Origin of the sequence: Dyadobacter tibetensis Y620-1, from assembly GCF_000566685.1 — a bacterium.
In the GTDB taxonomy this organism is placed as follows: domain Bacteria; phylum Bacteroidota; class Bacteroidia; order Cytophagales; family Spirosomataceae; genus Dyadobacter; species Dyadobacter tibetensis.
Window position 1 is genome coordinate 57,672 of record NZ_AZQN01000001.1, and the last position, 115,343, is coordinate 173,014.

The following is a 115,343-nucleotide window of genomic DNA, read 5'->3' on the forward strand; positions in this document are numbered from 1 at the left end:
ATTTCTAAAATATTACGGCGGTCATTCATTCCCCGACATTTCCCAAATCATGGGCATATCAACTAGGGCTGTTTATAAGCTCATCTACAAAGGCCTCGATTCCTTACAGGCCGAATTAAAACCTAAGGTCCGGCAGATTCCCCACCTGTTATCGTTGCTATTTTAATAAGGCTACGAATCCATGTTCGCTCATGTATCTTTTCTGATTTTATCAGCATTCCCTCCTTCGAATCAGCGTAGGATGTATTTTTTATACTCTTCCTAACTACCGCATTCTTAAAGTTTTTCAAATAAATATTGGAAAAATAAAATATATCAACTGTCTATATATCAAACAGTTTCGGCTTTATAATTTCAAAAATGAAAAAAAATATGGAATTAACCATATTTAAAAGGGTCACTTTATTCATCTCTGGGCTTCCTATTAGTATACAATAGTCAAATCGGGCTGATCATGGATAAGTACAGAGGGTATACCGTAAAAGAATTTCTAGTCGACGACCATTTTTTGCAGTGGATCGAAGGTGGAAACCAAGCCTTAAACCAGCAGTGGGAAGACTGGGTTAGTTTACATCCGGAATCAGCAGAGGAAATAGCCCAGGCTAGATTAATCTTAAAGGCGATTCGTTTTAAGAAGCACTCAGTAAGTGCCGAAGAGATTCAGCTGGAGTGGTCGAAATTACAGTCCGGAATCCAATTGTCCGAATCAAGGCCTAGGGAGGATGCGAGAAGTCCTCATTGGAGACAAATATGGTGGAAAGTAGCCGCAGTTTTCTTGCTGGTGGGGCTCATTATTATTGGGAGACAATATCAATACCCAGGGATGAGTGCCGATGCTTCAGACGAACATCGTGTGATAGCCGGTCCGGGCAAGAGACTATTACTTGTATTACCCGATGGGTCAAGAGTTAAACTTAATTCGGGCTCTCAAGTATCTTATGCAAAATCTTTTTCTGACTCCCAGAGAACTGTCACACTCGAGGGGGAAGCCTTTTTTGAGGTTCGTCGGGATACCCTAAGACCCTTTGTGATTCATACTGGCAAACTCTCGACTGAAGTTCTCGGCACCTCCTTCGCTATCCGGGCCTATAAGGGTCAGCCCGATATAGAGGTTGCCGTAGTTGAAGGCAAGGTTCGTGTCAATGCTAACAGGAACGACAAAAAGGAGATAGGGGCCGTACTGCAGAAGGATGAAATGGCAACTTTCGATTTGAAGAGTGAAAAAATTGATATAAGTGCCTTTGATCCATCCGAGCAAATATTATGGAAGGATGGGATCATCCACTTCAAGAAGGCGGATTTCCCATCTATCATAAAAAAGCTGGAAAGGTGTTATGGGGTGAGATTTCAGCTAGGGAGAAACGTCCATATTGACAAACAGTGGCGATATACAGGTCGTTTTGCTAACAAGTCCTTAGAGTATATTCTCCAAGTGATCAGCTACCCCGACAGATTCCAGTATAAGGTGAATGATGATTTCGTAGAAATAATGTAAGAGCAATGATTAGAGATACATATATGAATACAAGCTAGAATAATCCGGCAATCAGGAAGATTGCCGGAAAGGATACGGCAGAGCTTTCAAGAGTTGGCGCTCCTATTTGAAAATGCTCTGCTGCGGTTAAAAATGAGGTAAACATTCTAACATCTAAAATTATGCAATTAAAATTACCATCACAAATTGTAGTCATGTCCAGATATGCCCTGTTCGGAATGTTGGTGCAATGCTTATTAGCGGGATTATTATGTGCAGAACATAGTAATGCCCAGGAGCAAAGTATGGAAAGGATTAGCATCTCGCTGACTGCCAAGTCATTGCCTTTAGAGGATGCTTTGGTGGAAATAAGTGAAAAAACGAATCTGAACTTTCAATATGATCATAAATTAGTTCGGGATAAGCAAATCGACCTGAACTTCGATCGAAGTAGTCTTGGCAACGTCCTTCGGTATATTTCTAAGGAAACTAATCTTAGTTTTAGGAGAGTGAGTGAAACCATTTATCTGGGTCGAGCGGCTAAGCGATCGGTGGTAGAAGTATTGCAGGAAGAGGCTTTGGCTACTGTTGGGATAGCGGACAACAGGAACAATATGGGCTTTAGCTCAACGGATATAAAGAATGGTTATTTGCAGAGAATGGAGACGTTGATGGCCCAGGGCAAAGCAGTCAGCGCCATTTCCATTCAGGGAATCGTTAAGGATGAGAATGGAGACCCTCTTCCTGGAGTAAATATCATTGAGAAAGGAACAGTTAATGGTGTTTCCAGTGATACAGAGGGACGTTTCAAGATAACCGTTCCAAGCAATGCTTCCATACTGGTATTCAGTTATATCGGTTTTGTCACTCAGGAATTGGAAGTGGGAAGTAAGAGAGTAATGAATGTAAACCTGGTATCAGAAAATAAATCCCTTGAGGAAGTAATCGTGGTGGGGTATGGTGTACAGCGTAAAGAGAGTGTGGTAGGGGCCATCTCCCAAGTAGATAACAGAGCCCTCATGCGCTCCGGTACTTCTAACGTGACCAATGCCATTGCCGGAAAACTTTCAGGCGTACTGACTATGCAGGGGAGTGGAGAGCCAGGTAAAGATCATTCCGAAATTATAATCCGTGGACTCTCGAGCTGGAACGGCTCTCAACCTTTAATTATGGTGGATGGAGTAGAGAGAGATTTTAAGGACATGGATCCCAATGAAATAGCAACCATATCTGTTTTGAAAGATGCCTCGGCCACCGCGGTATTCGGCGCTAAAGGGGCTAATGGGGTAGTAATAGTCACCACCAAGAGAGGGGTTATAGGAAAGCCCAAACTGGACTTCACCGCCTCGTATGGAATTTCGAAAGCTACCAGGATCCCCGATCATATCAGTTCCTATACTACCATGACCATGTACAATCAGGCCTTGATGAATGGCCAGCAATTTACCGATCTAATACCGCAGTATGCTCTTAATGAATACAAAAATCCCTCCACCCCCCTGAATGCCCTGCGGTATCCGAATGTTGACTGGTTTAATACGCTATCTAAGCCTTTTGCTACCAATGCCAACGCCAATTTTAATGTGTCGGGAGGAACCAACTTTATCAAATATTTTGCTTCTGTAGGTTATTCGCATCAAGGTGACTTTTTTAAGGCCTACCATGATGGGTATAATGACACCCGTTACTGGTACAATCGTTTCAATTATAGGACTAATATCGACTTTAACCTTTCTAAAAGTACTACCCTTTCTTTGAATGTTGGTGGTGAAACAGGCGTAAAAAATCAACCCAGTGGTACGCCATGGAGAAACTTATACGCAACAGGACCGGCGCGCTATCCTGCATTCTTTCCAGAATGGGTGTTGCAACAGGTTCCAGATCCAGATTATCCTAACGACACAGGGAAACGACTGGCCATGAATTTTGGAGAATATACGGGTAACCCCTATACCTCTATGAACCAAGGGTCTTTCAATCGGTATTTGGATTCCAAATTGTTTACCGACCTTATCCTGGATCAGAAACTTAATGTGATCACCACGGGGCTTAGCGCTAGAGGAAAGGTGTCTATGAGTACTTATTACCGTAATAACTCCCTAAACGCTTCCTATTCTTTTCCTCAGTATCAGCTCAATTACGATAAAATAGGAACCGAAGAGAACCCTTGGTTCCGCATGGGACAGGGCAATGAAGTGTTCGAACAAGGCCCTCTCGACATCAATGTAGGTGGGCTGGAAAACGATTATTATAAGGATATGTATTATGAAATGTCGCTAAATTATAATCGTGATTTCGGAAAGCATCATGTATCCGGGTTGGCCTTGGTCAATCGCCAGCAGAAAGACAAGACAACCGAGTTCCCCTATTATAACCAGGGACTTGTAGGGCGGGGAACCTATGACTTTGGAGGTAAATATATGATGGAGGTCAACGTCGGCTATACTGGATCGGAGCGTTTTGCACCCGGAAATCGTTACGGCTTTTTTCCTTCAGGAGCGGTGGGTTATATGCTTTCTGAAGAAAAATTCATGAAAAAGAATGTTCCCTGGATCAGTAAATTGAAATTTAGATACTCCGATGGTATGGTGGGAAGTGATGTAGCCGCCAATCGTTGGCTATATCTAAGCGATTATTTCAAAGATAATGCCGGCTATATTCGTGAAGACCTGGGGGCCAATGTGGTTTCGCAATGGGAGGAAGCCCGTAAGCGCGATTTGGGAATTGAGTTAGGTCTTTTCAATGATAGCTTTACTTTTAGCGTCGACTTTTTCGATGAAAAACGTGAGCGAATGTTACTGGTTCCACGGAGTGTAACCATGCTGGTTGGTAATTCTTTCAAGGAATTAAACTTAGGAAGGCTTAAGAAGCATGGTATTGAACTTGAGGCCGAGTACCGCAACAAAACCGCTTCAGGATTGAATTACTTCGTTAGAGGAATATTTGGTTTTAATGAAAACCGGATCTTATACAAGGATGACCTTCCTTATGCATCAGATTATCAGAAGGCTGCCGGAAAACCTCTGGGTGCACAGTTGAGCGGTGTGGAGCTAACGGGCTCGGGATACTATACGTCCATAGACGATATACATAATAATGTGGCGGCCATCGATGTCAACAAGCTGAACGTTGGAGATTATAAGTATTTAGATTTTAACTCTGATGGCTTAGTAAATAGCCTTGACAAATACCCCATACCTGGGTCTGACTATCCCCCGATTACCTATTCATTTTCATCGGGCTTTTCCTTCAAAAAATTTGATTTCAACTTCGTTTTTCAAGGCAACGTAGGCAAGTTTGTAGAATACAACCAGACCTACGAAGTCGAATTTATCAAAGGCGACTGGCGTGTGCATCATTCTCAGCTCGACTTTTGGACCCCAACTAATCCGAATGCTAATCATGCGACCTTACATTATTCGGGTGGAGGGAGTACTGACAACTTATTCTGGGGTGGGGGAGAGGCCGATAGAGGATTCGATATTATGGTTGAAAACAGATTTTGGAGAAATGCTAACTACCTGCGTTTGAAGGAAGTTTATGCGGCCTATACCTTCAATTCAAAATTTTTGCAAAGGGTTATAGGTACATCTAATCTGGTGTTTTTTGTTACCGGTAACAACCTCTGGACAGTCACCAAACTGATAGAAGGCGATCCTGAATATAAAGATTTTAATCAGGGTTTTTATCCACAAATGACCAGTATCAAATTTGCCATCAAGGCGGCATTTTAAACATTCATTGATAAGTATGAAAAAATATTTCACACGATTGGTAGCCGCTACCGTATTGCTGGTGGCACCGGTATCCTGTATTAAAGACTTCCTGGAAAAAGCACCGGAATCGGGCTTGACCACAACGGATGTCTTTACCAAATATGAAAATTTTAAAAAGTTTTTTGATGCCATTTATGAGGGTACCAAACAGGAAGGAGGTACCTGGAGAGGGTATAATATCAAGCTTGCTTATGCCTCTTATCTGAATTTCTGGGATCAGAAATACACCCTGGAATCCCTGACCGATATGAGCGATATGGGGCGACTAATGGATGCTCAGGTAATAAAAAATGGCTCTATATCGGCTATCATCAATAAAATGACTTACGACCCGGCACGCCGACCAATTCTGGGAGCTATGTTTTCCATTATCCGGATCTGTAATACCACTTTGGCCAATATTCATATGCTCAAAGAAGTCAGTCCTGTCGATATCAATGATTTTAAGGGCCAGGCACATTTTATTAGGGCATTTGCACATTTCCAACTGGTTAAATTATGGGGAGGGATGCCCTACTTAAATGCGGTAATTGGCCCCGACGATCCTTGGGATATTCCACGTCTGAGCAATCACGAATCCTACCTACGCATTGCCATGGATATGGACACTGCCGCCTCTTATTTTGCTCAGGCTAATCTAATGCGCCGGGACCCTGGCCCTGGAGTAGGAGGCCACCTTAATAACCCTGAACAAAGAAGGCCTACCGGCGTAGCTGCCAAGGCCATTAAGGCCAGAGCCCTTCTGTACGCCGCCAGCCCCCTGAGTAATAAGAATGGACAAAAGGACTGGGAAAACGCCGCTATCGCTAATTGGGAAGCTATCAAAATTGCTGAGGAAAATTCATATGCGTTATTACCACTTTCCGACTATAAGAAGAATTATGTGGGCACCACCTATTCCAATGAACAATTATGGGGTTGGTATATTGGGACTATGGCCTATAACAACTCCAGCTTACAAGGGCTAGTAAATGGGGTTTTTGGAGGAGGAAAAACGGGATGGTCGGGTGAATGCCCTACACAAAATATGGTGGACCGGTTCGAAACCAAATGGGGTGAACCTCTGGTAACCGAGCAAGACCGGGAAAAGGCTAGATTATCCGGACATTATAATGAACAAGATCCCTATGCCAACCGAGACCCGCGTTTTTACATTGATATCATCTATAATACAGCGCCCGTTCCAGGCTATGGAAATGCTAAAATTTATTATGAAATGTCTAATGGTACGGCAGTATACGGGCAACTCCAGGATCAGTCATATGCAGGAATTACGCGTACGGGCTACTATCAAAGAAAAACCTGGGGTGAGCAAAGTGTAAATAATAAAACCACCCCTCAGCATACCGACCCTATCATCAGGTTGGGTGAGTTATATCTCAATTATGCTGAGGCCGCCAATGAGGCCTATGGGCCTAACGGACAAGCTCCAGGAGCCAATATGACTGCACTCCAGGCCTTAAACAAAATCAGAAACAGAGCGGGCATGCCCGACGTCCAAGATGCATTTACCGGTTCGAAGGATCTGCTGAGAGATCGTATCAAAAATGAAAGGACAATTGAGCTATGCTTTGAAGGGTCGCACTATTATTATGATATCCGTCGCTGGAAGGATGCCCCTACCGTGATGAATGGGCCTCTAATGGGTGTGGACATAGAAAAAGTCCCTGTGAGTGAAGCCTATCCCACCGGTTTTAAGTACGTAAGAGTCCCACTGGCAGCCAACAGGCAATCCCGATGGAAAGATGCCATGTACTATCTCCCCTTCAATACGGAGGATACTTATAAGATGAAAAACTTTGCACCAAATGAAGTTTGGTAATCCTGAACGCTTAATTATCGTAATATGAAAATATATCAATCTTGCTTAAAAAGAGGGGGTCTCGCCTTTATTTGGATCTTGCTGGGGACCCTGGCCCTGGCTCAAAATAAAACACCGAAAGCAGTCAATGTCAATATTCAGGTTACTGGAGAAGACGGTCTGCCCCTGTCTGGTGCTACGGTAGTGGTGGGCGAAGGCTTACTGCATGGAGAAACCAATTCTAGAGGAGAATATCGGTTTACGGCCCTGCCCGACGACCATATTAGCGTGTCGATCAATGGATACGAAAAATCAGTGGCCCTGGTACGGGATGTGGTGACTTTTAATACGGTGGCATTGAAAAAAACCAAGTACTTCGGTGGAGCCGACGATGTAGTGGCGCTGCCTTTTATGGATATGAAAAAACGCAATCTTACTGGAGGCTATGTAACCCTGAAGAGTGCAGATCTGGAAAAATACCCTACCAACGATCTACGGAATGCCTTTGCTGGTCTGGTCAATGGCTTGGAGGTAATTGAGCGAGACGGTTCAGTAGGGTTGAATGCCGAGGAGGAGCTGGGTTTTTTCAGGGTAACGGAGAAAATTGGCTTATCAAGCAGAGGCCGTAATCCGATTTTTATTATTGATGATATTCCTACAGATATTACAGAAATGCCCCTGGACCCTCAGGAAATTGAATCGGTGACGGTGGTTAAAGATATTGTGGGCAAGACCATGCTGGGGCCCAGAGCAGCAGACGGAATTATCTATATTAAAACTAAAAGAGGCAGACCCAACGAACGCTTTATGACCCTAAATGCCGAGCAGGGGATTAGCCATATTGACCGGTTTCCTGGCTTCACCTCTGGGGCGGAGTATGCCCAGCTGAATAATGAGGCCCGTAATGCGAACGGGCTGCAGCCTTTATATTCTGATAAGGCCATTTCTGAGTATGCCAAGAACGACCCCTATAGTTTCAAATACCCCAGCGTAGATTATCGCAATCTTATGCTTAAGAATTCCAAAACTTTCCGTAGAGTCAATATGTCCTCATCGGGAGGGAATGAGACGGTACAGTATGCCGCTTCCCTGGGTTATAACGGTGAAGGTGATATTTATAAGATGGGGAAAGTGTCAGATTATCACCGAATTAACGTAAGGTCTAATATAGACATCAAAATAAACCCTTTGATTAAGGTAAAGTTCGATTTTTTTGGTGGTATGACTATTCGGAGATCTCCAAACTACGGATATAATTCCAATTTTACCAGTGACAATCAGTCGACCAATACGGCTCTCGATCTGGTGGAGTTCAATTCGGTGTTAGGGGATATTACGGAAACTCCTCCCATCGCTTTTCCTATATATGCAGCCTTTGGCGATGATCTGGATGCTCCGTGGTATGCCGTAAGTGCCAACTCTGCCTATAGGACCAATCCCATCGGAAACCTGATGCATAATGGGTATTATACCGAAACAGGCAGAACAGGTGCCTCTAATCTGACCTTTGAATACGATTTGAAGGAGCTGGTGCCTGGGTTAAAGTCTAAAAGTTATGTGGGTTTTAATATCTTTAATAGCATTAGAATTGGTAAAGCTGAAAACTACATCGCCTATATCGTTAATCCCCTTGTGACTGCCACGGGTGCTGACAGCATAGGGCTTTCTAAAGTTCATGATGGTATTGATATGTCGGGTATGGCGAAGCTGCATGACTACTATTCTCAAAGGTTTGTTGTATACCAGAACTTTTCTTATCAGAAGTCATGGAAATCGAGTGATCTCCAAATGGGATTGACCTACTATTTAGGGAAATCCTCCAGGAATGGTATCGAAGAGCCACAGCGACAACAGAACGCCTCCTTAATCGGCTCCTATTCTTTACTTGATCGGTATATGGTTCAAGGAGTCCTCAATTATGCCGGTACCTATAGTTTTGCAAAAGATAAGCGGTATGCAATGTTCCCGGCTCTGGGACTGGGCTGGGTAGTGTCTGAAGAAAGTTTCTTTAAAAATGTTAAGACTATAAACTATTTGAAGCTTCGCGCCGAGGCTGGAACCCTAGGCTATGAAGGCTTTTTACCTCCCTTTTATAATCTGGATCGTTGGTCCGTAAATACTTCAGGAACTGCTTTTGGCCCCTTTTCTACCAATCAATGGTTTGGTAGCAATACCGATAATTCCGTCTACCGGACCGTTCCCAACCGAATCGGGAACCCTGATCTGACCTGGGAGAAAAGAAGGGAATTTAGCGTGGGCCTGGATGCCCTGGTTCTGAAAAATTCCCTTTCCATCGAACTCAATTACTTCAATAATCTTAGGGATGGCATAGTTTCACAGTTATTTAATTTAGTGCCATATACAGCCGGCATTTCCAACGCGAGACCTTGGTATAACTACAATAAAATTCGTTATCAGGGAGTCGAACTGGCTTTGCAATATACGCGACGTATCGGGCAAGTGCGCGTCTCTTTGGGGGGAAATGCCACTGTTCAGAACAGTGAAATTCTTAAATATGACGAGCCCAATTATCGCTACGAATTCCAGTCCAGAATTGGGCAGCCGACGGATGCTTATTACGGGCAAACCTATTTGGGGAAATTTGCTTCTGATGCCGAAGCCCAGGAGGTGCCTCAAATCTATGATGAGGTCCTAAAAGCTGGTGATCTGAAATATAAGGATATGAATGGCGATGGCATAGTGGACGATAACGATATGAGCCAAATAGGGCATACTGCACCCCGCCTGATTTATGGAGTTAATTTTAAGTTAAGCTATCAAAATTTTGACTTTACTGCCGTAGGCAACGGCCGTGCATTTTATGATATCCCTTTCACAAATAAATATTTTTGGAATGGATGGGGTGATAATAATTACTCCAATTTTGTGAAAAATAATATAGGCGGCGACTATCCTAACCTTTCCTACTTTAAGGTAAATAACAATTTTGTCGGCTCTGAATTCTGGCTTCGGGATGGGGGATTCTTCAAACTGCAAAATGTAGAAATGGCTTACAATTTCAGACTTTCGGCAGATAATATTATCAGGGCACGAACGATCCGGGTTTACTTTAGAGGAGCTAATCTTCTGACTCTTTCTAAAATTAAAGAGGTCGATCCAGAATCTATTAATTCGGGTATTACGGTGTACCCCCTGTTTAGAACCTTTACTGCCGGCCTTAAATTCAATTTTTAAACTGAAGTACGATGCAAAAGTTCAATGATATAAAAAGTGGGCTCTGGTTTGTCCTGTTATTCTGTAGCCTAACGTCCTGCATAGATTATCTGGAGCCTTATCCCAATGGCAACCGGACCACAGAGGATATCTGGAAATATCAGGACATGGTCCAAGGCCTCGTAGGAAACTGTTATGATAATATGCCCCGTGGATATAATGATTTTGAAGGGGTCTATTTAGATGGAGCCTCCGATGATGTAGTGATCACCAGTAGCACCCATACACTTGCGAAGCTCGCCGTTGGCGCCTTGCCTACCAGCCAAGATCCATTTCGAGGCTATTGGGATCGTAACTATCGATCTATATACTCAGTCAATCTTTTTCTAAAAGACCGGAGGGGATATAATACCCGGTTCCTGGTAGACCCTCATTTGAACGAATTAGTCAGGAACAGGTTACAGGGAGAAGCATATGCCATTCGTGCGTGGTTTCAATATGACTTGCTTATGAAGTTCGGTGGCAAAGGTTTGGATGGTCAGTTATTGGGATTCCCCATTATGCTGGAGCCTGTGGATATTAGCAAGCAGTCCAATTTTGCACGCAATACCTACGACGAATGTGTCCAGCAAATCATTGCAGACTGCGACTCTGCCTATAAATATTTACCCATTGCCCACCGCGATTACCTGGTGCCCAACATTAGTGATAGAGCCTATGCAGGTGGTCGTTACTGGGGGCGTTTCGATGGAATCACTACACGAGCCATTAAGGCTTTGGTCTATCTCCAATGGGCAAGCCCTCGGTTCAATCCGGGAAATGATCCTTCTCGGTGGGATCTGGCTGCCAGGAATGCCAAAGAAGTGATCGATTTTAAAAGGACTACTGATGCAGTGAAAAATGGTTTTGATCCTGTGAAAGCCGTTAACTGGTTTGATCCAAATTTTGGGTCAATCATTTTTGCTTCGAGGTATAATAATTCAAACGATGCTATGGAGCGGATGTTCTACCCTGGAGGATTTCAGGGTACCGGGGCGGTAGGCGCTACCCAGGAGCTGGTAGACGCTTTTCCTATGAAAAATGGTTACCCCATCACCGATCCTATGAGCCTCTATGATCCTAACAAGCCCTATGAGAATAGAGATCCTAGATTTTACAGCACCATTTTTCATAATAATGCTAAAGCCGTTAAAATTAACAGCAATACGGTCATGTATACCTTTGAAAACTGGATCAATGGTAAAGATGCAGCTGGACCCGCCGTGAATAGCCGAACCAACTATCATATCAAAAAAATGGTATTCATGGGGCTCAATTGGTCCGACAATTCTATCAACCGTCAGCCCCATTCTAAAATGTTTATCCGTTGGGAACATATGTTGCTCGCCTTTGCAGAAGCGGCGAACCATGTGGAAGGACCCAACGGGGGGCGTTATGGCATGTCGGCTAAGGAAGCAATGACTTTTATCCGTTCCAAAAATACCTCTGATGGTGCCAAGGGGTTTGTTTCTGATCCATACCTGGCCGAAGTAGCCGCTGCAGGACCTAATGCCTTTAATAAATTCATACAAAACGAAAGGCGTTTGGAGCTTTGTTTTGAAGGTCAGCGGTTCTATGACCTTCGCCGATGGTCTACAGACCTTTCGGAGATAAATAAACCAGTTCATGGAGCGAAAATTATCAAAAACTCTGATGATAGCTTTACTTATGATTTGAAATATCCAGTTCAGACCCGATCCTATTCTTCCGCATTTCTTCCTATTCCTTATGAAGAAATGCTCAGGATGAGCAACCTAGTGCAAAATGAAGGTTGGGAAGCTTGGAAGTAAAACCCTCTTGGGCTCATAATTTCAGATAGAATTTTAATTTAATAACAGAAAGATATGAAAATCAAAATCTTAGTTCTGTTCCTGGCAATTGGTTCACTTACCTCTTGTTACAAGGATTATATTGACGATTTCGACTTTAGTGCCATCTATTTTAGTTACCAAACCAATGTACGTACCTTCGTGGTAGGGGAAGGAATGAAAATCAAGGTCGGGGCAGCCCTATCCGGGGTTCGGGACAATCGTCAGGATCGAATCGTGAATTTCAAATTAGAGAATAGTTTGATCACCGATGAAATATTAACTGCCATGAAGAATGGATTAGGCTATATTAAAGATGCAGTAGCTCCTGTGGATAAGTTAAAGCCTATGCCTTCCCAATATTTTACTATCTCCGACGCTTCCCAAATGATTATCAGGAAAGGCGAGTATATGGGTGCAGTAGAAATTAAAGCGGATTCTGCCGCATTTCTGAGGGATTTAGAAACCATTAATCCGGTGTATGCCCTTCCCTTTTATATTCAAAGCGCCGATGCGGATTCGGTACTTGGTGCGAAACGTTATGCTGTTATTGCCTTGAAATATGAGAATATGTTATTTGGAAACTATTATCATGGGGGAGTAACAGTAGTGAAAGATTCCACCGGCAAAATCGTTCGTACGGTAAATTACTTCACCACCATCCCGGTTCCTGAGAGTAAGATGATGGCATTAAAAACCATAGCTCCAGATGCCTTAGTTACCAATAGAATTAGCGATCAGTCTGGTGCCATGAAACTTACACTTAAAGGAGGTGACGTTCTGATTAGTGGGGTGGAAGGCTCCGGGACGGAGGTACAACCCGATGGTGCCAGCACTTATAACCGTGCTCGTCTGCTCCAGGATCGAAGGATATATCTGAGCTATAAGTTTAAAAACCAAGATGGTACCACCTCTTTTGCCAAAGATACACTTACCTTCCGCAACCGGATCAGGGATGGCGTAAACGAATGGCAGGACGAGAATCCTGAAAATTATTAAAGTTGAGTCGTTTCAACTTACTTTCTATTCCGATAACCCATAAAAAATCGGGCTGGCCTCTGAAGGGCCGGCCTTTTTTGACTTCCACTTGCTCATAGATTAGCCTCTCCGAATTAGATAGGTATGTTAACTTTCCCCATGTAACATGGGTAGATATATCAGCAGGAGGCTAGGTATAGTACTTGCTCGCTAAGGCTCTAGATGATGAGATTTGAAGAAAATTGTGGACAGTGTGAGTATAATGCGTGGACGGTTGGCTTTAGATTGCCTTTGTTACACCGCACAAAAAGGTTCTGCAAGGACTTAAGTAAGTTCGTGGTATTTCCTTAAAACATTAATATCGAACGGCCATATGGACTATCATCTGCTCAGTGATGAACTGCTGGTTAAACTTTTGAGGGTTGACGACTCAGACGCTTTCAATGAAATCTATAAACGTTACTGGAAGATTTTGTATCAATCGGCAAGGAAGAAAATAGCCTCAGAAGATGTGGTAGAAGAGATATTACAAAATGTATTTCTGAAGATATGGGAAAAGCGGGATATTCAAAAAATTGATGACTTGGGTGCCTACCTTTATACGGCTACAAAATATCAGGTGATGAATTATTACCGTACGCAGTTCTTTTTAGAAAAGTTTGAGCCGGTTAGCCAAAATGGAACGGAATTATTGGATGATTCTACCCAGCAAGACATTCACCTTATGGAGATTTCCCATATTTTCGAGCAGGTGCTTTCTCTGCTGCCTCAGAAAACGAGTCAGGTTTTTGCCTTAAGCAGGCAAGAATTAAAAACAACCAGAGAGATAGCACAAATCCTTAATATCCCAGAGCGGACGGTGGAATATCATATCACTCAATCGCTCAAACAACTTCGGATATCCCTGAAAGATTTTTTGCCCACTATCTTTATATTTCTCTGGCTATTGTAAAATTTAAAGAAAATACTTTAAATAGTTCGGTTTTGTATAAACTTTCATAGAAATGATTAAATAATCCTGCGGTACTAATCCGTTTTTACGACTATAGGGATAGAATCATCTTGGGAATCATGGATCGTAAAAATTTTGCCGAGCTTTTATCTCGTTATCTCGCCGGAAAGGCTTCGGCTACCGAAAAGAAAGTGGTAGAACAATGGTATGCATTATTGGAAGAAGATCCTCGAAAATTGCAGGAAGAGGAGTGGGTAGCCTTAGAAAAAAGACTTTGGAGTAAATTAGAAGAAAGTGCAGGTTTAGCACAAATGAAGGTAAGCAGTAGAGAATCAGGAACCTTCATCCGAAACCTTGCTCTCTACCTGTCTGCAGCATGCGTAGCCATTGCGCTAATAGTTGGCTATACTCGTCTGTTTTCTTCTTCCGAGTTGGGACAATTAGAAGAAGGACAAGTCGCCATAACCAACGAGAAATCCATAGAAATGAGAGTATTGCTGGAAGATGGAAGCGTCGTGCTTCTCTCTCCCGGAGCAGAATTGCGTTATCCCGAACATTTCCCAACTCATCAGCGGGTAGTGACACTGTTAGGAGAGGCATTCTTCGAAATAAGTGAAAACGCAAATCGCCCATTTCTGGTGAACGCAGGGAAGATTACTACCAAGGTACTGGGTACCAGTTTTAGGGTGAAAGCAGCAGGCAAGTCCAAGGTAGAGGTTTCGGTGAGGACGGGTAAAGTGTCTGTTTTTCAACAAGCTAAATTGTCCTCAAATGATTCCAGACGTAAGAATAATGGTGTCATTTTAACACCGAACCACCAGGCTACCTTCCTTCCTGAGCAGGAAGTTTTTGTAACTGAGCTCGTGGCCAATCCACTCCCGTTACAGCATGACGTTTCTTTTGTCTTCGATGATATCGCCCTGGCCGAAATTTTGCATCGAATTGAGAAAGCCTATGCTATAAACTTCGAACTGGAGAAGGATAAGCTCGGTGCCTGTCCCTTGACCGCTAACTTATCCAACAGAGGCCTTTATGCCCAGTTAGACCTTATCTGCGCGGCAATTCAAGGGTCTTATGAATTGAAAGGAACCACCATTCTAATTAGTGGTAAAGGCTGCGAATAGTTCAATTATTTTTTCACTAATCCTTTTTATATGAGTTAATATATCCAAGCAAAGAAAAGACTGGCAATGTTGCAAGCATTACCAGTCCAATGCAAGCCCCATCACCTACAAAGCTGAACTTGAAAGAATGCACCTCTTGGGTGCACAGGGCTTTGTTTTGTCAAAAATTTCCATTTATCAAAACATTTAAATGTATGAAAAAATCTCCGGAACCAAGGCGTTTAGCTTCAAAAATCATGAAAATTACGGTACTCCAACTGATGGTCGGATTGATCTTTTCGGGAATCTCAATGGCCCATAATGGGCATGCCCAGGATTTTCTTAAGAAGTCGATCAGTATCAATCTTCAACGTACGAGCCTTCGCAACATACTTAGCCAGGTTGAAAGGCAGGCAGATGTTCAGTTCGTTTATAGCTCCAAGGCAATCCAGGCCGAACAAAAAATATCTGTGAAGGTTAGGGGGCAGCGCCTTGACGAATTTCTGGCAGCCACACTTGCCCCTTTATCCATAGCCTATAGGATAGTAGAAGGGCAAATTGTTCTGAACCCTGTTTCTAAATCAGCTAACACTGGTACCAAGGCCGCAGAAACCAGTCAGCATTTAGAAAACCGGACTTCCAATTTAATAGACATAAAGGGTCAGGTTAAGGACGAGACCGGTGCGGGATTGCCTGGCGTTAGCATATTGGTAAAAGGAACTTCTCAGGGCACTACCACGGATATTGAGGGAAACTTTTCTATAGCTGTGGAGCAGACCGATGCTATATTGGTATTTAGTTTCGTCGGTTATGTTAGTCAAGAAGTTTCCGTAGGAAGTAAAACGCAGCTTGCAATAACCATGCAGGTCGATAATAAGTCTTTAGAGGAATTGGTAGTCGTCGGATACGGCACTCAGAAGAAGGTTAATGTAATTGGGTCTATCTCTCAGATAGGCTCAAAAAATATAGAAAATCGTCCCGTTACTCAGGCTTCGCAAGCTATTACTGGTCAGATGCCCGGGGTAACGGTAATCCAACGTTCGGGCAGACCAGGAGCTAGTGGGGGAGAGATCAGGGTTAGAGGTGTAGGATCCTTTGGAGCAACGCCAGATGCCTTGGTGCTGATTGACGGAATTCCAGGTAGCATGAACGATATCAATCCGAATGATATTAAAACCATTTCTGTACTTAAAGATGCTTCTTCTGCTGCCATATACGGTGCCAGGTCGGCCAATGGTGTTATTCTGATTACTACTAAGGATGGTGCTTCCGATAAATTGTCGGTTAGCTATGATGGATATGTAGGGGTAAATAAGGCGACTCGACTTCCCAATATGGTCAACTCATGGGAGTATGCTGAAATGTTTAATGAAGCCTCCGCTTCCAACAGTTTTTCCGCTGCCGATATCGATAAATTTCGCTCACAAACCGACCCGGATAACTACCCGAATACACATTTTTTAAAGGACCTTTTCAGTGGAAAGGGTGTTCAAACTTCTCATACTCTTACCTTGAACGGTGGTAATGAGAACAATCGATTCTTCCTTTCAGGCGGAATGTTACAGCAACAAGGAATTATACCTAAAAATCGTTATAGCCGCTTTAACCAACGCCTTAACGTTCAGAACAAAATTGGAAGAAACCTGGAGCTTAACACCCGTCTCTTCGGTTCTATCGAAAATCGTAAAGAACCGCAGGCAACTGCTAATAAGGGTGGGGAACTCTCAGATCAGCTCATACAGAATGCTGTTCGTTATCCGGCTATTTATTTAGGACAAGCGTCCAATGGTGATTTTGGAATTGGACCTGAGAGCGGGGGTACACCCGTGTCCTGGTTGGCGTCGGATTCCTATTATAGAAATCCCAAAACCAGGATGGGTATCAATTCCAGGTTGGAATGGAAGCCCTTGGCAGGACTAACGTTTTCTGCGATCGGTGGGTTTAATTTCTCCTTGTTTGAAGAGCGCTCCTTTCTGTCGTCTCAAAGACTCAATGAGGCCATAAACCTTACACAATCGTATCTTAACCAGGAGAGCAATAAGGAGATCTATAAGACCATGCAATTCACCGGAGAATACAATAAGGAGCTAGGTCAGCATTATTTTAGTATACTGGGAGGTTATTCATTTGAAAACCAGGAATATAATTACCTTAATGTATATCGTCAGGATTTTCCCAGTAACCAGTATACCGTTCCAGACATGGGCGGCCTCAACAATCAGAAAGGTGGAGGTTACGATGCTGGCTGGGCCATTCAATCCTTGTTCTCTCGTCTGAAATACAGTTTTCAAGAGAAATATCTCTTTGAGGTTACCGTCAGAAATGATGGCTCCTCCCGCTTTCCATCGGGTCAGAAATACGCTTTGTTCCCTTCGGCAGCCATGGGCTGGAGACTCTCTCAGGAGGATTTTATGAAAGACCTCACCTGGCTATCCGATCTGAAAATTAAAGGTTCCTGGGGCATACTTGGCAATCAGAATATTGGTAATTATCCATATCAACAGGTATTGGCGGCAGGTCGGAATTATCCCATCGGTAACCAGGTAAGCACTGGAGCAGCTTATGCCGTTTACACAGATCCTAATATCAAGTGGGAAACAACGAAAACTACTGATATTGGCTTGGAATCGGGCTTCTTTAATAACCAATTACTTTTTAATCTTACTTATTTCAAACGAAATACTGAGGACATTCTCTTCAAGCCCTCGGCCAGTGTAAGTACTGTACTAGGTGTGGCCATAGCCGAGACCAATACCGGGGCGATGCAGAATACCGGATGGGAGTTCGATTTGGGCTATCGGGGAAGTGTAGGTGAGTTAAAATATAATATTAATGGAAATTTTTCCATCATCAAAAATAAGGTGGTCACCTTGGGCCTAGGGAATGTTACCCAGCCAAATGGTTTCGTAGGAAACGGTTCTGATATATTCATCGGTTATCCCATGCAGACGTATTATGGCTATTTGAGTGACGGTGTTTTCTTAAACGAACAGGACATTAGTGACTGGGCTAATCAGAAGGCTGTAACGCCTAAGGCTCAGGCCGGTGATATTCGCTATAAGGACATTAGCGGACCTGAAGGAATACCCGATGGGAAGGTAGATCCCACTTATGACCGTACCTTTCTAGGTAGTCGGATTCCTAAATATACTTTCGGGACGAATCTTGGAATATCTTACAAAAACTTCGACTTTTCTACCTTCCTACAAGGTGTGGCGGGAGTTCAGGGACAGCTTAGCGGCTACGCGGGTTATGCCTTCTTCAACCAGGGGAATATCCAGAACTGGCAAATGGAGGGGCGATTTAAGCCGGATGCTCCGGTGCGCTACCCTGAGTACCCACGCCTTGAGGTAATCTCCAACAGTGGAACACCCAATACGGTTCAGTCTGATTTCTGGGTGCTTAATGCTTCGTACTTAAGGGTTAAAAATATGCAGCTTGGTTATAATCTTCCGGCTTCAGCCCTGGATATGCTTCGCATTAGCCGGATGCGACTCTATGTCTCTGCCGAAAATTTGCTTACCATAACGAAATATCGAGAGGGCTGGGATCCAGAAGTAAACGGTGGGGGTGCCTACTACCCCATTCTGAGAACCGTAACATTTGGTGTAAATCTTAAATTCTAAAACTACCATGAAAATATATCGTCTAAAGAATAAATTTTTTCAGTATACCATGGCTCTGGCTTTGGTGTCAGGGGTAGGGGCTTGTGACCAGGAACTAGAAAAATATCCAAGTAACTCCTTTTCAAAGGACAACTTCTGGACTTCCGAATCAAATGCCAATATTGCGTTAACAGGAATGTACCGAGGGGCTGTAGAATATGGCACCGAGGTAGTACCTACCGACTGGTGGTCGTATTGTGGGATTGTATTCCTTGAATTTGCAACTGATAATCTTTACGATCGTCGGGGGGATAATTCGGCGCAGAATCGGCTGACTAATGGGACTCTGTTGCCCGATAATGACGTGATTCTAGGATATTGGAAGTCATCTTATAAGCGGATCGCCATCTGTAACGACTTTTTGGAAAACATTGAAAAAGTGAAAATGGCTCCGGAGAAGATTAATAGAATGAAGGCTGAGGCTCGTTTTATCAGAGCCACGCAGTACTTTTATTTGGCCCAGTATTTTGGAGCAGTACCGCTGGTCCAAAAGACACTTTCCCCCAGTGAGGCGAATCAGGTGAGCAAAGCGCCGAAGACTGAAATCGTCCAATTTGTGATTAGCGAATTGTCAGCTGCAGCCAGGGACCTTCCCGGCTTCGCAAGTCTGACCGCTAGCGAAACGGGACGCGCCAGCAAGCAGGCGGCTCTAGGATTCTTAGGTAGAGCTTACCTTGGCGACAAGAATTTTGCGGAGGCCTCCAAAGTATATAAAGAAATTATAGACTTAGGCCAGAATAAAATTGCTCCTGATTATAAGACACTCTTTACGCCCGCTAATCAGAATAGCAGTGAAAATATTTTCAGTAACCAACATGCTTCGGGTCAGGCACCTAATGCCTTGCCCCAGCATGCCTTTCCGGCCATGGCAGCGGGGTGGCACATCGTCAATCCTATGGGGAGCCTAGCCGATGCCTATGGCTTTGCCGATGGTACTCCACTGTCTTACGACGACCCACGGTTCGACTATCGGGATATGGGGAAAAACCGAGATCCCCGCTTCCGTTACAACCTGCTATGGGATGGAAGTAAGTTCGGAGATAAGACCTATGTTTGCCACCCCGACTCCACTAAATCCTTGGATCAGCTAACGTATTCCAAGCAAGCGACAAGGACTGGCTATGGTTTGCGGAAATTTTTTGACGAGAATTTTTCAGGCAATTTACGTACAGATTACGGGGGGAATGTTCCTGTTCTACGCTATGCCGAAATTTTACTTAGCTATCTGGAAGCTGAACTAGAAGCCGGTAAGCCCATAACCCAATCCTTGCTGGATCAGACCATCAACGCCGTACGAGGGCGAGCCTCGGTAGGTTTACCTCCAATTACTACCACCGATCCTGCCACATTACGTCCTATTCTTCGAAACGAGCGACGTATTGAGCTCGCCTTTGAAGGCCTTCGCCTCTGGGATCTGCTACGGTGGGAGATAGCCGACAAAGTTCTGTCAGGAGATTTTTGGGGAGCGCCCTTTCCTGGTTCTGTCTTATATCCTAAGACCTCTAAAAAAATTGACCCGAAGAGTAGATGGTTTGTTACCTCTAAAAGCTTTAGAAAAGGACAAGATGAACAATGGCCTATCCCCCAGTCGGAGATAAATGTTAATCCCAACTTGGCCAAATAGTAAATACGCTCGTTGCTGGACCCGATTTGCAACGAGCGTTTTATCTTTAAATATAAATTTCATAGCATGAATAATTCAAGAAGGGCGTTTCTCCAAAAAATGAGCGTTGCCCTGCCGATGGTTTCAATGCCCTTGGCTTCCTGGGGGGATTCACCTCGTTTTCTGAGACCCCTAACGCAACTTAAAAATTCAACAGTTTCCTATCAATTCAAAAAAAGCTCGGATCGTACCTGGATCGGCCCCGATTTCTGGGCAGTGCCTATGGAAGACTGGCAGCTTCGTCAAGGTCGTTTGGAATTTACAGGCACAAAAAAATCAGCGCGGCTGCATATTCTGAGCCAAGTATTGGGAGCTGACAAGGGAAATTTTAATATGAAGGCTACACTAGGCTTATTGTCTGACGATAAAGGCAAAGGTTCAGTCGGTTTTGCCATAGGTATTCAAGATGAAACGGATCCTCAAAGTGTAAAGGCAGCTTGTTACTACGGACAGGGTCTCTCAGCTGGTGTAACCCTGGAAGGCAAAATATTTATAGGTACCCAAGAGGCCACTCTACCAGCTAATTTCGATTTCAAACATTTTACTTTAAACTTGAATACTTTATCGGAGGCTGGTAATACGCTTATGACTTTAACGGCTATGGATCGCCATAAGCTAAAAGCGGAACTGACCAGCACAGATCAGGGTCTCACTTCAGGTTTAGTGGCGTTAGAAAACAATATCCGCTCCAAAGATCAAAGCACATTTTGGTGGTCTGATGTGGAGGTAGGGGGGGATAAAGTTGAAACGGTACCCCAAAATAAGTTTGGACCTATTTTATGGAGTATGTACACACTGTCCGATGGACTGCTGAAACTGAGTGCACAAATGGCTCCGGTAGGATCGGCTGATTCGCAAGAAGTTATTCTCGAACTTTTTAAGCGAGGCCAATGGGTTTCCGTAGGGACGGAAAATATGAATTCCTTATCCTATGTGGCAACTTTTAGACTTCCATTTGTAGAGCAAATAGACATTCCTTATCGACTCCGATATAAGTTTGAGAAGCAGGAATATAGCTATTCGGGAACCATACGCAAGCAACCGGATACTCAAAAATTAATTTTTGGCGGACTGACTTGTCAGAATTGGTTAGGTTATCCTTACCGACCCTTGGTGGAAAATCTGGAAAGATCCAATCCAGACATGCTTTTCTTCTCAGGTGATCAGATTTATGAAGAAAATGGGGGGTACTCCATCAAACGTCAACCGGAAGACAAAGCCATTTTGAGCTATCTGGGTAAATGGTTTATGTTCGGTTGGGCATTTGGCAACATCATGCGTGATCGTCCCACTGTCTGTACTCCAGACGATCATGATGTTTTCCAAGGTAATTTATGGGGAGAAGGTGGAGCCCATATCAGTTTTGCAGAATGGGAAAAAGTAAGAGATGCCCACGGTGGCTTTGTTCAGACTACCGCAATGGTCAATGTGGTAAATCAAACGCAGTGCGCTCATCTTCCTGACCCTATACAAAAAGATAGTCTGCCCTCTGGAATCACAACTTGGTTTACGGCCCTTACCTATGGTCGGGTGAGTTTCGCCATCGTGAGTGACAGATTATTCAAATCGGGTCCCGAGCAGATACGGAAGGGTGAAGGGCGGATCGATCATATCAGGGAGCCCCTGCCTATTGGAACTTTGGAGTCGGATGAACTCGAGTATCTGGGAAGCCAGCAGATTGCTTTCCTTAGCGACTGGGTGACCCAATGGAAAGATGCCGATATGAAAGTTTTGCTTAGTCAGACTCTGTTTGCCAGCGTAGGTACACATCATGGACCTTCCAAAGAGTACCTTACAGGGGACTTGGATTCTGGTGGATGGCCTAAAAAACAGAAAGATGCTGTCTTAAGATTAATACGAAAAGCAAACGTATTTCACATCAATGGTGATCAGCATGTACCCTTCCTAGTGCAATATAGCATCGATGAGCCTCGTGATGGCGGTTGGACTTACTGCACTCCGGCAATTTCTACGGGCTACCCCCGTTGGGGACAGCCGGATTCTGTTAATATGCCATATACGCAACGACCCGCCCATAACCTGCCCAATACGGGATGTTATCGGGATGTATTTGGCAATGACAATTTCGTGTATGCCGTAGGAAATCCTGAGGACGATTTCAGAGGCGAAAAAAACCGCTATAAGGCGGCACAAAAAAAGGCCTCGGGATATGGGTTGATCACCTTCGATACCCAAGCCCGAACCATCAAAATGGAGGCCCTACGCTTTCTTGCAGATTTGGCAAAAGAGTCAGAAGAAAACACCTATCCAGGTTGGCCACATACCATTAGTCAATTCGATAACGATGGTAGGCGTGCCCTGGGGTATCTGCCTCAATTGGAATTGAAACATGCTAACCAAGTGGTGCAGATTATCGATGAAGCGAATGGAGAGGTGGTATCGGCAATCAGAATTTTAGGAAAAATGTACCGGCCTCCTATCTATGCTTACGGAAGCTACCGTGTGCTCATAGGTGAGGGCGAAACGCTAAGGACAATTTCTGGACTAAAGCTTACCACCGATCCAAAGGAGATACGAAGTCTATAAATATTGTATTTTAAAAAAAACCATCAGCGGAACCCCTTATCGGTCCGTTGATGGTTTGGATTTATTCTTCCAGGTGCCGGTGGTCTACCCATTCACTACCTGTCCGCCATTAGGATGAAGTACTTGCCCACTCATATAGGAAGCGTCTTCACTTGCAAGAAAGACGTAGCAGGGAGCTACTTCAGCAGGTTGTCCTGGACGTTCCATAGGAGTGTCCTTTCCGAACGACGCTACTTTGTCAGCGTCGAAAGTCGACGGGATTAATGGTGTCCATATCGGGCCAGGTGCTACAGCATTCACACGAATACCTTTTGGAGCTATATTGATGGCCAAGGAACGCGTAAAGGACGTAATAGCACCTTTGGTAGAGGAATAATCCAGCAGCATAGGATGACCGTGATAAGCCGTTACAGAGGTGGTATTAATGATGCTGTCACCCGCCTTCATATGGGGAAGTGCCGCCTGAGAGAAATAGAAAAAGGAAAAAATATTCGTATGAAAAGTGTTGGTAAGCTGCATAGATGATATCTTATCGACACCATCAACAGGATGTTGCTCGGCAGCATTATTAACCAATATATTTAAACTACCGAATTCCCGTATGGTCTGCCCCACCGCTTCCTTACAAAAATCACTGTCCCTGATGTCTCCTTTTATGTTCAAACATTTGCGGCCCTCGGCTTCTACCATACGTTTGGTATCTTGTGCGTCAGTATCTTCAGCAAGATAAACAATAGAGACATTAGCTCCTTCTCTGGCGAAATGTACGGCCACCGCACGGCCAATTCCGCTATCACCTCCGGTGATTAAGGCCGTCTTACCTTCCAGTTTACCACTGCCTTTATAGTTTTCCCGGATGATGATGGGCTGAGGAGTCATAGCCGTTTCTCTTCCTGGCTGTTGCTCCTGTGTCTGAGGTTCAATTTCTTTAATCGTTTCCATATGTTAAGTGTTTGAGTATGTAATATTGCTTTTTGGTTGTACCCAACTACCTACAAAAATCAATACCAGTACACCCCATGAGTCGGTATGGCCCTCATGTTTTAAAATAAATGCCAGAAAAGAACCTATATATAAATACAAATAATGATGATTTAATCAGCAATTGATTTTCTGCTCCAAATCCGGTACTAATTGTCGGATTGAGACTGCTAGAAACAAAATGGATAATTTCTTCAACATATACGTTCATTTTTAGGCAGGTAAATTCGTCCTAATGAAGCATGCGGACCTACTGGCCATGCTTATTTAATATACTATAGTTTTATTATGGTCATAGTCTTAGGAGAAAAAGCCACTCATCAATGCCACAAAGCCATTATGAAGCCTGGCTAAAAGATAAAACCGGAAATCCCGGAATACTTTGGTATGGTAATTATGCTTAATGACTTTGAACTTATTGTTCAATGACTATTTGAAACTTTACTAAACCAAAAATATCTATGGCCAACTTAAATGAGAAAAACGAATTTAATCCAAAACAGGAAGATCTTAAATCCAATAAGGAGGATGGTAGTGGTCAATTGCTGACTACTAATCAAGGTTTAAAGATTAATGACAATCAGAATTCTTTAAAGGCAGGCGAACGCGGAAGTACATTATTGGAGGATTTTATCTTACGGGAAAAAATAACGCATTTCGATCATGAGAGAATCCCGGAGCGAATTGTCCACGCGCGTGGGTCAGGAGCCCACGGCTACTTTCAGGTTTATGAGCCCCTGGCGAAATACACTAAGGCTGGATTTTTAAATAACCCTGACCTGAAAACTCCGGTATTTGTAAGATTTTCTACGGTAGCCGGTTCCCGGGGATCTACCGATCTTGCCAGGGATGTACGAGGCTTTTCCGTGAAATTTTATACCGAAGAGGGGAACTATGACCTGGTAGGAAATAACATGCCTGTATTTTTTATTCAGGATGCCATCAAATTTCCCGACCTCGTGCATGCAGTGAAGCCAGAACCGCATAATGAAATACCTCAAGCTGCTTCTGCTCATGATACATTTTGGGATTTTATTTCTCTGATGCCCGAAAGTACACATATGATCATGTGGTTAATGAGCGATCGGGCTATACCAAGGAGCTATAGAATGATGGAAGGATTTGGAGTCCACACTTTCCGGCTTATTAATGAAAATGGTGAGGCATTTTTCGTTAAATTTCATTGGAAACCTCTTCTAGGAGTACATTCTGTATTATGGGATGAGGCTACCAAGATATCTGGAAAAGATCCTGATTTTCATAGAAGAGATTTATGGGAAGCCATAGAAAATGGTGCCTTCCCTGAATGGGAATTAGGACTGCAAATCGTCCCTGAGGCCGATGAGCATCGATTTGATTTCGATCTGCTCGATCCTACCAAAATAATTCCAGAGGAGGAGGTTCCGGTACTCAGGGTAGGGAAAATGGTCTTGAACAGAAATCCAGATAACTTTTTTGCCGAAACTGAGCAAGTAGCTTTTCACCCCGGCCATTTGGTTCCTGGTATTGATTTCACTAACGATCCCTTACTTCAGGGTCGTCTTTTCTCTTACACAGACACGCAGCTATCTCGACTGGGAAGCCCTAATTTTCATGAGATACCTATTAATAGGTCGATCAATACGGTTCATAATAATCAGCGTGACGGACATATGCGTCAGATGATCAATACGGGGAAATCTAGTTATGAACCCAATACTTTAGGAGGAGGTTCGCCAGCCCAAGCCAAAATCGCTGAAGGTGGTTTTGCAAGCTATTCCGAACGCATAGATGGTCGGAAAATAAGAGAACGGAGCAAGAGTTTTATGGATCATTTCACTCAGGCGGCCTTGTTTTACAATAGCCAGGCCGATTATGAAAAGGATCATATAGTTGATGCTTTCTCCTTCGAATTGGGCAAAGTGGAAGTTCTGGACATACGTAAGCGAATGGTAGGAATACTGACACAGGTCGATTTGGATTTGGCCCAACGTGTTGCCGATAATTTGGGTATTAAGCTTCCAAAGGAACCAGAATATCCCATGAATTTAAGCTTTCCTGCTGACGCCGATCCTAAGGACTATCAGCCTACCAAGAAAAAGGATAACATAGGAAAGTCTGAAGCTTTGAGTATGTCAAGGACATTAAAAAATACTATTGAGTCACGTCAGATCGCCATACTTGCGGCGGATGGAGTGGATCTTCCATCCTTAGAAGCCTTGAAAACATATCTGGAAAAGGTTGGTGCCGTGTGTAAAATTGTAGCACCACGTCTGGGCTTTATAAAGGGCGCTAACAGCGGTGAAATGGAAATAGATATGAGCCTGCTAACGGGCGCGTCCGTTCTTTTTGATGCAGTATATGTAGCGGGCGGAAAGCAGTCTGTGGCAGCATTGAAAAAGGAAGCCGATGCTATTCGGTTCGTTAATGAAGCCTATCGACACTGCAAAGCTATTGCGATAGCGGGGGATGCCACTGCATTTATGGAAGAAACATGCATCAAAGGTACAGGAGTAGTTTCTCCAGAGAATACTAAAAACCTGGCCGCTCAGGGAGTCTTCGTAATGCCTATAGGTGACAGTACCGTAGGAATGGAACCTGTGGATTTCGTCCAGGCCATTGCTCAGCATCGCTTCTGGAATCGGACCGACACCGTTAAAGTCCCTGTCTGATTCCCTTACTTTTTGCCTGAGAGGAGCTAAACCTCCTCTCAGGCTCTATAGATTCGGCTCAGGAACATAGATGCTTCGTATAATGGGATTATATTCCCCTAACTGTAGCCCGACTGAAGAGATACTTGCGCTCTAAGCCATATAAATAGCCTGGTATGTAATTGTTCAATATAACCTTAAGGATTTATATAGAAATAACGAACAGTTAGGACATAATAATTATACTCTATGAAAAAGAGAAAAATCGTTGTAGTGGGAGGAGGATTTGCTGGAGTCAATTTTTGTCAAGAACTAGCCAATCACCAAGGTTTTGAGGTTACACTTGTAGATAAAAACAACTATAATTTTTTTCCTCCATTGCTTTATCAGGTAGCGACCGGATTTCTAGAGGCTTCTAATATAAGTTATCCATTTCGGAAACTATTCCATCATAAGTCAAACCTACGATTTTGTCTGGCTACAATGAACCGAATTATCCCGGAGACAAAACAGGTTGTTACCGATTCTTGTGTCTTGGATTATGATGAACTTATTCTGGCCAGTGGAACGGTTACCAACTACTTTGGGATGGAAAATGTAAAGGCCCATGCGGTGCCCATGAAAACTGTAGAGGATGCTCTTGCCATGCGGAATCATCTGCTTAGTAAAGTGGAGCAAGCCACCAAAACAAAGGACCCACTCATTCGTGAACGTCTGCTTACCGTGGTTGTGGCAGGAGCAGGACCAACCGGTGTAGAAGTATCAGGGATGTTGGCAGAAATGAATAAAAATATATTCAAGAAGGATTATCCTGAACTTGAGGGACAGTCATTAAAAATATACCTGGTAGATGCCTTGCCCACTGTACTGGCACCCATGCAGGAGAAATCTAGAATGGAAACATTGGGGTATTTAAAGGAACTGGGTATTGAGGTTTTACTCAATCATATGGTGAAGGATTATCAAAACCATCAGGTACTATTTGCTGACGACAAAACGCTTCGTACTGAAACGCTCATTTGGACTTCCGGGGTAGTGGTGCCTCCTATAGAGGGCATCCGATCCGATGCTTCAGGTAAAGGAGGTAGGCTTTTAGTTTCCGGTATTAATCAGGTAAATGGTTATGACCATATCTATGCCCTAGGCGATATTTGTCTGATGCACGATGATCCAGCATTTCCCAATGGTCATCCCCAACTTGCACAGGTTGCGATTCAACAGGCGGAATTGTTGGCCAAGAATATGAAAAAATACGACTCTGACGAGGAATTTAAAACGTTCCGGTATAATGACCGCGGCAGCATGGCCATTGTAGGGGTCAATAAAGCAGTAGCAGACCTTCCAAAAGTACATTTCAAAGGTTTTATTGCTTACTTTTTGTGGTTATTCGTTCACCTTTTTTCATTGATACAATACCGTAATCAGGTAAAAACCTTTTATAACTGGATGATTGCATTTGTAACCAGAGATCAATCCCTGCGATTTATCATGCGGCCAAAGGTGAAAACAGAGGAATTGGAGACATATAAGGTAGAATAATTGGAAGCTGCTATGTATTGACAGGTTTTTTTTGTATATTATGTCTGGCTTTAAAGTCGCCATTCCACCCGGATATTTAAAGGTTATAACCCTGATTGATGAACAAGGGGAATGGGAAGAGCCAGCCCGGCATATCCTCAATTTTTTTATCATCTTAGGATAATTGTAGATCCCGATAAAATAGGATAATCATTAAGGAAAACGTTTGTTTTTCGCATTAACTTAATTAATTACTATTTATGACTATTCAGATTAACACAGACAAAAGTTTGAGCGTTCATGCCGAGTACAGTGACAAACTGGAAGGTATTTTATCGAAAGAACTCAGCCGATTTGCAGATCATATTACGCGTTTGGAAGTACATCTTTCCGATGAAAACGGAGAGAAGGGTGGTGTAAAGGATAAGAAATGCCTCCTTGAGGCGCGGGTTAAGGGTCGCCAACCCATGGTCGTTTCGGAATTAGGTGACACTTACGACCAGTCGGTAATTGGCGCAACGAACAAACTCAAATCATCATTAACCACCCTTTTTGGTAAACTTCAAAGTCATTAATAGTATTCTTTGCTCGACGGCATTTTAGTTTATTTTGTTCACCCTTAAAGGAAATAATCATGCAGGAAAGTTATGGAACCTTGTCGGAAACAATAAACGGACTAAAAGCCGAGGGTTATACTATTGATTTTAACGTCCGGGAAGATTGTCTGGTTTGCGATATTACCCAGGTTTCTTTATCTCCAGAAGAGTTTGAGATCGATAAAGTATATCGCTTCGAGGGCGAAAGCAATCCAGACGACCAGGCTATTTTATATGCCATTTCTTCCGAACCACTGGGGGTTAAAGGCACTTTAGTGAATGGATATGGGCTATCGGCCGATGAGATGGCCGATAGATTAGTAGAAAAGCTAAATACGCACCATGGCTGAGAAAGAACTGTAGTGAATGGATGCCATGATAACGGCCAAACTTAATTGTTTGGCCGTTTTGTATTGTCGACATAGAAAACCGACTTATTCTTCTTTAGAAGGATCACATTGACCCGTAACCGAAAATCTTACAAATTCCACCAATACGTAAACTTCAATACGATGGCCCTGTTTTTAACCATGAAGTTTTCGGGAAGATAATTATCGGTATAAACTATAAATAGATCGGAAGCAGGTTTGTATCTCCATTGAAAGCGGGCATTAAGATTAATATTATCTGCCTGATTATTATACTGCATAAAGGTGGTCAAGAAAAGCTTATTGGTAAAAGTAACATCGATGCGGGGGCCTACCAGCCAAAGTTCGGTACGATTCCATGGGGTAGGGAGTTTTAGATTATTGTAATTGGCTGCGGCTGTGATGGCCACAAATGGCTGAAAACGATAGCCAAGTTCCGTTCTAAAAGAGGTACGTTTCCCATTTTGGTAGTATCCTCCATGACTCCCTGCAAGGGAATAGGTAAAGCGGTTTTGCGGCCCTGATACTATTTCAATTCCTGCAGTTTTCCACTGATGTTCCGACCCTGCCTCCAACTTAAAGCTACCCAAATTAGTGGGATCGAAAGGGCGAAGCAGACGAAGGTAGTTGCTAGAGACGTAAGGAATAATGGTAGCCCGATTGATAAAATTAATATTATAGGAAAGTATAAATTCTCTGTCTGTATTATCAAGTTGCTTGTCCCAGTATAAATTGGTAACCAATTTGGGTCCATGGCTGATAATATGTGGGTTTTTAACGAAAAATAGGTACGCCATATTGGGGCTAATCTTATGATATCCCATTCGTAGAGCGTTGGGTACGTACCCAACATCGGCTTGAAAATTATTTCCCACGTACTCCTGCTGCCACTGCCATGAAAAATTTGCCTTCGTAAATTTGATATCCCCGGCATATGTGAGGTCATCCCGACTTTTGCCAGGAGTAAAGGACTTGAGAACCATCATTTTTCCCGTCCAGACATTATTGGCCGATGCCAGATTAAACTCAGCGCCTAAATTGCGGTTGTACCGACTGATACCCTCATATTTTTCAGCGTTAAAGTTGAGGGCATCTTTATTGACAAACATCAACCGGATATTAGAGCGCGAGAAGAGTTGACGTTGAACGGCGAAAACGGCATAATTGTTTTTAGGATCTATACTGTCTTGAGCTGCCGTCTGAACATTTAATAGGCCTATTCTCCAATTTTTATTAAGTTTTCCACTCATGCGGGCTCCAAACTGTATAGGAGTGCCCAATCCGATTCGGCGCGAGAAAAACGGTCGTATAGTGCTATATCCAAAATTGGCAAAAAGGTCAGCGTTTTCTAGAAAGAATTGCCGTCTTTCGGGAAAAAATAATTCAAATCGATCCAAATTGGTCTGCTGCACGTCGACATCTACCTGGGAGAAGTCAGGATTCACTGTCAAATCTAAGTTCAGGGAAGGAGTAAGTCCAATCTTTACATCGCCACCTATATCAGCATTGATTTTAGATGGGCGCTCCTTTATAAAATCTTTAGTAATCCTGCTTGCAGCATACGGAATGACCGAAATATTGGCACCCGGATTGGGCGGGGGGACATCCCATGATAGGACCCCTGTATAAGCCAGGGAGGCGGAAGGGAACTGCCTCGGCACTGGGGCCCATGCCGATTTTTCGGAGATGGTAAGGTCGAGGCGACTGAAATTAATTCCCCACTCTGTGATTCCTGGCTTATATCGGATACTTTTAAAGGGTATAGCGGCTTCCCATACCCATTTCTCCGCATCATTTTTTACGGCGGTCTCCCATTTGTTGTCCCAACTAAGGTCTACACTTCCTCCATCGTTCATCTGCCCGTCCCAAGGCGCTCCCGCAGCATTGGCACCGAAAGAAAAACCGTTCGTCTTGTCGTCGAAAGTATCCATAAACAACAGGAAGTTGTCATTTTTGCCAAAGTTGAAATCCCGCTTTAAAGACTCTACGATGATTTGACCAGGAATCGGCTTATAGTTGACTACCAGAATATATAAATTATCCTGGTCATAGGCCATTCTCACCTCCGTTATGGCCCTGGAATGACTCGTGTCCATAGGCGTAATCATAAAGAAGTTGTCTGCCGTTTGAGTCGTCATCCAAGCCGTTTCATTCATCAAGCCATCGACATTAATAGCGGAAGTTGCGGGCCTTATATGATATCGATATGCTTCGTTAGGCTTTTGTGCACATAATACCCCCGTGATTAATAGTAGGGTTATAATAAGGGAGATTCGTAAATTCACAGCAATAGGATAGGGGTATAGGAAAATTCAGATCACAAAAAATGAACTATGGGTGAACAAAAAATAGGAATTAATTGATTCTTTAAGTCTTAACAAGCCATTCCCGGAGACCGTCGCTTTCAGCGTGGTAAATGCAACTTAATTTCTTGGAAGAATGGCTATTCTTTAAACCACTTTGCATCGGCGTAAAAAGTGCCAAATGGTATCAGTGAAGAAAGGAAACCGAGGAATGCCTTTTTAAAGGACCACCCTTTTTCTATGGTAACCTGAAGCAGTAACATACAAAACAGCACGAACAAAACGCCATGTGCTGTACCTACCAGCCTTACGGCTTCCGGCATGTCAGCCATATATTTAAGGGGCATGGCAATTCCTAATAGAACCAGATAAGAGATTCCCTCTATAAATGCTACGATTCTCAGACGCCCAAGGGCGGTTTTGGCAAGTGATACGATCATGATAATATAATTAGTCAGTCCTGCAAAGATACCAACATGCTCTCAAAATATGCCTTTTTATCGGCTTATAATAATTAAAATTGGTATTTTCTTTACAACTTTACCCCAACAATTTCTGATACATACATTAAAATGAGTAGAGTATTTTATTTGGCCTTATTGCAGTTAATCGCCAATATTGCTATCGCACAACGATTTAGGGTAAAGGGTGAAGTCGTCGACCAGGATGGCAATCCACTTTCCGGAGTTACAATTATAGAAAAAGGACATAATGAGGGAGTACTCACCGATCACAAGGGGGTATATTCACTTCAAGTTAATAACGTAAATGGAATTCTTACCGCAAGCAAGGTCGGCTACGAGTCGAAGGACAAGGGCATCAATGCCCAGGCAACCCACCCATTTCAGCTGAGGTTGGCCCCAAAAATGCTTCCAGCTGCCCAACTGGGCACACGAAGTCTTCATCATCAAGAAGGGGATAAGCAGCTTTCGGTAATCTCTGTGAATGCCCAGGAAATAAGCACACTCTTAGGCACGGCAGATGTTAATCAGGTAATTTCTTATCTGGTCCCATCCTTCAATGCCCGACAACAGTTGTCTTCCGACGGGACATACCAGCTTGCTCCCGCTTCTATACGAGGATTGGGCTCCGACCAGCTACTCGTCCTGGTGAATGGTAAACGGAGACATCAATCATCCTTAATGGGTCTGCTGGGAACTATTGGTAGGGGACAGGCCAGTACAGATCTGAACGCAATTCCTCTTGCAGCCATTGATCGGATAGAAGTGTTGCCTGAAGGGGCTGTAGCACAGTACGGAAGTGATGCAACGGGAGGAGTAATCAATTTGGTACTTAAAGAATCAACCGGTTCCTGGGCTGCCCAGGCAGGCTCCGGGATTCATTTGGCACAATATAATCTGGAAGGAAAGGCCTTTGACGGATTGAGCTATTATGGTAATTTGAATTATGGCTTAAAAGTGGGTAGTAAAGGGATATTGAATCTGACCGCAGATTATTCTATGCAACAAGCTACTAATCGGGCCGAAGGAGTCAGCAAGGCAGATATTGTCCAAAGGCAGAAGTTCGGATCCCCCGAAGTGGGGAGGGGTAGCCTGCAATACAATTTTAAAATGCCCCTACGAAACACGATGTCCCTTTATAGTTTTGGAGGAATCAGTAGTCGCCGCTGGGATATTTTTGCTCAATCAAGAAAACCCCAGGACGACCGTAATATAGCGGCTGTTTATCCAGAAGGGTATAATCCCAAGGTGCGAAACCTTTCCGATGACTACGCCCTGGTAGCAGGAATAAGCACCGTGTTCAATCGCTGGGATGTCGATATGAGTACCAGTCTGGGATATAATCAGAATCGCTATTCATTAAAAAACAGTCTTAATCCATCCCAAGGTCCCAGGTCCCAGCATGAATTTAATGCGGGTGGCTTTCAACGGATGGAGAGCCTGACCAGCATTGATATCAACCGCTACTTTTCCGATCGCTTACAGGGTGTAAATATTGCCTATGGAGGGCAATATCGGTATGAGACCTACCGGATAGTAGTCGGTGAACGCCCCTCTTACTATAATTATGATTTTGACCAGGCCACGGGATCACAAGGTTTTCCAGGGTTCGGACCCGATGATGCCGTGAATACCTACCGAATCAATGCAGACGGCTATGTGGATATTGAAGCAAATATTTTTAGTAATCTGCGGTTAGATGCAGCGGCCCGTTATTCCTACTATCAAAATCTGGGTTCTGCTCTGGCAGGGAAACTGGGACTACAGTACCGTTTGGGGCCACAAATAGCGGTTAAGGTCTCAGGATCTTCGGAGTATAGAGCTCCCTCCCTGTCCCAACAATATTTTAATTCCATCTATTCGGTATACCGTAACGGAGTAGCGGAGGATGTATTAGTATTCAATTCTGACCATCCTATTGCTGATGCTCTGGGAATGAAAGGATTGAATTTTGAAAAATCGCAGCAAGCTCGTATAGGATTATTATATGCTCCTGACAAGCAACTCAGCATTGGATTAGATGCCTATTATATCCAGGTGAAAGATAGGATTGCCTTGAGCAGCATTTCTCAGGATATTCGTATCGCCGATAAGGTTCAGGCCTTACATGCAGATAAGATTCAATTTTTATCGAATGCGCTCACCTCCACCACCACATCTGGAGTGGAAGCGAGGGTGCGTCATTCCGCCCCCATAGCAAATGGTATTCTGAGCTCACAAATAATAGCCAATTTTAACTGGATGGACCTCGGTGCCAACCGGACTTCGCCTCTGTCGGCAAGCCAGACAGATTCCTACCTGGGAGCAAGGGAACGTCTTTTATTGATGGCAGCCGCTCCATCATCCAAAATCAATATTCAGTTTCGATACAAACAAGAACGATTTCAGGCAATGTTAAATATGATTCGCTATGGTAAGCATGAACTGTTAGACTGGAACGAGACTACTATTGAGTTCTCGCCTAAAGTGACCATGGATCTTTCTCTTCAGTATTTGTTCGATCCGAATATTTCTTTGACTTTAGGGGTAGAAAATTTGATGAACACCTATCCGGACTCTATTCTTCCGACCCTATCGGAAACAGGAGGTAGCTGGGAAGCTCTGCAAACTGGAGTAGGAGGTGCATTCGCTTTTGTGAAACTAGGACTGATATTTTGATATGAGATATGCTTGTTTAATTGCTTGTCTATTTATTAGTCATGGACTCTGGGCTCAGCACTGTCCTGTTTTGACTCAGACCTTGGCCGTTATCGATAGTATGCAGGTCGACAGCAGCAGGCTTTTCCAATTTCGCTTTAAGGAAAAGCAGCTCAATACCTTAGCCCAATGGCCAGGCCAAGAAGTACCTGTCCGACTACTGGGTGAGTTGCAACACACGTTGAATGAGGACGGTAATTCCTTGAAAGAAAAGCATTACTGGCTTCTGGATGAAAAGTTAGCGGAGAAACAATTGGACGCCTTACAAAAGCTGTGTCCCCAGACCAGATTCGGAGTCTATCAAAGGGAGATGGACTATTATCGAAGGAGATATACGGCGAGAAAATAAAGGCAAGTTAAACAAACCAGTTCATCGTTCACCTTGATAAGCTGGTAGAGAATCGAGGGGTAGATTAAGGATAGAATAGCAGATAGTTCTGTTGAGCCCATTGAGGAGAAAACAAGTCGGATTCATTTAAAGTTTTTAACAAAATAAGGACATAAAAAATGCCGGGACAAACGAATAGTTCATCCCGGCATTTTTTATGTTTTAACAAACAGATTATGCTACAACTGATTTAGGATTTTTAGGTTTGGGGCTACTGGCCCGGGCCTCCTTGTTTCGTATTTTTATAAACTCCTTAAAGCGGCGAATGGTGGCCAAAATCATTCCGATCATCAGAACAAAGGTGCCCAGCCATAGGATGTTGATCAGGGGTTTCTCAATGGCTTTCAAAACTATAAAGTCTCTTTGCGTCGTATTAATTGAGAAGGTAAATTGACCCGTCTGGGGATTGATTTCCTGAAACTGCATACGTAATCCCAGCTCATCGTGAACTTCGGGCTTACGGGCTACCAGTCGGTCGCGAATCACAAAGGATGGCGTAATTACATATTCCTGATCTTTGTCTAATACTCTCACCACGGCTTTTACGGCCGCGTCTCCTTCAGCGAGTTGTACTCCCTCTACTTCGTCGGTACGAACCACATTGTCCAGTATGGCCACGTAGTCATTTACAAAGAAAGTGTCCCGCAGGTTTACGGTGAAATTCTCAGTCTGACTCCATACGGGTTCGGCAGTTGGATTAGTTACCATTGACACATAAGTATACAAGTCCTTGTCTACCTTGCGCTGAATATCAGGAGAAGAAACAATTCCACCCATGCGGGGGTTGATCTGCACTCTGGGGAAAAGGTGAAAAACACGTCCTGAAGGTTCCCGATATTCTACTTCATAATAGAAGTTTTCTGGAGCGATCTCCATGGTATCTCCTTTTGCATAATACTGTTTGTCATTGACTACAATGTCTCTCAGGGCTACCGCACGGAAATCATTCTCAATCAGATCAACCCAACTTTTTGAAATATACTCAGGAATGTTCCGTGGTTCAATACGAACATCTTTCCAGGTAAGCATATAGTCTCCCATGCGCTCGGGTTTGTTAAGCCAAAGGGTAATATTTTCCTTATTTTCCTTATTGTCATTCTGGGTAAATTCCTCACTTCTGGAGATCATCAAGCCAGAATTATTGATCGATACAACCTGTTCGTAGGCAGAAGAGAACATGATTCCTATCAACATAAGTGCTACACCAATATGGGTGATGGCACCACCCGAAAGGTTATAATTGCCCTTTATGATATCGAACAGAATACTACCATTGGCAACTACAGCAAATACCGAAGCAGTTAGAATAACAATATAACGGATATCCTGGACTCCCTCGATGGTGATAACGGCGGCACTAATCACCAGTGCCAGTAATAATGGATTATAAAGTGCCTGCAGCTTGCCTTGACCCACGCGTTTCCACCAGAAGAATTGCCCTACACCGGTTAAAATAATGATCAGGGAGAAGAACCATAACTGGAATTTATTAAAATGTGCAACCTGATCGGCCGGTAAGGCCAGGTTAAGCACGGTTCCAAAGGCTTCAGCGATTTTATTGTAAACGGGAATGGATGTAGTTGCCAGAATTTGAAAGCCAGACAAACAGAGCAATGTAGCCCCTATAAAGATCCAGAATTCCTGTGAGTAAGTAGATACCTCGTCCTCGTCACTAGGTAGTCCTTTCCAACGGTAAACCAGCAGTCCGACAGAAACAAATAAAAAGGTAAGTAGATAAATCAGCAACTGACCCGATAGTCCTAAATCCGTAAAGGAATGCACAGAGGCATTTCCCAGAATTCCACTACGGGTCATAAAAGTGGAATAAAGAATTAATACGAACGTGGCAATGGTCAGTATGAATGAAGTCTTCAGTGCCGTAGCATTCCTACGGGCTATGATCATGGTATGGATAGCGGCAACCAAAATCAACCAGGGAACGAAAGAGGTGTTTTCTACAGGATCCCAGTTCCAGTAACTACCAAAATTTAAGGTTTCATAGGCCCAATATGCACCCATCAAGATCCCAACGCCCAAGACTAAGGCTGAGAATAATGACCAGGGAAGAGCCGGACGTATCCAGTCATGGGTTTTCTTGAGCCAAAGACCGGCCATGGCAAACGAGAAGGGAATCAGGGTAGATGCAAATCCTAAAAATAGCGTAGGAGGGTGGATAACCATCCAATAGTTTTGAAGGAGTGGGTTTAAACCGTTTCCATCCTTAGGAATAAAATTGGGGTCCATCTTCCATACCGGCATTTCTGGCATTACTTCCTTTAAGAGAAGGAAAGGGGTGGAGCCTATTTTTAATTCTAGACCCGGAATGACTACCCCTAGAATCATAGACGTTAAAAAAGCTTGAACTAAGGCAAATATCGTCATGACAGGTGCCTCCCAGGAACGGTTAGAAAAGATCAGTATCGATCCTAATACCACATTCCAGAAAATCCATAACAAAAAGCTACCCTCTTGATCCTGCCAAAAGCTGGAGATTGTATAGCCCGTAGGTAGGGCCAATGATGAGTTTTTCCAGGCATAATGGTATTCGAAGTAATGGTTTCCGATAATCCAGTATAGAGAGAACACAACGCCTAGTACAGCCAGCAAATGGACGAAAAAAGTAAGTCTGGCAAACTTCTTCCACTCCTGGATCAGGGCTGGACTTTGGAGGCTTGTGGTAGCGGTGGTTGCCTTATAATAGGCGAAGGTTGCCAATAACGCCGTTACAAAAGCAATAATGACGAGTAAGTGACCGGCACTGCCGATGGTATTATGAATCATGATTTTTGGGCAGTATGTTCCGTAGTTTCTAGTTTGCCTTCTTCATATTTCGAAGGACATTTCATCAGGATTTTGTCGGCAACGAAGGTATCCTGTTGCATTCGACCTATAATTACCACCTGTTCAGACTTATCGAAATCCTGAGGTTTGGTGCTCTTATATATTACCTTTCGTGCCTGATTATTATTGTCTACCAGCGTAAAAGTGAAGAAATTAGGATCTACCTCCGGACGGTATTCCATCTCTAAAATGTTTCCTTGCGCGTCTTTTTTTAGCTTTCCTACGACATGGATACTTTCATTATCTCCATTGTCGGCCATTTTTTGGGCTTTGTTGAAGTCTACATACGTACTCGCATCACCCGCTGTGGTGACTATTATACCAATGGCAATGGCGATAATAACGAGTCCAAAAATGTGAATTTTTTTCATCTTTCTTAGAACTTAAAATTTTAAATTTTCTGGCTAAAAGTTATAGTGTGGCTCCAATTTTGAAGCATACTTGCTCCAAGAAAGGTTTTATAGGGCGTTGTGCCTGGTCTGGCGGCTTTTCGCCAACCGGACCCCAAAAATAGCTTAAATTTTCCTCTTTTACTTTATATCCAGGTCTTTTTCCATTCTGCGGACTTTCATTTCCAAGCGAAATAAATTGACCACAATGCCTAGAAAAACGATGGCTATTACACCTACTACAACCCATATCTTTCCATCGGCCCGCATTTGGTCGGCCATTGTTACGGTAGACCCCTCCGTTTGAGCATATGCTCCTGCTGTGCTCAGCACCAGTATAACCAGGACCTTACAAATATCTTTCATAGATTTAATACTTTTCATTTCTGTTTAATTCTTAACGTTATTTTGGAGGGATAGTTTATTTTATTAAAAATTTTAAAATTCAGCTTCCAGTTTACCCTTAGTTTCAAAGTTGAGGTCTTATGAATGCTGACTTCTGTCAATGATTTTTAATCTTACCCTTAGTTCTGCCACCCACAGTCCCATCAGGATCCATCCAATAATGGCTGGATAAAATACCTTACGCATGTCATTATTCATGTCGAAGGAGCCAAAGGTGCTGTTTCCACCGCTTCCAGGATGTAGAGAGTCGGTCAGCCGGGGAAGAATGTAGATCAAGGGAATAAATACCGCAAAGGCGAATATATTGTATACCGACGCGATACGCGCCCTCTTTTGCTCATCTTCGAAGGAAGACCGAAGAAGCAGGTAGGCCAGATAAATTAGAATGCCTACCGCTGCGCCATTTAGTTTCGGGTCGTTGGGCCAGGGATCTCCCCAGGTGAAGTTGGCCCATAACGAGCCGGTCAGGCAGCCAAGTATTCCAAAAAATATGCCTGATTTGGCGATTTCACTCGCCCGGTCGTCATACTCAATTTTTCCTTTGTTGAGATACATGATAGAATATACCATGGAGCTAAATAAGAGGGTGGTCATCGCCAGCCAGAGGGCCACGTGGAAATAAGTATTTCGTATGGTTTCATTGATAATAGGTAGGTGCGGTACGGGCCCCATCAGGCCAGCTATAATGACATAAAGCAGGATGATGATACACAGATATTTCCACCACATTTTTCTCATAAGTGCACTCGTTTTATTAAAGGTCTTGGTTTATTCAGGTTGTTTCAGGCATTTATTACAAGCATTGTATTAGCTTTTCCATAAATAGGGAAAAAGCAGATAGCTTAAGGTAATTACAATGGCATCAATGGCCAATAAGGTCTGTACTTCATCCATGGAAACGGACCAGTCCAAACCGTCTAAAGCATTTTTAGCAAGTTTGATGGTCATTAATAACATGGGTAGAATGATCGGGAAGCTCAAGACGGCCATTAAAGTTGCACTATTTTCAGCTTTAGTCGCTATACCTGCCACCAGGGTAAGCACCGACGCAAAACCTATAGCGGCAAGGATAATGCTAAGTAGATATTGCCCCAAATCACCTACCGGATTGCCCATTATAAAAGCATAAAAACCAAATCCTGTCATGGAGAGCAACAGCATGATCAGGCAGTTATAAATGATTTTGGACAGGATAATAGATTGGGGGCTGCAAAGACTATAATAATAGATAAGACGGCCATAGCGTTCCTGGGAGAAGCTTTTGGCAATGGCATTGACCGATGTAAACAAAATGATAATCCAGAAAAGTGTATTCCACACGATGGGCGTTAACTGATTTCGTTTTAAGCTAAAGCTCAGATAACACACAAAAACAGTGCTGACTACATAAAGCAGCATGCCACTGATTGCGTATTTTTGCCGCCACTCCAGGGTCATTTCTTTCCAAATTAGTGTCCTAATCTCCTTCAATTGCGCTGACTTCAAGCTGTATATCGATCCGATTCCCGCTTGATTTAATAGACATATAAAATAGTATTCTTCTCACAAAAGTACGACATAAACTGTCAGGGTTTTAATAAACGGTTAGTAATTTCTATGATTTTCATTCTTAAAACAGAAATGCACCCTATTAAAGTTTGAAATGCCGAACGGTAATGCTTTCTTTGCAGTTAAGTATATTCAATCTAAATAAAGACACATGTTTGTTAAAACGGTATCCCATCTTAAAAGAGGTGAAAAGGGTGTGATCAAATCCTTTACTGACCCCGTGATGTCCCTGAAACTTCTGGAGATGGGTTGTGTTCCTGGTTGTACGGTACGGCTCGATGGTGCTGCCCCATTTGGCGATCCTGTTTGTCTGAATGTTGGGGGGCAATACTGTCTGTCTCTTCGTATCAGCGAGGCTGCTACTATCGAGATTGAATAATTGCATCTATTAGAATAATACCTTGAAAGATAAATCCATTAAAATAGCCCTGGTGGGCAATCCAAACGCTGGCAAATCCACGTTATTTAACTCTCTGACGGGCTTACGTCAAAAAACGGGTAATTTCCCCGGTGTTACTGTCGATAAGAAATTTGGTAAACTTACCCTAGAGAAAGCTGGTGCTGCCTCCGTAGAGGTTATGGCAGTGGATTTGCCTGGAACATATAGCGTATATCCGAAGTCGGCCGACGAGGCCGTTGTGATGGACATTTTGGCAAACCCTGCCCATCCCGATTACCCTGACGTCGTTTTGGTGGTAGTGGACGGGTCCAATTTGCTCAGGAACCTCCTGCTTTTTACACAAATTCAAGATTTGGGGCTCCCTACCGTCCTGGCTTTAAATATGCTGGATGTCGCTCAAAATATGAATCTAAAAGTAAATGCCGTCCAATTGGCCATGAATTTGGGTGTTCCTGTGGTTAATATCAATGCCCGAACAGGAAGTGGTATTCCACAGTTAAAGGAAGCTTTACTACATGTAATAGAGCATTTCGAGCCTGCTAGTCCCAGGTTTTTCTATGATACCACTGCAGATTATCCAGACCTGATCAATGAAGTTAAGCGGGAGTACAAAATTGATAATGACTATCTGGCCATGCAATATGTTTGCCAGCACGATAATTTTACCTTTGTTGAAATTCCGGAAAGGGTGAAATTAGATGGAATAATTGAGAAGCATCAGTTTGACAAACAGGCATTTTTATCGGCAGAGACTATCGGGCGTTATGAAAAACTCCGTCCCCTTGTTGCCAAAGTGGTCAAATCGGAAGGAGAAATTGAGCAACCTTATTGGACTCGATTACTGGATCGAATTTTTTTGCATCCGGTGGGAGGGTATTTTTCCTTTGCTGCAGTACTCATACTTGTCTTTCAAGCCATATTCGCTTGGGCATCTTATCCTATGGATCTTATTGATGAGGGTACGGCCAACACCATTGCCTGGGTAAAGAATGTCCTGCCCGAAGGTGTCCTAAGTGACCTTCTTACCGACGGAATTATGGCTGGGATTGGTGGGGTTATTATCTTCATCCCTCAGATCGCGATCCTATTTGCCTTGGTAGCTATTCTTGAAGAATCTGGATATATGGCTAGAGTAATGATCATTATGGACAAACTGATGCGAAAATTTGGCCTAAATGGCCGCTCAGTAGTTCCTTTGATTTCTGGAGTCGCTTGTGCGGTACCGGCCATTATGACCACCAGAAGTATTAATAGCCGATATGAACGCTTGCTCACCATATTGGTCACGCCACTGATGAGCTGTTCTGCTCGACTGCCTATCTATGCTATACTGATCGCTTTGGTAGTGCCCGCCACGAAAGTTCTGGGTATATTTAACTTACAGGGACTGGTATTATTTGGCCTCTATCTATTAGGTCTGATAGGAGCATTGGCGTCAGCATGGGTTATATCCCTATTTGTTCCTCGCAAGGAGCCTAGCTATTTTATGCTAGAAATGCCCTCCTACAAGCTACCTCGCTGGGGTCACGTGGGCATGAGCATGTATGAAAGTGTTCGCTCGTTTGTACTGGAGGCCGGAAAGATTATTGTAGCCATCTCAATTGTCTTATGGGTCTTGGCCTCCTATGGTCCCGGCGACCGTATGGATCGGGCGGAGGAGCGGGTTACGGCCAGTATGACCAATGCTGCCCCTGACCAGGTAGATGCTGCCGTGGCCTCGACAAGGCTGGAAAACTCATATGCCGGAAGCTTTGGTCATTTTATTGAGCCAGCCATTCGTCCCTTGGGCTACGACTGGAAGATAGGCATCGCGTTATTGGCTTCATTTGCTGCACGTGAGGTCTTTGTTGGTACGATGGCCACGATCTATAGCATCTCAGGAGATTCGGAAGATGTGCTAACGGTCAAGCAGCGTCTACAGCAAGAGATTAATCCGGAAACCGGACAACCCATGTACAATACTGCTGTGGGAACCTCCCTGCTGATGTTTTATGTGTTCGCCATGATGTGCATGAGTACTATTGCAGTCGTGTATCGGGAAACCCGGGGTTGGAAATGGCCCATGATCCAGTTGGTATATATGATGGCTTTAGCATATGTGTCTGCATTCATTGCCTATCAGCTTTTGTCTTGATCATTCACTATTAAGGAACACGTAGATTTTCAATAAGGTCCGAAGCTATGAGCCCGGCCTGTCCCTTGCTGAGTGAACCTTTGTCTCCAGCCATGCCATGACAGTAAACACCCAGTCTGGCGGCATCTGGAGCAGGATATCCCTGAGCCAGTAGTCCCGTTAGAATGCCTGTCAGCACATCGCCGGTACCTCCTGTTGCCATTCCGGCATTACCGGTGTTATTGAAGTGAACGGAGCCATCACTGAATACTACTGCCGTATGAGCGCCTTTCAGACAGATGATTAGCTGGTATTCCTTAGCGAATTGAATCGCTAGTTTTAGTCTATGCTGGCTATTTCGAGCTGGTCCCGCCAACCGATCAAATTCTTTGGGGTGTGGGGTTAAAATACTGTTTTCAGGAATTCGATCAAGCAGATAACGATTCTGAGCCATCAGATTCAGTGCATCAGCATCTATGACAAAGGGTTTGGATTCTTTAGAAAATATTTCCTCAATCATTTTTAAAGTTGCAGGATCCTGGCCAAGGCCCGGACCTATTCCTATAGCCGAATAAGGAGCGATATCGGGAACCTGGCTAATAAATTGTCTTCTAAAATCGGTAGAAGTCATGGCTTCGGGAGTGCTGATTTGCATGATGTCATAGCCGCATCGGGGAATATGCACGGTGAGCAGGCCTACTCCCGAACGCAGGCAGGCCCTCGAGGCCAGTACTGCGGCACCCATTTTGCCATAACTTCCTGCAACCAGCAGGGCATGGCCAAAGGTACCTTTATGTGAAAAGCGAGCCCTTGGTTTGCTGATAGAAGTGATTACTTCATGGTCTGTAAGATAATAGGAGCTTGGGCACGATTCCATAAACCGGTTATTCAGTCCAATGTCCACGACTTGCCACTGACCCGTATAAACAGAATTTTCCGAAAACATAAAAGCAAGCTTGGGAATCTGAAAGGAGACCGTAAAATCTGGCTCAATAATATGCCCGGAGGCGTCATGTAGTTGATCCATAAATAAACCGCTGGCAATATCTACCGATACCGTTTTATTAGATAATAAATTGATGGCATCGATGACCTTTCCCATTAGGTCGGTTGCCGGACGTGAAAGTCCTGAACCCAAGAGTGCGTCAATCAGTACATAATTCTCGGAAAGCTCAGGGAAATCTGCTTCCTGATGAATCGCTTCGGGCGTTACATGAGGCCGTAACCGATCCAGATTTAGGAGATAGTCTGAAGAAGGATTAGAGGTATGTTGTACCATGAAAACCCTGACCGAATAACTTAATTGTGATAATTGACGGGCTATGGCAAGACCGTCGCCACCATTATTGCCCTGGCCACAAAATATGGCTACTGGACGGGTGTTTACGAATTGATTACAAAACCAGTGTACAAATGCTGCGGAGGCCCTTTCCATCAGCTGTAGGGATGAAATTTGCTCATGAGCTATAGTCGCAGCATCTGCCTGACGAATCTGGGTGGAATTTAATATTTTCATTAGTAAGGTGATCCTTGATATAAATGCTTCGATAATATACTATAAATGTCATGCTAGATAGGTATGAGCGCTGATACTTTGTCAATTTATTTGTTTTTGTGATAATTGCCCTGATTTTTAAGTATTAACGTTTTTCTTTTAGAAGAATAAAAGCTAGCTTTGCACTCATTTTTTATAAGGCTGTTCTGAATGAAGGGGCGTCACCTCTTCCGCTGGGATCAGACAACATATTTTAATATTTAAAAAGCACTCGTCATGAGCGAACTTATTAAACTCGTTGAAGCTACGATTGAAAATCGTAAGTCCGAGTATCCTGCATTCGGTGCAGGCGACACGATTAATGTTCACGTGAAAATCCGTGAAGGTGGTAAAGAACGTATTCAGCAGTTTCAGGGAACTGTTATTCAGCGTCGTAATGCCAATTCAACCGGAGAAACTTTTACAGTACGTAAAATTTCTAATGGTATTGCTGTTGAGCGTGTATTCCCTATCCTTTCACCCAGTATCGCCAAGATCGAATTGCTTCGTCGTGGTAAGGTACGCCGTTCACGTTTGTTCTACCTACGTGGCCGTCAGGGTAAAGCTGCTCGTATCAAAGAGCTTAAGAAGCCAACGAAATAGAATCCTATTTCATTCTGATTTGAAAAACCCTGCCTGCGACTTAGTCCAAGCAGGGTTTTTTAGTTTTACCTTTATTTCTGGGAACCCAGGCCCCATGGTCATGGTTAGTGAAATCATAAATGAATTTTTCTATGCAAATTGAATTTTTTAAATATCAGGGTACAGGCAACGACTTTGTGATGGTCGATGATAGGTCAGGGACATTCCCGATTGATAAAGCGAAAATTGCTCATCTTTGCCACCGTCGTTATGGAATTGGCGCTGATGGTCTCATCCTGATTCGAAGCATGGAAGGCTATGATTTTCGTATGGTATACTTCAATGCCGATGGTGCTGAAGGTAGTATGTGCGGGAATGGTGGCCGATGTGCCGTACGTTTTGCCCATGATTTAGGAATGTTTCAGGATCATACGACATTTATTGCTGTAGATGGCCCCCATGAAGCATCCGTGGAGGGCGGGGTGATACACCTTAAGATGTCACCGGTAAGAGAGGTGACACAGACACCGGGTTACGATTTTATGAATACGGGTTCTCCGCATTATGTGGCCTATGTTGACGACGTAGAAAAAACCGAAGTGGTCGCCTTAGGAAAAGCCATCCGTTATGGTGCTACATTCGGTCCATTAGGTGGAACAAATGTGAATTTTACGCAGATTAAAGGAGAGCAATATCTGAGTGTGAGAACCTACGAGCGGGGTGTCGAAGACGAGACCTATAGCTGTGGAACGGGAGTGACTGCTTGCGCTTTATCGGCTCATCTTCGGGAGGGCTGGGCAAGCCCGATTGCCGTAGATACTGTAGGGGGGAAGCTTCAGGTTCGTTTCGAAGTAAAAGACAATATCTTCGATTCTATTTACCTTTCTGGTCCAGCGGAGCGGGTTTTCCAAGGACAGGTAGCCCTTTAATATTTCTGGGAAGGTTACTCTCAAACCCCGGTCCACCTGCAAACAAGGTGGACCGGGGTTTGAGTTACGTCTGACGCATTGGAGGATGGGGTAGGAGGCATTCAATCTGCTTCTATGAGTCCACCTCTGACATGACAAATGCGCTTGTTTAACCAAGTTTCTACGCGGCAATAATCCATCGCCGCAATCTTACTACGTACTCCATTAGTGCATATGACTATTATGCAGGAATATTGCTCCAGAGCCCGACGCTGATTCCGAATGTCAGCTAGAGGAATATTCATTCCTCCCGCATTAAATTCTTCGTATTCCCACTGCTCGCGCACATCCACGAGCACGGTCATGGGGTCTATGGCCAGATGTTTCATTTCTGATAAGGATATCTCCTCGTAGGTATTTTTGATCATAGCAGGTAAAGACTACTGGTAAAACACAAAAACCACAGCGGATAGGGCTGTGGTTTCAATAACATCGTTAATCCTTATTTGGCATAAGGGTGATCCTTTTCTACAGGAATATTTTTGGATATCAATTTATGGATATCCCGAAGATATGATTTCTCCTCTACATCGCAGAACGAAAGAGCGATGCCTTTGGCTCCTGCACGTCCCGTACGCCCGATACGGTGTACATAGGTCTCAGGAATATTGGGTATTTCGTAATTGATAACATGGGTGAGATCGTCTACATCGATACCACGCGCTGCGATGTCGGTAGCTACCAACACTCTTGTTGTTTGAGCCTTAAAATTTTTCAGGGCATTCTGCCGGGCCGACTGAGATTTATTGCCATGAATGGCCTCAGAAGTTACTCCTGCTTTACGCAGCACTTTAACCACCTTGTCGGCGCCATGCTTGGTGCGCGTAAAAACCAGAGCCGTAGCTATCTCTGTATCTCTGAGAATATGCAGAAGCAAAGAGTTTTTATCGGACTTGTCGACATGGAATACGGTTTGACGTATGGTATCTGCGGTCGATGAGACGGGAGTTACCTCTACCTTGCTGGGGTTCGAGAGTATGCTGTCGGCCAAGGTTACAATGGCCGGGGGCATAGTTGCCGAGAAAAATAGAGACTGTCTCTTTTTGGGAAGCAGTTTAAGAATCTTTTTTACGTCGTGAACAAAACCCATATCCAGCATCCGGTCAGCCTCATCGAGAACGAAAAGGTCCAACTGATTGAGTTTAATGAATCCCTGATTGATCAGGTCTAATAGCCGGCCTGGGGTGGCTACCAAAATATCTACCCCCCTGGCTAAAGCGTCGGTCTGAGGCTTTTGACCCACACCTCCGAAGATTACGGTATGACGGAGTTTTGTATGACGACCATAGGCGGCAAAGCTTTCTCCTATTTGAATGGCCAGCTCACGGGTAGGTGTCATGATCAGACAGCGTATGCGTGACTTCTCCCCTCTGGGAATAGGGTTTTCTGTTAGTATCTGTAAAATAGGGATGGCGAAGGCCGCTGTTTTACCAGTACCCGTCTGAGCACACCCTAGCAAGTCGTTTCTCTTGAGGATAAGGGGGATCGCTTGTTGTTGTATTGGAGTTGGGGTGGTGTATCCTTCTTCTTGGAGCGCTTTTGCAATAGGCTCAATGAGTTCTAATTCCTGAAATGTCATTTGTGTTTTTTAATGGGCTAATTTTGATGTTTCAGAAAAGCCCGAGGTAATATTTGTTTTCGGCTTTGCAGCCTGTTTAGTAAACGACCGAACCATGAATCTGGTTCAAAGTGTGCCTCGTTATACTTGCGAAGTTGCAATGATGTGCAAAAATACGAAAAATAAAGGAGATATTACTATTTCCTTGAATCCGGGCCTTAATCAAGGGATAAGGATTGTTATGCCACCACCATGGAGCGGAAGGTAAGGTTAATCCTCGCCTGCTTGACTAGCGTGGTAGGTGGTAACCGATGCAACCAATTTGTTTGGGTTTCACCTTTCATCACGATTAGACTACCGCTTTCCAGTATAGTAGAAAGGGTTTGCTTGGTGCGCTTATGTTTAAAGGAGAATTTTCTGGCCGCCCCGAGCGTCAACGAAGCAATGGCACTATTCTTTCCTAGGGCTTTTTCATCATCACTATGCCAGCTCATGCCTTCTGTGCCATCATGATACAGGTTCAGCAGGCAGGAGTTGTAGGCATGCCCCGAAATATTCTCTACTAACTTTTTTAAATCAAGCAGTTCATCGGTCCACAGTAGTGCTCGTTTGGTAGTTTTAGAATAAGTATAATCGTACTCTCGGTCGCCATACCAGGCTACCATTCGTTTGGTGATGATATGCTTTCCAAATATAATAGCTTCATCATTTTTCCAGGCCACCGTTTCCATTAATCGGTGAAAATACTGCTGAGATCTGTCGGAGGATATCACCTTGCCATAGTCTAGTACAATACCATCAAAGGGTAATAGGTTAGGAACTTCGCCTGGGTTAAATAGATTCATATTCTGTGTTGATAGAAGTAATTGATAAAATTGGTTTGAAAAAAAATGCCAGGATAGCTTGAATAAGCTCGTCCTTTTCATATAATGGCCCTATTTCCTGCCACCTATTGCTCAGCCAATATGCCTATGCTCCTGGCGGCTTCCCAGCCTATCATTGCTTTTTTTCTGACGGGATCCCAGCGATAGCCTCCGATGGCCCCCGACGCCTGTATGACCCTATGACAGGGTATCAGAAAGGCAATGGGATTGCTGCCTATTGCCGTGCCTACGGCCCTACTTGCCGTAGGCTGCTGTATCTGTCCGGCGATATTTCCATAGGTACTCAACCCTCCTGCCGGGATCTGAAGTAGTGCTTGCCAGACCTTAAGCTGGAAAGGACTTCCTTTCAAGTGCAACTTTACGCCAGGAAGGTTACTATGGTTATAGTCGAAAAAGGGAAGTATCGAGTCAAATGCATGTGCTTCCGCTTGCTGAATTTTAGCTTTTGGGAAATTTCCAAGTAAAGTCTGTAGGCCTTCCTCCCTTGTTTGAACAAAATTTAGTTGACAGATTCCTTTGTCTGTGGAAGCAGCAAACAAATTTCCGAAGGGACTGGGAAGAAGTCCATAACTTATTTCCAGGCTTTCTCCTCCCATTTTATATTCTCCTGGGGTCATGCCTTCTATTCCAATAAATAGATCATGGAGGCGGCTTGTTCCCGAAAGTCCTGTTGCTTCTGCCGCATCGAAAAGTGTAGCCCTCGGGTGGTTTAAAACGCTTTTTGCATAGTTCACACTGATATATTGGAGAAACTTTTTAGGGCTTATTCCAGCCCATTCCGTAAATAAACGTTGGAAATGGTAGGGGCTTAGGTGCACGGCGTCGGCAATCTGCTCCAAAGTAGGCTGCTCCCTGAACTGGGTATGAATAAATGTAATTGCACGGGCAATACGGTCGTAATTAATGTGGTCCTGATGTTTCATGCTCGCTGGTTTTAATTATTCAAAAATAGCTGCTGTAGATCTACAATACGACCCGAAAATTGCTACATTCCAATCCTTTTCCTGCTGACCATTTCTTTTATCTTAGCATTGGCTTTATCGACCCATATTTTTTGACCAGCACAAGTCCAGTGAGAATCTCCTTTTAGATAAGGACTGTTCTTCTGGTTTCGAAAATCATTAAGTACATCAATGGTTTCTAGCCGTAGCTGAGGGTGTGTAATGGTTCGCTCGATTAACCGATTATAGTTGCCATAATTAGGCATAAGTACCGACACTTTATTCGGAATTACAGAGAGAAACACATGATCGAAACCCATATTTTCTACTAGGGACTTGGTATGGTTAAGGTTCAGGACAATGGAATCGAGAGAGGTTTGCGGAAGCTCCGTAAAAGAAGAGGTAAGATTGGGTGTATCCGTATCCATGTAATAGACAATATTATTTCCCTCATTAATCAAGGTAACCTCCGGAGTTGTCCGATCGAATAGGAAAAGGTTAAAACCTGCTTTTAGCTCTTTAAGCCTTAAAAAGAAATCGTTCTGAAATAAAAGTTGATCCAGTCGACTCTCTGTAACCGAGGATCGGAAAAGATCGTCGACCTGAACCATGAGCGGATTGGGATACGCTTCATTGAAACTTGTTGAGTCAACCACCAAATTGGCCAGGGGCTGGTTGGTAAACTTTTCCCTAAAGTGTCTTTCAACACTCTCTAGTAATAGCACATTAATTACGGAAGTATCCGGCTTAAAATGTAAGGTTTGGCTCCAATGTGTATAATGATAATAGTCAGCGGCAAAGTTTTCCTTCCCGATTCGATCGGCTTCCGTAAAACTGTCACCAATAATATATAGGTGCACGGGTTTATCGGCACCGTATTCTTTAAATGGCCGGTAGGAAGGACAGGGCAGCTTAGGGTCACGGAACTGCCTTAGATTGGAAAGGCGATACAAATCTCCATATCGGTAACTATCGTTGACCAAACCGGCTTTCGCAGCCAGAGTACTCAGATCGGTGCTGGTACCAATGGCCCAAACAATGATGAAAAATCCTAAAAAGAAATAGCGTGCAATCTTCATTATCTAACGCAACTTAATGGACCATACCTGAATTTTATTTTCAGAACGGCTAAATATCAATAATTTATAAAACCCGGGCTGATAAGTCAGTCTAACGGGTAGTTCAGAAGGAATCGCTTTATCTCCAAGCCTTTTACCCCTCATGTCAAATAAGGTGGTATAATTGCCCGACTTAATACTGATAAACCGATTGTCTACGCCAAAGAAATGATACTGAATATCTGAATTGGGCAAAATATCTTTAATCTCGAATAGCTCACGACCCTCCTTGTCCAATATAGCCGTGCGGGATCCGGTGGAACGGATTAACAGCCAATCCAGAGAGTTTCGGTCAAAAATAATTCTGAAATTAGCACCAGGCTGAGGGCGAAGTAGCTGTTTACGAGAAACGATCTTGCCCTCCAGGTTGATTCGTAACAGCTGGCCTGAGGTGCTGGTACCCACCAATTCGGGTTGGCCTGTAAGGTTATTCTGAACCCATGAAAATGGCCCTGCCGTACGGGTTAAGAGGTCAGCAGGGAAACCGCGCCTTACCACCCCCGATTCATTGAGTAAATAGATTTTCCCGTTGTACTGACTAACGATAAATCCCCGATTTCCTATTTGGTTCAAAGTTACTACCGGCCCTTGAATATTTTCGAAGCGCAGGCTTCTGGAAAGTTTCTTTAACGGACTCGTAACACTTTCCCAAATGAATAACTCGTCATTCTGACTTCGAACAATGAAACGGTTACTCCCATCCAGGCCTCCATCTACCAGATATAAGGATTTGATACTATTTCCAGCAGGAAGACTTTGTTTAAAAGTGGTGTATAAAGAGTCATCATCTTGATCTATCGCATAGACACTGGTACTGGTTGCCAATATGCGCTGTTGCCGTCCGATATTAAGAAAGTCAACTTTAAAGGCCTCAGTTTGCAAATGCCCATCCAGTTGGGTAATGGTTTCCGTTTGGCCAGTTTTCAAATTATCTATTTTTAACAAGTTGAAGGCTTTATCAGTTAAGAGTAGCTCGGAGCTTCCATCCACCTGATTCTGCAGTGCTGCTAACGATTGATCGGAAAATATTGGCCATTCCACATCGATATTCAGAAAGGTTTTATTGAGCACCTTGGCTGGTGTGGCCCGTTTCTTCGGAATCAGATTAATTGAAGGATAGGCCTTTCTACCATCCACCTTACAGCTAAGCACAATGGTTTCAATTTTTGCTGTTAAGTCACTATAGGTCTTACTGGCTGAACTGCCACTGCCCGACTGAATTTTTCTCAAATTGGCCACCAGGGCTATCTGGGCTTCATTCTTGGAAGATATGAGTACACTATCATATTCCGGAGATTGTTTCCAGGTGATCTGATTCTCGTAATCTACTAAATAGTTTTGAAGTACCTGAGCATTATTGCTCATTACCAGGTATGGAGCCACGTAGGTAACGAAGGTTTTGTTGAACCCGTTAAATGAAGGTCCGAATAGGGTAGCGGGAAACTCATTGACGCCGATGGCAAAAATGTCATAGCCCTGGAATTTGTCGTGACTGGAATTAGTCTCTTCGTTGGACAACTGTGCTAATTTGAGGAGTGGAGCCCTCAACTTATCATAATGGGCATATTCAGCCAACAAAATTTTTGCATCGGCCAGGCTACTACTTTGTTCTAATTGACAGAATATCAATTCAGATCCGAAATTGTCGGTTAAAAGTTTACGGTCGTTCCCAATATGGTAATAGAGCTTACTCCAGCCTTCTGTTTCATTGCTCTCATGCCAGTCGAGGTATTTTTTGTGAAACTTTTCCTTTTCGGCCGAGGCGTAGCGGTATAATTGAGCCGTCTGTTGTGATATATATTTATGCCCCGTAAAAGTAGACCCTTTTACGTCCTTGAATAATTGACTCAGGTAGTAATTAGGGCGCTCGCTTCCGTCGGACTCGATAGCGATATGGTGCGGATCTTTACTATTTCTTATGTGAAGATCTTGGAAATAGGGGAAATTTTTAAGGAAATGTGTATAATGATGTTGAGGGCCGAGGGAAGGGATTACAGATTTCCAGGCATCTTCCGTCAGGTATATCGACACCCCGTTGTTGCTGTGTTCGGTATCTGCAAATCTGGATTTAAGATTTCTGCCTTGAAGACTCAGAGATGATGTCCGGATCACGTCTTCGACCAAGTCACCAAAGTAACTAATAATCAAATAATCGTCCAGTAGTATAAATGAAAATAAGGGGTGAGAGCTGGAGTCATAAATATCCATGATCCGATGATCCTGAAAGGTATGATGTCTCATCTGAATGGCTGGATTATCGGGTTTCTTTAACCATCCTACTGATTCTTGATCGATAGGAATATATACCAGCACACCCCATTCTGTGGCAGATCGGGGATGGAAAGAATAAGTGATGTTTTTGTCGTTTAGCAACTCATATAATTTCTTTGAATCGCTTGTTAGCAGATTCAAAGAAGAAAGATTGTCGCTGGCAACGTCGATTAAAGGTAGCCGCTTTACATCCAGCTCTGCTTCCGAAAGGGTATAGGTTGAGTCCTGTAGGTGACTACTGGTGACCACTACAATTGCCGAGGAAGGAATATGCTTCCAGGCCTCTGAGGAAATTCTATACCATCTAAACAGGAAATATCCTGCCAGCATGATGACAACAGCTAGCAGGATAATCAAATATTTATTTTTAATCACAGGGATGTGTTTACGCTTTTATGGCTTTAACCTTTTTGTTCAGTTCCAAACGGAAGTTTAGTAATTCCTGAAAGCTCCTAATGCAGACCTTCCACAGGTTCCATTTAACGATGGAGACTTCCCCTGTAGCCCGATCTTTATGGGTAATGGGAATATCGAAAGTTTCCTGACCGGATTTTTTGGCCATGACTGACAAGAAAATATTGGGAGCAAAGGGCTCAGGATTTGGCAGTTGATCCATTAATTTTTGCAGGAAGGTACCTCTTATCAGGCGGAAAGGTATATTACTATCCATGATGTAAGTACCATAAACTGCAGAGATGGTTCCTCGGAGCACTTTGGTAATAAACAAACGTACACCTGCATCGTGACGTACTTGACGGTATCCTAAGATAAAGTCAGATTGATTACGCTTCGCCCACAGTTTATCAAAATCATCAGAAACGAACTGGTCGTCACTGTCAGTTTGAAATACAAATTCCGACCCCAATTTAAGGGCAGCAAGATATCCGTTGACAACCGCATTGCCGTGGCCCCCATTTTTTTGGTGGATAACGGTGAGATTGGAAACTTCCCCTTTGAGCTTATCCAATAGCACCTGGGTGTTATCCTTGGAGCCGTCGTTGATAACGATTAGGGTCGTGTTATCGTTTGGAAACTTTTCTCTTAGAAAGTTAGTCCAGCTATGTACCACTTTTTCAATACAATCTTGCTCATTGTATGCGGGCATTACTATACTCAGAAGGAACGACATTCAAAATTGGTTTTGGTAAGTTGTTGCGAATTTAATAAATATTAGTGGATACCCCCTATTCAAATAATTATATTTACCCAGCGTATTTATCTTTCAGTGAATTAATAGGTTTCTCAAAGAAATGCCAGGACAAGGAGGCCACGATAACTGTTAGTATAGCGTGAATCATCGCTTCGAATGGGAGGGAGTGTTCCAGCCCAGGGACAACGCTATAGATTTTGTTCATTAAGCGGACTGTGGGGTGGTTGGGGCCACTATGATAATGATTGTATACAAAATTGTGATATAGGTAAAGACCATAACTTATTTTCCCTAAATAAATGCTGGCAGGATGCTCAAGAAATGCTTTCATCCCCCCTTTAAATCCTACCACCGACCGGCCTATCAAAAAGAAACAGAAAACAGACGAAACCAGCCTGTCATAGACGACATTGGCCACATTATGTAACGTTTCTCCATACGTTTTTGACCAAAAGTGTAGCAGACACCAGGCGATTAGTCCAAGCCATACGGGCCAGGAGCTGCTGAATAACTTGGTGAAGACTTCATTCTTATAGAGCTGCAACCAGGCCATCAGTCCGCCTAAGGCGAAGGAATCTAGACAAGCAGGCATGGTAACATAAGAGACAAACCATTCTTTTCCTGTATAGAAAAAATAGAACCGAAGCAATACGCTCATCAGACCCATTATACCTAGTACTGGTATTAACTTTTTCCGGGGTACGAAAAAGATAAGAAAAGGAAAAAAGATGTAAACCTGCTCTTCGACTGCCAAGGACCAAAAATGATCTACAACGCCCATCCAGCTCTGGTGAACAGCAATATAGATATTGGTGCCATACAAAACCAGCCAAGCCCAGGTATCCCGCACCGGAGGTACATCGAATACCAAAAGCAGTGCAATACATAAATAATATACTGGAAATATTCGTATGGTCCGACGGATAAAAAATTTGCTAAGATATCTTCCCAGCCCTCCCGGTTCATCAATAGTCTTTTCCTTACTCTTAAGTAATATGCGGGAAATAAGAAATCCGCTCAATACAAAAAAAACGGTTACTCCCAGTGGGCCTAAAGGAATGGTATTCACCTCTGCAAACCAGTGGTCAATAAGTACCAGGGCAACCGCAATAAAGCGGACCCCGTCTAGTTGTATAATATGTCCTTGTGGTGTTGCGCGCATGTTTACCAGTTGACCTCTATTTTGTTGGCCTTCACTTCCGGGATAATAATTTGTTTCGATTTAAAGAGTATACCTAACTTTCCACCCTCTTGTCGTAGAATTCCGACCTTATAAGTTCCTGCTTTCATCTGGCTAAAGGGTACATCGGAATAAAAACCGGGGGCAAAATAGAGTTGCTTGAGGAATAATTGTTTTCTATTTCTATTACGGGTACGATAGGTAGGGTAAACATAATAACGCTCCTGATTGCTAAATAGCAAATAGACACCACTATCAATCAGTCTTTGACTCGTGTAATGGTTATTTGACACAAGCATATTAGTCGGTGTTTCTTTTAACTCGGTCTGACCCATCAGGGCAGACAAGCCCTGAGTAACTCCAGCATAGCCCTGTTTGTCCGCCAACTTTATGGATCCAAACCATAGCTTGTAATTATTAGGCGTTTTTGCGACAATGCCTTGAGCGAAGGTGGAATCCGGAGCGATCGTTAAACTTTTGTCGGTATAGGTCCAGTTAAACTGATCCGTAGAAAGCATCTTTCGCAAGTTGGATGCATCTACCAGATGGTAATAGTAACTAAATATGTTAAATATGACGGCTAGTAAGGTAATGGCTGAAATATATGGAGACAAGAAACTACCTCTTATTGGAACCACTATATACAGGTAAGCAATAACCAATAAGAGTACGGAATAGATCTTATAACGACTCGTTATAAGCCCTTCCAGTCCAAATCCAGCTCTGGAATAGACGACGATGAGAGCGGTTCCTAATATAAACATCAGGGCCCCAATGGTAAATAAATCCGTTATTTTTTCACTTTCCTGTACCTTTTTTTGACTCGAAAGACGATAAAGCGCGTTAATTCCGATAGAAACAGAAACCAAAAACAATAGTGTTCCTGCTATAATACAGATTTGAAAACTATTCGGTACCGGGACAGACTCGGCAAATGAACCCAAAAATGCCATGTAACCTTTGAGAAGCTGAAAGAAACTCGCCCTAGATTCTGGGTTGGATACATTGCCCTGGTACCAATTAAAATATCCATACAAAGCCCCGGCACTCACGAGTACCCAGAGACCTAATCGCTGTGGCTTTCGGCCTATAAACAACAGCACGGCTCCTATTGGAAGCACGAACAGACCATTACCACTAGTTACCACCGTAAGACAGGCCAGCAATAGGGAAATGACAAATAGTGTATTACTGGGGTGTATACACAAATAAATGGTCCATAAAACCAGTGTAACAACGCCGAAATTTTGAATCGCTGCCATCCCCCAATACATATTTTCCCAAAAAGCAAGGGTTAACCACAGGAATGGAATGGGCACAAGTGCAAACAATGGCTTTTTATTCTGATGGAGGAGCGAATGAAATAGGGGCAGGGCAGCAAGGAGCAACAAATTGCCTGCCATCATGAGGTGCCGGTAGTTTAGGGCACCTGTCCATTTAAAATCTAACCAGGCGATGAGCCTTGTTAAGGCAATACGGTGTTCATTATGTTGCTTACTTAAGGCAGCAAACTGAGCGGTCCAGGAGTTGGCATTGCTCATATCGACTATAAATGCCTTCAGCGAATGGTCGTCCCACTTGGGTATATTGATTGCATAAAAATCCCAGGCTATAAAGAATATAGCCACGGGGATCAGCAAGAAGATGCTGACAACTATTTTACTAAACGTCTTATTCATATCATGGCATTTAGTGCCATCACACTTTGGGCTATTGAAGTAGAATCCAGCCCCGACAATTTCTGGTGATAGCCCTGGCTACCGTATTTACCATTGGGATAGCCTTCTGCCTTAATGCTTTTGAAAAACCTAATGGGTATACCTGACTCGAGTAAGGGAACACTAAGCTGCTGGGCCAAGCCTCCAGTCCCAATATGCTCTTCTGCAACGAGAATGTTGGGTGTTTGGCTTAATATTGTTCTAATTTCCGTGCTTATTTCCAGGGGAAACCTCAAAACGGATAAAATATTGATACGCTCTTTAAGCTCAGGGAATTCTTCCATCGCTTGAATCACATTATTCGCAATGGGGCCGAGGGCAATTATAGTTGTATCGGCCTGTAGTCCCTGATGCAGAACTTTGAAGGAGCCAGTATGGAATGCGCCCATAGGGCTGGTCTTGCCAGCGCCTAGACGTAAATAGGTGGGCCTTGATTCAGAAATAATTTGCTGTAAAACGGGCTCAATTTCATCTGAAAATGCTGGAGTCCATACCTGAGCGTTTTGCAGTCCACTCAGGCAGGCTATATCTTCGATAGTATGATGGCTACTTCCCATGATACCGTATCCATATCCACCTCCATTACCGACCAGAAATACTGGTAAATTATTGAAACAAACGTCGTTACGGAACTGTTCCAGACATCGGTATACGATAAAAGGAGCAATACTATAGCAAAATACCTTGTATCCTTTATGGGCAAAGCCGGCGGCAACACCAACCATATTTTGCTCAGCCACACCCGCATTGATAAATCTATTGCCCAGTTTGGCTTGTAGGTTCTCCAAGGCATTATAGCCTAGATCGCCTGTGATGAAGACTATGGAGTCATCTTCTTCGGCCAGTTTTTCTATGGATGCTGAAAATTCTTTTCTCATTTGCGTAATTGTTTCACGAGTGTGCGAATCTCTTCTGCTGTTTTGTAGGCCTTACTACCGCGCCTAATCCTGGTGCGGATGTATTTGGGCCGTTTTTTAGTTTCTTCGAAAATTTTGGTGATGTACTCTCCTAAGAAAGAAATCCCAAGTATAGTCAATCCCCCAAAAAAGACAATCAATACAATGACCGTACTAATCCCCTGAGGCGTATTAGGGAAAAAGAATAATTTGGCGAGAATTTGCCAAATTATTCCCAGTATTGAAAGACCTGTAAGGGCAAAACCAGCATAGCTCATAAGCTCTAAGGGAGCGAAGCTAAAGGAAAAAATTGCCTTTTTTGCCCACCAAATATTTTTGGTCCAATTATTGGTAGAAACGCCGAACATGCGCTCAGGACGTACGTAAGGAACACCTGTTTGTTTAAAGCCAACCCAAGCACGTAGCCCTCGTAAGAACTGCTCGGTCTCGGGTAAGTCCACCAATTCTTTTACAACTTTTCGGTCGATCATCGAGAAGTCACCTGCATCTCGGGGAATCGGGATATAACTTAGACTCTGAAATATCTTGTAAAAGCTCTTATAAAAGAAGTGAATATGCGGCTTCATTTCCCGCTGTACCCGCACCCCGTAGACTACATCATTACCGTCCATCCATTTTTCATAAAAATCTGGGATGATTTCCGGAGGATCCTGTAAGTCTCCATCCATCAGAACGACACAGTCTCCCGTAGCGATTTCCATTCCACTCAAAAAGGCGGACTGAGACCCGAAATTACGGGAGTGGCTGATACCTACTACATTGGGGTCTTTGTCACAAATATTGTTAATAACCTCTTCCTGATTGTCAGGAGAATTGTCATTCACAAATATTATTTCATAGCGAACCTTTAACTGGTTGAAAGTCTTCACCAAACGTTCATACATAAAGGGAATCGCCTGAGCGTCCTTATAACAAGCGATAATGGCAGTGATTACCGGGTTCAACCTGGGGTTCTCAAATGCCGGTATTACGGTATTCTGGTAATCTATGGCTTTCTGCCAAGCCAATGTTTTTTGTAAGCCTTCTTCTAGTGTGGTCCGTGGAGACCAACCAAAATCATTTTGGAATGCCTCGGAATTGCCATACCATTCTGCCAAATCCCATTTTCGATTGGACATACTGCCCCATTGAGGACTTTTATCAATGGCAAAGGTCTTTCTGGTCGTCTCTATAAGATCGCCTATGGTCGTTTTTCGTCCTGTGGCAATGTTATAAGACTTTCCTGAGGTTTGAGCAGTGATGCGATTGGCAGCGTCGATAAATGCTTCGACACAGTCTTCGATAAAAACAAAATCCCGACTGATATCAGGGGAGACCAGAGTAGGAAGATCTTTTTCCCGGGCACATTCGATGAGCTTAGACATCAGACGATCGGGCTCCTCCCAGGCACCATAAATTGAGTATAAACGTAAATTAAGTGTTTTAAGCTTATTTACCTTAGCATAATATTCCAATAAATAAGCGGCAGAAACTTTCGAAACAGCATAATGGCTGTTTGGCTCCACCCGATCAGTTTCCTGAGGTGCCGTACAGTTAAATCCATATTCCGAACTGCTTCCCGCATGAATATAAATCATCTCTGGACTACAATTCTGCAAAAGGTTTACAGTCCCTAATACGTTCGTTTCGTAGGTGAGGTTTACATTACTTTGCTTACTGTAAGCCCCGTATGCCGCCAGATTGAATATGGTCTGTGGTTTATATCGTTCGAAGACTTCTTGAACGGAATTATTCGACAATATATCACAATGGATGATGTTCTCGAACGGTACATTCAATAATTTCAATCGCCAGGCTTTGGTCGCATCATGTGTAAGGGCGTAGCAATCCTTCCTGATTTTGAAAATATCATTGAATAGATTGGCACCGATAAATCCACTTGCTCCAAATACAAAGATGGGCCCTTTTAACTGTTCAATTTTATCGCGGTAAACCGGCAATTGGTCAAGCATTCGTAAGTTCATTAAGATATCGTTCCTTCACTTCTTGGGTTGCCAGGTCAAACTGCTCCTGTTTCATAGGTAGATAATGCCATTCTAGCTTATTTTCCATATATGAAACTCCTTTTCCTTTAATAGTATCGGCAATTATTACTTTTGGGATTCCATTTTTACGGCCTTTTAAGTCCTGGATTGTTTCATTAAGCTGTGGTATGTCATGCCCGTCAACCACAACCGTTTCAAAACCAATTGCCTTCCATTTTTCGGGTGAAGCGGTCTCCCCTAAAACCTGGGTAGTAGTGCCGAAACCTTGCAAGCCATTTTTATCAATAATCATAATCAGATTATCCAACTCATTTTGTATGGCATAATGTGCGGCTTCCCAGGTCGTTCCTTCGTTGGTCTCTCCATCCGAGAGCAAAGCATAAGAATAACTTCCGTCGCCCGATACTTTAGCGGCATGGGCTATGCCTGTAGCGATAGGGAGACCATGGCCCAATGAGCCCGTAGCGAAGGGTATCCCTTTATATTTACGCGGAGCTGGGTGAGCAGGTAATGTGGTACCGTCTTTATAAAAAGTATCCAGTTCCTGATCCGAAATTTCGCCTAGTACATTTAAGCAGGCATACAAAGCTGCGGCTGCGTGTCCCTTCGACAGAATGAAAGTGTCTTCTTCTTTCTTATTTAAAAACAATACGGCGATCATAAGATCGATGCAACTCAAGGAACAGCCTATATGGCCTGCATTGGCCTTGTGGTATAAGCCAAGGATCTTTAGTCTAAGCTCGCCGCTCAAACGTTGCGGGTTATCTATGATTTCTTCTGCAGTCATGGCCTTGTTGTGTGTCAATGCGGTTTTTGAACTTGCCTACAAAGTAACAAGCATTTTATTTCAAATTAGCGTGCAATATACAAATTCTTATTGGTCGGCTCGTCAATCGGAGGGGTGAAAGGCTATTCGGAGCCATAGCGTAGCCCTTTAAGTCGCTTGATTACAATCGGCTCGGCCTGGTTTTTTTTAAGTAATAAAATGCTTTCCTCTTGGGTGGTATCCATGCGTTGCACGTATTGGCTCTTCTTTGGAAGGTACAGGTTCGTCAGCTGGGCATCTTGAACCGAGTAGGGAAGAAAGGTCCGGTCCATCTCGGAAAGAAATAGGAAGTCTGGAGCTGGATATAAGACTGTATCACCCGGCTGGTATAGGTTCTGAATGCGCTGGGCTGCCTCCATATAGGGATTAGGCTCCCTGGTGTTTGCGAAATAGCCGTATTTGACCGACTGGTCCTGATAAAACTCCTTAAGTCTCTGGCCGACAAAGATCATTTGCAATCCAAAAACTACCAAGCACAGGATTCGATATTCCAGACGGAGTTTCGTAATTGTAAGTATGATCAGACTTAATAAAATAATTACATATGGAAAAGAAAATCCAGAGTATCGCTGGGTAATGCCTGTTGTATGACCATTTTTGAAAGCCATGACAATTAAAAAGAGAGTCGGTATTAGTCCCATAAAATACAGGAGCCATAGCCGATGCTTCTGAGGCTTGGAGGAATTTTTATGAACATCCCAAACCAAAGAAAGCGCAAATAAGCTTACTGAGAGTATAGTAAACTGTATCTTATTCTGGGTATATATTGCCAATCCCAAGAACATCAGAATAAAGGGGACAGCGCGGGTCCAGTGTAAGGCAGGGGTGGGCGTTGACAGATTGCTTCTGCGATTTTGATACCGATACCAAAGTATCAGCAGAAGGCCTAGTACAAGGGAAACCACCAGATTTCTTTTTCCTACCAACGCATCGGCAAGCCCATTGCTGAAAAGAAATATATCAGAAAATAACGGCAGGGACTTATTGAGGACATTCTGAAAGGTGGCCGGTAGAGCACCGAACGGATTGTTGTAGGGCCTGGTTTCGGCCATGCGTCTGTAAAGGTCGGCCTGATAGCTCAGTGTGTATAAGGTATATTGCCCTCCTCCCGCCACTAGCCACCAGGTAACTCCGGAAAGGGCTGCAGGAGCCGCCAGAGCCAGTCGAATCCATGTTTTGATATTTTTCAGAAAGAAGAGCGCATACAATCCATGAGCCAACAATACTGTGATGACCAAAAAATGAGATAATAAGGCCAGTCCAGCAGCTAAAATATACCCTAAATACAATTTCCATACCTTTCGGGAACCCGGCGAATCTTCTATTATCTGCAGGAAATAGTAGGTTGCCAGTAGGGTGAGAAAGAAGGTGAGGGAATAATTACGTGCTTGGTGGCTGTAAGCTATAAAAAAAGGCTCTATGGCTACGATACCTGCTGCGATCAAGCCTACCTTATTGGAAAAAAAGCGCTGCCCAAAAAAGTAGGTAAGTGCTATGATGCCTATACTGAACAGAACCGAAAATCCTCTTGCAGAGAAATCGGACATACCAAATATCTCAAGCCAGTAGTGAAGCAGCAGATAATAAAATGGACTATTGCCTATATCGCTCCGAGTCATGGCCTCGTAGTAGTCGGCTATGGATTTAGGCGCCCAGAACTCTTCCGGGGTAAAGCTTTTGGGGACAAATATCTCCTGATAGGTGAAGGATCGAAGTACGCCTCGGGGCCTGTAATCTAAGCGGGGGCTTTGCCAAAATGGACGCGCCGTAATTCGTTTACTGGCAAAAACATCCTTTTGATTAGCACCCTCCAAAACGATTCCCTGGCTGATAACCATGGTACTTTTCTCATCGAAAAATATGCTATAGGCATCTAGCTTGTACATACGCAATCCAAGGCCCAAAGCCAAAATAAGCGCTAATATGAACCAGGATTTTTCGGGAGAAACAGAATTAGATTGAGTCATCAAATAGATAAGGCTCGTTGTTGAATTTTATGTGTGTCTTGCCAAAAAGGGCAAATTTCTGGCGAAAGTACACAAATATTTTCGTTCTCTCGGCTTACCGATCTAGGATTGTAAATTCTACGCGTCGATTTTTCTGGCGTGCTTCTTCGGTAAGATTGTGGGTAAGTGGTCGTGAGGGGCCCCAGGCTTTGGTATCTATTCTTCCGGGGGCCACCCCTTTACCGGTCAGATATTTCTTTACCGCATTGACCCGATCCTGAGCAAGCTGTACATTTTTCTTTATATCGCCCTGATTGTCTGTATGACCTTCTAGCAGAACACGGCTCTGAGGATTTTGAATCAGATAATCGGCTACCAAGTCTAGTTCCTCATAAGTACCTGGGCTTATTGTCGCACTGCTCTGAGCAAACATGGTGTTGCTAAGCCTGATATTTTCCCCTTTTACAATGGGTCTCAGATAAGCATCCAATGAGATCTGGTATATCGTGCTCTCTTGGTTGACTACTAATTCTTTGATTTCTGGAAAGTATCCTTCCTTTCTGATTTCGATTCTATAAGAGGTGTTTTGTGGTAGAAATAACTGAAATTTTTCCTGGGTAGGTATAAAGGTCGTTTTGAGAATTGTGGAATCTTTAACGCTATTCGATACGATTATTTCGGCAGATATGGGCTGGTTATTACTGAGATCGTATACGGTGCCACTGACATGAACAAGAGGCTGGGGCTTAATTTCAGGGCTCAGCCGGATTCTGTAAATATCTACGTCGGAGAAGTTTTCCGCAGTTGAACTAAAGTAGGCAAATGTGGCATCGGCTGGTAGGTTGAAATACCCTTCCCATCCTTCGCTATTTATCGCAGGGCCCAGATTTTCCGGTTCGCTCCATTTGGTCCAGCTATCGTCGAGTCTGCGGCTTAAAAAGAGATCGCTTTGGCCAAAGCCACTGTGCCCTTCTGAGGAGAAATATAAGGTTTTGTTGTCTAGAGCCAGGAAAGGAGAGCTCTCGTTTGCAGCGGAGTTGATGGTGGACCCAATATTTAGAGGGGGAGTCCATTGGTTCTCGTCGGAAAGGAATGATACATAAATATCTCTTTTCCCCTCCGTATCTGGGCGTTCCAAGGCCATTAAGAGTACATTTCCTAAAGGGGAGACGGTGACTTCCATAGAGTTATTATTTTGGTTGACACCTAAGCTTGGTATTCGTAGCTCTTGTGGAAAGCTCCAGCCCCCTGCCGATCGCATGGAATAGGAAAACCCAAACTCCAAAGTGCCATCAGGAAGGTATTTGTTAATGAGATAGATCTTATTTCCATCGGCAGAAATACTGGTGATGGCATTGTCTCCGTAATTGTTTAGTGGAGCGCCCAGATTGGTGGCGTTGGACCAGCGGCCCCGGTTATCCAGGGTCGACTGCCAGATGTCCTGACGCTGAGAGGTGCCGATATTGCCCGGGTGATTGGCCCGAGCAAAATACAAAGTTTTGCCATCCGAGGAGATGACGGGAGCCAGTTCCGTCCCTTTGCTGTTAACCGCAGCCCCCAGATTTTCTTTCTTCTGAAGCGATTCTAAATCTTGGGTAATACGAATATTAGCTCTGATGGGATCTGTACTATCAGAGATTCCGATGGCGTCCAGCTGATTAAATCCCGTGACGGTCGATGGAGCCAGAACTACCTTTATAGCCTTACATACAATATCGCTCTCGGAGGGGAATATTCGAAGCTCCCTACCACCTCCGGCTACTGGGCCAGGCTCTCGTTTGTCTATCAGGTATTCACGACCCTCCGTATCATACGCATATACCCTTGTAACTGCACCGGGATGGTGGTTTTCTCCAATGAAGACCTGGGCTAATCTGATTGGAACTTTAAACCCTACTTTTATCCATTCCTCATCTGCCCCATCGGGCCGGGCCGATGTCCATGCCACAGGGCTATCGCCATAGGATGGGAGCTTATTAGGCTGGCCCAGAACCTGTACGGCGCGATAGCCTTCCCCGTAACTGCCGTCGCGCAGTTCAGAGGAATATCCTAAAATGGTTTGCGCCCATTGCGTATTTTGCCCTTGGGCATAGGCTGTTGCCAACAGTGATAGAATGGGGAATATTGTATATTTAAAAAACGAAAACTTCATGTATGATGGGGTTCTAAGCCTATAACTCTCCTTTGAATTAGGGGCTTTTATGGATGAGTACCGTCATGCCTTGGCCCTGACTTCACCCAAAGATAAAAAAAAGTTAATATAGAGGAATAAGACTAGTTTTGACCCGCACCGATCAGAAGGATCCAATCCCATTCCGATTTGTTCTCGGGCGGAGTCAGGCTGGCTTCAGGCTGGTTGGGTAGGGTACCAGCAAACCATCTCTTTCCTGTACGCGGACTGTACCAAACGGCTCTAAACTGATCGCCTTCTAGATGAGATAAATATACGTTGATACTGCGCGAATCGGGTAAATACGCAATTGCCATTCTTTTATTGGTTAACATTTTTACATGTACTTCGGCCCGATCCATGGGGCTTACTAGCAGGGAACTGTTCCATTCGGTCTTAAGAAATGCCCATGGTACGCCATTTAAAACCTTAACTAATTTCTCGATGTATTCTGCACCATCCTGGGTAATATTTGTTTTCCACGTCGGGTTGAAATTCTTGATGGTGCTTTGATGACAAAAACCACTGCCGCTAGCCATAAAGGCTGTGAATGCTTGCTGACGAATTTCTGCAGATTGGTCCAGAAGTTCTTTAGAAAATATACTATTCGCCAGTAAAAAGGGGCGCTGTATTTCTCCCGTTTCCTCTGAGGCCTGCTGTTTTTTTACAAAATTTTTATAGTCCGTTTCAGAGTTCGTTGAGTCTGGAATAATAAAATCAAGGTCATAAGGTCCCCCATTCACTTCTTTCGATATTTTGGGGTATTGCTGAAGCAGCAGACCCATCATTCGATTAGGTTGCAAAGTACGAATTTGCTCGGTAAGTAAGGATGCATATGGCCGGGACTGGTCGGTGTCGTCGACTAGCCAAAATACGTTTTTATGCTTACCTACAGTTTGAATTAAATGGGACATATATTGTCCGATGGACTCAGGGCTAGCATCCACAAAGGATTGGTGCCATCCTTGTCTGTTGACTACAATGCCCACGGCAATTTCTCTTTTTTTTGCCGCCGCTACCACTTTTTCTATATGACTGAAATAGCCTGGGTTGGGCTGAGAAAAACTTCCCCCTTTAAAGGCCTCCTGTTTATAGAAATTTTTAAGATTAGGACTGCCGGGTAGGGCTTGAACAATGATGCAGTTAAAGGACTGGGATTTACGGATATCCATATACTCAGCAGCTTCCTGAAGGCTAAGCTTTCGAAAAAGTTGCCAGGCCACATCAGCAACCATCAAGAAAGGTTGCTCTTGTTCATCCAGAAGATGTTGCCCGTCTTTACTCGCCTGCAGGGGAAAAGCAGTTTGGGCCAGTGTATTCTGAAATACATGAAACAGGATACCCAGAATTAATCCACATAGCTTCTTCGTTTTCATATTTCCCCGCCATGTTTTAGCTGGGCAATCGTTTGTAGGGGATTCTCCGAGCCAAAAACAAAGCTTCCTGCTACCAAAATGTTAGCCCCTGCCTCTGCCAACTGAGAACAATTGTCCATATTTACCCCTCCATCTACTTCAATTTTAAATGAATAACTTCTTTCCTGTCGGATTAGCTGCAGTCGTTGGATTTTGTTATAAGTATGTTCAATAAATTTCTGCCCCCCGAATCCAGGATTCACCGACATGACCAGGACAAGATCCAAATGGGGAAGAATGTCGGTAAGCACTTCTATCGGTGTGGCTGGATTGAGCGCGACCCCAGCCTGGCAGCCCAGCTCTTGTATATACTGAATCGTACGGTGTAAATGCGGACAGGCTTCATAATGAACGGTTATAATAGCAGCTCCAGCCTTGATAAAGTCGGCAATATATCGATCGGGCTGTTCGATCATAAGGTGAACATCCAGGGGTTTAGTGGCGTGACGGTTTACCGCGGCACAAACAGGCATTCCAAAGGAAATATTGGGAACAAACATACCATCCATGACGTCGACATGGATCCATTCTGCCTCGCTTCGATTGAGCATTTCTATATCTCTTTGTAAATTGGCAAAGTCAGCAGCTAGTATGGACGGGGCTATTTCCGGCATAAGTGTAGGGGTTCAGTTTGATTTGGATGGCCAAAAATAAGGAAATATCGGCCAAAATTGATGATTGAACTGATAACTTCCCCTAAAGTCCCGCACCGATTAGTACTTTTATGAGCTTTTTTGTGAGAGAATTCATTGCTGTAGAATAAATCTTAATTTTGTATTAAAAAGAATAATAAGCACTAAAAAGACCTCTACTTTTGTTGTGCTAGGATATTAGAATTAAACAATAGTCGACAACATCATGTCACCGGAACAACAGATTCAAGAGCTCAGCGCCAAAATAGAACGTTATAATTTTCAGTACTACCAGCAAAACGAGTCGGAAATTAGCGATTTTGAATTCGACCAGCTAATGGCCAAGCTGAAATCGTTGGAAGAACGATATCCTGAATATAGTCTTCCAGATTCCCCCACCCATCGGGTAGGAGGCACCGTGACCAAGAACTTTGAGACGGTCTTCCATATCTACCCTATGCTTTCCTTGGACAATACCTATAACGAAGAGGAGATCCGAAGCTTCGATGAAAGGGTGCGGAAGGGGCTGGATGGCGCACCGTATGAATACATTTGTGAGTTAAAATTTGACGGGATCTCTCTGAGCTTTACCTACGAAAACGGAAGGCTTGTGAGGGGAGTGACCCGAGGGGACGGTACGCGCGGGGATGATATTACCCATAATGTCAGGACCATACGAAGTTTGCCCTTGAGTGTCAAAGGTACCAATATACCATCTCGGTTCGAAGTTCGGGGAGAAGGATTTATGCCCTATCGGTCATTCGAAAAACTAAATGAACAAATGGATTTAATGGGTGAAAACCCCTATGCAAATCCTCGGAATGCTGCTTCTGGTTCATTTAAGTTGCAAGATTCCGCTGAGGCCAGCAAACGGGGCCTCGATTGTTACTTATATGCTTTTTTAAGCGATGAGCCGATATTCGATTCGCATAGTAAGAGTTTGGAGGCACTTCAGAGTTGGGGTTTCAAGGTGTCTCCAGGCTATCGGAGGGTCGATAATATTGATCAGGTGATTGATTATATTCATGAGTGGGAAGAAAAGCGTTTGACCCTGCCTCTGGCAACTGATGGGATTGTGATCAAAGTCAACGCCTTGGAGCAGCAACAGGAGCTGGGCTATACGGCGAAAAGCCCCCGTTGGGCAATTTCTTATAAATACAAAGCGGAGAATAAACCGGCTATTTTAAGAGCTGTTCACTATCAGGTAGGTCGGACAGGGGCCGTTACACCAGTAGCCAATCTATGTGATCTGACAGAGCGTAATCTGCCCTATGGAAAAGTAAAAGGAGTGCAATTATCCGGAACGCGGGTTAAAAGAGCTACCCTACATAATGCCAATGAGCTAGAACGTTTAGAAATTCGGTTAGGCGATACTGTTTTCGTAGAAAAAAGTGGTGAGATCATACCCAAAATCACTGGAGTTGACGTGAGTCAGCGCGATTTTTTTCTGACAGAGGCAATCGTTTTTCCCTCAGAATGCCCCGAGTGTGGCACGCAACTTCAAAGGAATGAGGGCGAGGTTGCTTATTTTTGCCCTAACGAAACGGCCTGCCCACCGCAGGTAAAAGGCCGGATAGAGCATTTTATTCATAGGAAAGCCATGGATATTTCCAGCCTTGGTGAGGGAAAGATCGAGTTGCTTTATGATCTGGGATTGGTGCGGACCCCTGCAGATTTATATACTTTGCAACCCCAGCATTTACTGGGTCTTGAAAAGAACATTTTTAACGAAGAAACCGGTAAAACTAAGAAGATCAGTTTCAGAGAGAAAACAGTAGAGAATATTTTAAAAGGAATCAGAAAATCCAAGGAAGCCCCTTTTAAAAACGTTCTCTTTGGACTTGGAATTCGCTTTGTTGGCGCAACAGTGGCTGAGAAATTATCAAATTACTTTAGAAATTTGGAGGCCTTAATTGCTGCTGACTATGAGCAGTTGACTGCAGTGCCGGAAATTGGAGGGCGCATTGCCCAAAGCGTTTTAGACTATTTTGCTAATCCCATCAACCTGGCCATGGTTCATGCGCTGAAGGAGGCCGGATTACAGATGCAGACGGCCGATCTGCCCGTCGTAATAGAAGGGGATAGCCTGTCGGGAAAAACATTTGTCATATCAGGGGTTTTCGAAAATTATGAAAGAGACGAACTCAAATCTAAAATCGAAGCCAATGGCGGCAAAGTGTTGAGTGGTGTCTCCGGGAAGCTTAACTATTTGTTGGCAGGTGCGAATATGGGTCCATCAAAGTTGGAAAAAGCCCGAAAACTTGGGGTAACCATCCTATCCGAAGAGGACTTTGTTCAGATGCTTCAGGCGGCGGTCAGATAATATTTGATTTTTATGCTTATAATTATCAGAAAATCAGTGTTTTGACAAAAAACCCATCATCGAAAGTTATAACCTTCTGCAATTGACGATTTACTTAACTAACTTTGTGTTTTATTAATAAACATTAATACAGGAATAATGCCATTGGATGAACGTTTCAAAGGGGTAGGCGCGGCACTCGTTACGCCTTTTGATGAAGAAGATGCAGTAGATTACACGGGTCTGAAAAATCTGATAGACCTGGTTTCAGAGGGTAACGTGGATTATCTGGTCGTTCAGGGAACAACCGGTGAGTCACCGACGATTTCCGAAAAGGAGAAAGAGGAGATTCTGAACTTTACCATCGAAAATAATTATAAATCCCTTCCCATCGTCTATGGTATTGGTGGAAACTATACCAAGGCGGTTCTTGATACCATCAAGAAAACTAACTTTGAAGGGGTTGATGCCATTCTTTCTGTTTGTCCTTACTATAATAAACCTACTCAAGAAGGAATAATTGCGCATTTTACGGCCATAGCAGATGCCTCACCGGTTCCTGTCTTGCTATATAACGTACCAGGCCGTACTGTGACCAATATATCGGTACCCACTGTGGTAAGTCTGTCCAAACATCCTAATATTATAGGACTGAAGGATGCCGGCGGAAGTCTGGAACAAAGCATGCTTTTGGCTGATGCCGTGGGTGACGAATTCCTCTTACTCGCTGGAGACGACAATCTGGTAACTCCCATGATTAGTGTAGGCTGGCACGGAGTGATCTCCGTGATTGCCAATGCATTCCCTAAGGAGTTTGTCGAGCTTACCTGGCAGGCATTGGAAGGCCGTTTTAAAGAGGCAGCCAAACTTCAGCTGGCGTTTCTAGAGTTTGACGATTTGCTTTATGTGGAGTCTAACCCTGTAGGTATAAAGAAATGTCTGGAAATTAAAGGTATTTGCGGGCCCAAGGTAAGATTACCTTTACTGGCGGCTACGCCCGAGTTAGGAGAAAAGCTTGCAAAAGCCATGATCCGTGAAGGTTTTGTCTGAGACCTTGCCTATAGCTATTTGCAAAAGGGCTCTTCGGAGCCTTTTTGCTTTTTAAATGAATATTGTCGCAATCACCTTGTCATGATTAGTTTTTATCCAGGTCCTTCCAAGATTTATCCGCAGGTGGCTACCTATTTACAGGAGGCCTTTGATTCCGGTATTCTCAGCCAAAATCACCGTAGTGAGGGATTTATGGAATTGATGGATTCTACCCTTCGGCTCGTAAAGAATAAGCTGGCTGTGCCTGCCGACTATGAAGTTTTTCTGGTTTCTTCCGCTACGGAATGTTGGGAGATTATCGCCCAATCTTTTACCCAGACCGGAGCATTACATGTCTATAATGGTGCATTTGGCAAGAAATGGATGGAATATGATGCGGCCATTAATTCTCAGGTAAGTGGATGCGCTTTTTCCCCTGAACAACTTCCTGTCTTAGATGAGGTTTTGCAGGATTCGGCAGATCATATAATCTGTTTAACCCATAATGAAACCAGTAATGGAACTTATATTCCTGATACTTTATTAATGGAAGTCAGGTCGCGACATAGTCATTTGATTGCAATAGATGCTACTTCTTCCATGGCCGGCTTAAATTTGCCCTGGACTCAGGCAGATATCTGGTTTGCTTCGGTTCAGAAATGCTTTGGTCTTCCTCCTGGTTTGGCCGTACTCATTGTTAGCCCTAGGGCTATTGCTCAGGCGGCAAGTATAGGAGAGCGTAATCATTATAATAGTTTTCTTTTTATCCGAGATAATTTTTTAAAGTTTCAGACACCCTATACTCCGAATACTTTGGGCATTTATCTTCTAAACCGATGTGCTGAATCTATTGAACCAATTTTGATGATAGATGCACAAATCAGAAATCGTGCTGAAACTTTATATACTTTTTTTGAGGATTTAGGTCTTAGTCCTGTCGTAGCACGCCAAGAACTCAGGTCTCCTACGGTTTTGGCTTGGCATCTAGAAGATCAGGCCCTTAAAAAACTAAAAGAGCTGGCGAAAAAGAATGGAATTGTGTTGGGCAATGGTTACGGACCGTGGAAAAACAATACTTTTAGGATAGCCAATTTTCCTGCTATCACTGATCCGGAAGTGGAAGTTCTCAAGACTTTTTTGGAGCGCGCATTTTAATTAATGAGTAATATACTCTTATATTAGGTTTTATATACTCATAGCTTAAGTTTGGCTCTTAATGGAGCCTTTCCTATACATTATTTGAAATTTTTATAATAAACTACGACCTGCTTCATTGTGCGATTGGATATATTAAAACAATACGAATCACAGACTAAATTCCTGGTGGCTATTGACTCCATCATATTTGGATTCGACGGTGAATCCCTGAAATTACTCCTCGTTAAACGGGGAATAGAGAATGAAAAGGATACATGGTCACTAATGGGAGGCTGGGTACAGGAAAAGGAGAGCCTCGAAGCTGCTGCCTCCAGGGTTCTTTATGAGCTTACCAACCTAAAAGATATCTATCTGGAGCAATTGCATACCTATGGCGACCCTCAGCGAGATCCCGTTCAGCGAACTTTTTCAGTAGCATATTTTGCCCTGATCAATGTGGAGGATTATACCCAAGCACTTTCTTCTGCCTATGAAGCACGCTGGTTTTCCTTGGATGAATTACCCACTTTTCTTTTTGATCATTCGATGATGGTGAGCCAGGCCATAGAACATCTTCGTTACAAGGCTTCTCAGCATCCTATTGGTTTTGAGCTCTTACCGGAGAAGTTCACGATTCCTCAGCTGCAGAAACTTTACGAGGCAATTTTTGGAGCTGAACTGGACAAACGGAACTTTAGCCGTAAATTGCTTTCGACAAAATTGTTGATAAAATTGGATGAAAAACAACGGGGTTTCTCCAAAAAAGGAGCATACTTCTATAAGATAGACGAGGAAAAGTACCAAAAGCAGTTCAATACCTTTCTTAATTTCTTACCTGGTGGAAGCGTATAATAGTTGACTCCGACGATTTTTTTTGGCTATGCACGGAGTTTTGTTCAACTTTGTGTCCAAAAAAATCTTGTCAACAACTGTATGTTTAATTTTAAGGAAATCATTTCTGTGACGCTGATTTTATTTTCTGTCATAGATGTATTGGGCTCTATCCCGGTGATCGTCGATTTTCGAAGGAAATTGGGACATATTGAGTCCGAGAAAGCGACCATGGTGGCTGGGCTAATCATGATCCTATTCCTATTTGTAGGAGAACGATTGCTAAGCCTTTTTGGTGTAGATGTATCGTCGTTCGCTATAGCAGGTGCCATTATCCTGTTCTTACTGGGTATGGAAATGGTGCTGGGCCATAATATATTTAAACATGACGATCTGGATTCAAATGCCGCATCAATCGTTCCCATCGCTTTTCCAATTATTGCCGGTGCCGGAACCATGACTACTTTGCTGGCCCTCCGTTCAGCCTACGCCATACAGAACATTTTGGTAGGAGTAGTGGTCAATTTACTATTCGTTTACATGGTCCTAAAATCTTCAGATTGGATAGGACAGAAATTAGGTAAAGGAGGTATAGATGTCTTAAGAAAAATCTTTGGGATCATCTTACTCGCCATTGCCGTCAAACTTTTTAAATCCAATATTTTCGTTGGATAACTTTCTTAAGTCGGTCGCTGCTCAATTGCCGGCCAAATCATTAAATTATTCTCATTATGCAACAAATTGACAGCCTTAATCAGGTAGCCGAATTTCATAAAACCTTTAAACACCCTATCCTTAACGAGCCGACCATTCCCTCGGAAGAGCGCAGCCGCCTTCGTGTAGCCCTATTAGCAGAGGAATTGAAGGAGTTGGAGGTTGCTATTCTTGAAAAGGATATTGTGGAAGTAGCAGATGCACTCTGTGATTTGCAGTATGTACTTTCGGGCGCGGTACTGGAATTTGGCCTGGGTGATAAATTTCGAGCGTTATTCGACGAGGTGCAACGCTCTAATATGTCCAAAGCCTGCGAGACCGTGGCAGAAGCTGAAGCTACTGTGGCCCATTATCAGGCCAAAGGTACACCGTGCTACTACAAGGAAGATGCGGGCAAATACCTTGTTTATCGCACAGCTGATGATAAAACACTGAAAAATATTAATTATTCTCCAGCCAATCTGGAGCAAATAATTAATCAATAAATATTAGACTATTATTCCATTCCTGCCATGAAAACCACTGTTCTAGAACGATTTTTACGTTATGTTCAGATCGATACACAGTCAGACCCCGCCTCCGATCGGTTTCCCAGTACTGCTAAACAGCGTAATCTCAGTGCACTGCTAGTTGAAGAGTTATTGGCAATGGGGGTTATGGATGCGGAATTAGACGAAAATGGCTATGTATATGCCACCGTCCCAGCCAAAAATACCAGTAAAGACGTACCGGCTATTTGTTTTTGTTCTCATGTAGATACTTCACCTGATGTTTCTGGTGCCGGCGTCAAACCTTTGTTACATAGAAATTGGGATGGTAGTGATATCGTTTTGCCGGATGATCCCACCCAGGTGCTGAGAGTTGGCGAGATGCCAGGCCTTGCCCAGCAAATAGGGCATGACCTGATTACGGCAAGCGGACGCACCCTTCTGGGAGCTGATAACAAAGCCGGGGTGGCAGAAATAATGGCCGCCGTAGAGTATCTGATTACACATTCCGAACTCGCTCATGGACCAATTAAAATCCTATTTACACCCGATGAAGAGGTGGGCAGGGGCACTGAAAAGGTTAATCTTAAACGCCTGGGTGCCGATTTTGCTTATACCGTAGATGGTGAAGCGGTAGGCACCATGGAAGACGAAACCTTTTCGGCCGATGGTGCCCGAATTACCATTCAGGGGGTGAGCACGCATCCAGGGTATGCATTTGGTAAATTAGAGAATGCACTTAAAATAGCGGGGGATATTATCAGTAGCCTGCCTAAAAATCGACTTTCTCCGGAAACTACAGCGGGTAGGGAAGGGTTTATTCATCCGGTGGCCATGGAAGGAATACAAGAAGTGGCTACCATCGATTTCATTTTGCGTGATTTTACTGATGAAGGCTTATTAGAAAAACAGCAAATTCTAAAAGAAATAATGGATCAGGTTCTGGTTCATTATCCGGGCTCCACGGCGTCTCTGGTCGTAACGGAGCAATATCGAAATATGAAACAGATATTGGCTGAATTTCCACAGGTAGTAGAGTATGCCAAAATGGCTATGGAACGTTCTGGCTTGGAGCCCATACTACGCAGTATTCGGGGAGGAACGGATGGTTCACGGCTCTCATTTATGGGCTTGCCATGCCCGAACATATTTGCCGGTGAACATGCCTTCCATAGTCGTTTGGAATGGGTGTCATTACAGGATATGGAAAAGGCGGTGGAAGTGATTGTGAATCTTTGTCAGGTGTGGGAAGAGAAATCGTAATGGCCAAGAAAACCAAATTTTATGTGGTTTGGAAGGGCCGCGAAACCGGAATTTATACAGACTGGAAGGAATGTGAGGCTCAAATAAAAAACTTTGATGGAGCCCAGTACAAATCTTTTGATTCTCTGGAAATTGCCCAGCAGGCAATAGAAAGAAATTATTGGGAATATATTGCTCGGAAAGAAGCCTCTGCCAAACCTCATCCCAATACGGTACCGGCTGCAATAGGACAACCCATCCTGGATAGTCTGGCCGTGGATGCTGCCTGGAATACGGCCTCGGGTGACATGGAATACCAGGGGGTTTATCTGGGCAATGGCACCAGAGTTTTTCTTCAGGGACCCTTTCATGATGGTACCAATAATATTGGAGAATTTCTGGCTATCGTTCATGCGCTAGCCTATCTGAAGGGTAAAAATAGCCTGATACCCATTTATTCTGATTCCAAAACGGCAATTAGTTGGGTGAAAAAGAAACATGCTAATACGAAATTGGCGCTCACTCCTCGTAACAAACCCGTATTTGAGTTGTTGCAACGAGCGGAGAGATGGCTTGCCACCAACACCTATTCAAACAAAATCTTGAAATGGGAAACCAAACATTGGGGAGAAAACCCTGCTGACTTTGGACGAAAATAATAATGGCCAGAAACAGCTTTTTTCAATTCAAACAGTTTATTATTCGGCAGGATCGATGCGCAATGAAGGTCTGCACCGATGCTTGCATTTTTGGTGCCTGGTTGTCTTTAGGAGAGGCACAGAATGTACTTGATATAGGTTCTGGAACAGGTTTGCTAACGTTGATGCTCGCTCAAAGATTTCCTAAGGCTAAGGTTACCGGCATAGAGCTGGATGCTCCAGCCTTCGAACAGTCGGTTCAAAATGTTGAAAATAGCCCCTATAATAAGCAAATTGAGTTACTTCAGGGAGATATCCGACAATATGAGCCTGGGAAGCTATACGAATCAATCATAAGCAATCCGCCATTCTATCAAGCGAGCCTGCGTTCCCCCTCTGCTCAAAAAAATGCGGCACATCATGCCGAGACACTCCATTTTGAAGATCTGTTATATGCTGTAGCTCGCCTCTTAAAACCAGAAGGGGAGTTGCACCTACTTCTTCCATGGGATGAAAGTCATGTTTTTATAAAAATGGCAGAGACGAAGGGATTTATTTTGAAACAGAGTCTGACCATAAATAACCATATTGAGAAAAAACCATTCCGTCGCATCATGTGCTTTCAACGAGCTACAGAGTCGGATAATGGATTGAAAGAAAGCGATTTGGTAATATATTCTTCCCATGGCCAAGGGTATACATCCGAATTTGAGGCGCTATTAGGACCATTTTATTTGAAATTATGAAAGGAAAAAAGCGAACTTTACAACTTTAATAATAAGCTACGACATTTCGTTCCATTTCATGACCAATTTACCAGTACAAATTACCGTATTAATTCCACTATATAATGAGGAAGAATCGCTTCCTGAGCTCTGTGCCTGGATCCAAAGGGTGATGCAGGAGGAAGGGTTCCGATATGAAGTTATATTTGTCGATGATGGTAGTAAAGACGATTCCTGGTCGGTCATAGAAAAACTTTCCGCTGAAAATCCCTATGTGAAGGGGCTGAAATTTGTCCGGAATTATGGAAAAACGGCCGCTTTGCAAACAGGTTTTCAGGCTGCTGAGGGGGAGGTGATCATCACCATGGATGCCGATTTGCAGGATAGCCCAGACGAGATTCCTGCTCTTTATCGTATGATTACTCAACAGGGTCTAGACCTGGTGTCGGGTTGGAAGAAAAAAAGGTACGACCCCATTACCAAAACACTACCTACTAAGCTTTTCAATGCGGTGACACGGAAAATTTCCGGTGTGGCACTTCACGATTTTAACTGTGGGCTAAAAGCTTATCGCCGTGAGGTCGTCAAACATATTACCATTTATGGGGAAATGCACCGATATATTCCTGTTATTGCCAAATGGAATGGCTTTGCCAAGATTGGAGAAAAGGTGGTCCAACACCGTCCCCGAAAATACGGAACGACAAAATTTGGATTAGAAAGATTCATTTTTGGCTTCCTCGATTTGCTTTCGATTGCCTTTGTTAATAAGTTTGGCCGTCGACCTATGCATTTATTTGGCAGTCTAGGTACGCTTATGTTTTTTCTGGGTTCTGTTATAACTTTCTGGCTGATTGGTTCGAAAATATATAAGATCTATATTTCGCATGAGGTTTATCGGAATGTAACCGAAAATCCTCTGTTCTTTTTGGCATTACTAGCTATCGTGGTAGGGACTCAATTGTTTCTGGCTGGCTTTTTAGGAGAGCTATTTGTGAAACAGTCTATCTCCAAGGCCGATGACTATGTTGTCTCTGAACGTGCAGAAAGACCGAGCTCACAGATAAATACTGGTTTGTAACATAAAAATTTTCTTATTTATAAAATTAATGATCGCTAACGTACACAAAGCCCATCCCTGGCATGGGATCCCTTTGGGAGAAAATGCGCCAGAGTTGGTAACGGCATTTATTGAGATAGTGCCTACCGACACCGTTAAATACGAGATAGACAAGGCAACTGGTTATCTGAAGATCGACCGCCCTCAAAAATACTCCAACATAGTCCCTGCACTCTATGGTTTTATACCCAAAACCTATTGTGCAGAAAAGGTCGCAGAGCTGGCCAGAGAACGTTCTGGACGCGAAGTAACTCAAGGAGATGAAGATCCTCTGGATATTTTAGTGCTTTGTGAGAAATTTATCTCTCATGGCGATGTGATGTGCGAAGCGAAACCTATCGGAGGCATTCGTCTGCTGGATGGGGGCGAAGCTGATGACAAGATAATCGCTGTTTTAAAGGGTGACGGTGTTTACGGTCAGTTTAATGACCTTAGCGAGCTACCCGAAGGGATTGTCGAGCGCTTAAAGCACTACTTCCTGACTTACAAAAACTTGCCAGGCGAAAAGGCCCATATCGAAATTACTAATGTATACGGACGAGAAGAGGCCCATGAGGTGATCCAGACTTCCGTAGAAGATTACAAACATTCTTTCTACTGAATAAACCAGCAGTCAGAGGAGAAATAAAACAAAAGCCGTTCCTGTTAGGGGCGGCTTTTGTTTATGCTTATCTTTGTGCAAATTTTTTTTAACGGCCGATTGGCTTACCAGCATTTGTCTCGCCAGCATCGATGTATGGTCAGTACCGGAGCATGTAAGTGGATCAATGGATTCTTATGAGTAATATACAAGAAATAAAAAAACGCCGCACCTTTGCCATCATCAGTCACCCAGATGCGGGTAAAACAACATTGACTGAAAAACTGTTGCTTTTTGGTGGAGCTATCCAGACGGCAGGAGCGGTAAAATCTAATAAAATCAAAAAGACGGCTACCTCCGACTTCATGGAGATTGAAAAGCAGAGAGGTATTTCGGTCGCCACGTCGGTGATGACCTTCGAATACCGCGATCTGCTGATTAATATTCTGGACACCCCGGGTCACAAGGATTTTGCTGAGGACACTTATAGGACGCTGACTGCCGTAGATAGTGTAATTCTTGTTATCGACTGCGTAAAGGGAGTAGAAGAGCAAACAGAGCGCCTGATGGAGGTCTGTCGCATGCGGAATACACCTGTGATCGTGTTTATTAACAAACTCGATCGCGAAGGCCAGAACGCCTTTGAACTGCTCGACGAGTTGGAAACTAAACTTGGCATCAGAGTGCGTCCATTGACCTGGCCTATCAATATGGGCGCTTCTTTCAAAGGGGTATATAGCCTTTATGAAAAAATGCTCTACTTTTTTGCCATTAACAAGACTAAAATCGAAAGAGACGTTGCTAAGATTAACCTCGAGGATGAGGGCTTGGTAAGGCTTCTTGGGGAAAGAGATGCAAATCAACTCATCGAAGACGTAGAGCTGGTAGAAGGCGTTTATGACCCTTTTTCCGATGAAGCCTATCAATCAGGAGAATTAGCCCCGGTGTTCTTCGGAAGTGCAATTAATAATTTTGGTATCAAAGAATTGCTGGATACATTCTGTGATATTTCACCCTTGCCTCAACCACGTCCTTCAGATACCAGAAAAGTGGATCCTATGGAACCTAAGTTTACAGGATTCGTATTTAAGATTCATGCAAACCTTGATCCACGACACCGCGATCGAATTGCTTTCTTACGGATTTGTTCCGGTAAGTTTGAAAGAGGGAAATTCTATAAACATGTAAGACTCGGAAAAGACGTCCGTTTCTCGAGCCCATTTAGCTTTATGGCCTCCGATAAGAAGGTACTGGATGAGGGGTTCCCAGGAGATGTGGTAGGTTTGTACGATACAGGTAGCTTTAAAATTGGCGATACACTCACCGAAGGTGAAATTCTTCAGTTTTCCGGTATCCCGAGTTTCTCTCCTGAGATATTTAAGGAAATTGTTAACCTGGATCCGATGAAGTCCAAGCAACTCGAAAAAGGGGTTCAGCAGCTTACCGATGAAGGAGTTGCACAATTATTTACCCTTGACTTAGGTAATAGAAAGATTGTCGGGACAGTAGGTGAGCTCCAGTTTGACGTGATTCAGTACAGGTTGCAACATGAATATGGGGCGAAGTGCCGCTGGGTTAATATGAACGTTTCTAAGGCCTGTTGGCTCACCAGTGACGATAAAGCAAAGCTCGATCAATTTATACGGCTTAAAGGGAATCAAATAGCTTTTGATAAAGACAAAAATCCTGTTTTTCTGGCAGAGTCTGACTGGATGATTCGTATGAACCAGGAGAACAATCCGGATATACAGTTTCATTTTACCTCCGAATTTAAGACGGAACAAGTAGTATAACAGGGAATCTGACCCGAAAGATGGATCGCATAGAAAACAGCAACAGGCAGGGTTTTCTATGCGATCCTTTTTTTGTTTTCGCATATTTAGCAGGTAAATTTTGTAGAAAATATTTGCTTGGTATCATCGCAAAAATGCGGATACTAACTATCTTGTCGGTCATATGACTGCAAATAAACTCAACGGAAAAAATATTATCATTTTGGGTCTTCCCCGGTTCGACTCAGAGTTAGAATCGACCAATTATACCTCAGCTAAACTTCTGGCGAGAAATAATCGTGTGGTTTATATAGAAAATCCATTGACGATAAAAGATTATTGGGCGATTAAAGATACAGTACGACATCAAAGACGCCAGCCATTTCTGTCAATATGGAACACCGAGTTAATGGGCACCGATACCCCTAATCTGACCATATTGGTGCCACCAGTCTTATTGTCCATTAATTTCTTACCGGAAGGATGGTTATACAGGCAGCTATTGAAATTAAATGAAAGAATACTGGCTTATAAACTGAAGAGAGTACTACGGAAACAGCGGATCGAAGCCCACGTTTTTATTAATTCCTTTAACTTTCATTATCCGGGCCTTGGCTCGCATCTGAATGCGAGTTTGGCAGTATACCATTGTCTCGATCCGCTAATTGTCGATTTTGACCGGCGTCATGGCTTGCAATCGGAAGCTGAACTGGTACGAAATTCCGATGTGGTGGTATGTAGTAGTCGTCAGTTGCAGCGGGAAACTTCAGAGCTAAACGTTAATAGTTATTTTATACCCAACGCCGCGGATCTGTCACATAGTAGTAAGTGCATGGATCCCTCCCTGTTAGTTCATTCATTATTTAAAGATATTAAGGGCCCTGTGATTGGCTATTTCGGGGCTGTCGAGCGACGGATAAACTACGAATTATTATTGGCAGCCGCACAGCAGCACCAAGACAAGAGTTTTGTCTTAGTAGGCCCCGTGGATCCAGTTTATATTCCAGAGTTCATCAAATTACAGGATAATATATACCTGCCGGGTCCGGTTCCCTATGCTGAATTACCTGCGGTCCTGAAAGGGTTTTCAGTGGCCATTATTCCCTTTAAAAAGGATGAGGTGAGCAGGACCATTTTTCCATTAAAATTATTTGAATATCTGGGAGCAGGGAAGGCAGTAGTATGTACCGATTTTAACCCCGATTTGGTCGATTTTACTGCCGATTCGGTTCATTATTGCAGTACTGCCACACAGTTTTCGGCTGCCATTTCTGCAGCTTTGTTGGAGCAGGGACCCGAATGGGTAGCACGTCGTCAAGAAATTGCTGCCGAAAATACCTGGGAAAAACGTATCGATCAGATGTCGGAAGTTATGATGAGGAGCTACACAAGGATTAATGGAACTTCATAGGCCAGCCTGCTCAATCTTTTAACTCTTTTTTGTTGGGTATTTAAATGCATAGTCCCTATTAAATTTGAAATGGCGATAGATATGCCGCATGGCTTTAACTAGGGGATTCTGGCTTTCTCTTAAATAGTTACGGCGCATGGTACTGGGCTCCTCCGTCGAATTACGTTGGGTAAATAGCCCGTTAAAGTCTCTATAAAAGATTGCTTTTCCCTGGCTCGATAGAAAGGACATCATCATGTCATACTCTGTATCGTCACCCTTTACTCCTTCGCGGTATGGGCCAAACTTGGTACAAAAGTTGGTCCTGCGCAAATGTGGATGGTCGCTATAAACATAAAATTTTCGGTAACCAGGTTTCCATACACTGAATAGCATCTCATAAAAACCGTCTCGAACCGGTTTTAGAAAAGGGTATTCGAAATAGGCATAAAACCGGACCAAGTCTACCTCCGGTTTTTCATGCATTAATGCAACGGCCGTCTGTAATTTGGAGGGGAAAATAGTTTTTGCCTCGAAATCTTCCTGGATATAGAGGGTTAAGGGAGTGGCTACAGCCGCTTGTCCTTTATTAATATTATTCCCTAAGCCTTTATTTTTTGGCGTTGTAATTAACTTGAAATGGTACTGGTCCTGAAGCTCCTGAACCAGAGTCAAATGTGCCATCTCGCTGCCATCATCTGAGACCACTATTTCTTCGAATTGGCAATTTAATTTTTGTAAATTGCTTAAAAGATTAGCCAAAGACTGACTACGGTTATAATGGGTGATCAGGAGGGTAACGTCCTTGAAAATATATGCACCTGCAGTATTCATGAAAAAAATATTAGGAGGATTTAAGAACGAGTTGCAGGGTATTCTTTAACCAACGAAAACGAAGATATACCTGTCTGGCAAGTCGGATAAAGGGGTTACGACCCAGGCGCCAGTCGGGCCGGTCTACCGTGCTGGGCTCGTCAGAGGTGTTGACTTGATCGAATAAGGTGGTAAATTCATTGAAAAATATTGCTTTACCATTCTTCTTCAAAAAGTTTAAAACCATTCCAAATTCCGCTTTATTGGGGTCTACCCCCTCCGGGTAGTTCCCAAATTTGTTCAGAAAGCTGCTGCGACGTAGGTGAGGATGGTCGCTGTACATATAAAATTTTATATGGTCGGGGTCCCAGAAAGAAAACTTCATTTCAGAAAATCCGGGCTTGTAGGGCTTCATTTTGGGATAGGCGAAATAAGCGTAGAACCTGACAAGATCCAATTCCCGATCTTCCTCCATAAAGGTGAGTGCTTCCCTGAATCGCTGCGGGAATAAGGGCGTGGGTACGAAGTCTTCCTGAATATATAAGGTATACGGAGAAGTAATAACCGCCTGACCTTTATTAATATTATTTCCCAAACCTCCGTTCTTCCTCGTAGCGATTAGCTTGAAGTTATATAATTTTTGCAGCGCTTGGACCCGATTCAACTGATCTTCTTTACTGCAGTCGTCAGATACCACGATTTCAGAGAAATGGACGTCCAGTTTTTTAAAGCTGGAAAGAAGTCTGTCTAAGGATTGACTTCGATTATAATGAGTGATTAGAAGGGTAGTATTAGGAAACGTATGGGTCATGTATTGGTCGTTGAGATCGCAGTAAGCTTGCTTGTTTGGATAGAGCAAATATGATAAGCAATAGTATTTGCAGCCATGCACCTGTAAAAATATTGATCATTATTGAATATTTACATATTAGTGTAGAAATAATTTATTCCGGAACTAGACATCACAATCTTTCAGCCCCTGAGGATATTCGGCTTATAGCTTACTTTACTTTGGAATCGGAATCAGGTCTTATTCGATAAATAAGAAACATTTTATGCTAACCATTTTTATTATAAGAAATATTTCGACTTATTGCTGGCATTTAGTTTAGCTTATGACAGGGGATGTATTCCGGAAGTATCGATGGTAAAAGTTTCTATTATAACAGTCAATTATAATCAACCTGAGGTAACAGAGGCTTTGATTGATTCGATCCATAAAATGAATGATTATTTCCATATTGAGGTCATAGTGGTTGATAACGGGAGCAGAGTCGACCCCGTGCCCTACTGGACAGGTCGGTACCCTCATATTTTATTTATCCGATCGGAGCATAATCTGGGTTTTGCAGGTGGGAATAACCTGGGAATTGAGCAAGCGACGGGAACATATTTATTTTTTGTTAATAATGATACCATCTTTACCCCTGCATTGGTAGGTGGTTTGGCTTCCTATTTAACAGAACACCCCCTGGTCGGAATGGTTTCGCCGAAAATTCACTACTTTGAAAATCCGACTATGATACAGTATGCGGGTTATACAGCCATGAATTATTATACCGCAAGCAACGCCTGTGTCGGTCAGTTTGAGGAGGACAGTGGGCAATATGATGGTATAAAAGGACCCACGGGTTTCATTCATGGAGCAGCCATGATGGTTCGTCGAAAGGCCATAGAAGTGGCCGGACTGATGCCGGTAAATTATTTCCTGTATTATGAGGAATTTGACTGGGTGGAAGCGATTAAAAGAGCTGGCTTTGAAGTGCATGTAAATAATGACTTTTCAATTTACCACAAAGAATCTATATCCGTAGGTAAGAACTCCGCCCTTAAGACCTATTTCATGAACAGAAATAGAATCTTATTTATTCGAAGGAACACTACGCCCCTCACCACAATAGTTTTCGGCTTATATTTTTTGCTGCTAGTATCCCCTCGAAATATTATTGGATATATACGTTCGGGAAACTACCAGTATATTTCTGTTTTCTTTAAGGCTATCCTGTGGAATTTTAAAAATGCAACTAACAGCCAGGAATTAGGCTTTACACTCAAATAGTTTATGATTACCTTTCTATGGATTGCAATAGCCATTGTGGCCTATACTTTTTTAGGCTATGGTCTTTTACTGTACATATTGGTTCGTATAAAAAGACTGGTGAATCCAGTGGTTAGTACCTCATTTGTACAGGATGATTTGCCCAGTCTTACTTTGGTAGTGGCTGCCTATAATGAAGTAGATATTATTCTTGAAAAGGTGAAAAATACAATGGCTCTGGAGTATCCGGTCGATAAACTTCGCATTATATTCATGACAGACGGTTCCACTGATGGAACCCCCGAGCGTATTGATCAGTTTCAAGGAATAGAAGTACTGCATCAGCCGGAAAGAAGAGGGAAAATTCATGCCATTCACAGAGCGATGGAGGTGATCCAAAGCGAGGTAGTTGTATTTACAGATGCCAATACTTTTTTAAATCCGCAGGCATTAATACGGATAGCAAGCCATTATGCTGATGCAGCGGTGGGGGCGGTCTCAGGGGAGAAGCGAGTTTCCGCTGCAGACCAAGCCGACGCTACGGCAGGGGAGGGGCTGTACTGGAAGTACGAGTCAATGCTAAAAAAATGGGATTCGGAATTATATTCGGTGGTAGGTGCCGCTGGGGAGTTGTTTAGTGTTCGTAGATCTTTGTACGTACCCGTGGCTGCCGACACCATTCTGGACGACTTTATGATCTCCATGCTTATTGCTCAGAAAGGATATCGTATTGTGTATGAGCCTCAAGCTTATGCCGTAGAACTAGGTTCGGAAAATATTAAGGAAGAACTGAAAAGGAAGGTACGCATTGCAGCAGGGGGTATACAGTCGATTATCAGACTATCCTCTTTACTTATTCCATTAAAAATGCCTCTGCTAAGCTTTCAGTATATTAGTCACCGGGTTTTGCGTTGGACAGTAACCCCCTTCCTACTCGTAATAATATTTATATTGAACCTGGTTATAATAAACCAGGAACAGTCTCCGGTCTTTTATGATTACCTCATGGGGGCTCAATGTGCCTTTTATTCCTTAGCCCTCCTAGGTTGGTATTTCGAAAGGCAAAAAATTCGAATTAAGGCCTTATTCGTTCCTTACTATTTCTGTATGATGAACTGGGCGGTATTAGCAGGGATTGTACGATATGCCAAGGGGCGGCAAAGCGCTGTTTGGGAAAAATCCACACGCCGATCATCCAACTAAAATTTTCCTTTATAACTTACCCAAACGCTCTGCTTCAGCAATCAGAATAGGAATTAGTCTGGTAAGTTCTTCGTCAATGGTATTGTAATGATTCCAAAGCGTCTCTAAGGGCGCCGAAGCTTTTATCTGGCGTTCAAATTCCTCAACCTTTGGCTTCAGCCAAGTCATTCCCGCCATGGGAAAAGATGGCTTTAGACCATGAACAATATTGGCTGCTTCTTTAAGATCATTGACCGTAAGAACATTTTTAAGCTCGACCCAGCGAACATAAGAATCGCTGACGAAAGCGTCGAAGATAAGGGACATGATATTAGCATCGTCACCATAAACTTGTTTTAAATGAGCCGTATCTAATTCCTTATTGATGTCTGCAACCATTGTCGTATTGTTTAAGGATATATTGTCTTAAGTTTATGACAAACATACCGAAAATACCAATTCAAGAATAAAAAGTATCAAGGGAAATTGTCCCTAGATACTAGTTGCTCGTACTATCTTCTTCAACTTTCGCCTTAGACTCTTCCTTATCTTTTTTACGGAAGTATCTTCTAAATAAGAAGTTAGAACGAAGGGCCGTCATATTTTCATCGAGTTTATCGGTACTGGACTCTAAATTTTCCATCGTTCGTTTAATATTCAATGCAGTCTGGTCATCGTTCAATAATACACCAACCGGGCTTGTTTTATTATTTTTAAGGTTTTCGCTGGTTGCTTTCAGGTTCTCAATCATCACATTCGCTCCAGATACCGTTTCATTCAGATTAGAAACCGCCATACGGACATCCTTCATCACTAAGGTATCAGTTACCAGATCATTGGCAAGGCCACCTTTCTTATTGAGCTGTCCTGTAAAAGCAGATAGTGATGCGGTTAGGTTCTGAGCATTATGTGCGGCTTTATTAAGAGTCTGTAACGTTTTATCTAAATCGTTATATAGCCTCTCATCGTTAAGGAGCAGTCCTGCAGTCCCTTTCCCCTCCAAAATATTCTTACTAATGGTTTTAAAGGCCGATGTGATGCCCAAAAGGTTTTTATTATTTTCTGAAAGCACGCTGATCATCTCTTCAGTGGACTCTACTTTCTCAACATGTATTTCGTCACCATCTTCTATGGGTGCCACTTTGGTAGTACCTCCGTATATTACAATAATCTTGTTTCCTATAAGGCCATCGGTACTTACCTTAGCCTTAGCATTCTTCCGAATAAATTCTTTGGATTTGTCTTCTATATTTAAAAGTACCTCTACCTGAGAGCCATTCATAAAACGAATGGACTTTACCGTCCCTATTTTAACCCCGGAATACCAAATATTATTTCCGGATTTTAGTCCATTCACGTCGTCAAATATCGTTTTTACGGTAATGGTGCTGCCAAAAAGCTTTTTCATATTTCCTATGGTCAACACGCCCGCTACGAAAATAAGGGTGCCTAACACAACGAATAGCCCAACTTTTATAGATCTTTTTTCCCTGGTTTCCATTATTGAATAAAATTGTAGTCGTAAAAACTTTTGATTCTTTCCTCTTCTGTTTTAAATACTTCTTCGAATGTACCTTGACGGACGAAGATTCCGTCCAAAAGCATGGCAATCCGGTCGCCAGTCGCCTTCGCACAGGTGAGATCGTGCGTAATGATGATGGCCGTAGTTTTATATTTCTCTTTAACTTCGTTGATTAGCTCATTGATTTCCAGACATGTAATGGGATCAAGGCCAGCTGTAGGCTCGTCATACAGCATAATTTCTGGTTTTAAAATCAGCGTCCTAGCGATCCCTATTCGCTTACGCTGGCCACCCGATAGTTCGGAAGGAACCTGGTTGATCGTTTGTAGCAATCCCACAGCTTCCAGAACCGTCTCAACTGCTTCATCGATTTCGGCTCTGGTAAGGTTGGGTACATTGCGCACCAAAGGAAACTCCAGATTCTCACGGACGGTCATGCTGTCGTAAAGCGCACTGTTCTGGAAGGAAAAGCCTATTTTAAGCCTAAGGTCACGTAATTCGCTTTCGTTTAACTCAGATACCTCACGTCCCAATACGTTGGCTATCCCGCTATCCTGAGTGAGCAGCCCAACCAAAATCTTGATCAGTACTGACTTGCCTGTCCCGGATCTTCCTAAAACTACTACGTTTTCACCTCGGTACACATTTAAGTTGACTCCCTTGAGTACGTCAAGATCTCCGAATGATTTATAGAGATCCGAAATTTTAATAATGGGTTCTTTACTTGAATTTTCCATAGATTATACCCGGAAGTAATTTGAAACCTGTACAATAATTACCTCCTCTATAAAGATTAAGAACATCGAAATAACCACCGATGAATTGGCCGCTTTACCAACACCTTCGGTTCCTTTTTTGGCATTATATCCCTGATAACACCCCACAATTCCGATAGTGAAGCCATAGGCTATACCTTTGATAAGGGAAGTGCCTATATCCAGGAAGGTTATCTGTTCAAAAGCTTTTTGAATGAAGGTTTGAAGGCTTGTACCTTCCGTAAGAGTGACATTTAAAAATGCTCCAGCCAGACCTACCATACCGCAATAACACATGAGGATAGGGATGGCAATGGTGGATGCTACCACTCTGGTCACTACCAGATATTTAAACGGGTTGATAGCCGACACCTCCATAGCGTCAATTTGTTCGGTTACCCGCATCGAACCGAGCTCAGCCCCAATACTGGATCCTACCTTTCCGGCACTAATCAGTGCCGTTACCAATGCGGCAAGCGCCCTTACAATGGCAATGGACACGAGAGAGGGAAGCCACGAGGTGGCACCAAATTCGGCTAATGAGGGTCGCGATTGTTTGGTAAATACCATTCCGGTGATGAACCCGGTAAGGCTTATGAGCAGCAAAGACTTATTGCCTATAGCATAACATTGCTTAATAATTTCCTGCGTTTCCATTCTTCCGCGGAAAGCCTCGCGGAAGAATCTCCCCATAAATACAAATCCATTGTATACGGAAAGAAAGGCAAAGTCTAAATTTTTGGTAAAAACATGCTTTTTCCCAGTGGGCGTACTCATATTTTGATCATTTGCTTAAAGGGTTGGTACTTATTGCTTTTGTGCTCCACTACTACGTATATAGTATTATTAATAGAGATCATTTTAACAGCAGAGTGATCTAACTAGTTCATTGCATACTTGGCCCTCGCTAAATAGTACTCAAACTAGAGTGGATTCGAAGCAGCCTTTGAAAACTAAGCTATTTAAAACCTGATGTCCTGAGCTATGTTGAAGGCATAAAACAATCGTTCCAGTGATTGTTAAAGTAAAAAAACTTCCATTAACTGTGAGTCTACAGTGTTCAAAGTAAATCATATATTCTGTAGGCCCGGTCTTTTTAAATATGCTTAACAGCCGTTATGGTCGTTTTAGAGCTAATGAAAAACAGTTAGCTCATATGTTACTAAATGACATCTGAGACTATTAGTATTTTAGAACCTAAGGCAAAAGTGCTCCTTGGGTTGTTCCTTCCTAAAGAATACTAATCCAATCCAGAATAGATCTACAGTAAGACTGACATCAGGGTGTAGCTTTATTTCTTCCCAAGCCTTTTTCATTTCCTCTGACCAATAGATGTCATCGAATATGAATAAAGAATCGTTATGCGCGAGGGGCAAACATGCCTCAAAATAACGTATAGTAGGTTCATATCGATGATTCGCATCAAAATAAGCGAAGTCAATTTGAGGAAGGGTTTTAATCCGTTCTATTAAGGAGTCATCAATATTGCCTAATACCACTTCCACATTATCTACTTGTTGGCTGTGAAAGGTCTGCTTTGCAATAGAAGCGGTTTCGGGACATCCTTCAAATGTTATCACCTTCGCCTGGGGGCGGGCTTTGCAAAGGTACAAGCTTGTGATTCCGAGGGATGTGCCTAGCTCTATTATATAATTTGGTTGGAAGTGTTGGATAAGTCTGTAGAATAATTTCCCGAACTTTTCAGGCTTTTCTGCATTCTTGGCGATGGACCCTATACTCCTTACGTTCGATTTGTTCACTCTTGATCCCGCCCCAAGATCTAATATCTCTATGGTTTCCTTGCTGCGCAATAGGGCTTTTCGGGTTTTTTTTATTTGGTCATAATCGGCCGATGTGTCATGTTTACAGGCAATTACGCGGGTATACAGGTCAAAAAGAAACGGAGAATGAATGGAATGTTCATTCCCCGCTCTCAACAAAAATTTTAAATAAGAAGTTATCAAAGGTATTTTAGAGTTGAATTGGAAGGATTAATTGAGCCGATAGGGTACAATAAGGGAAAATGACGGAACAGATACATTAAAATTTCTGCCATCAATAATCCTTTCCATTAGATAAGTGCCCGACATTTTGCCTAGGTCCGTTTTAAGATTACAACCTGATACATATTCATGACGATCTCCAGGCTCCAGAATGGGTTGTAGGCCCACCACGCCCTCGCCCTCGACCTCTCTGATGCCTCGGTTAGAATCAAAAATTAACCAGTGTCGCCTGAGCAGTTTCACCGTATGTTCACTGCAGTTTTCAATAACGATTTTGTAAGTGAATACAAAATGATTCTGTCCCGGATTAGAGTAATCGGGTTGATACTCAGTCTGAACAGTAATTTTAACGCCGTCTGTTATTTGAGAAACCATAAGAATCGAGGTAAGGTAGTACTATTTTATCTAATGGGTTAGACGAATTTTATTTCAATAGTAACGAAAATAGCATTCTAGAATTGAAAAATACATGCCTAAATTGATTTTATTTGCTTATTATCAAAATTACACATAATTGATGGAAGTAAACATAGCTGAGTCCTGGAAGTTGAAAATGTCATCCGAATTTGGTAAACCGTATTTTGGGATGCTTACTGATAAAGTTCGTGCTGCCTATCGTGACACTGTGGTGTTCCCTCGAGGTGGCGAGATATTTAAAGCATTTGAGCTCTGTAGTTTTGAGGATTGTCGCGTAGTTATTCTGGGACAAGACCCGTACCATGGGGCAGGACAAGCAAATGGTCTAAGCTTTTCAGTGAACAATGGCATCCCTATACCTCCTTCTCTGCGGAATATTTTTAAGGAAATTGAGGCGGACTTAAACATACCCATGCCAAATCATGGGAACCTGGAGCGTTGGGCAAAGCAGGGAGTCCTCCTGTTAAATGCCACATTGACGGTTCCGGCATCCACACCTGGAGGACACCAAAAGTGGGGGTGGGAGCATTTTACAGATGCAGTTATAGCTACCTTGTCCCGAGAAAAGGAGCATTTGGTTTTTCTTTTATGGGGAAGTTATGCCAAAAAAAAGGTCTCCTTGATTAATCAGGAGAAACATTTGATACTTACCGCCCGGCATCCCTCGCCCATGTCAGCAAATCAGGGGGGCTGGTTTGGAACCAAACATTTTAGTCAAACCAATCGTTATCTTCAAAGCCACGGATTTGAACCAATTCAATGGTAACAAAAAAAGAGCAGGGAACCCCTGCTCTTTTTAAAATTTTCACTCCTATTACTATTATTTTTTCTTTTCTATGTTGGAATTGAGTTCCAATATATCTGCCCATTGATCTCTATGATCAGCCATAAATTTCTGTTGAATTTCGTGCTTGGCATACAGGTCGGCACTTTCTGCAGAACGAAAGGTGAGGTAATGCACTACGTCATAAGCTTCCGGAAATTGGGCATCAGACTGAACTTGGCCAGCGGAATAAGCAACTACGTCACGCATCTGATTCTTCATGGCTGCAAAATCGTTGAAATGCTGTTCTATTTGTGCTTGACTGATTCCGGATTTAAATTTTATGCAGACTACCTTCTGTATTTCCGCAGCCTTATGTGGAACGTAGGCTCCGTAAATAAGCAGCATAAAACAGCTCAGCGCAAATACTGGAACAAGGTACCCCAATGGTTTTCTTAAGTATAATTTCATTTTATTGTTCTCGATACATTTAACATGGAACAAAGGTAATTGTTTATCCAATAAATAGTACTTTAATAATAAAATATATAAGGAATATTGAATTAAAGCATTATTTCAAAATTTTTAATAAGTAGCAGGGATTTTAGAAAAATAAAATACGGTTTGAATTTTGGCGGTAAGGATGTATATTTAGGTGAAGGTCCGTTTATTTTAGGCTATTGAAATCCAGTATTTTGAGTAAAGGGCAAAACTGCGTGAGGTTTTTAGCCATTTGGTTAATTATTTAGTAATTACCATCCATATTTGCTTTCGTTCTCGTCAAATTTCTGGCCGAATTTTATTTTGAAGGTGATAGACGTGTAGCAGGAATATTTTTCTGATTTTTTTATGAAAATCGACAAAAAATGGTTGCTATTGCTCTTCATTCCCCTGCTAGGAAGTATGTCTCAAGGTAATTGGGGATTTTGGGCGCATCGACGTATCAATCGTCTGGCCGTTTTTAGATTGCCTGCTGAAATGCAAGTATTCTATAAACAAAACATGGACTTTATAGTGGAAGAAGCAGTGGGCCCAGATAAACGACGATACAGCGTCGTGGGGGAAGCTGAACGTCACTATATTGACATTGATTCGTATCATGTTCCTGATGGAGAAGTTATTCCTAAGGAATGGAAGCGTGCGGTAGAACGTTTTGGTGAGGATAGTTTGCGGAAGCATGGTATTGCACCATGGAATATAGAAAGGGTATGTTTTCAGCTGACTGAGGCTTTTAGCAAAGGTCAAAAATCCAGAATACTCCGGTTATCGGCCGATTTAGGACACTATATCGCGGATATACATGTTCCTTTACATACTACCCGCAATTATAATGGCCAATTTACTGATCAGGTGGGGATCCATGGACTATGGGAATCGCGACTTCCCGAACTTTTTGCCGACGAATATGACCTTTGGATCGGGAGTATCGTGTATAGGCCATTCATATCTGAAGCCATCTGGTCCGCAGTTTATGCCTCTCATATAGCCTGTGATAGCGTCTTTGATTTTGAAAGATTAGCCAGTAAAAGAATCGCTGCAGACAGAAAATATAGCTATGAGTCGAGAAATAACATATTGGTTAGAACGTATTCCGAGTCATTTGCAAGGGAGTATGAACGCTTACTAAATGGTCAGGTTGAACGAAGAATGCGAGCGGCTATAGGTCTTATAGGAGATATTTGGTATACCTGCTGGGTCAACGCTGGTCAGCCCAATTTGACGAACTTGGAGCACGCCACCCCTTTGGTGGAAGGGATAGAAAAAAAATCGGCCGACACTTCCCAGACTGGAAATGGTCGGCCGTTGCCCGTCAGGCCGGAGCCAGACGACTGATTTTATATTAACCCTTAAAAACAAGTTGTTTCATATAGGCGGCATCGTTGGCAAGACATTCCATTACAGGGGAAGGATAATGTTCTTGCTCTACAATGAATTGTGATACGCCCGTATCGGATGCGACCTTAAGTAGAGTAGGGTAATCTGAAAGTCCTTTCCCTAAATCTGTAGACTCCACCTTGGGTTCTCTGACGTAGTCCTTCACATGGCATAAATCATAACGACCTGCATATTTCTGTAGATGGGCGGTTGCATCCACTTCAGGTACCTGAATCCACATTAAATCTAACTCGTATACAACTAGTGACTTATCTGTATTGTCCAATAAGATTTCCTGAGGGATGAGTCCATCCATAGGAACAAACGAATAATCGTGATTATGATAGCCAAACTTAATTCCGGCCTTATTACAGATTTCTCCACGTTTATTGAACTCATCAGCACGCCTTTTCCACTCATCTACCGACTTCTGCGGACCAATATAAGGTTGCAGGACATAGGAGAGGCCGGCTTCAGCTGCTTCGTCAGCTGTTTTCTCTAGATTTTTGGTTGTGTCGGCATGGGTCGAAACGATGGTCATGCCCAGATCATCCATATAAGCCTTGAATTCTTTGGGCGTCATACCCCAAAAAATACCCTGATCGCCTTGGTAGCTTTCAATTTTCTTATAGCCAAGGTCCGCGATTTGCTTTAGTATACCTTTGGGGTCGGCACCAATTACATCTCTTGCACTGTAAAGCTGTAAACCAAAATCAGGTATAGATGGGGTCAGGCCATCGGAGTTGCCCGCCAGAGTGGTAGAGTCGGAGCCATCTTGATTACTACCTCCCGTACCACAGCCCGACAGAGACCATACCAAGGAGCCAGCTGCTGCAAAACTGGCCGATTTAAGAAAAATTCGACGATTAAAGGACATAAATTTGTTAAGATTTTAAGCGTAAAAAGATCACTGGTCCGATAGGGCCAGATATATCTCATATTTAGATTTGCGAAATTACAAAAAAATAGACGTTTATGGGATTAAGGTTAGTTCTTTTAGGTTTTTCTTTAGAAATCATTATTGAACAGGACTTTTTTAGCTACCCTTCCTTTGCTAATATCTTGAAATTCAATATTCCCAAGTGACATTACAAATATCAGGGGCAGGTCAGGATTTACGGTTGGACAGTCATGCTTGCAAACCATGCTGGTTGCTATACTGAAATCGTTACTTTGATGATGCAACCTTGCTGTGTATAGTTAGTTACCTCTTTGGCATGTGCAGGGGCAGCAGATAGGCTACGACTGACGGAGGATGCGTGCCGTCACGATGAGTTGCCCTACATGTCTTTGAGCATGCTCGGCGGCATGAAACAGAAGACCTATTTGTGTAGAAGGGATCATGGCCCGGCCTACGTATCGTAGATCGGTTAGGTGGTCTAAGTTTACGGTTTTAAGTTGATCCAAGCATTTTTCAACCTGTAGCTGATAGGAAGAAAAAAGCTGATGGAAGCTACAATTTGGATATGGTGCGTGGCCTTCTTGCTTTAAATAGTTGAGTTGATTTTCGTTAAGCGATTCACCTCTTGCATAGGTAAATAATCTGTCGAGTATTCCACTGAGGTGTTGGAGATGAAAGCCGACCGACGCAGTTTGACAAGGCCTTTCCCATAATAAAGGACTTGGAAAGCCTATTCCGGCCTTCTCTAATTCTTCTACAGACTGTAAAAGTGCATGTGCCACAGGCTGTAGCAAGGCTGGTACATCTGTTATGGGGCCTCTTAGCCAAACTTCTAAATTCGTTGTTGATTCCATAAATGATAGTGATTTCAGCACTCAAGGTAACAAAAAAAAGGAGCTTTATACAAGCTCCTTTTTGATATCATCAACACAAAACTGTTGACTATACTTTAGCGATGTCGATCTGAACAGGCTTACCTTTTATGGTATTTCCGTCCATGGCGCGCATTACTGCTTTGGCATCACGCTCAGGCACATCTACGAAAGTAAATTTATCGTAAATGTCTATAGCACCAATTGTTTTACCAGGAATATTGGATTCTCCTGCAATAGCGCCAACGATATCCTTAGGTAGTATATGGTCTTTGCGGCCCAGGCTTAGGAACAGACGGGTCATTCCCGCTTCTGGAGCTCCTCCTTTACGGGAGTCGCCAGAACGCCCGCCTTCACTTCTTCTTTCAAAGCGATCGCCCCGACCTTCACTTCTATCGAATCGGCTACCACCTCTTCGGCGATCGAAACGGTCAGAAGACTCACGACGATCTCCACGATCTCCGCGCTTTTCTTCCCATGACATATTGCTGTCGGCGTATTCGTTTTTCTGAACACCCATTATCTGCTTGGCCATAGCGCCTACGATCTGCTCAATAGCATATCCGCTGTGTTGAAGCATTTCGAGAACATCTTGGTACAGATCGGTTTCTCCGGCTTCTATGGTAGCGGTAATGCTTTCCACGAAACGAGCTTTTCTTACCCCAACGATATCTTCATAAGATGGAATAACGCCTTTTTCAATTTTTACTTTCGTATAATTTTCGATTTGACGAAGACGGAATTTTTCGTCACGGGCTACCAGGGAGAATGCCTTTCCAGACATTCCTGCACGGCCTGTACGGCCAATACGGTGAACATAATATTCCTCGTCAAGAGGGATATCAAAATTGATTACTCCATCGAGCCCACTAACATCAATACCACGAGCGGCCACATCGGTAGCCACCAGGATAGTAGTCACGCCAGCCTTGAATTTGCTCATTACATTACTCCGTTGTTGCTGACGAAGGTCACCATGGATACCTTCGGAAGCATAACCCCGTAGCTGAAGTTCCTCTACGATTTCATCAACCTTCCGTTTGGTATTACAGAATACCAAAAGTGATTTCAGGTGATACATATCGATCAATCGGGTCATTACTTCGAGTTTAGCCTGAGGCTTCACTTCGTAGCACACCTGTTCAATGTTCTGGTTGGTAAGTTCATTTCTAACGACCTTAATCAACACTGGATCATTCAAAAAACGCTTGGTGATCGACATAATTGGCTTGGACATGGTAGCCGAGAATAGGATCGTCTGGCGATCTTCGGGCATATCTGCCAAAATGCTTTCGATATCCTCGCGGAAACCCATATCAAGCATTTCATCAGCTTCGTCCAAAACCATCATACGTACCTCGTCAAACTTCAAGGTTCTCCGTTCCATATGGTCCATTACCCGTCCTGGAGTCCCCACGACGATATGTACACCTTTTTTCAGAGAGCGAATCTGACGCTCTATAGAGTCTCCTCCATAAATTGCTTCAATACGAACGCCTCTGTGGAATTTTGCCAAGCGGCCTAGTTCTTCTGATACCTGAACAGCTAATTCTCTGGTAGGACATAAAACCAAAGCTTGAACAGCATTATTGCTGATATCTATTCTTTCTAAAACGGGTATTCCAAATGCGGCAGTCTTACCGGTACCTGTCTGGGCCTGTCCTATAACATCGGAGCCGCCCATTACGGCCGGGATTCCCTGAGCTTGTATTGGAGAAGGTTTGGTAAAACCCATTTCTGTTAAGCCTTTCAGGGTGTTTTCTGAGAGACCAAGCTCTGAGAAAGATTCAATAATTTCAGTTGTCATTCTATTGTTGTTATTATATTATTCTAAAATCAAAATACAGGGTACACCAGACCATGTAGCCAGGTTTTAAAACCTGGATTCATAGCAAATTTTTTGCACACTTGCTGTTGGTCCGGCGAATGGAAGCTTAAATCAAGCCTGAGCCCATCCGATGGTCTCCTGAACGATAATTTAAATAGGGATTGTGCAAAGCCCACCACAAACAATCCGTGGGGCTCTGCGTAAGGAAGCGGTATGCCAACCAGACATATGGAATAGGTTGGGCGGCCAATCGTTGGCTCTTACCGAATTATGAAGCAGAGAAGCGAACGGATGTTCGTTCAAAATTTTATGCAAAAATAGATAAAAAAATATTCCTAAGCACTATGTTGTCTTAAAATAATTGGAATATTTCATGAAAGTGACAAAAGGGGCAGGAATAGTGACATGGGTAAATGATATAATAATAGTGCTCCTTTGAATTATCATAAATGTGCTGATAATTACCTTGGTGCCTTTTGTTCCTCTATAGATTGAGCAGGCAACAAATTTTAGGATGAGGGAAATATCATCAGCAGGACTACCCATTCAAATTTTGCATTCTGCTTGTTTACACAGTACACTTGAGGTGCATATGCCACCGCCTGAGCTGATAGGCGGTGGCATGGGCGATTAAAGGACTTGGCTAACCGGGGTATAGGGTAGGTTCCATGCTTCGGCAACTCCATCAAAGACAACCAGTCCATTGACAACATTAAGCCCTTTTTGAAGTTCAAGGTTATCCTGGCAGGCGCTCTTCCAGCCCTTATTAGCTAGTTGTAACGCATAAGGAAGCGTACTATTGGTTAGGGCCAAAGTGGAAGTGTATGGCACTGCCCCAGGCATGTTGGCTACACAATAGTGAACGACTTCATCGATCACGTAGATCGGATCTTCGTGAGTCGTGGCATGGGAGGTCTCGAAACAGCCCCCCTGGTCAATGGCAACATCAACCATTACAGTACCCGGTTTCATTAACTTTAGCATATCCCGTGTAATGAGCGAAGGTGCTTTAGCCCCCGGGATCAGAACTCCTCCGATAATCAAGTTGGCTTGTTTGATTTGCTCCTTGATATTGTACTCATTGGACATGATGGTATCGACATTAGCCGGCATGATGTCCTCCAGGTAGCGAAGGCGTTGTAAGTTGACGTCGGCGATGGTAACATTGGCTCCCAGACCCGCCGCCATTTTTGCTGATTGCGTACCTACCACTCCTCCTCCTAATACGAGTACCTGGGCAGGTTTGACCCCTGCAACACCGCCTAACAGGATTCCAAAACCTCCAGAAGGTTTCTCTAAAAACTTGGCACCTTCTTGAACGGCCATGCGACCGGCGACTTCGCTCATAGGAACGAGTAGGGGCAAGCTCCTATCGGTTTTTTCTACGGTTTCATAGGCAAGACAGATTGCCTTCCGCTCTATCATAGCATGTGTAAGCTTCTCTGAAGAGGCGAAGTGGAAGTAGGTGAAGAGCAATTGACCTTCCCTGATAAGGTCATATTCTTCCTCAATAGGTTCTTTTACCTTGATGATCATTTCAGCTATGGCATATACCTCCTCGATACCCGGCAGGATATCGGCTCCCGCTTCCTTATAGTCTTCGTCGGAGAAACCACTTCCTAGACCGGCCCCAGCCTGCACATAAATGCTATGTCCTTTCTTTTTGAATTCTGTGATCCCAGCCGGAGTCACGGCTACTCGGTTCTCATTGTTTTTGATTTCTTTAGGAACGCCAATGATCATATTGATGCCGATTTAGTTTGTTTAGTTTATTTTCCTACAAAAATAAGGTACAGTAAAAATATTTCCTGATATAGATAAAAATATTGAAAAATAAAACTAGTAATGATATATTTGCTAGAAATTATTTCTAATAATTTTTTATTTTTTTCCTTCCTATAGAAAAATAATCTAAGCATGTTTCCCGACGAGATAGACAAGAAAATTCTCAGGCATTTACAGCGTAATGCTAGATTGACCATTAAAGAAATTGCCAGTGACATCAATTTGTCGGTTACCCCGGTGCATGAGCGCATCAAAAAATTGGAGAAAGAAGGCTTTATAGATCGATATGTAGGGCTTCTTAATCGGAAGGCATTGGGTAGGCCACTGATGGTATTTTGTCATGTGACATTGGATAAACAGCAGAAGGAAAGCTTTGAAGATTTCAACGCTTCAGTGAAAGAAATGGAAGAAGTGCTTGAATGTTCAATGGTATCTGGTAATTTTGATTATATGTTGAAGATCATTGTACAAGATGGAGAGGCCTTCAATCAATTCTATCAGTTTAAGCTTTCGGCACTCACCAGCGTATTGCATATTAGTACTTACTTCGCCATATCCGAAATAAAATATACCACCGAGATCTCTATTTAGAGTCTCAGCCATGAACATCAATGAACAAGAATATCAAAGACGGGCTTAATTTGCTGTCGAAAGTGACCCCGAAGAGGGCCTTGAATGCCATTCAAATATTGGGAAGTTATTTTTATTCAAAAGCTACCCGCCGTCCGGTTCACTGGGGAATGCCGATTGCCATCTCTTTTGAACCTACGACCTCCTGCAATTTGCGATGTCCTGAATGCCCTAGCGGGCTACGCTCTTTTACCCGACCGACTGGTATGATGGAAGAGGGTCTGTATAAACGTACCATTGATGAACTCGCCGATCGGCTGCTTTATTTGATTTTTTATTTTCAGGGTGAGCCTTATCTGCATCCCAAATTTTTCGATCTGGTGTCCTATGCGCACAAAAAAGGGATTTATACAGCCACTTCTACTAACGGGCACTACCTTACAGATGAAAAGGCGAAGCGGACTGTGGAATCGGGCTTGGATCGGATGATAATCTCTATTGATGGGACTACCCAAGATGTATATGAACAGTATCGGGTGGGCGGGAGTCTGGAGAAGGTCCTGGAAGGAACCCGAAATATTGTAAAATGGAAAAAGGAGCTTAAATCCAGTACGCCTCATGTCATTTTTCAATTTTTGGTCGTCAAGCCCAATGAACATCAGATCGCCGAGGTACAGGCCTTGGCTAAAGAGATGGGTGTGGATGAAGTTGGGTTGAAGACTGCCCAGATATATGATTACGAGGAAGGTTCCGATCTAATTCCAACCATTGACAAATATTCAAGATATAAGAAGCAAGAATCTGGAAGATACAGCATAAAAAATAAGTTTGTAGACCATTGTTGGAAGATGTGGCATAGCTGCGTAATCACCTGGGATGGAGCGGTAGTACCTTGTTGTTTCGATAAAGATGCGGAATATAAACTGGGTGATATGAAACAGCAGACGTTCAAGGAATTATGGAGAGGCAAAAAATATAGTGATTTCCGTGCTTCTTTAATTAAATCCAGATCAGAGATTGAAATGTGCAAAAATTGTACGGAGGGTACTGCCGTCTGGGCGTGAAACATAGCCTTCATAGAGCGGATACTTAAAAATTAATTAAATAATAATCTTTGATAATGACTTGTATATGAGAACATTAAAGAAGATTGTTATAACTCCGTGGAACATTTTTTGGTAGATTGATATGAATAACGGAAATTTGACGTCTGGTAACTCACAATATTCATGGGCAAAGTAATTGCAATAGCAAACCAAAAAGGCGGTGTCGGAAAGACGACCACAGCGATAAATCTGGCAGCGAGTTTAGCTGCATTAGAATTTCGCACCCTGATCATCGACGCAGATCCTCAGGCTAATTCAACATCGGGCTTGGGCTTCAACCCTCAGGACATGGAGAATAGCATTTACGAATGCATGATTGAGCAGGTGGAAACGGCTAGTATAATCATAGAGACCGATTTTCCCAACCTACATCTCATTCCTTCACATATTGATCTGGTAGGGGCAGAGATTGAAATGATTAATCTGAAAGATCGGGAACATCGAATGAAGCTTGCCGTGGCTGGAATTAAAGATCTTTATGATTTTATAATCATTGATTGTTCTCCTTCTCTAGGCTTAATTACGATTAACAGTCTTACTGCGGCGGATTCAGTGATTATTCCTGTTCAATGTGAATACTTTGCCCTGGAAGGCTTAGGCAAACTACTCAATACTATCACCATTATTCAGTCTCGACTAAATACGGACTTAATCATTGAAGGCATTCTTTTGACTATGTACGATCTTCGACTCAGACTATCCAATCAAGTCGTAAATGAAGTGACTAATCATTTTCAGTCTTTAGTTTTTAACACAATTATTCCTAGAAATGTTCGTATTAGTGAAGCCCCAAGTTATGGTATTCCGGTAATGGCTCAAGATGCAGAAAGCAAGGGGGCGGTTAGTTATTTGAATCTGGCAAGGGAAATTCTTGAAAAAAACGGACACTTCTCCGCCGATAATCAAATGGGGGTAAACGGACACTGAGTTTTTGAAACGGAGGAAGCATTCTATGGACAATAGCAATAAGAATAAGCGTATGACAGGGTTGGGGCGAGGACTTGGTGCTTTGCTTCAGGATTCAGACAAGGTGAACACACCGCGTACGGCCGCACGTATCATACCCAGCGAAACCATTGGTGGGATGAGTGAAATTGAGCTCGAACTCATCGAATCGAATCCCTACCAGCCACGAACCCATTTCGACCATGAAGCTTTGATGGAGCTTGCTGACTCTATAAAAGTACAAGGTATTATTCAGCCCATCACCGTAAGGCAACTGGGGCCCGATCGTTTTCAGCTCATCTCTGGAGAGCGACGACTGGAGGCCTCTCGGTCAATAGGGATGGAGCGAATTCCAGCCTATATTCGCTCTGCTGACGATCAGCAGATGCTGGAAATGGCGCTTATAGAGAATATTCAGCGTGAAAATCTTAATGCGATTGAAATTGCCTTAAGCTACCAGCGGCTGATTTTGGAATGTAGCCTCAAGCAGGATGAACTGGGTGCCAGGGTCGGTAAGAATCGCACAACGGTGAATAATTACATCAGGCTGCTGAAACTTCCACCTGTCATTCAGGCAGCACTCAGGGACAGTCAGATTAGCATGGGACATGCACGGGCGCTGATTACCATACATAGTGAAGAAAATCAACTGGCAATTTTTAATAAAACCATAGACGAGGGGTGGTCGGTGCGTAAAGTTGAGGAAGAAGTCCGTAGGTTAGGTACTACTTCGGCAACAGCTTCCAATCCGGCCAAAAATTCCGTCCCTGTTCAGGAACTAAAGACGCTACAATTTCAGCTCTCCTCCCTGTTTGGTGCCAAGGTATCAGTTAAGAGCAATCCCAATCATAAAGGGGAAATCAAAATCCCTTTTGCTTCTGAAGAGGAGTTAAAGAGGATATTGGATACGCTGAAATTATAAAATAGCCCTTGAAAACCATTCTACAAATTTTTTGTGCAATTTGCGTCAGTCTACCTCTTTTGGGGCAGGTGATAATAACCGATAGTCTGAAAGTTACTCCGGAAGGCGCGCAGGTACAAGATAGTGTAACAACGATATCTGCAGATTCTATGTCCGCTGCGAAGCTATCGAAATTTATTCCTGTACCCAAAAAGGCTACTCGCTGGGCTCTTGTGCCAGGAGGTGGTCAATTTTATAATCGCGATTATTGGAAATTGCCCATTATTTATCTGGGTATAGGAGGGGGCATTTATGCCTATGTGCTCAATCAAATAAAATATCAGGATTATTTATCAGCCTACAAATCCTTTTACGATTTGAATGAAAAAATCTTAAATAGTGATGGTGAACTGGTGGATAATCCGGATTATGGTCAGGTGACTGGAGCGAGTACTCGTCCGGTCTTGGTACGAAACCTTTTTCATACCGAGAATACGGTTCAGGAATTAACCATTGATCAAGTAAAAAGGGGGAAAAATTACTGGCGTAGAAATAAAAATTTATCCATTATTGTGGCAGGTCTTATTTATGGACTAACGATCGTGGAAGCAAATGTGGCGGCCCATCTCAAAACATTTGACTTGTCAGAAGATCTAAGCCTGAAAGTAGGCCCTAAATTGCAGCAGCCTGGTTTGCTGCTTCCGGCACCGGGTCTACGCCTGGTTTTAAATATTAAATAGCGTACCTAAAAATATTGTTTGATGAAAGTATTATTGCTTGGTTATGGAAAAATGGGTAAAACCATTGAGAAAATAGCCCTGGAAAGAGGACACCAAATAGTCGGTAGAATTGATATTTCCAATCGTAATGACCTGGAAGTTTTAGGAAAAGATGATGTAGATGTCGCCATAGAATTTAGTGCTCCTGAGGCGGCATACGATAACATTACTTATTGCATTAAAAAGGGATGGCCTATCGTAAGTGGAACGACAGGTTGGCTGGAACATAAGTCAGAAATAGAAACTCTATGTGCTGCAGAAAAAGGTTCCTTTTTCTATGCCTCTAATTATAGTATTGGCGTGAATCTATTTTTCAGACTAAATAAAATATTAGCCAGACTCATGAATGGACAAGGCTACCAGCCTTCGATGACGGAGATTCATCATATCCATAAACTGGATGCGCCAAGTGGTACTGCAATTACCTTAGCGGAAGGAGTCATTGCCGAGTACGACGGTATTAACAAATATACCCTTGCTCCCGATACTGAAAAGGAAGCCATTACGATTACAGCAGAGCGGAAAGGAGAAGTGCCTGGTACGCATATAATTCGTTATGAATCCGAAATAGATACGATAGAAATTGCCCATACCGCCCATAGCCGTCAGGGCTTTGCGCTGGGAGCCGTAGTATCTGCCGAATGGCTTCAAGACAAATCAGGCATATTCGGTATGGATGATATGCTTGCTCATCTGGAATCATAGCCCCCCACAATAAATTGTCCCTTAAATCCTCATAGTTATCTAAAATTACATATATGGCTACTTCTTCTAAAAAACATAAATCCCCTTTAAGAGAATGGTTCGATTCGGTGCTCTTTGCGGTAGTGGCCGCAACCCTGATTCGCTGGCTTTTTTTTGAGGCCTTTACCATTCCTACCCCCTCTATGGAAAACAGCCTGCTGGTAGGAGATTTCTTATTTGTAAGTAAGCTGCATTATGGTACCCGTACTCCTAAAACTCCCTTGCAGGTTCCGTTGACCCACCAGACCATCTGGGGAACCAATATTCCATCTTATTCGGATGCCATACAATTACCTCAGTACCGCCTTCCTGGTTTCAGCGAAGTAAAGAGGGGTGATGTGGTCGTATTTAACTATCCTCCCGAACTGCAGCATCCTATCGATTTGAAAACCAACTATATCAAAAGATGTATGGGGTTGCCTGGGGACAAATTAGAAGTCCGAAATCTAGAGGTATTCGCCAATGGTGAGAAAGTCCCGGATCCGGTAAGAATGGAAAATGAATATTTTGTAGCTACCACTACACCAGTAAATGAAACCAAAGTGTTTCGTGAGAATGGCATTTCGGAGTTCCAGGCCTATGAGGAGACTTTTGGAGATACCATTCCATCCAATAATAAAAAAGGTTACCTGGTTTGGACAACAGTTGATATTGCCAAGACATTGGAAAGTTACGATTTCGTTTCTTCCGTTACTACCGTAATGTCACCGAAAGAGATTAGCGAACCCATGCTATATCCTAACTCTAACCTATTCAAATGGAATCGTGACAATTATGGCCCGGTAACCGTTCCATCGGAGGGTATGACCATTCAGCTCACCCCGGAGAATATTGCTATGTATGGTCCTGTGATTAAAAATTATGAGGATCATGAGAGGGTAGAGGTATCGGACAATAGCGTACAAATTGATGGAAAAACCATTTCGGAATACACTTTTAAGCAAGACTATTACTTTATGATGGGAGATAACCGTCACAATTCTGCGGACTCCCGTTATTGGGGTTTTGTGCCATTCGATCATATCGTCGGAAAGGCGGTATTCGTTTGGATGTCCTTAGATCCGAATCCTACCAGCTTCTTTAACAAAATACGCTGGAATCGGTTGTTTAGAGTAATCGATTAAATACTGAATTATTTTTTAGTTTAATAACCAGAGAAGGCTGTCCCAAGGACAGCCTTCTCTGGTTATTAAAGCTCCGTTAACCGCTTATAAGTGTTAGGTTTTCTTACTCCTGTGAGAAAATCAAAACAGAGTAGGGAGGGAGGTTCATTGATACAAATGCCGGTTGATTATCATATTCTCCTTCGTATCCTTCAAGGTCATGTTGTGCCATGTCAGAGAAATCTTGATCGAATTTGGCTGCGTCGCTATTAAATCGCAGTTGCCACGCTCCCGTGGCAGGGAAACCTACTTTATAGTCTTCGTAGCCTGATGCTGAAAAGTTAAATGCCATGACTACGCTGTCTTTCGGCCCACCTTCCTGGAAGCGATGGTAGACCAAAACTTTATGATCCTCGTCTACGCGGATGACCTGAGTATTCTGGCCCTGGAGACCAGCTGTAACCCCATACCAGTTCCTGCGTAAGTGTATCAGTTCCTTATGCAACTGAACAAACCCTTCGAAACGTTCGAGACGGGACCAGTCGAGCGGATCATTATCCGAGAACCACTTATCCTCTAAGAGGGGCTGCCCCTGGAATATCATAGGAATCCCGGGAGAAGTTAAGACCATGGCAACACCTAATGAGGCTCTCTTTTTAGAATACCAGTTATTTACGTCGTCATGAGCTATTTCTTCGGCCACTCGGGCCTGTCCATTGGCCACCTCATCATGAGACTCTGTGTAAATAATTCTTTGAAACACGTCGTTATTATAGCGATGAAGTACCGCATTTTTTAGCGATTCCATACTTCTGTCTTCATCATGCTGAGTGATAATCGCCTCTCTCACCGGGTGGACGAAGCTAGCATCCCATTGTGACCCATAACCCAGACCGCCGCTGTCGGTACTGTCGGTAATGAAGCTGAGGGCATGCATATCCTCGGCAATGGTGATTCTATTGGGGAAGTACTTTTGAATATCATGATTAATCCATTGGATAAGAGTCATTCCTTCAGGGATATCGTTGCCAGGGTTTCCGTCGGCCTTGACATTCCTGATATAGGGTACCATATCCATTCGGAGTCCATCTATGCGGTAATCGCGGAGCCACATCATGGCGTTATCATAAATGTACTGACGTACTTCTTGTCGACCGTAATCAGGGCGTGTATTTCCCCATGGTGTTTCTGACTTCCAATCGTTATAAAAATAGATTCCACCATGATCGTTTTCTTGCCAACCATCAAATTGCCAAAGGTCCAGATCGGAAGGGCCGAAATGGTTGTAAACAACATCTAGAATAACCGCTATTCCGGCTTCGTGCGCTGCCTTGACAAACTTTTTCAGCCCTTCCGGCCCACCATAATCCGATTCTATAGAAAAGGGGTTCGATGGATTATAACCCCAGGATTTATCTCCGGCAAATTCGGTACAAGGCATTAATTCGATGGCATTGAAACCCATATCCTTCAGGTAAGATAGTCGTTCCAAGGCCGATTCGAATGTGCCTACTCTTCCTTCTTCTACGACATTGAACGTGCCTATATGCATTTCGTAAATCACTAGCTCATTCCAGGCGGGTATCTGAAAAGAATCGTCGGCCCAGTCAAATGAATTGTGATTATAGACGACACTATTTCCTACCGAATTAGTGACTTTGGTAGCGTAGGGGTCATTTCTGCTCAGTTCTCCCTGAGCCGTCTTTAATATATATTTGTATTCATCACCTTCCTTCGCTTCGGGCACGATGGCTCCCCAGTGCCCATGGTCCATGGCTTGTAAAGGATGGGCCGATGAATCCCAATCATTAAAGCTTCCTGATACCGATACTGCCTCGGCATGCGGGGCCCATACTTTAAAACTTACGCCATTGTCCAGGCAGTTGGCTCCCATACCAATCTCCGATATATCGGAGATTACGGTATCATTAACTTTTGAATCCATATTGATTTGTGAAGATTATTGCTATTTTTACTATAAATGAATCTGAAAGGTGCATGGGCAATTCCCGTGCCAACTCCTAAAGTGGGGAATTCAGGACGGATGCCCGGACAAGTATCTTTTCATTAACTTTCAACGCCAAGACCATGTCAGAGTTAACGGTAGATGAAAAAATTGGCATACTTGCCCTGATTCATACCCCGGGCATAGGTGCTGTAACGGTTCGACAGCTCATCAGTTATTGCGGAAGTGCGATAAACGTATTCAATAGTGACTTTAGAAAATTAATGAAAGTGCCAGGGGTTGGGGAAAAAATGGCTCGAACCATTCTATTAAAGTCAGGTCTGGCCTTCGGTCAGCAGGAGTATGAAGCTTGTTTACGGAGTAACACCCATCTTTATTTTTATACGGACAATGATTATCCCAGCCGGCTGAAGGCGCTATATGACGCACCCATAGTTTTATATTCCCGAGGCTTCTTCAACTTTAATTTAGGTCTGGTTATCGGTATTGTGGGTACTCGTCAGGTGAGCGAGTATGGCAAAATGGTTACTGAGTCCATGATTCGAGACTTGAGCCCATACGGGCCCTTGGTGGTAAGTGGTTTGGCATATGGGGTGGATATTACGGCGCATAGAGCCTGTGTTAAGCATCAACTCCCTACGATCGGCATTCTGGCTAGCGGCCTGAATGTGATATATCCAGAAGCGCATATACGTACAACGAAAGACATGATGGAAAATGGAGGAATTGTTACGGAAAATGCTTTAAGCACCCGCCCAGATTTCTCAAGATTCCCTGCCCGAAACCGGATTATAGCTGGATTGTCGGATGTAACCATAGTTATAGAATCGGCCAAAAAAGGGGGGAGTTTGATCACGGTAGAGTTTGCCCTCAATTATCATAGGGAAGTGTATGCAGTTCCGGGTAATTTGGGACAAGTTTTTTCAGAAGGTTGTAATGCCTTGATTCGCGACAATAAGGCCGCTATCTTTACTTCGGTCAATGATATGGCAGAGGCCTTAGGATGGAACCAACAACCAGAGCCAACATTATTCGGTGACAGCGCGACTCTAGGGCCTAAATACGGCATATTTGAAGGGTATACCCAGGATGAAGGACAATTACTTGCTCTGCTGCACCAGAAGGGCGTTTTACATTTAGACGAGATTGCCTGGCAGTCTGGGATGCACTTAAATAAGTTGGCCAACCTCTTGCTGAGTTTAGAATTTCAAGGAGTGGTAAAATCTTTTCCTGGCAAAAAATACGGTCTGATTTGAAAACAAAATCTACAATAGAACTTATCAAGGAGGGTGAAGGCCTCGTTATTGAATTTAAGAGAAGGATCGATAGCGTCTTTAAGATTGCCAAAACCCTTACGTCATTTGCTAATACCTCAGGGGGAATTTTACTCGTAGGAGTAGGAGATCAGGGAGAGGTGCTGGGTGTACCATCGGAACTGCACGAGCTACAAAAGCTGGAAAGAGCTGCTACCCAGCTAATGGATCCTCCCTTGGTTCTAACTATAAAAACCATCAAGCTAGATGGCAGGGTGATTTTAAGAGTTGAGGTCGCTGAAAGCGATGATAAGCCTCATTTTTTGATCAATGAGAAAGGCGAAAGAATCATTTACATTAGGGTAAAAGATAAGAGCATACCTATTCCCCGACTTCTCATGACAGGAGATGTGGATGCCGATACCCAAAAACTTCTGGCATCGCGCCATGTTAAGACCCTGATTAATATGCTTAGAGAACAGGATACGATCGACCCAAAGGCCTTTAGCAAGGTGATCAATATATCAGAGAAAAGGGCTGAGCGCATGTTAAATGATTTGGCCGAAAAACAAATTTTAATGAAAGTGTCTAGAGCAGGATCCGGATCATTCAGTTTAAAATGGGCGGAATAAAATAGGGCGACCAGTTTTTATACCGGTCGCCCAAAAATTTTAAAAAAATAGAAAATTGGCTTCGCAATTAATCTATACTTACTAATTCTAATTCGAATACCAAATCCTTGCCCGCTAGAGGGTGATTGGCATCCAATACCACAAATTCATCTCCTACTTCCTTTATAACTACGGGCACCGTTTGACCGTTACCTTCCTGATGCATATTTAAGGTGCTTCCAAGTTCCAAAGGAATATCAGAAGGGATTTGAGCCTTGGGAAATTTAATAACCATTTCCTCATTCACGGGGCCGTAAGCCTCTTCGTTAGGAATATTGATTGTTTTTTTCTCTCCAATGGCCATACCGGCAACACCGTCGTCAAATCCCTTTATCACCATGCCGCTTCCCAATTGAAAGCTAAGTGGTTCACGTCCTTCCGATGAATCAAATAACTGACCATCAGTAAGTGTTCCTTTGTAATGAACTTGAACGGTATCACCTGCTTGCGCTTGTTTCATAATTGAAATTGTTTAGTTTTTTCGATCGAAATAAATATTTCCCGTCGACCGGCCGGATTACAAAAGTCTTAAAATTAATATGCCCGTGCAAATACAACCCGTCCCTTTGAGGGCTTTCCACTATAAATGCAGGTGCCAGATTCTTCCTTTTGGTCCAAAGGAATACAGCGAATAGTTGCTTTGGTTTCTTCTTTAATTTTTTCCTCCGACTCTGGAGTTCCGTCCCAGTGGGCCAGTATGAAGCCCCCCTTACCATCGAGCAATTCCTTAAATTCTTCATAACTATCCACCGAGGTGGTGTTCTCTTCGCGGAATGCAAGGGCTTTATTGTAAATCGTTTCTTGTATATTATCCAGTAGGTCTGAGATGTAGGACTCAATTCCCTGAAGAGAAACGGTCTCTTTGGTTTTGGTATCACGGCGGGCCACTTCCACCGTATTGTTTTCCAGGTCACGCGCACCTAGGGCGAGCCTTACAGGTACACCCTTCAGTTCGTATTCTGCAAATTTATATCCTGGTTTAAACGCATCATTATCATCAAATTTGACGGAAATGCCGCGCTTTTTTAATTCCTTGGCAATTGGCGCTACTACCTCAGAAATGGCCGCAAGCTGTTCTTCATTTTTGTAGATAGGTACGATCACCACCTGGATAGGCGCTAGCTTGGGCGGTAGAACCAATCCGTTGTCGTCGGAATGAGCCATAATTAGGGCACCCATAAGTCTGGTACTCACTCCCCATGAAGTTCCCCATACATATTCCAATTTTCCTTCTTTGCTCTGAAATTTTACGTCGAATGCGTTGGCGAAATTTTGGCCTAGAAAGTGAGAGGTGCCTGCTTGTAAGGCCTTTCCATCCTGCATAAGAGCTTCGATACAGTAGGTGTCTTCCGCTCCTGCAAATCTTTCATTAGCAGTCTTAACCCCTTTGACAACGGGTAAGGCCATCCATTCCTGAGCAAATGTGGCATAAACTTCTAACATCTGTTTGGTTTCGGCTACCGCTTCGGCAGAGGTAGCATGGGCCGTATGGCCTTCCTGCCATAGAAATTCTGCTGTTCGCAAAAATAATCTTGTGCGCATTTCCCAGCGCACAACATTAGCCCATTGATTGATTAACAGAGGTAGGTCGCGGTACGATTGAATCCAGTTTTTATAGGAGCTCCAGATTACCGTCTCGGAGGTAGGGCGTACAATCAGCTCCTCCTCAAGTTTTGCATCCGGATCTACTATAACTCCTTTGCCGTCAGGGTCATTCTTTAGTCGATAGTGGGTAACTACAGCACATTCTTTGGCAAATCCTTCCACATGTGAGGCTTCCTTGCTCAGGTAGGATTTGGGAATAAATAAAGGAAAATATGCATTAGAATGTCCCGTCTCTTTAAACATATCGTCCAGAGCACGCTGCATTTTTTCCCAGATCGAGTAACCATATGGCTTAATAACCATACAACCCCTTACCGCGGAGTTCTCGGCCAAATCGGCCCGTTTTACTAGTTCATTATACCATTCGGAGTAGTTTTCGCTTCGCTTTGGTAAGGCTTTACTCATGCTTAAGGTGATTAATTTTTGGACTTGATACGGACTTTTAACAGGTTAAAAGCCCTGATCTACTTTTGGGTGCAAAGATAGTTTATTATACCAACTTTGGAATTAATGGACTATTTTTGATGTTAAAATATCATTAAGGGTACAAATTTTTTGTATATTAGTACCGAACTTTTAATCTCACAGCAGCCATGATGATTAATCATAAATTTAAAATATTTTCTTTATTAGCCGTTTTTGGTGCCTGGGGGTGTACTACCAATAATTATGTCTCCCGCTCAGGTGCAGAATACGACGACCTATATGGTGGTAGTTCGGGACCCGTTGCACGATACGAATCGTCTAAAGCCGGTGAAGTATCCCGATATGATAATCCAGATTATGCTCAAAATAGCCCGTCTGGTCAGGAGGGTACGGCCGATTATTACGACGAAAACTATCTTTCATCCCGTAACGTGCAGCGCCGTGTTTCAGATCAGGTAGGTTATAATAGTGGGTATGCCGACGGATACAATCAGGCGACCCGTAATGCCTATCCCTTTATGGGCATGGGTAATTACTGGCCAGGGAGTGGTATAAGCTTTAGGCTAGGCATGGGAGGTTTTGGTTTCCGTCCTTCTTTATCGCTTGGCTATGGCATGGGATATGGCATGGGCTACTCTCCATTTGGTTACCGCAGTATGATGGGGTTCTATGATCCGTTTATGTACGACCCCTTTTATTCTCCCTTCGGATACGGTGGCATGATGGGATACGGAAGTATGCTGGGTTATAGCATGTATGATCGTTACTATGGAGGATATGGCTACGGTATTAGTCCCTGGGCATATAGCCGTCCTGTAGTCGTGGTTAATAATAATTATGAACGGGTAGGAATCAGATCTGCAGGGCCTCGAACCTCTGGGTCAGGTACGAGCAGATATAATAATCAGGCGGTTACCACTTCCCGGACCAATTCGATAGTTAATACGGGTACAAGACGTAGTGCCCGCCAGGGAAGCTCTTCAGTTGACGGATCAGGGACTAGCAGTCGGTCTGCATCCAATGCATCACGGGCCAATACCTATTATGGAACACGCAGCCGGTCGTCCGAGGCGGGCGTTACAAGCGGTACTTCCAGAAGCAGTTTACGTAGTTCGTCCGAAGCGAATACTTATTATTCCCGTCCTCGGTCAACTACTTCTGGTACAAACCCGACCTATAGCAGACCTTCGAGTCGTTCCTATAGCAATCCCTCAGAGACGCCTACCAGGTCATACTCGACCCCTACAAGGAGTAATAGTGTGCCTACTAGAAGTTATAGTACCCCAAGCCGTACTACGGAAACATACAGAGCTCCAGCCAGAGAGAGTTATACCCCCCCAACGAGAACCTATACGGCTCCAACAAGAACCTATAGTGCTCCAAGCCGAAGCTCAAGTACACCTTCCTCTGGTGGGGGGAGCAGTCGTCCATCGTCTCGAGGGCCAAGATGATCTTAATGAGGCTGTTAAGCGCATAAAAGTAAATTAAACCCTGCAAAACGTCATTTTTTTGCAGGGTTTTCGTTTGTATACTAGTAAAATATAACCTTATTCCAGAATAGGCCATGATCAACGTAAATCGATATTTATTTTTATCATTATTAAGTTTGGTTTCTTTAGGTACTCAAGCGCAGTATGCTGGAGAGGCATTTCGATTTTCTGAAAGTAATCAGACCGGTACTGCCCGATTTCAGGGGGTAGGAGGCAATCACGCCGCATTGGGAGGCGATGCCAGCAATATCTATGGAAATCCGGCTGGATTAGGCTTTTACAATCGTTCCGAATTTTCTATCAGTCCGGCAGTGTCTACCCTGAATACGGAGACCGATTATATTGGAACCATGAGGTCCGAAAACAAGGGTAACTTTAATATTGCTCAAGGGAGTCTGATATTTACCAGTCAACCCAGTTTTCAACGCAAGTGGAAAAGATCTTCTTTTGGACTGTCTTTTTCCCGGCAGCAGTCGCTGCACACTCAATTCACTTATGCCGGTATTAATGATAAGAGTTCTTTCCTAGATCGGGTTGTGGAAGATGCCAATGTCAATCAATATTCAATTAAAAACTTAGAGGATGATTTCGATCCCGGATCCAATGGAAGTCTACCCTATGCATACAGTCTGCCAGCAGCTTATTACCAGCTCTACCTGATCAATCCTGAAAATAGCCAGACGACCGTACCCAATACTTGGTCGGCACTTGATGCCAATAGTGCCGTAGATCAACTCGGCGTCTTTAAGTCCGAAGGGGCTAGTACACAGATCAGTTTGGCTTATGCAGGAAACTATGATGATAAATTATATGTAGGGGGAAGTGTAGGTTTGACCAGACTTCGCTATAATTATAATTTTTATCATGACGACCTATATTTGAATAGTCCGGATATAGTTTCCAATACGAAGGTCGATGATTTATCAGTTAAGGGAAATGGCATTAATCTTAACATGGGTATCATCTATAAATTGAATCCATCATTTCAGCTGGGGGGGCAAGTGTCTTCACCAACTTTTAGTTCTGTAAAGGAGACCTTTAACAGTTATCACGGAGCTACTTTCGTGGATGGAATGATAGCTGACGGGGAAGGCAATTTGTTTGAACCAACCTACGACTACGTAGATATGGCTCCTAATGACTTTGTTTATCGGATTACAGGACCCTTTAAGGGTTCGATAGGCGCGACATACCTGGTGAACAGAAGCGGCTTTGTCACTGGAACGATTGAGTACATAGGCTACGCGGGAATGCGTACCAATACAAGTTATATGAATGCAGATCGTAATAATGAATTTCAGTCTAATACAAATTCCGAAATAAAGAATACTTACAGAAATTCTGTGAATGTGCGTCTTGGAGGAGAATATAGGGTGGGCGTATTCAGGGCACGTGCAGGAATTGCCTATTTGGCCGATCCTTACCAAAACCGGAATAATGGAATAAACCGCGAGAAGATTTTTGGATCATTGGGAGTTGGGGTGCGTAAGAGAAGTTTCTTTGCGGATCTTTCAGGTACTGTCGGAAGTTTTAAAACTGCCTTTACGCCATATGAATTGAACAATCCTCAAAATTATTATTCAGCATCAGTTAAGAACACTTCGATGAATTTTCAGTTAACGATGGGAGTATTATTTGGAGAATAACCAAGCTAGCCTTTTAGACAACCCCAATGAGCCTATATATCGGTATACTATTTTCGACCGGCCCTTCTGTAATGAAGGGCCGGCCGTTTGAAATAGGCTATGTATTCTTTTAAACTCCTTCTTCTACAATATATCCTGAGATAATTTCTACCAATTCTGACGTAGAGTACTCAGCTGAAATTTTATAATGTGCCAAGTTATAATCTGGAGACCGTTCGCTTATTTTTTTGTTCAAGACATCCTCCAGGGATTCGGCTCCCGATAATATAGGACGGTCGTCTTTGTTATGTCGTCTTATTCGCTGTGCCAAAACCGAAGCAGGAAGATCAAGGTAAACACTGATTCCTAAATTATTTATGGTTTCCATATTATTATTGAAACAAGGAGTGCCACCTCCTGAGGCTATCACCAACTTTTGATCGGGCCTTAACTTGTTTAAAAGTTCGGTTTCTACCTTCCGAAAATATGCTTCACCATGTTGTGAGAAGATTTCGGTAATTTCCATACCTTGATCTTCCACAATAAGCTGGTCTAGATCCACAAAGTTATAGCCAAGTTTCTGGGCTAACTTTTTGCCTATGGTAGTTTTACCGGAAGACATCATACCCACAAGAATAATATTCTTCATCAATATGTTAGAATTAAAAATGTCACTGTACCAGCTTGGTTACCTCTCCTGCCGAAGGACTGTCATTATAATGCCACTTGCCTCTTACTACTCCATCTTTCAGTAACCATAGGCCTGGATTAGAACGTGATATGGTTTTAAGTACAGTTGCATCAACATAATAATAGGGCGCTTCTAACTGCTGACTTTGTAAGAATCGATCAATCTCGTCACTGCTTCCGGAAGTGAGAATGATAGGTTCAACAGTCGAGGACTTCAGTTCAGAAATCAACTTTTGAATGCCGGGTAGCGCGGCAGTATTAATATCATGAAAGTTTTTTAGAATTATGAATAGTTTTTCCCCTTTAAAAGTCTCCTCTGTAAAATCTCCCTCATCATTCCACACGCGGTAGTCTGTTATTTTTGGTGCGGCATCTTCATTAAGAATGATCATGTCCTTAAATACCAAGGTCGTATCGCTTGGATATTTTTCAAACTTGAAAGTTTCTCCATTTTTTTCGAATATGTATTGATACCGAATTGGTTCTGAAGGTTTCATCTGAGCTGGTATACTAGCCCCTACACGATAGGGCAGCAAATCGATAGGCGGTAAGTGGCGTAATGCATAAAATGCTACTCCCAGCGAACCCAAGGTGGCTAGCATTACTACCATACCGGTTGGTAAGGGTTTGAATTTTTTCCTATAATATACAATGATTAAGATTAATGCTAATAAAAACAGGTCCTTACCGAAGGAGGTCCAGGGAGTTAGCTTGATAGCCGCTCCAAAACATCCGCAATCAGTTACCTTATTAAAATAAGCAGAGTAGAAGGTCAGGAATGTGAAAAATAGAATAATAATCAGCAGCAGCCAGGAGACAGTTTTAGGCTTATAGGCCACCAGAAGTGCTATTCCTAATACGACCTCAGCAACACATAAAAATACGGAGAAATATAAAGCAAAAGGTATAAGGCCTATAAACAAGTCATGGAAGGCAGGTAAATCCGTAGCGAATACCTCAAAATATTCTTCCAATTTATACTGTGTTCCTACGGGATCATTCAGTTTGATGAGCCCCGAGAACACAAATAGTAGACCGACGATTACTCTTGAGATTTGGGCTAGAATCTTCATATTATAGTATGAGGTTGATTTAAAATATTTGAGGCGGTTGCATTGCCGTTTTGTGTGCTTAGCAATTAAGGTTACTTGGAATTTGTAGACAGTCCGTTGGATTGAATCAGGCAAAATACGGAATAGTTAATGATATCCTGGTACCCGGCTGCTATACCTTCTGAAACGATCGTTTGCCCTGCATTGTCTTCAATTTGCTTGATTCGAAGGAGTTTCATTAATATGATGTCGGTCATGGAACTTACCCGCATATCTCTCCAGGCCTCACCATAATCGTGATTTTTGTTGAACAAGAGTTGTTGTACCTCAGCAACCACCTGGTGATAAGCTTCCGAATAGTTGGAGGTGCCCGTAGAGACGGCTTTAGGATCCGTGTTTTCTTTGATCTGTATAAGGGCCATTACGCAATAGTTAATTATACCGATAAATTCGCCGGCTATGTCATCTTCTATCAACTGAAGGCCTTTTTCCTGTATCGTTCGGATGCGCTGCGCTTTGATATAAATCTGATCGGTAAGAGAAGGAAGTCTTAGTATGCGCCATGAAGTACCATAATCCTGATTTTTTTTTATAAAAAGATCTTGGCAATACTGAATGATTTCCTGATATTCCGCTTCTGTGGATTTCACGTCGTGTAATCTGGTTAACTGAATTAATTATGCCGCAAGTTAGTAAAAAAACGCTCAATGTAGGAGGTAGGATATTAGACCTTTCTGTACCCAAGGTAATGGGCATATTAAACCTTACCCCAGATTCTTTTTATGCTGACAGCCGTAAGAGATCTGTTCAGCAAGCCTTAGATGCCGCCGCCCAGATGTGGGAGGAGGGGGCAACATTCCTAGACCTGGGCGCTTATTCGACGAGGCCAGGAGCAGCTGACGTGAGCTTGAATGAAGAAATGGATCGCTTATTACCCATCATAGGACCACTCAATAAATATTTACCCGAATTTATCATATCTATCGATACTTTTCGTTCCGAAGTAGCGAAGAGCGCCATCAGAAGTGGTGGGCACATGATCAACGATATTTCGGGAGGGACGCTTGACGACTCCATGTTTTCGGTGGTAGGGGATCTTCAGGTGCCTTATATACTGATGCATATGCGGGGCACACCTCAAGACATGCAAAGTCATACGGGGTATACCCGGGTGGCCTCTGATGTAGTGCGTGAACTGGTTCCTAAGCTTGACTACCTCAGATCCTTAGGCGTTTCTGACATTATTGTAGATCCAGGATTTGGCTTTGCTAAAGATATAAGT

95 protein-coding genes (2 of these 95 cut by a window edge) are annotated in these 115,343 nt (G+C 43.2%); 51 read left to right on the plus strand and 44 right to left on the minus strand.

Features of this window, described 5'->3' with window-relative positions; translation table 11 throughout:
• The 12 genes from X939_RS0100215 to X939_RS0100275 all read left to right on the plus strand — a co-directional run.
• Positions 1–166 carry the 3' end of an RNA polymerase sigma factor gene (locus X939_RS0100215; RefSeq protein WP_025761213.1) on the plus strand. The gene continues 443 nt to the left of window position 1, outside the view, so only the last 166 of its 609 coding nucleotides appear in the window; its start codon lies beyond the left edge, outside the window; its stop codon occupies positions 164–166.
• Positions 167–454: 288 nt separating this feature from the next.
• A complete protein-coding gene (locus X939_RS22850; RefSeq protein WP_025761215.1) occupies positions 455–1,495 on the plus strand; it encodes a FecR family protein in 1,041 nt (346 codons plus the stop codon).
• Positions 1,496–1,656: 161 nt separating this feature from the next.
• Positions 1,657–5,208 (plus strand): SusC/RagA family TonB-linked outer membrane protein, encoded by a 3,552-nt coding sequence (locus tag X939_RS0100230; protein WP_229235898.1) that lies wholly within the window; start codon positions 1,657–1,659, stop codon positions 5,206–5,208.
• Between the two features lie 16 nt (positions 5,209–5,224).
• The gene (locus X939_RS0100235) at positions 5,225–7,072 is read left to right on the plus strand and encodes a RagB/SusD family nutrient uptake outer membrane protein (RefSeq protein WP_025761218.1); all 1,848 of its coding nucleotides are present in this window, start codon (positions 5,225–5,227) and stop codon (positions 7,070–7,072) included.
• Between the two features lie 24 nt (positions 7,073–7,096).
• Positions 7,097–10,246, plus strand: a complete 3,150-nt coding sequence (locus X939_RS0100240; protein WP_025761219.1) for a SusC/RagA family TonB-linked outer membrane protein — start codon at positions 7,097–7,099, stop codon at positions 10,244–10,246.
• Positions 10,247–10,257: 11 nt separating this feature from the next.
• Positions 10,258–12,054: a RagB/SusD family nutrient uptake outer membrane protein gene (locus tag X939_RS0100245; protein WP_044198116.1), complete on the plus strand. Its 1,797-nt coding sequence runs from the start codon at positions 10,258–10,260 to the stop codon at positions 12,052–12,054.
• A 54-nt stretch (positions 12,055–12,108) separates the two neighbouring features.
• The gene (locus X939_RS0100250) at positions 12,109–13,071 is read left to right on the plus strand and encodes a DUF1735 domain-containing protein (RefSeq protein WP_025761221.1); all 963 of its coding nucleotides are present in this window, start codon (positions 12,109–12,111) and stop codon (positions 13,069–13,071) included.
• Positions 13,072–13,423: 352 nt separating this feature from the next.
• On the plus strand, positions 13,424–14,002 hold the full coding sequence (locus X939_RS0100255) for an RNA polymerase sigma factor (RefSeq protein WP_025761223.1): 579 nt from the start codon (positions 13,424–13,426) through the stop codon (positions 14,000–14,002).
• A gap of 119 nt (positions 14,003–14,121) precedes the next feature.
• A complete protein-coding gene (locus X939_RS22855; RefSeq protein WP_025761224.1) occupies positions 14,122–15,126 on the plus strand; it encodes a FecR family protein in 1,005 nt (334 codons plus the stop codon).
• 236 nt (positions 15,127–15,362) lie between these two features.
• Entirely contained in the window at positions 15,363–18,731 is a 3,369-nt protein-coding gene (locus tag X939_RS0100265) for a TonB-dependent receptor (RefSeq protein ID WP_229235900.1), read from the plus strand.
• 7 nt (positions 18,732–18,738) lie between these two features.
• The gene (locus X939_RS0100270) at positions 18,739–20,394 is read left to right on the plus strand and encodes a RagB/SusD family nutrient uptake outer membrane protein (protein WP_025761226.1); all 1,656 of its coding nucleotides are present in this window, start codon (positions 18,739–18,741) and stop codon (positions 20,392–20,394) included.
• Positions 20,395–20,460: 66 nt separating this feature from the next.
• On the plus strand, positions 20,461–22,980 hold the full coding sequence (locus X939_RS0100275) for an alkaline phosphatase D family protein (protein ID WP_084299270.1): 2,520 nt from the start codon (positions 20,461–20,463) through the stop codon (positions 22,978–22,980).
• Positions 22,981–23,064: 84 nt separating this feature from the next.
• Here the strand turns inward: X939_RS0100275 and X939_RS0100280 are convergent, their stop codons facing one another.
• Positions 23,065–23,922: an SDR family oxidoreductase gene (locus X939_RS0100280; protein WP_025761228.1), complete on the minus strand. Its 858-nt coding sequence runs from the start codon at positions 23,920–23,922 to the stop codon at positions 23,065–23,067.
• Between the two features lie 500 nt (positions 23,923–24,422).
• Between X939_RS0100280 and X939_RS0100285 the strand changes: the two genes are divergently transcribed.
• The 4 genes from X939_RS0100285 (at position 24,423) to X939_RS0100305 (ending at position 29,055) form a co-directional block, all read left to right on the plus strand.
• The gene (locus X939_RS0100285) at positions 24,423–26,612 is read left to right on the plus strand and encodes a catalase (protein ID WP_044198121.1); all 2,190 of its coding nucleotides are present in this window, start codon (positions 24,423–24,425) and stop codon (positions 26,610–26,612) included.
• A 228-nt stretch (positions 26,613–26,840) separates the two neighbouring features.
• Positions 26,841–28,130: an NAD(P)/FAD-dependent oxidoreductase gene (locus X939_RS0100290; RefSeq protein ID WP_025761231.1), complete on the plus strand. Its 1,290-nt coding sequence runs from the start codon at positions 26,841–26,843 to the stop codon at positions 28,128–28,130.
• A gap of 239 nt (positions 28,131–28,369) precedes the next feature.
• The gene (locus X939_RS0100300; RefSeq protein WP_025761232.1) at positions 28,370–28,684 is read left to right on the plus strand and encodes an HPF/RaiA family ribosome-associated protein; all 315 of its coding nucleotides are present in this window, start codon (positions 28,370–28,372) and stop codon (positions 28,682–28,684) included.
• A 59-nt stretch (positions 28,685–28,743) separates the two neighbouring features.
• Entirely contained in the window at positions 28,744–29,055 is a 312-nt protein-coding gene (locus X939_RS0100305) for a hypothetical protein (protein WP_025761234.1), read from the plus strand.
• A gap of 128 nt (positions 29,056–29,183) precedes the next feature.
• Here X939_RS0100305 and X939_RS0100310 read toward each other — a convergent pair whose 3' ends face one another.
• Both X939_RS0100310 and X939_RS0100315 read right to left on the minus strand, forming a co-directional pair.
• The gene (locus X939_RS0100310) at positions 29,184–31,358 is read right to left on the minus strand and encodes a DUF5916 domain-containing protein (protein WP_044198125.1); all 2,175 of its coding nucleotides are present in this window, start codon (positions 31,356–31,358) and stop codon (positions 29,184–29,186) included.
• A gap of 158 nt (positions 31,359–31,516) precedes the next feature.
• On the minus strand, positions 31,517–31,816 hold the full coding sequence (locus X939_RS0100315; protein ID WP_025761236.1) for a DUF3817 domain-containing protein: 300 nt from the start codon (positions 31,814–31,816) through the stop codon (positions 31,517–31,519).
• Positions 31,817–31,948: 132 nt separating this feature from the next.
• Here X939_RS0100315 and X939_RS0100320 point away from each other — a divergent pair, with 132 nt between their 5' ends.
• Both X939_RS0100320 and X939_RS0100325 read left to right on the plus strand, forming a co-directional pair.
• On the plus strand, positions 31,949–34,495 hold the full coding sequence (locus X939_RS0100320) for a TonB-dependent receptor (RefSeq protein WP_025761237.1): 2,547 nt from the start codon (positions 31,949–31,951) through the stop codon (positions 34,493–34,495).
• Between the two features lies 1 nt (position 34,496).
• On the plus strand, positions 34,497–34,883 hold the full coding sequence (locus X939_RS0100325) for a hypothetical protein (protein ID WP_025761238.1): 387 nt from the start codon (positions 34,497–34,499) through the stop codon (positions 34,881–34,883).
• 213 nt (positions 34,884–35,096) lie between these two features.
• On the opposite strand, the gene ccsA (X939_RS0100330) is transcribed toward X939_RS0100325, so the two are convergent.
• From ccsA (X939_RS0100330) to X939_RS0100350, 5 genes are all read right to left on the minus strand, one after another.
• Entirely contained in the window at positions 35,097–37,703 is a 2,607-nt protein-coding gene (gene ccsA / locus X939_RS0100330; RefSeq protein ID WP_025761239.1) for a cytochrome c biogenesis protein CcsA, read from the minus strand.
• Positions 37,700–38,134 carry a cytochrome c maturation protein CcmE domain-containing protein gene (locus X939_RS0100335; RefSeq protein ID WP_025761240.1) on the minus strand — a complete coding sequence of 145 codons (435 nt, stop codon included), beginning with the start codon at positions 38,132–38,134 and terminating at the stop codon, positions 37,700–37,702. The genes ccsA (X939_RS0100330) and X939_RS0100335 overlap by 4 nt, the downstream gene beginning before the upstream one ends.
• A gap of 159 nt (positions 38,135–38,293) precedes the next feature.
• Positions 38,294–38,536, minus strand: a complete 243-nt coding sequence (locus tag X939_RS0100340) for a CcmD family protein (protein WP_229235902.1) — start codon at positions 38,534–38,536, stop codon at positions 38,294–38,296.
• Between the two features lie 99 nt (positions 38,537–38,635).
• Positions 38,636–39,295, minus strand: coding sequence for a cytochrome c biogenesis protein CcsA (gene ccsA / locus X939_RS0100345; RefSeq protein WP_025761242.1), 660 nt, complete (start codon positions 39,293–39,295; stop codon positions 38,636–38,638).
• Between the two features lie 69 nt (positions 39,296–39,364).
• Positions 39,365–40,027 (minus strand): heme exporter protein CcmB, encoded by a 663-nt coding sequence (locus tag X939_RS0100350; protein ID WP_025761243.1) that lies wholly within the window; start codon positions 40,025–40,027, stop codon positions 39,365–39,367.
• A 229-nt stretch (positions 40,028–40,256) separates the two neighbouring features.
• On the opposite strand from X939_RS0100350, the gene X939_RS0100355 reads away from it, so the two are divergent.
• Both X939_RS0100355 and feoB read left to right on the plus strand, forming a co-directional pair.
• Positions 40,257–40,484 (plus strand): FeoA family protein, encoded by a 228-nt coding sequence (locus tag X939_RS0100355; protein ID WP_025761244.1) that lies wholly within the window; start codon positions 40,257–40,259, stop codon positions 40,482–40,484.
• 22 nt (positions 40,485–40,506) lie between these two features.
• Positions 40,507–42,639, plus strand: a complete 2,133-nt coding sequence (gene feoB / locus X939_RS0100360; RefSeq protein ID WP_025761245.1) for a ferrous iron transport protein B — start codon at positions 40,507–40,509, stop codon at positions 42,637–42,639.
• Between the two features lie 10 nt (positions 42,640–42,649).
• On the opposite strand, the gene X939_RS0100365 is transcribed toward feoB, so the two are convergent.
• Complete coding sequence (locus tag X939_RS0100365) at positions 42,650–44,134, minus strand: bifunctional ADP-dependent NAD(P)H-hydrate dehydratase/NAD(P)H-hydrate epimerase (RefSeq protein WP_025761246.1); 1,485 nt, start codon at positions 44,132–44,134, stop codon at positions 42,650–42,652.
• A gap of 255 nt (positions 44,135–44,389) precedes the next feature.
• Here X939_RS0100365 and rplS point away from each other — a divergent pair, with 255 nt between their 5' ends.
• Complete coding sequence (gene rplS, locus X939_RS0100370; protein WP_025761247.1) at positions 44,390–44,755, plus strand: 50S ribosomal protein L19; 366 nt, start codon at positions 44,390–44,392, stop codon at positions 44,753–44,755.
• 131 nt (positions 44,756–44,886) lie between these two features.
• Positions 44,887–45,663 carry a diaminopimelate epimerase gene (gene dapF, locus X939_RS0100380; protein ID WP_025761248.1) on the plus strand — a complete coding sequence of 259 codons (777 nt, stop codon included), beginning with the start codon at positions 44,887–44,889 and terminating at the stop codon, positions 45,661–45,663.
• Positions 45,664–45,764: 101 nt separating this feature from the next.
• Here the strand turns inward: dapF and X939_RS0100385 are convergent, their stop codons facing one another.
• From X939_RS0100385 to rpe, 16 genes are all read right to left on the minus strand, one after another.
• Positions 45,765–46,070, minus strand: a complete 306-nt coding sequence (locus X939_RS0100385) for a rhodanese-like domain-containing protein (protein ID WP_025761249.1) — start codon at positions 46,068–46,070, stop codon at positions 45,765–45,767.
• A gap of 74 nt (positions 46,071–46,144) precedes the next feature.
• Positions 46,145–47,281 carry a DEAD/DEAH box helicase gene (locus tag X939_RS0100390; RefSeq protein WP_025761250.1) on the minus strand — a complete coding sequence of 379 codons (1,137 nt, stop codon included), beginning with the start codon at positions 47,279–47,281 and terminating at the stop codon, positions 46,145–46,147.
• 218 nt (positions 47,282–47,499) lie between these two features.
• Positions 47,500–48,105 carry an alpha-ketoglutarate-dependent dioxygenase AlkB family protein gene (locus tag X939_RS0100395; RefSeq protein ID WP_025761251.1) on the minus strand — a complete coding sequence of 202 codons (606 nt, stop codon included), beginning with the start codon at positions 48,103–48,105 and terminating at the stop codon, positions 47,500–47,502.
• A gap of 104 nt (positions 48,106–48,209) precedes the next feature.
• The gene (locus tag X939_RS0100400) at positions 48,210–49,067 is read right to left on the minus strand and encodes a methylated-DNA--[protein]-cysteine S-methyltransferase (protein WP_025761252.1); all 858 of its coding nucleotides are present in this window, start codon (positions 49,065–49,067) and stop codon (positions 48,210–48,212) included.
• 62 nt (positions 49,068–49,129) lie between these two features.
• Positions 49,130–50,164, minus strand: a complete 1,035-nt coding sequence (locus X939_RS0100405; RefSeq protein WP_025761253.1) for a hypothetical protein — start codon at positions 50,162–50,164, stop codon at positions 49,130–49,132.
• A gap of 3 nt (positions 50,165–50,167) precedes the next feature.
• Positions 50,168–52,849 carry a hypothetical protein gene (locus X939_RS0100410; protein WP_025761254.1) on the minus strand — a complete coding sequence of 894 codons (2,682 nt, stop codon included), beginning with the start codon at positions 52,847–52,849 and terminating at the stop codon, positions 50,168–50,170.
• Positions 52,850–52,859: 10 nt separating this feature from the next.
• Positions 52,860–53,603 carry a glycosyltransferase family 2 protein gene (locus X939_RS0100415; protein WP_025761256.1) on the minus strand — a complete coding sequence of 248 codons (744 nt, stop codon included), beginning with the start codon at positions 53,601–53,603 and terminating at the stop codon, positions 52,860–52,862.
• A gap of 73 nt (positions 53,604–53,676) precedes the next feature.
• Entirely contained in the window at positions 53,677–54,786 is a 1,110-nt protein-coding gene (locus tag X939_RS0100420; RefSeq protein WP_025761257.1) for an acyltransferase family protein, read from the minus strand.
• Between the two features lie 2 nt (positions 54,787–54,788).
• The gene (locus X939_RS0100425) at positions 54,789–56,483 is read right to left on the minus strand and encodes a hypothetical protein (protein WP_025761258.1); all 1,695 of its coding nucleotides are present in this window, start codon (positions 56,481–56,483) and stop codon (positions 54,789–54,791) included.
• Positions 56,480–57,400, minus strand: coding sequence for a transketolase family protein (locus tag X939_RS0100430; protein WP_025761259.1), 921 nt, complete (start codon positions 57,398–57,400; stop codon positions 56,480–56,482). The genes X939_RS0100425 and X939_RS0100430 overlap by 4 nt, the downstream gene beginning before the upstream one ends.
• Positions 57,397–59,391 carry an NAD-dependent epimerase/dehydratase family protein gene (locus X939_RS0100435; RefSeq protein WP_025761260.1) on the minus strand — a complete coding sequence of 665 codons (1,995 nt, stop codon included), beginning with the start codon at positions 59,389–59,391 and terminating at the stop codon, positions 57,397–57,399. The genes X939_RS0100430 and X939_RS0100435 overlap by 4 nt, the downstream gene beginning before the upstream one ends.
• A complete protein-coding gene (locus X939_RS0100440; RefSeq protein WP_025761261.1) occupies positions 59,384–60,211 on the minus strand; it encodes a transketolase in 828 nt (275 codons plus the stop codon). The genes X939_RS0100435 and X939_RS0100440 overlap by 8 nt, the downstream gene beginning before the upstream one ends.
• 122 nt (positions 60,212–60,333) lie before the next feature.
• Entirely contained in the window at positions 60,334–62,217 is a 1,884-nt protein-coding gene (locus X939_RS0100445) for a glycosyltransferase family 39 protein (protein ID WP_025761262.1), read from the minus strand.
• Between the two features lie 94 nt (positions 62,218–62,311).
• On the minus strand, positions 62,312–64,348 hold the full coding sequence (locus tag X939_RS0100450; RefSeq protein ID WP_025761263.1) for an OmpA family protein: 2,037 nt from the start codon (positions 64,346–64,348) through the stop codon (positions 62,312–62,314).
• Between the two features lie 122 nt (positions 64,349–64,470).
• Positions 64,471–65,742, minus strand: a complete 1,272-nt coding sequence (locus X939_RS0100455) for an apiosidase-like domain-containing protein (protein WP_025761264.1) — start codon at positions 65,740–65,742, stop codon at positions 64,471–64,473.
• Entirely contained in the window at positions 65,739–66,395 is a 657-nt protein-coding gene (rpe, locus tag X939_RS0100460) for a ribulose-phosphate 3-epimerase (RefSeq protein WP_025761266.1), read from the minus strand. Before rpe ends, X939_RS0100455 begins: the two co-directional genes overlap by 4 nt.
• A gap of 244 nt (positions 66,396–66,639) precedes the next feature.
• Here rpe and ligA point away from each other — a divergent pair, with 244 nt between their 5' ends.
• The 13 genes from ligA to X939_RS0100525 all read left to right on the plus strand — a co-directional run bounded on the left by ligA (position 66,640) and on the right by X939_RS0100525 (position 80,402).
• On the plus strand, positions 66,640–68,736 hold the full coding sequence (gene ligA, locus X939_RS0100465) for an NAD-dependent DNA ligase LigA (protein ID WP_025761267.1): 2,097 nt from the start codon (positions 66,640–66,642) through the stop codon (positions 68,734–68,736).
• A gap of 138 nt (positions 68,737–68,874) precedes the next feature.
• Positions 68,875–69,765 (plus strand): 4-hydroxy-tetrahydrodipicolinate synthase, encoded by an 891-nt coding sequence (dapA, locus tag X939_RS0100470; protein ID WP_044198132.1) that lies wholly within the window; start codon positions 68,875–68,877, stop codon positions 69,763–69,765.
• 81 nt (positions 69,766–69,846) lie between these two features.
• A complete protein-coding gene (locus X939_RS0100475; protein ID WP_025761269.1) occupies positions 69,847–70,899 on the plus strand; it encodes an aminotransferase class V-fold PLP-dependent enzyme in 1,053 nt (350 codons plus the stop codon).
• A gap of 120 nt (positions 70,900–71,019) precedes the next feature.
• The gene (locus X939_RS0100480; protein WP_044198135.1) at positions 71,020–71,733 is read left to right on the plus strand and encodes an NUDIX hydrolase; all 714 of its coding nucleotides are present in this window, start codon (positions 71,020–71,022) and stop codon (positions 71,731–71,733) included.
• Between the two features lie 81 nt (positions 71,734–71,814).
• Positions 71,815–72,387, plus strand: coding sequence for a MarC family protein (locus X939_RS0100485; RefSeq protein ID WP_025761271.1), 573 nt, complete (start codon positions 71,815–71,817; stop codon positions 72,385–72,387).
• Between the two features lie 56 nt (positions 72,388–72,443).
• Positions 72,444–72,911: a pyrophosphohydrolase domain-containing protein gene (locus X939_RS0100490; protein ID WP_025761272.1), complete on the plus strand. Its 468-nt coding sequence runs from the start codon at positions 72,444–72,446 to the stop codon at positions 72,909–72,911.
• Between the two features lie 27 nt (positions 72,912–72,938).
• On the plus strand, positions 72,939–74,177 hold the full coding sequence (pepT, locus tag X939_RS0100495; protein WP_025761273.1) for a peptidase T: 1,239 nt from the start codon (positions 72,939–72,941) through the stop codon (positions 74,175–74,177).
• Positions 74,177–74,815: a ribonuclease H1 domain-containing protein gene (locus X939_RS0100500; protein ID WP_025761274.1), complete on the plus strand. Its 639-nt coding sequence runs from the start codon at positions 74,177–74,179 to the stop codon at positions 74,813–74,815. The genes pepT and X939_RS0100500 overlap by 1 nt, the downstream gene beginning before the upstream one ends.
• A gap of 2 nt (positions 74,816–74,817) precedes the next feature.
• Positions 74,818–75,540, plus strand: coding sequence for a tRNA1(Val) (adenine(37)-N6)-methyltransferase (locus tag X939_RS0100505; RefSeq protein WP_025761275.1), 723 nt, complete (start codon positions 74,818–74,820; stop codon positions 75,538–75,540).
• Between the two features lie 58 nt (positions 75,541–75,598).
• Positions 75,599–76,600 carry a glycosyltransferase family 2 protein gene (locus X939_RS0100510; protein WP_025761276.1) on the plus strand — a complete coding sequence of 334 codons (1,002 nt, stop codon included), beginning with the start codon at positions 75,599–75,601 and terminating at the stop codon, positions 76,598–76,600.
• 28 nt (positions 76,601–76,628) lie between these two features.
• Positions 76,629–77,240 (plus strand): inorganic pyrophosphatase, encoded by a 612-nt coding sequence (locus tag X939_RS0100515; RefSeq protein WP_374754291.1) that lies wholly within the window; start codon positions 76,629–76,631, stop codon positions 77,238–77,240.
• A 176-nt stretch (positions 77,241–77,416) separates the two neighbouring features.
• Positions 77,417–79,012, plus strand: a complete 1,596-nt coding sequence (locus tag X939_RS0100520) for a peptide chain release factor 3 (RefSeq protein ID WP_025761278.1) — start codon at positions 77,417–77,419, stop codon at positions 79,010–79,012.
• Positions 79,013–79,175: 163 nt separating this feature from the next.
• Positions 79,176–80,402 carry a glycosyltransferase gene (locus tag X939_RS0100525; protein WP_025761279.1) on the plus strand — a complete coding sequence of 409 codons (1,227 nt, stop codon included), beginning with the start codon at positions 79,176–79,178 and terminating at the stop codon, positions 80,400–80,402.
• Between the two features lie 18 nt (positions 80,403–80,420).
• Here the strand turns inward: X939_RS0100525 and X939_RS0100530 are convergent, their stop codons facing one another.
• Both X939_RS0100530 and X939_RS0100535 read right to left on the minus strand, forming a co-directional pair.
• The gene (locus X939_RS0100530; protein WP_025761280.1) at positions 80,421–81,215 is read right to left on the minus strand and encodes a glycosyltransferase; all 795 of its coding nucleotides are present in this window, start codon (positions 81,213–81,215) and stop codon (positions 80,421–80,423) included.
• A gap of 10 nt (positions 81,216–81,225) precedes the next feature.
• Entirely contained in the window at positions 81,226–82,005 is a 780-nt protein-coding gene (locus X939_RS0100535; protein WP_025761281.1) for a glycosyltransferase family A protein, read from the minus strand.
• Between the two features lie 333 nt (positions 82,006–82,338).
• Here X939_RS0100535 and X939_RS0100540 point away from each other — a divergent pair, with 333 nt between their 5' ends.
• Together X939_RS0100540 and X939_RS0100545 are read left to right on the plus strand one after the other, a co-directional pair.
• Positions 82,339–83,253 carry a glycosyltransferase family 2 protein gene (locus X939_RS0100540; RefSeq protein ID WP_025761282.1) on the plus strand — a complete coding sequence of 305 codons (915 nt, stop codon included), beginning with the start codon at positions 82,339–82,341 and terminating at the stop codon, positions 83,251–83,253.
• A gap of 3 nt (positions 83,254–83,256) precedes the next feature.
• Entirely contained in the window at positions 83,257–84,435 is a 1,179-nt protein-coding gene (locus X939_RS0100545) for a glycosyltransferase family 2 protein (RefSeq protein WP_025761283.1), read from the plus strand.
• A 9-nt stretch (positions 84,436–84,444) separates the two neighbouring features.
• Here the strand turns inward: X939_RS0100545 and X939_RS0100550 are convergent, their stop codons facing one another.
• From X939_RS0100550 to apaG, 6 genes are all read right to left on the minus strand, one after another.
• On the minus strand, positions 84,445–84,813 hold the full coding sequence (locus X939_RS0100550; protein WP_025761284.1) for an Hpt domain-containing protein: 369 nt from the start codon (positions 84,811–84,813) through the stop codon (positions 84,445–84,447).
• 100 nt (positions 84,814–84,913) lie between these two features.
• Positions 84,914–85,915 (minus strand): MlaD family protein, encoded by a 1,002-nt coding sequence (locus X939_RS0100555; RefSeq protein ID WP_025761285.1) that lies wholly within the window; start codon positions 85,913–85,915, stop codon positions 84,914–84,916.
• The gene (locus X939_RS0100560; RefSeq protein WP_025761286.1) at positions 85,915–86,673 is read right to left on the minus strand and encodes an ABC transporter ATP-binding protein; all 759 of its coding nucleotides are present in this window, start codon (positions 86,671–86,673) and stop codon (positions 85,915–85,917) included. Before X939_RS0100560 ends, X939_RS0100555 begins: the two co-directional genes overlap by 1 nt.
• 3 nt (positions 86,674–86,676) lie before the next feature.
• The gene (locus tag X939_RS0100565; RefSeq protein WP_025761287.1) at positions 86,677–87,468 is read right to left on the minus strand and encodes an MlaE family ABC transporter permease; all 792 of its coding nucleotides are present in this window, start codon (positions 87,466–87,468) and stop codon (positions 86,677–86,679) included.
• A gap of 413 nt (positions 87,469–87,881) precedes the next feature.
• A complete protein-coding gene (locus X939_RS0100570; RefSeq protein WP_025761288.1) occupies positions 87,882–88,655 on the minus strand; it encodes an O-methyltransferase in 774 nt (257 codons plus the stop codon).
• 27 nt (positions 88,656–88,682) lie between these two features.
• Positions 88,683–89,069 carry a Co2+/Mg2+ efflux facilitator ApaG/CorD gene (gene apaG / locus X939_RS0100575; RefSeq protein WP_025761289.1) on the minus strand — a complete coding sequence of 129 codons (387 nt, stop codon included), beginning with the start codon at positions 89,067–89,069 and terminating at the stop codon, positions 88,683–88,685.
• Between the two features lie 142 nt (positions 89,070–89,211).
• Here apaG and ung point away from each other — a divergent pair, with 142 nt between their 5' ends.
• On the plus strand, positions 89,212–89,877 hold the full coding sequence (gene ung / locus X939_RS0100580) for a uracil-DNA glycosylase (RefSeq protein ID WP_025761290.1): 666 nt from the start codon (positions 89,212–89,214) through the stop codon (positions 89,875–89,877).
• 54 nt (positions 89,878–89,931) lie between these two features.
• Here ung and X939_RS0100585 read toward each other — a convergent pair whose 3' ends face one another.
• Complete coding sequence (locus X939_RS0100585) at positions 89,932–90,345, minus strand: Dabb family protein (RefSeq protein ID WP_025761291.1); 414 nt, start codon at positions 90,343–90,345, stop codon at positions 89,932–89,934.
• Between the two features lie 378 nt (positions 90,346–90,723).
• On the opposite strand from X939_RS0100585, the gene X939_RS0100590 reads away from it, so the two are divergent.
• Positions 90,724–91,707, plus strand: coding sequence for a zinc dependent phospholipase C family protein (locus X939_RS0100590; protein WP_025761292.1), 984 nt, complete (start codon positions 90,724–90,726; stop codon positions 91,705–91,707).
• A 7-nt stretch (positions 91,708–91,714) separates the two neighbouring features.
• Here X939_RS0100590 and X939_RS0100595 read toward each other — a convergent pair whose 3' ends face one another.
• The 4 genes from X939_RS0100595 to ald all read right to left on the minus strand — a co-directional run bounded on the left by X939_RS0100595 (position 91,715) and on the right by ald (position 97,093).
• A complete protein-coding gene (locus tag X939_RS0100595; RefSeq protein WP_025761293.1) occupies positions 91,715–92,626 on the minus strand; it encodes a sugar phosphate isomerase/epimerase family protein in 912 nt (303 codons plus the stop codon).
• Positions 92,627–92,988: 362 nt separating this feature from the next.
• A complete protein-coding gene (locus X939_RS0100605) occupies positions 92,989–93,504 on the minus strand; it encodes a hypothetical protein (protein ID WP_025761294.1) in 516 nt (171 codons plus the stop codon).
• 88 nt (positions 93,505–93,592) lie between these two features.
• A complete protein-coding gene (locus X939_RS0100610; RefSeq protein WP_025761295.1) occupies positions 93,593–95,329 on the minus strand; it encodes a DEAD/DEAH box helicase in 1,737 nt (578 codons plus the stop codon).
• 651 nt (positions 95,330–95,980) lie between these two features.
• The gene (gene ald / locus X939_RS0100615) at positions 95,981–97,093 is read right to left on the minus strand and encodes an alanine dehydrogenase (RefSeq protein WP_025761297.1); all 1,113 of its coding nucleotides are present in this window, start codon (positions 97,091–97,093) and stop codon (positions 95,981–95,983) included.
• Between the two features lie 174 nt (positions 97,094–97,267).
• Between ald and X939_RS0100625 the strand changes: the two genes are divergently transcribed.
• The 7 genes from X939_RS0100625 to lepB all read left to right on the plus strand — a co-directional run bounded on the left by X939_RS0100625 (position 97,268) and on the right by lepB (position 103,304).
• Entirely contained in the window at positions 97,268–97,726 is a 459-nt protein-coding gene (locus X939_RS0100625; protein WP_025761298.1) for an Lrp/AsnC family transcriptional regulator, read from the plus strand.
• Between the two features lie 20 nt (positions 97,727–97,746).
• Positions 97,747–98,769, plus strand: coding sequence for a radical SAM/SPASM domain-containing protein (locus X939_RS0100630; protein WP_025761299.1), 1,023 nt, complete (start codon positions 97,747–97,749; stop codon positions 98,767–98,769).
• A 165-nt stretch (positions 98,770–98,934) separates the two neighbouring features.
• Entirely contained in the window at positions 98,935–99,738 is an 804-nt protein-coding gene (locus X939_RS0100635; protein WP_025761300.1) for a ParA family protein, read from the plus strand.
• A 25-nt stretch (positions 99,739–99,763) separates the two neighbouring features.
• Positions 99,764–100,678, plus strand: a complete 915-nt coding sequence (locus X939_RS0100640; RefSeq protein WP_025761301.1) for a ParB/RepB/Spo0J family partition protein — start codon at positions 99,764–99,766, stop codon at positions 100,676–100,678.
• A gap of 8 nt (positions 100,679–100,686) precedes the next feature.
• Positions 100,687–101,397 carry a DUF5683 domain-containing protein gene (locus tag X939_RS0100645; protein ID WP_131694690.1) on the plus strand — a complete coding sequence of 237 codons (711 nt, stop codon included), beginning with the start codon at positions 100,687–100,689 and terminating at the stop codon, positions 101,395–101,397.
• Between the two features lie 21 nt (positions 101,398–101,418).
• Positions 101,419–102,141 carry a 4-hydroxy-tetrahydrodipicolinate reductase gene (gene dapB, locus X939_RS0100650; protein ID WP_025761303.1) on the plus strand — a complete coding sequence of 241 codons (723 nt, stop codon included), beginning with the start codon at positions 101,419–101,421 and terminating at the stop codon, positions 102,139–102,141.
• Positions 102,142–102,194: 53 nt separating this feature from the next.
• A complete protein-coding gene (lepB, locus tag X939_RS0100655) occupies positions 102,195–103,304 on the plus strand; it encodes a signal peptidase I (protein WP_025761304.1) in 1,110 nt (369 codons plus the stop codon).
• A gap of 103 nt (positions 103,305–103,407) precedes the next feature.
• Here lepB and X939_RS0100660 read toward each other — a convergent pair whose 3' ends face one another.
• Complete coding sequence (locus tag X939_RS0100660) at positions 103,408–105,228, minus strand: alpha-amylase family glycosyl hydrolase (RefSeq protein WP_025761305.1); 1,821 nt, start codon at positions 105,226–105,228, stop codon at positions 103,408–103,410.
• A 143-nt stretch (positions 105,229–105,371) separates the two neighbouring features.
• On the opposite strand from X939_RS0100660, the gene dprA reads away from it, so the two are divergent.
• Both dprA and X939_RS0100670 read left to right on the plus strand, forming a co-directional pair.
• On the plus strand, positions 105,372–106,505 hold the full coding sequence (gene dprA / locus X939_RS0100665) for a DNA-processing protein DprA (RefSeq protein ID WP_025761306.1): 1,134 nt from the start codon (positions 105,372–105,374) through the stop codon (positions 106,503–106,505).
• Positions 106,502–107,134, plus strand: a complete 633-nt coding sequence (locus X939_RS0100670) for an RNA-binding domain-containing protein (protein ID WP_025761308.1) — start codon at positions 106,502–106,504, stop codon at positions 107,132–107,134. Before dprA ends, X939_RS0100670 begins: the two co-directional genes overlap by 4 nt.
• A 67-nt stretch (positions 107,135–107,201) precedes the next feature.
• Here X939_RS0100670 and X939_RS0100675 read toward each other — a convergent pair whose 3' ends face one another.
• Positions 107,202–107,633 (minus strand): FKBP-type peptidyl-prolyl cis-trans isomerase, encoded by a 432-nt coding sequence (locus tag X939_RS0100675; protein WP_025761309.1) that lies wholly within the window; start codon positions 107,631–107,633, stop codon positions 107,202–107,204.
• Between the two features lie 74 nt (positions 107,634–107,707).
• On the minus strand, positions 107,708–109,183 hold the full coding sequence (proS, locus tag X939_RS0100680; protein ID WP_025761310.1) for a proline--tRNA ligase: 1,476 nt from the start codon (positions 109,181–109,183) through the stop codon (positions 107,708–107,710).
• A gap of 188 nt (positions 109,184–109,371) precedes the next feature.
• Here proS and X939_RS0100685 point away from each other — a divergent pair, with 188 nt between their 5' ends.
• The gene (locus X939_RS0100685; RefSeq protein ID WP_044198142.1) at positions 109,372–110,655 is read left to right on the plus strand and encodes a hypothetical protein; all 1,284 of its coding nucleotides are present in this window, start codon (positions 109,372–109,374) and stop codon (positions 110,653–110,655) included.
• Between the two features lie 113 nt (positions 110,656–110,768).
• Complete coding sequence (locus tag X939_RS0100690) at positions 110,769–112,340, plus strand: porin family protein (protein ID WP_025761312.1); 1,572 nt, start codon at positions 110,769–110,771, stop codon at positions 112,338–112,340.
• Between the two features lie 109 nt (positions 112,341–112,449).
• Here the strand turns inward: X939_RS0100690 and X939_RS0100695 are convergent, their stop codons facing one another.
• The 3 genes from X939_RS0100695 to X939_RS0100705 form a co-directional block, all read right to left on the minus strand.
• Positions 112,450–112,968 carry a shikimate kinase gene (locus tag X939_RS0100695; protein ID WP_025761313.1) on the minus strand — a complete coding sequence of 173 codons (519 nt, stop codon included), beginning with the start codon at positions 112,966–112,968 and terminating at the stop codon, positions 112,450–112,452.
• Positions 112,969–112,990: 22 nt separating this feature from the next.
• Complete coding sequence (locus X939_RS0100700; RefSeq protein ID WP_025761314.1) at positions 112,991–114,082, minus strand: BT_3928 family protein; 1,092 nt, start codon at positions 114,080–114,082, stop codon at positions 112,991–112,993.
• Positions 114,083–114,153: 71 nt separating this feature from the next.
• A complete protein-coding gene (locus X939_RS0100705) occupies positions 114,154–114,711 on the minus strand; it encodes a DUF1599 domain-containing protein (protein WP_025761315.1) in 558 nt (185 codons plus the stop codon).
• A 29-nt stretch (positions 114,712–114,740) separates the two neighbouring features.
• Between X939_RS0100705 and folP the strand changes: the two genes are divergently transcribed.
• Positions 114,741–115,343: the 5' portion of a dihydropteroate synthase gene (gene folP, locus X939_RS0100710; protein WP_025761316.1), read on the plus strand. It continues 240 nt past the right edge of the window; only the first 603 of its 843 coding nucleotides appear in the window; its start codon is at positions 114,741–114,743; its stop codon lies beyond the right edge, outside the window.

What these genes read in the sequence shown, in the direction of transcription:
- X939_RS22850 (WP_025761215.1), top strand. Translation starts at nt 455, where the DNA reads ATGGATAAGTACAGAGGGTATACCGTAAAAGAATTTCTAGTCGACGAC.
- X939_RS0100230 (WP_229235898.1), top strand. Translation starts at nt 1,657, where the DNA reads ATGCAATTAAAATTACCATCACAAATTGTAGTCATGTCCAGATATGCC.
- X939_RS0100235 (WP_025761218.1), top strand. Translation starts at nt 5,225, where the DNA reads ATGAAAAAATATTTCACACGATTGGTAGCCGCTACCGTATTGCTGGTG.
- X939_RS0100240 (WP_025761219.1), top strand. Translation starts at nt 7,097, where the DNA reads ATGAAAATATATCAATCTTGCTTAAAAAGAGGGGGTCTCGCCTTTATT.
- X939_RS0100245 (WP_044198116.1), top strand. Translation starts at nt 10,258, where the DNA reads ATGCAAAAGTTCAATGATATAAAAAGTGGGCTCTGGTTTGTCCTGTTA.
- X939_RS0100250 (WP_025761221.1), top strand. Translation starts at nt 12,109, where the DNA reads ATGAAAATCAAAATCTTAGTTCTGTTCCTGGCAATTGGTTCACTTACC.
- X939_RS0100255 (WP_025761223.1), top strand. Translation starts at nt 13,424, where the DNA reads ATGGACTATCATCTGCTCAGTGATGAACTGCTGGTTAAACTTTTGAGG.
- X939_RS22855 (WP_025761224.1), top strand. Translation starts at nt 14,122, where the DNA reads ATGGATCGTAAAAATTTTGCCGAGCTTTTATCTCGTTATCTCGCCGGA.
- X939_RS0100265 (WP_229235900.1), top strand. Translation starts at nt 15,363, where the DNA reads ATGAAAATTACGGTACTCCAACTGATGGTCGGATTGATCTTTTCGGGA.
- X939_RS0100270 (WP_025761226.1), top strand. Translation starts at nt 18,739, where the DNA reads ATGAAAATATATCGTCTAAAGAATAAATTTTTTCAGTATACCATGGCT.
- X939_RS0100275 (WP_084299270.1), top strand. Translation starts at nt 20,461, where the DNA reads ATGAATAATTCAAGAAGGGCGTTTCTCCAAAAAATGAGCGTTGCCCTG.
- X939_RS0100280 (WP_025761228.1), bottom strand. Translation starts at nt 23,922, where the DNA reads ATGGAAACGATTAAAGAAATTGAACCTCAGACACAGGAGCAACAGCCA.
- X939_RS0100285 (WP_044198121.1), top strand. Translation starts at nt 24,423, where the DNA reads ATGGCCAACTTAAATGAGAAAAACGAATTTAATCCAAAACAGGAAGAT.
- X939_RS0100290 (WP_025761231.1), top strand. Translation starts at nt 26,841, where the DNA reads ATGAAAAAGAGAAAAATCGTTGTAGTGGGAGGAGGATTTGCTGGAGTC.
- X939_RS0100300 (WP_025761232.1), top strand. Translation starts at nt 28,370, where the DNA reads ATGACTATTCAGATTAACACAGACAAAAGTTTGAGCGTTCATGCCGAG.
- X939_RS0100305 (WP_025761234.1), top strand. Translation starts at nt 28,744, where the DNA reads ATGCAGGAAAGTTATGGAACCTTGTCGGAAACAATAAACGGACTAAAA.
- X939_RS0100315 (WP_025761236.1), bottom strand. Translation starts at nt 31,816, where the DNA reads ATGATCGTATCACTTGCCAAAACCGCCCTTGGGCGTCTGAGAATCGTA.
- X939_RS0100320 (WP_025761237.1), top strand. Translation starts at nt 31,949, where the DNA reads ATGAGTAGAGTATTTTATTTGGCCTTATTGCAGTTAATCGCCAATATT.
- X939_RS0100325 (WP_025761238.1), top strand. Translation starts at nt 34,497, where the DNA reads ATGAGATATGCTTGTTTAATTGCTTGTCTATTTATTAGTCATGGACTC.
- ccsA (WP_025761239.1), bottom strand. Translation starts at nt 37,703, where the DNA reads ATGATTCATAATACCATCGGCAGTGCCGGTCACTTACTCGTCATTATT.
- X939_RS0100335 (WP_025761240.1), bottom strand. Translation starts at nt 38,134, where the DNA reads ATGAAAAAAATTCACATTTTTGGACTCGTTATTATCGCCATTGCCATT.
- X939_RS0100340 (WP_229235902.1), bottom strand. Translation starts at nt 38,536, where the DNA reads ATGAAAAGTATTAAATCTATGAAAGATATTTGTAAGGTCCTGGTTATA.
- ccsA (WP_025761242.1), bottom strand. Translation starts at nt 39,295, where the DNA reads ATGAGAAAAATGTGGTGGAAATATCTGTGTATCATCATCCTGCTTTAT.
- X939_RS0100355 (WP_025761244.1), top strand. Translation starts at nt 40,257, where the DNA reads ATGTTTGTTAAAACGGTATCCCATCTTAAAAGAGGTGAAAAGGGTGTG.
- X939_RS0100365 (WP_025761246.1), bottom strand. Translation starts at nt 44,134, where the DNA reads ATGAAAATATTAAATTCCACCCAGATTCGTCAGGCAGATGCTGCGACT.
- rplS (WP_025761247.1), top strand. Translation starts at nt 44,390, where the DNA reads ATGAGCGAACTTATTAAACTCGTTGAAGCTACGATTGAAAATCGTAAG.
- dapF (WP_025761248.1), top strand. Translation starts at nt 44,887, where the DNA reads ATGCAAATTGAATTTTTTAAATATCAGGGTACAGGCAACGACTTTGTG.
- X939_RS0100385 (WP_025761249.1), bottom strand. Translation starts at nt 46,070, where the DNA reads ATGATCAAAAATACCTACGAGGAGATATCCTTATCAGAAATGAAACAT.
- X939_RS0100390 (WP_025761250.1), bottom strand. Translation starts at nt 47,281, where the DNA reads ATGACATTTCAGGAATTAGAACTCATTGAGCCTATTGCAAAAGCGCTC.
- X939_RS0100395 (WP_025761251.1), bottom strand. Translation starts at nt 48,105, where the DNA reads ATGAATCTATTTAACCCAGGCGAAGTTCCTAACCTATTACCCTTTGAT.
- X939_RS0100400 (WP_025761252.1), bottom strand. Translation starts at nt 49,067, where the DNA reads ATGAAACATCAGGACCACATTAATTACGACCGTATTGCCCGTGCAATT.
- X939_RS0100405 (WP_025761253.1), bottom strand. Translation starts at nt 50,164, where the DNA reads ATGAAGATTGCACGCTATTTCTTTTTAGGATTTTTCATCATTGTTTGG.
- X939_RS0100415 (WP_025761256.1), bottom strand. Translation starts at nt 53,603, where the DNA reads ATGTCGTTCCTTCTGAGTATAGTAATGCCCGCATACAATGAGCAAGAT.
- X939_RS0100420 (WP_025761257.1), bottom strand. Translation starts at nt 54,786, where the DNA reads ATGCGCGCAACACCACAAGGACATATTATACAACTAGACGGGGTCCGC.
- X939_RS0100425 (WP_025761258.1), bottom strand. Translation starts at nt 56,483, where the DNA reads ATGAATAAGACGTTTAGTAAAATAGTTGTCAGCATCTTCTTGCTGATC.
- X939_RS0100430 (WP_025761259.1), bottom strand. Translation starts at nt 57,400, where the DNA reads ATGAGAAAAGAATTTTCAGCATCCATAGAAAAACTGGCCGAAGAAGAT.
- X939_RS0100435 (WP_025761260.1), bottom strand. Translation starts at nt 59,391, where the DNA reads ATGCTTGACCAATTGCCGGTTTACCGCGATAAAATTGAACAGTTAAAA.
- X939_RS0100440 (WP_025761261.1), bottom strand. Translation starts at nt 60,211, where the DNA reads ATGACTGCAGAAGAAATCATAGATAACCCGCAACGTTTGAGCGGCGAG.
- X939_RS0100445 (WP_025761262.1), bottom strand. Translation starts at nt 62,217, where the DNA reads ATGACTCAATCTAATTCTGTTTCTCCCGAAAAATCCTGGTTCATATTA.
- X939_RS0100450 (WP_025761263.1), bottom strand. Translation starts at nt 64,348, where the DNA reads ATGAAGTTTTCGTTTTTTAAATATACAATATTCCCCATTCTATCACTG.
- X939_RS0100455 (WP_025761264.1), bottom strand. Translation starts at nt 65,742, where the DNA reads ATGAAAACGAAGAAGCTATGTGGATTAATTCTGGGTATCCTGTTTCAT.
- rpe (WP_025761266.1), bottom strand. Translation starts at nt 66,395, where the DNA reads ATGCCGGAAATAGCCCCGTCCATACTAGCTGCTGACTTTGCCAATTTA.
- ligA (WP_025761267.1), top strand. Translation starts at nt 66,640, where the DNA reads ATGTCACCGGAACAACAGATTCAAGAGCTCAGCGCCAAAATAGAACGT.
- dapA (WP_044198132.1), top strand. Translation starts at nt 68,875, where the DNA reads ATGCCATTGGATGAACGTTTCAAAGGGGTAGGCGCGGCACTCGTTACG.
- X939_RS0100475 (WP_025761269.1), top strand. Translation starts at nt 69,847, where the DNA reads ATGATTAGTTTTTATCCAGGTCCTTCCAAGATTTATCCGCAGGTGGCT.
- X939_RS0100485 (WP_025761271.1), top strand. Translation starts at nt 71,815, where the DNA reads ATGTTTAATTTTAAGGAAATCATTTCTGTGACGCTGATTTTATTTTCT.
- X939_RS0100490 (WP_025761272.1), top strand. Translation starts at nt 72,444, where the DNA reads ATGCAACAAATTGACAGCCTTAATCAGGTAGCCGAATTTCATAAAACC.
- pepT (WP_025761273.1), top strand. Translation starts at nt 72,939, where the DNA reads ATGAAAACCACTGTTCTAGAACGATTTTTACGTTATGTTCAGATCGAT.
- X939_RS0100500 (WP_025761274.1), top strand. Translation starts at nt 74,177, where the DNA reads ATGGCCAAGAAAACCAAATTTTATGTGGTTTGGAAGGGCCGCGAAACC.
- X939_RS0100505 (WP_025761275.1), top strand. Translation starts at nt 74,818, where the DNA reads ATGGCCAGAAACAGCTTTTTTCAATTCAAACAGTTTATTATTCGGCAG.
- X939_RS0100510 (WP_025761276.1), top strand. Translation starts at nt 75,599, where the DNA reads ATGACCAATTTACCAGTACAAATTACCGTATTAATTCCACTATATAAT.
- X939_RS0100515 (WP_374754291.1), top strand. Translation starts at nt 76,629, where the DNA reads ATGATCGCTAACGTACACAAAGCCCATCCCTGGCATGGGATCCCTTTG.
- X939_RS0100520 (WP_025761278.1), top strand. Translation starts at nt 77,417, where the DNA reads ATGAGTAATATACAAGAAATAAAAAAACGCCGCACCTTTGCCATCATC.
- X939_RS0100525 (WP_025761279.1), top strand. Translation starts at nt 79,176, where the DNA reads ATGACTGCAAATAAACTCAACGGAAAAAATATTATCATTTTGGGTCTT.
- X939_RS0100530 (WP_025761280.1), bottom strand. Translation starts at nt 81,215, where the DNA reads ATGAATACTGCAGGTGCATATATTTTCAAGGACGTTACCCTCCTGATC.
- X939_RS0100535 (WP_025761281.1), bottom strand. Translation starts at nt 82,005, where the DNA reads ATGACCCATACGTTTCCTAATACTACCCTTCTAATCACTCATTATAAT.
- X939_RS0100540 (WP_025761282.1), top strand. Translation starts at nt 82,339, where the DNA reads ATGGTAAAAGTTTCTATTATAACAGTCAATTATAATCAACCTGAGGTA.
- X939_RS0100545 (WP_025761283.1), top strand. Translation starts at nt 83,257, where the DNA reads ATGATTACCTTTCTATGGATTGCAATAGCCATTGTGGCCTATACTTTT.
- X939_RS0100550 (WP_025761284.1), bottom strand. Translation starts at nt 84,813, where the DNA reads ATGGTTGCAGACATCAATAAGGAATTAGATACGGCTCATTTAAAACAA.
- X939_RS0100555 (WP_025761285.1), bottom strand. Translation starts at nt 85,915, where the DNA reads ATGGAAACCAGGGAAAAAAGATCTATAAAAGTTGGGCTATTCGTTGTG.
- X939_RS0100560 (WP_025761286.1), bottom strand. Translation starts at nt 86,673, where the DNA reads ATGGAAAATTCAAGTAAAGAACCCATTATTAAAATTTCGGATCTCTAT.
- X939_RS0100565 (WP_025761287.1), bottom strand. Translation starts at nt 87,468, where the DNA reads ATGAGTACGCCCACTGGGAAAAAGCATGTTTTTACCAAAAATTTAGAC.
- apaG (WP_025761289.1), bottom strand. Translation starts at nt 89,069, where the DNA reads ATGGTTTCTCAAATAACAGACGGCGTTAAAATTACTGTTCAGACTGAG.
- ung (WP_025761290.1), top strand. Translation starts at nt 89,212, where the DNA reads ATGGAAGTAAACATAGCTGAGTCCTGGAAGTTGAAAATGTCATCCGAA.
- X939_RS0100585 (WP_025761291.1), bottom strand. Translation starts at nt 90,345, where the DNA reads ATGAAATTATACTTAAGAAAACCATTGGGGTACCTTGTTCCAGTATTT.
- X939_RS0100590 (WP_025761292.1), top strand. Translation starts at nt 90,724, where the DNA reads ATGAAAATCGACAAAAAATGGTTGCTATTGCTCTTCATTCCCCTGCTA.
- X939_RS0100595 (WP_025761293.1), bottom strand. Translation starts at nt 92,626, where the DNA reads ATGTCCTTTAATCGTCGAATTTTTCTTAAATCGGCCAGTTTTGCAGCA.
- X939_RS0100605 (WP_025761294.1), bottom strand. Translation starts at nt 93,504, where the DNA reads ATGGAATCAACAACGAATTTAGAAGTTTGGCTAAGAGGCCCCATAACA.
- X939_RS0100610 (WP_025761295.1), bottom strand. Translation starts at nt 95,329, where the DNA reads ATGACAACTGAAATTATTGAATCTTTCTCAGAGCTTGGTCTCTCAGAA.
- ald (WP_025761297.1), bottom strand. Translation starts at nt 97,093, where the DNA reads ATGATCATTGGCGTTCCTAAAGAAATCAAAAACAATGAGAACCGAGTA.
- X939_RS0100625 (WP_025761298.1), top strand. Translation starts at nt 97,268, where the DNA reads ATGTTTCCCGACGAGATAGACAAGAAAATTCTCAGGCATTTACAGCGT.
- X939_RS0100630 (WP_025761299.1), top strand. Translation starts at nt 97,747, where the DNA reads ATGAACAAGAATATCAAAGACGGGCTTAATTTGCTGTCGAAAGTGACC.
- X939_RS0100635 (WP_025761300.1), top strand. Translation starts at nt 98,935, where the DNA reads ATGGGCAAAGTAATTGCAATAGCAAACCAAAAAGGCGGTGTCGGAAAG.
- X939_RS0100640 (WP_025761301.1), top strand. Translation starts at nt 99,764, where the DNA reads ATGGACAATAGCAATAAGAATAAGCGTATGACAGGGTTGGGGCGAGGA.
- dapB (WP_025761303.1), top strand. Translation starts at nt 101,419, where the DNA reads ATGAAAGTATTATTGCTTGGTTATGGAAAAATGGGTAAAACCATTGAG.
- lepB (WP_025761304.1), top strand. Translation starts at nt 102,195, where the DNA reads ATGGCTACTTCTTCTAAAAAACATAAATCCCCTTTAAGAGAATGGTTC.
- X939_RS0100660 (WP_025761305.1), bottom strand. Translation starts at nt 105,228, where the DNA reads ATGGATTCAAAAGTTAATGATACCGTAATCTCCGATATATCGGAGATT.
- dprA (WP_025761306.1), top strand. Translation starts at nt 105,372, where the DNA reads ATGTCAGAGTTAACGGTAGATGAAAAAATTGGCATACTTGCCCTGATT.
- X939_RS0100675 (WP_025761309.1), bottom strand. Translation starts at nt 107,633, where the DNA reads ATGAAACAAGCGCAAGCAGGTGATACCGTTCAAGTTCATTACAAAGGA.
- proS (WP_025761310.1), bottom strand. Translation starts at nt 109,183, where the DNA reads ATGAGTAAAGCCTTACCAAAGCGAAGCGAAAACTACTCCGAATGGTAT.
- X939_RS0100685 (WP_044198142.1), top strand. Translation starts at nt 109,372, where the DNA reads ATGATGATTAATCATAAATTTAAAATATTTTCTTTATTAGCCGTTTTT.
- X939_RS0100690 (WP_025761312.1), top strand. Translation starts at nt 110,769, where the DNA reads ATGATCAACGTAAATCGATATTTATTTTTATCATTATTAAGTTTGGTT.
- X939_RS0100695 (WP_025761313.1), bottom strand. Translation starts at nt 112,968, where the DNA reads ATGAAGAATATTATTCTTGTGGGTATGATGTCTTCCGGTAAAACTACC.
- X939_RS0100700 (WP_025761314.1), bottom strand. Translation starts at nt 114,082, where the DNA reads ATGAAGATTCTAGCCCAAATCTCAAGAGTAATCGTCGGTCTACTATTT.